Annotated in this window: 119 protein-coding genes, 1 pseudogene and 1 riboswitch (1 of these 121 only partly in view); of the genes and pseudogenes, 70 read left to right on the top strand and 50 right to left on the bottom strand. The window is 72.1% G+C overall.

Features of this window, described 5'->3' with window-relative positions; translation table 11 throughout:
• From J3486_RS39590 to J3486_RS39550, 9 genes are all read left to right on the top strand, one after another.
• Positions 1-554: the 3' portion of a mannose-1-phosphate guanyltransferase gene (locus J3486_RS39590; RefSeq protein WP_207828859.1), read on the top strand. 1,942 nt of this gene lie to the left of the window's left edge; 554 of the gene's 2,496 nt are visible here — the last part of the coding sequence; the start codon falls outside the window, past its left edge; the stop codon is at positions 552-554.
• Positions 555-642: 88 nt separating this feature from the next.
• Positions 643-1,548 carry a DUF881 domain-containing protein gene (locus J3486_RS39585; protein WP_207828858.1) on the top strand — a complete coding sequence of 302 codons (906 nt, stop codon included), beginning with the start codon at positions 643-645 and terminating at the stop codon, positions 1,546-1,548.
• Positions 1,545-1,877, top strand: a complete 333-nt coding sequence (locus J3486_RS39580) for a small basic family protein (protein ID WP_111663691.1) — start codon at positions 1,545-1,547, stop codon at positions 1,875-1,877. The genes J3486_RS39585 and J3486_RS39580 overlap by 4 nt, the downstream gene beginning before the upstream one ends.
• A 5-nt stretch (positions 1,878-1,882) precedes the next feature.
• The gene (locus tag J3486_RS39575; RefSeq protein ID WP_229379325.1) at positions 1,883-2,785 is read left to right on the top strand and encodes a DUF881 domain-containing protein; all 903 of its coding nucleotides are present in this window, start codon (positions 1,883-1,885) and stop codon (positions 2,783-2,785) included.
• An 82-nt stretch (positions 2,786-2,867) separates the two neighbouring features.
• Positions 2,868-3,806 carry an FHA domain-containing protein gene (locus J3486_RS39570; protein WP_207828865.1) on the top strand — a complete coding sequence of 313 codons (939 nt, stop codon included), beginning with the start codon at positions 2,868-2,870 and terminating at the stop codon, positions 3,804-3,806.
• Positions 3,807-3,833: 27 nt separating this feature from the next.
• Positions 3,834-4,568: a MerR family transcriptional regulator gene (locus tag J3486_RS39565; RefSeq protein WP_207828857.1), complete on the top strand. Its 735-nt coding sequence runs from the start codon at positions 3,834-3,836 to the stop codon at positions 4,566-4,568.
• An 86-nt stretch (positions 4,569-4,654) separates the two neighbouring features.
• Complete coding sequence (locus tag J3486_RS39560) at positions 4,655-5,128, top strand: bifunctional nuclease family protein (protein ID WP_005475662.1); 474 nt, start codon at positions 4,655-4,657, stop codon at positions 5,126-5,128.
• A gap of 206 nt (positions 5,129-5,334) precedes the next feature.
• A complete protein-coding gene (locus tag J3486_RS39555; RefSeq protein ID WP_207828856.1) occupies positions 5,335-5,955 on the top strand; it encodes a MerR family transcriptional regulator in 621 nt (206 codons plus the stop codon).
• Positions 5,956-6,001: 46 nt separating this feature from the next.
• The gene (locus tag J3486_RS39550) at positions 6,002-7,363 is read left to right on the top strand and encodes a DNA polymerase IV (protein WP_207828855.1); all 1,362 of its coding nucleotides are present in this window, start codon (positions 6,002-6,004) and stop codon (positions 7,361-7,363) included.
• Between the two features lie 69 nt (positions 7,364-7,432).
• On the opposite strand, the gene J3486_RS39545 is transcribed toward J3486_RS39550, so the two are convergent.
• The gene (locus tag J3486_RS39545; protein ID WP_207828854.1) at positions 7,433-7,807 is read right to left on the bottom strand and encodes a PRC-barrel domain-containing protein; all 375 of its coding nucleotides are present in this window, start codon (positions 7,805-7,807) and stop codon (positions 7,433-7,435) included.
• Between the two features lie 114 nt (positions 7,808-7,921).
• Positions 7,922-8,017, top strand: a riboswitch (glycine riboswitch).
• 183 nt (positions 8,018-8,200) lie between these two features.
• Here J3486_RS39545 and gcvP point away from each other — a divergent pair.
• On the top strand, positions 8,201-11,089 hold the full coding sequence (gene gcvP, locus J3486_RS39540) for an aminomethyl-transferring glycine dehydrogenase (protein WP_207828852.1): 2,889 nt from the start codon (positions 8,201-8,203) through the stop codon (positions 11,087-11,089).
• Positions 11,090-11,150: 61 nt separating this feature from the next.
• On the opposite strand, the gene J3486_RS39535 is transcribed toward gcvP, so the two are convergent.
• Positions 11,151-11,351, bottom strand: a complete 201-nt coding sequence (locus J3486_RS39535) for a DUF5999 family protein (protein WP_207828864.1) — start codon at positions 11,349-11,351, stop codon at positions 11,151-11,153.
• Between the two features lie 346 nt (positions 11,352-11,697).
• Positions 11,698-12,285 (bottom strand): hypothetical protein, encoded by a 588-nt coding sequence (locus J3486_RS39530; protein WP_207828851.1) that lies wholly within the window; start codon positions 12,283-12,285, stop codon positions 11,698-11,700.
• Positions 12,286-12,816: 531 nt separating this feature from the next.
• On the opposite strand from J3486_RS39530, the gene J3486_RS39525 reads away from it, so the two are divergent.
• Positions 12,817-14,337: a glutamate-cysteine ligase family protein gene (locus J3486_RS39525; RefSeq protein ID WP_207828849.1), complete on the top strand. Its 1,521-nt coding sequence runs from the start codon at positions 12,817-12,819 to the stop codon at positions 14,335-14,337.
• Between the two features lie 8 nt (positions 14,338-14,345).
• On the opposite strand, the gene J3486_RS39520 is transcribed toward J3486_RS39525, so the two are convergent.
• Positions 14,346-16,121, bottom strand: coding sequence for a substrate-binding and VWA domain-containing protein (locus tag J3486_RS39520; protein WP_207828848.1), 1,776 nt, complete (start codon positions 16,119-16,121; stop codon positions 14,346-14,348).
• Positions 16,122-16,310: 189 nt separating this feature from the next.
• Between J3486_RS39520 and J3486_RS39515 the strand changes: the two genes are divergently transcribed.
• A complete protein-coding gene (locus J3486_RS39515; RefSeq protein ID WP_207828846.1) occupies positions 16,311-17,111 on the top strand; it encodes a CPBP family intramembrane glutamic endopeptidase in 801 nt (266 codons plus the stop codon).
• 117 nt (positions 17,112-17,228) lie between these two features.
• On the opposite strand, the gene J3486_RS39510 is transcribed toward J3486_RS39515, so the two are convergent.
• Both J3486_RS39510 and J3486_RS39505 read right to left on the bottom strand, forming a co-directional pair.
• Positions 17,229-18,053 (bottom strand): PhzF family phenazine biosynthesis protein, encoded by an 825-nt coding sequence (locus J3486_RS39510; RefSeq protein ID WP_207828844.1) that lies wholly within the window; start codon positions 18,051-18,053, stop codon positions 17,229-17,231.
• A gap of 113 nt (positions 18,054-18,166) precedes the next feature.
• On the bottom strand, positions 18,167-18,907 hold the full coding sequence (locus J3486_RS39505) for a dienelactone hydrolase family protein (RefSeq protein WP_207828843.1): 741 nt from the start codon (positions 18,905-18,907) through the stop codon (positions 18,167-18,169).
• 298 nt (positions 18,908-19,205) lie between these two features.
• On the opposite strand from J3486_RS39505, the gene J3486_RS39500 reads away from it, so the two are divergent.
• A complete protein-coding gene (locus J3486_RS39500) occupies positions 19,206-19,835 on the top strand; it encodes a PadR family transcriptional regulator (RefSeq protein ID WP_207828842.1) in 630 nt (209 codons plus the stop codon).
• A 119-nt stretch (positions 19,836-19,954) separates the two neighbouring features.
• On the opposite strand, the gene J3486_RS39495 is transcribed toward J3486_RS39500, so the two are convergent.
• Together J3486_RS39495 and J3486_RS39490 are read right to left on the bottom strand one after the other, a co-directional pair.
• Positions 19,955-20,383 carry an SRPBCC family protein gene (locus J3486_RS39495; protein ID WP_207828841.1) on the bottom strand — a complete coding sequence of 143 codons (429 nt, stop codon included), beginning with the start codon at positions 20,381-20,383 and terminating at the stop codon, positions 19,955-19,957.
• 118 nt (positions 20,384-20,501) lie between these two features.
• Positions 20,502-20,690, bottom strand: coding sequence for a hypothetical protein (locus J3486_RS39490; protein WP_207828840.1), 189 nt, complete (start codon positions 20,688-20,690; stop codon positions 20,502-20,504).
• 190 nt (positions 20,691-20,880) lie between these two features.
• Between J3486_RS39490 and J3486_RS39485 the strand changes: the two genes are divergently transcribed.
• From J3486_RS39485 to J3486_RS39475, 3 genes are all read left to right on the top strand, one after another.
• A complete protein-coding gene (locus tag J3486_RS39485) occupies positions 20,881-21,402 on the top strand; it encodes a Clp protease N-terminal domain-containing protein (protein ID WP_374194827.1) in 522 nt (173 codons plus the stop codon).
• A gap of 96 nt (positions 21,403-21,498) precedes the next feature.
• Entirely contained in the window at positions 21,499-22,503 is a 1,005-nt protein-coding gene (locus J3486_RS39480) for a DMT family transporter (RefSeq protein ID WP_207828838.1), read from the top strand.
• 287 nt (positions 22,504-22,790) lie between these two features.
• Positions 22,791-23,750: a DMT family transporter gene (locus J3486_RS39475; protein WP_207828837.1), complete on the top strand. Its 960-nt coding sequence runs from the start codon at positions 22,791-22,793 to the stop codon at positions 23,748-23,750.
• Positions 23,751-23,754: 4 nt separating this feature from the next.
• Here J3486_RS39475 and J3486_RS39470 read toward each other — a convergent pair whose 3' ends face one another.
• Positions 23,755-24,390, bottom strand: a complete 636-nt coding sequence (locus J3486_RS39470) for an FMN-binding negative transcriptional regulator (protein WP_207828836.1) — start codon at positions 24,388-24,390, stop codon at positions 23,755-23,757.
• Complete coding sequence (locus J3486_RS39465; RefSeq protein ID WP_207828834.1) at positions 24,390-25,118, bottom strand: pyridoxamine 5'-phosphate oxidase family protein; 729 nt, start codon at positions 25,116-25,118, stop codon at positions 24,390-24,392. Before J3486_RS39465 ends, J3486_RS39470 begins: the two co-directional genes overlap by 1 nt.
• 37 nt (positions 25,119-25,155) lie before the next feature.
• Between J3486_RS39465 and J3486_RS39460 the strand changes: the two genes are divergently transcribed.
• The gene (locus tag J3486_RS39460; protein WP_207828833.1) at positions 25,156-26,487 is read left to right on the top strand and encodes an aminotransferase class I/II-fold pyridoxal phosphate-dependent enzyme; all 1,332 of its coding nucleotides are present in this window, start codon (positions 25,156-25,158) and stop codon (positions 26,485-26,487) included.
• A 192-nt stretch (positions 26,488-26,679) separates the two neighbouring features.
• Here J3486_RS39460 and J3486_RS39455 read toward each other — a convergent pair whose 3' ends face one another.
• Entirely contained in the window at positions 26,680-27,633 is a 954-nt protein-coding gene (locus J3486_RS39455) for a DMT family transporter (RefSeq protein ID WP_207828831.1), read from the bottom strand.
• 75 nt (positions 27,634-27,708) lie between these two features.
• On the opposite strand from J3486_RS39455, the gene J3486_RS39450 reads away from it, so the two are divergent.
• Entirely contained in the window at positions 27,709-28,626 is a 918-nt protein-coding gene (locus J3486_RS39450; RefSeq protein WP_207828830.1) for a LysR family transcriptional regulator, read from the top strand.
• 9 nt (positions 28,627-28,635) lie between these two features.
• Here the strand turns inward: J3486_RS39450 and J3486_RS39445 are convergent, their stop codons facing one another.
• Positions 28,636-29,103 (bottom strand): pyridoxamine 5'-phosphate oxidase family protein, encoded by a 468-nt coding sequence (locus J3486_RS39445; protein ID WP_207828829.1) that lies wholly within the window; start codon positions 29,101-29,103, stop codon positions 28,636-28,638.
• 123 nt (positions 29,104-29,226) lie between these two features.
• Here J3486_RS39445 and J3486_RS39440 point away from each other — a divergent pair, with 123 nt between their 5' ends.
• Positions 29,227-29,868 carry a cysteine hydrolase gene (locus J3486_RS39440; RefSeq protein WP_207828828.1) on the top strand — a complete coding sequence of 214 codons (642 nt, stop codon included), beginning with the start codon at positions 29,227-29,229 and terminating at the stop codon, positions 29,866-29,868.
• On the opposite strand, the gene J3486_RS39435 is transcribed toward J3486_RS39440, so the two are convergent.
• Positions 29,855-30,331 carry a Rieske (2Fe-2S) protein gene (locus J3486_RS39435; RefSeq protein ID WP_207828827.1) on the bottom strand — a complete coding sequence of 159 codons (477 nt, stop codon included), beginning with the start codon at positions 30,329-30,331 and terminating at the stop codon, positions 29,855-29,857. The genes J3486_RS39440 and J3486_RS39435 overlap by 14 nt on opposite strands.
• Positions 30,332-30,447: 116 nt before the next feature.
• Between J3486_RS39435 and J3486_RS39430 the strand changes: the two genes are divergently transcribed.
• The 7 genes from J3486_RS39430 to J3486_RS39400 all read left to right on the top strand — a co-directional run bounded on the left by J3486_RS39430 (position 30,448) and on the right by J3486_RS39400 (position 36,553).
• The gene (locus J3486_RS39430; RefSeq protein WP_207828826.1) at positions 30,448-31,263 is read left to right on the top strand and encodes a HipA family kinase; all 816 of its coding nucleotides are present in this window, start codon (positions 30,448-30,450) and stop codon (positions 31,261-31,263) included.
• Positions 31,260-31,643: a DUF3037 domain-containing protein gene (locus J3486_RS39425; RefSeq protein WP_207828825.1), complete on the top strand. Its 384-nt coding sequence runs from the start codon at positions 31,260-31,262 to the stop codon at positions 31,641-31,643. The genes J3486_RS39430 and J3486_RS39425 overlap by 4 nt, the downstream gene beginning before the upstream one ends.
• Before the next feature lie 167 nt (positions 31,644-31,810).
• Positions 31,811-32,572, top strand: coding sequence for a 3-oxoacyl-ACP reductase FabG (gene fabG / locus J3486_RS39420; RefSeq protein WP_207828824.1), 762 nt, complete (start codon positions 31,811-31,813; stop codon positions 32,570-32,572).
• Positions 32,573-32,589: 17 nt separating this feature from the next.
• Entirely contained in the window at positions 32,590-33,345 is a 756-nt protein-coding gene (locus J3486_RS39415) for an SDR family oxidoreductase (protein ID WP_207828823.1), read from the top strand.
• Between the two features lie 133 nt (positions 33,346-33,478).
• Positions 33,479-35,056, top strand: a complete 1,578-nt coding sequence (locus J3486_RS39410) for an ABC transporter substrate-binding protein (protein ID WP_374194826.1) — start codon at positions 33,479-33,481, stop codon at positions 35,054-35,056.
• A 119-nt stretch (positions 35,057-35,175) separates the two neighbouring features.
• The gene (gene ung, locus J3486_RS39405) at positions 35,176-35,859 is read left to right on the top strand and encodes a uracil-DNA glycosylase (RefSeq protein ID WP_207828819.1); all 684 of its coding nucleotides are present in this window, start codon (positions 35,176-35,178) and stop codon (positions 35,857-35,859) included.
• Positions 35,860-35,962: 103 nt separating this feature from the next.
• A complete protein-coding gene (locus J3486_RS39400) occupies positions 35,963-36,553 on the top strand; it encodes a hypothetical protein (RefSeq protein WP_207828818.1) in 591 nt (196 codons plus the stop codon).
• Positions 36,554-36,568: 15 nt separating this feature from the next.
• Here J3486_RS39400 and J3486_RS39395 read toward each other — a convergent pair whose 3' ends face one another.
• Entirely contained in the window at positions 36,569-37,027 is a 459-nt protein-coding gene (locus J3486_RS39395; RefSeq protein WP_207828816.1) for a hypothetical protein, read from the bottom strand.
• An 89-nt stretch (positions 37,028-37,116) separates the two neighbouring features.
• Positions 37,117-37,740 (bottom strand): TetR/AcrR family transcriptional regulator, encoded by a 624-nt coding sequence (locus tag J3486_RS39390; protein ID WP_207828814.1) that lies wholly within the window; start codon positions 37,738-37,740, stop codon positions 37,117-37,119.
• 101 nt (positions 37,741-37,841) lie between these two features.
• Between J3486_RS39390 and J3486_RS39385 the strand changes: the two genes are divergently transcribed.
• Both J3486_RS39385 and J3486_RS39380 read left to right on the top strand, forming a co-directional pair.
• Positions 37,842-39,068, top strand: coding sequence for an FAD-dependent monooxygenase (locus J3486_RS39385; protein WP_207828812.1), 1,227 nt, complete (start codon positions 37,842-37,844; stop codon positions 39,066-39,068).
• A gap of 92 nt (positions 39,069-39,160) precedes the next feature.
• Positions 39,161-40,066, top strand: a complete 906-nt coding sequence (locus tag J3486_RS39380; RefSeq protein ID WP_207828810.1) for a Gfo/Idh/MocA family protein — start codon at positions 39,161-39,163, stop codon at positions 40,064-40,066.
• 27 nt (positions 40,067-40,093) lie between these two features.
• On the opposite strand, the gene lnt is transcribed toward J3486_RS39380, so the two are convergent.
• On the bottom strand, positions 40,094-41,674 hold the full coding sequence (gene lnt / locus J3486_RS39375) for an apolipoprotein N-acyltransferase (RefSeq protein ID WP_207828809.1): 1,581 nt from the start codon (positions 41,672-41,674) through the stop codon (positions 40,094-40,096).
• Between the two features lie 115 nt (positions 41,675-41,789).
• Positions 41,790-42,266: a nuclear transport factor 2 family protein gene (locus tag J3486_RS39370; RefSeq protein ID WP_207828808.1), complete on the bottom strand. Its 477-nt coding sequence runs from the start codon at positions 42,264-42,266 to the stop codon at positions 41,790-41,792.
• Positions 42,267-42,584: 318 nt separating this feature from the next.
• On the opposite strand from J3486_RS39370, the gene J3486_RS39365 reads away from it, so the two are divergent.
• On the top strand, positions 42,585-43,250 hold the full coding sequence (locus J3486_RS39365; RefSeq protein ID WP_207828807.1) for a hypothetical protein: 666 nt from the start codon (positions 42,585-42,587) through the stop codon (positions 43,248-43,250).
• 19 nt (positions 43,251-43,269) lie between these two features.
• Positions 43,270-44,010 (top strand): SDR family oxidoreductase, encoded by a 741-nt coding sequence (locus J3486_RS39360; RefSeq protein WP_207828806.1) that lies wholly within the window; start codon positions 43,270-43,272, stop codon positions 44,008-44,010.
• Positions 44,011-44,029: 19 nt separating this feature from the next.
• On the opposite strand, the gene J3486_RS39355 is transcribed toward J3486_RS39360, so the two are convergent.
• Together J3486_RS39355 and J3486_RS39350 are read right to left on the bottom strand one after the other, a co-directional pair.
• Positions 44,030-44,203, bottom strand: a complete 174-nt coding sequence (locus tag J3486_RS39355; RefSeq protein ID WP_207828805.1) for a hypothetical protein — start codon at positions 44,201-44,203, stop codon at positions 44,030-44,032.
• A 90-nt stretch (positions 44,204-44,293) separates the two neighbouring features.
• Positions 44,294-45,133, bottom strand: a complete 840-nt coding sequence (locus J3486_RS39350) for a helix-turn-helix transcriptional regulator (protein WP_207828804.1) — start codon at positions 45,131-45,133, stop codon at positions 44,294-44,296.
• Between the two features lie 101 nt (positions 45,134-45,234).
• Between J3486_RS39350 and J3486_RS39345 the strand changes: the two genes are divergently transcribed.
• Positions 45,235-45,945 (top strand): SDR family NAD(P)-dependent oxidoreductase, encoded by a 711-nt coding sequence (locus J3486_RS39345; protein WP_207828803.1) that lies wholly within the window; start codon positions 45,235-45,237, stop codon positions 45,943-45,945.
• 15 nt (positions 45,946-45,960) lie between these two features.
• Here the strand turns inward: J3486_RS39345 and J3486_RS39340 are convergent, their stop codons facing one another.
• Positions 45,961-46,809 (bottom strand): helix-turn-helix transcriptional regulator, encoded by an 849-nt coding sequence (locus J3486_RS39340; RefSeq protein ID WP_229379337.1) that lies wholly within the window; start codon positions 46,807-46,809, stop codon positions 45,961-45,963.
• 101 nt (positions 46,810-46,910) lie between these two features.
• On the opposite strand from J3486_RS39340, the gene J3486_RS39335 reads away from it, so the two are divergent.
• Positions 46,911-47,651, top strand: a complete 741-nt coding sequence (locus J3486_RS39335; RefSeq protein ID WP_207828801.1) for an alpha/beta fold hydrolase — start codon at positions 46,911-46,913, stop codon at positions 47,649-47,651.
• Here J3486_RS39335 and J3486_RS39330 read toward each other — a convergent pair.
• Positions 47,648-48,409 (bottom strand): TioE family transcriptional regulator, encoded by a 762-nt coding sequence (locus J3486_RS39330; RefSeq protein ID WP_207828863.1) that lies wholly within the window; start codon positions 48,407-48,409, stop codon positions 47,648-47,650. The two genes, J3486_RS39335 and J3486_RS39330, sit on opposite strands and share 4 nt — an antisense overlap.
• 79 nt (positions 48,410-48,488) lie before the next feature.
• Between J3486_RS39330 and J3486_RS39325 the strand changes: the two genes are divergently transcribed.
• Entirely contained in the window at positions 48,489-49,715 is a 1,227-nt protein-coding gene (locus tag J3486_RS39325; RefSeq protein ID WP_207828800.1) for an erythromycin esterase family protein, read from the top strand.
• A gap of 30 nt (positions 49,716-49,745) precedes the next feature.
• Here J3486_RS39325 and J3486_RS39320 read toward each other — a convergent pair whose 3' ends face one another.
• The 3 genes from J3486_RS39320 to J3486_RS39310 all read right to left on the bottom strand — a co-directional run bounded on the left by J3486_RS39320 (position 49,746) and on the right by J3486_RS39310 (position 52,485).
• Positions 49,746-50,114: a DUF6221 family protein gene (locus tag J3486_RS39320; protein ID WP_207828799.1), complete on the bottom strand. Its 369-nt coding sequence runs from the start codon at positions 50,112-50,114 to the stop codon at positions 49,746-49,748.
• Between the two features lie 342 nt (positions 50,115-50,456).
• Positions 50,457-51,332 (bottom strand): undecaprenyl-diphosphate phosphatase, encoded by an 876-nt coding sequence (locus J3486_RS39315; protein WP_207828798.1) that lies wholly within the window; start codon positions 51,330-51,332, stop codon positions 50,457-50,459.
• 148 nt (positions 51,333-51,480) lie between these two features.
• Positions 51,481-52,485 (bottom strand): ArsR family transcriptional regulator, encoded by a 1,005-nt coding sequence (locus J3486_RS39310; protein ID WP_207828797.1) that lies wholly within the window; start codon positions 52,483-52,485, stop codon positions 51,481-51,483.
• Between the two features lie 89 nt (positions 52,486-52,574).
• On the opposite strand from J3486_RS39310, the gene J3486_RS39305 reads away from it, so the two are divergent.
• From J3486_RS39305 to J3486_RS39290, 4 genes are all read left to right on the top strand, one after another.
• Positions 52,575-53,753, top strand: a complete 1,179-nt coding sequence (locus tag J3486_RS39305; protein WP_207828796.1) for an MFS transporter — start codon at positions 52,575-52,577, stop codon at positions 53,751-53,753.
• 133 nt (positions 53,754-53,886) lie between these two features.
• Positions 53,887-55,044 (top strand): Gfo/Idh/MocA family protein, encoded by a 1,158-nt coding sequence (locus J3486_RS39300; RefSeq protein WP_207828794.1) that lies wholly within the window; start codon positions 53,887-53,889, stop codon positions 55,042-55,044.
• Entirely contained in the window at positions 55,037-55,969 is a 933-nt protein-coding gene (locus J3486_RS39295; protein WP_207828793.1) for a PmoA family protein, read from the top strand. Before J3486_RS39300 ends, J3486_RS39295 begins: the two co-directional genes overlap by 8 nt.
• 29 nt (positions 55,970-55,998) lie before the next feature.
• Entirely contained in the window at positions 55,999-56,721 is a 723-nt protein-coding gene (locus J3486_RS39290) for a cupin domain-containing protein (protein WP_207828792.1), read from the top strand.
• A gap of 35 nt (positions 56,722-56,756) precedes the next feature.
• Here J3486_RS39290 and J3486_RS39285 read toward each other — a convergent pair whose 3' ends face one another.
• Both J3486_RS39285 and J3486_RS39280 read right to left on the bottom strand, forming a co-directional pair.
• Positions 56,757-57,980 (bottom strand): GNAT family N-acetyltransferase, encoded by a 1,224-nt coding sequence (locus tag J3486_RS39285; protein WP_207828791.1) that lies wholly within the window; start codon positions 57,978-57,980, stop codon positions 56,757-56,759.
• An 88-nt stretch (positions 57,981-58,068) separates the two neighbouring features.
• A complete protein-coding gene (locus J3486_RS39280) occupies positions 58,069-58,821 on the bottom strand; it encodes a TVP38/TMEM64 family protein (protein ID WP_229379319.1) in 753 nt (250 codons plus the stop codon).
• Between the two features lie 177 nt (positions 58,822-58,998).
• Between J3486_RS39280 and J3486_RS39275 the strand changes: the two genes are divergently transcribed.
• The 4 genes from J3486_RS39275 (at position 58,999) to J3486_RS39260 (ending at position 63,075) form a co-directional block, all read left to right on the top strand.
• Entirely contained in the window at positions 58,999-59,709 is a 711-nt protein-coding gene (locus J3486_RS39275; RefSeq protein WP_207828790.1) for a DNA alkylation repair protein, read from the top strand.
• A gap of 293 nt (positions 59,710-60,002) precedes the next feature.
• On the top strand, positions 60,003-61,184 hold the full coding sequence (gene tuf / locus J3486_RS39270) for an elongation factor Tu (RefSeq protein WP_207828789.1): 1,182 nt from the start codon (positions 60,003-60,005) through the stop codon (positions 61,182-61,184).
• Between the two features lie 96 nt (positions 61,185-61,280).
• On the top strand, positions 61,281-62,117 hold the full coding sequence (locus J3486_RS39265; protein WP_207828788.1) for a patatin-like phospholipase family protein: 837 nt from the start codon (positions 61,281-61,283) through the stop codon (positions 62,115-62,117).
• 73 nt (positions 62,118-62,190) lie between these two features.
• Positions 62,191-63,075, top strand: a complete 885-nt coding sequence (locus J3486_RS39260; protein ID WP_207828787.1) for a spermidine synthase — start codon at positions 62,191-62,193, stop codon at positions 63,073-63,075.
• Between the two features lie 3 nt (positions 63,076-63,078).
• Here the strand turns inward: J3486_RS39260 and J3486_RS39255 are convergent, their stop codons facing one another.
• The 3 genes from J3486_RS39255 to J3486_RS39245 form a co-directional block, all read right to left on the bottom strand.
• On the bottom strand, positions 63,079-64,449 hold the full coding sequence (locus J3486_RS39255) for an MFS transporter (RefSeq protein ID WP_307805126.1): 1,371 nt from the start codon (positions 64,447-64,449) through the stop codon (positions 63,079-63,081).
• Between the two features lie 111 nt (positions 64,450-64,560).
• Positions 64,561-65,619 (bottom strand): hypothetical protein, encoded by a 1,059-nt coding sequence (locus J3486_RS39250; RefSeq protein WP_207828785.1) that lies wholly within the window; start codon positions 65,617-65,619, stop codon positions 64,561-64,563.
• A gap of 79 nt (positions 65,620-65,698) precedes the next feature.
• Entirely contained in the window at positions 65,699-66,637 is a 939-nt protein-coding gene (locus J3486_RS39245) for a hypothetical protein (RefSeq protein ID WP_207828784.1), read from the bottom strand.
• 249 nt (positions 66,638-66,886) lie between these two features.
• Between J3486_RS39245 and J3486_RS39240 the strand changes: the two genes are divergently transcribed.
• Both J3486_RS39240 and J3486_RS39235 read left to right on the top strand, forming a co-directional pair.
• Positions 66,887-67,279, top strand: coding sequence for a nuclear transport factor 2 family protein (locus J3486_RS39240; RefSeq protein WP_229379318.1), 393 nt, complete (start codon positions 66,887-66,889; stop codon positions 67,277-67,279).
• A 341-nt stretch (positions 67,280-67,620) separates the two neighbouring features.
• Positions 67,621-67,797 carry a hypothetical protein gene (locus J3486_RS39235; protein ID WP_207828781.1) on the top strand — a complete coding sequence of 59 codons (177 nt, stop codon included), beginning with the start codon at positions 67,621-67,623 and terminating at the stop codon, positions 67,795-67,797.
• Positions 67,798-68,369: 572 nt separating this feature from the next.
• Here the strand turns inward: J3486_RS39235 and J3486_RS39230 are convergent.
• Positions 68,370-68,798, bottom strand: a complete 429-nt coding sequence (locus J3486_RS39230) for a DUF4259 domain-containing protein (protein WP_207828779.1) — start codon at positions 68,796-68,798, stop codon at positions 68,370-68,372.
• 489 nt (positions 68,799-69,287) lie between these two features.
• On the opposite strand from J3486_RS39230, the gene J3486_RS39225 reads away from it, so the two are divergent.
• The 4 genes and pseudogenes from J3486_RS39225 (at position 69,288) to J3486_RS39210 (ending at position 71,223) form a co-directional block, all read left to right on the top strand.
• Positions 69,288-70,007 (top strand): hypothetical protein, encoded by a 720-nt coding sequence (locus J3486_RS39225; RefSeq protein WP_207828777.1) that lies wholly within the window; start codon positions 69,288-69,290, stop codon positions 70,005-70,007.
• A gap of 26 nt (positions 70,008-70,033) precedes the next feature.
• A pseudogene (locus tag J3486_RS39220) lies at positions 70,034-70,315 on the top strand (IS5/IS1182 family transposase); the annotation flags it as partial.
• A gap of 56 nt (positions 70,316-70,371) precedes the next feature.
• Complete coding sequence (locus J3486_RS39215) at positions 70,372-70,713, top strand: hypothetical protein (protein ID WP_207828775.1); 342 nt, start codon at positions 70,372-70,374, stop codon at positions 70,711-70,713.
• 57 nt (positions 70,714-70,770) lie between these two features.
• Positions 70,771-71,223 (top strand): DUF4442 domain-containing protein, encoded by a 453-nt coding sequence (locus J3486_RS39210; RefSeq protein ID WP_207828773.1) that lies wholly within the window; start codon positions 70,771-70,773, stop codon positions 71,221-71,223.
• 118 nt (positions 71,224-71,341) lie between these two features.
• On the opposite strand, the gene J3486_RS39205 is transcribed toward J3486_RS39210, so the two are convergent.
• Positions 71,342-71,548 (bottom strand): hypothetical protein, encoded by a 207-nt coding sequence (locus tag J3486_RS39205; RefSeq protein ID WP_207828772.1) that lies wholly within the window; start codon positions 71,546-71,548, stop codon positions 71,342-71,344.
• A 159-nt stretch (positions 71,549-71,707) separates the two neighbouring features.
• On the opposite strand from J3486_RS39205, the gene J3486_RS39200 reads away from it, so the two are divergent.
• Complete coding sequence (locus J3486_RS39200) at positions 71,708-71,908, top strand: hypothetical protein (RefSeq protein ID WP_207828771.1); 201 nt, start codon at positions 71,708-71,710, stop codon at positions 71,906-71,908.
• A gap of 61 nt (positions 71,909-71,969) precedes the next feature.
• On the opposite strand, the gene J3486_RS39195 is transcribed toward J3486_RS39200, so the two are convergent.
• The 13 genes from J3486_RS39195 to J3486_RS39135 form a co-directional block, all read right to left on the bottom strand.
• Entirely contained in the window at positions 71,970-72,644 is a 675-nt protein-coding gene (locus J3486_RS39195; protein WP_207828770.1) for a response regulator transcription factor, read from the bottom strand.
• Positions 72,645-72,653: 9 nt separating this feature from the next.
• On the bottom strand, positions 72,654-73,979 hold the full coding sequence (gene mslH, locus J3486_RS39190) for a lasso peptide C-terminal Trp epimerase (protein ID WP_207828769.1): 1,326 nt from the start codon (positions 73,977-73,979) through the stop codon (positions 72,654-72,656).
• Positions 73,976-74,734, bottom strand: a complete 759-nt coding sequence (locus J3486_RS39185; RefSeq protein WP_207828768.1) for a thioredoxin domain-containing protein — start codon at positions 74,732-74,734, stop codon at positions 73,976-73,978. The genes mslH and J3486_RS39185 overlap by 4 nt, the downstream gene beginning before the upstream one ends.
• 4 nt (positions 74,735-74,738) lie before the next feature.
• Positions 74,739-75,257 carry a MauE/DoxX family redox-associated membrane protein gene (locus tag J3486_RS39180; protein WP_207828767.1) on the bottom strand — a complete coding sequence of 173 codons (519 nt, stop codon included), beginning with the start codon at positions 75,255-75,257 and terminating at the stop codon, positions 74,739-74,741.
• Between the two features lie 8 nt (positions 75,258-75,265).
• Positions 75,266-76,132 (bottom strand): ABC transporter permease, encoded by an 867-nt coding sequence (locus tag J3486_RS39175; RefSeq protein WP_207828766.1) that lies wholly within the window; start codon positions 76,130-76,132, stop codon positions 75,266-75,268.
• Entirely contained in the window at positions 76,129-77,100 is a 972-nt protein-coding gene (locus J3486_RS39170) for an ATP-binding cassette domain-containing protein (RefSeq protein WP_207828764.1), read from the bottom strand. The genes J3486_RS39175 and J3486_RS39170 overlap by 4 nt, the downstream gene beginning before the upstream one ends.
• Positions 77,097-77,525 carry a lasso peptide biosynthesis B2 protein gene (locus J3486_RS39165; protein ID WP_207828761.1) on the bottom strand — a complete coding sequence of 143 codons (429 nt, stop codon included), beginning with the start codon at positions 77,523-77,525 and terminating at the stop codon, positions 77,097-77,099. Before J3486_RS39165 ends, J3486_RS39170 begins: the two co-directional genes overlap by 4 nt.
• Positions 77,522-77,785 (bottom strand): lasso peptide biosynthesis PqqD family chaperone, encoded by a 264-nt coding sequence (locus tag J3486_RS39160; RefSeq protein WP_207828760.1) that lies wholly within the window; start codon positions 77,783-77,785, stop codon positions 77,522-77,524. The genes J3486_RS39165 and J3486_RS39160 overlap by 4 nt, the downstream gene beginning before the upstream one ends.
• The gene (locus tag J3486_RS39155; RefSeq protein ID WP_207828758.1) at positions 77,782-79,617 is read right to left on the bottom strand and encodes a lasso peptide isopeptide bond-forming cyclase; all 1,836 of its coding nucleotides are present in this window, start codon (positions 79,615-79,617) and stop codon (positions 77,782-77,784) included. Before J3486_RS39155 ends, J3486_RS39160 begins: the two co-directional genes overlap by 4 nt.
• A gap of 83 nt (positions 79,618-79,700) precedes the next feature.
• Entirely contained in the window at positions 79,701-79,832 is a 132-nt protein-coding gene (locus J3486_RS39150) for an aborycin family tricyclic lasso peptide (RefSeq protein ID WP_207828757.1), read from the bottom strand.
• Positions 79,833-79,956: 124 nt separating this feature from the next.
• Positions 79,957-80,709 carry an ABC transporter permease gene (locus J3486_RS39145; protein WP_207828756.1) on the bottom strand — a complete coding sequence of 251 codons (753 nt, stop codon included), beginning with the start codon at positions 80,707-80,709 and terminating at the stop codon, positions 79,957-79,959.
• Positions 80,702-81,619, bottom strand: a complete 918-nt coding sequence (locus tag J3486_RS39140; RefSeq protein WP_207828755.1) for an ABC transporter ATP-binding protein — start codon at positions 81,617-81,619, stop codon at positions 80,702-80,704. The genes J3486_RS39145 and J3486_RS39140 overlap by 8 nt, the downstream gene beginning before the upstream one ends.
• A 123-nt stretch (positions 81,620-81,742) precedes the next feature.
• Positions 81,743-82,921 (bottom strand): sensor histidine kinase, encoded by a 1,179-nt coding sequence (locus tag J3486_RS39135; protein WP_207828754.1) that lies wholly within the window; start codon positions 82,919-82,921, stop codon positions 81,743-81,745.
• A 281-nt stretch (positions 82,922-83,202) separates the two neighbouring features.
• On the opposite strand from J3486_RS39135, the gene J3486_RS39130 reads away from it, so the two are divergent.
• The 3 genes from J3486_RS39130 (at position 83,203) to J3486_RS39120 (ending at position 85,246) form a co-directional block, all read left to right on the top strand.
• Positions 83,203-83,907, top strand: a complete 705-nt coding sequence (locus J3486_RS39130; RefSeq protein ID WP_207828753.1) for a response regulator transcription factor — start codon at positions 83,203-83,205, stop codon at positions 83,905-83,907.
• A 43-nt stretch (positions 83,908-83,950) separates the two neighbouring features.
• A complete protein-coding gene (locus J3486_RS39125; RefSeq protein ID WP_207828752.1) occupies positions 83,951-84,349 on the top strand; it encodes a hypothetical protein in 399 nt (132 codons plus the stop codon).
• Between the two features lie 234 nt (positions 84,350-84,583).
• Positions 84,584-85,246 carry a DedA family protein gene (locus J3486_RS39120; protein WP_207828750.1) on the top strand — a complete coding sequence of 221 codons (663 nt, stop codon included), beginning with the start codon at positions 84,584-84,586 and terminating at the stop codon, positions 85,244-85,246.
• 87 nt (positions 85,247-85,333) lie between these two features.
• Here J3486_RS39120 and J3486_RS39115 read toward each other — a convergent pair whose 3' ends face one another.
• Complete coding sequence (locus tag J3486_RS39115) at positions 85,334-85,861, bottom strand: gamma carbonic anhydrase family protein (RefSeq protein WP_207828749.1); 528 nt, start codon at positions 85,859-85,861, stop codon at positions 85,334-85,336.
• 122 nt (positions 85,862-85,983) lie between these two features.
• Between J3486_RS39115 and J3486_RS39110 the strand changes: the two genes are divergently transcribed.
• On the top strand, positions 85,984-86,733 hold the full coding sequence (locus tag J3486_RS39110) for an acyltransferase (RefSeq protein ID WP_207828747.1): 750 nt from the start codon (positions 85,984-85,986) through the stop codon (positions 86,731-86,733).
• Here J3486_RS39110 and J3486_RS39105 read toward each other — a convergent pair.
• A complete protein-coding gene (locus J3486_RS39105; RefSeq protein WP_207828745.1) occupies positions 86,730-87,638 on the bottom strand; it encodes a LysR family transcriptional regulator ArgP in 909 nt (302 codons plus the stop codon). The two genes, J3486_RS39110 and J3486_RS39105, sit on opposite strands and share 4 nt — an antisense overlap.
• A gap of 66 nt (positions 87,639-87,704) precedes the next feature.
• Between J3486_RS39105 and J3486_RS39100 the strand changes: the two genes are divergently transcribed.
• Positions 87,705-88,319, top strand: a complete 615-nt coding sequence (locus J3486_RS39100) for a LysE/ArgO family amino acid transporter (protein ID WP_207828743.1) — start codon at positions 87,705-87,707, stop codon at positions 88,317-88,319.
• 79 nt (positions 88,320-88,398) lie between these two features.
• Positions 88,399-89,694 carry an MFS transporter gene (locus tag J3486_RS39095; protein ID WP_207828742.1) on the top strand — a complete coding sequence of 432 codons (1,296 nt, stop codon included), beginning with the start codon at positions 88,399-88,401 and terminating at the stop codon, positions 89,692-89,694.
• 32 nt (positions 89,695-89,726) lie between these two features.
• Here J3486_RS39095 and J3486_RS39090 read toward each other — a convergent pair whose 3' ends face one another.
• Positions 89,727-90,593 carry a DMT family transporter gene (locus J3486_RS39090; protein ID WP_207828741.1) on the bottom strand — a complete coding sequence of 289 codons (867 nt, stop codon included), beginning with the start codon at positions 90,591-90,593 and terminating at the stop codon, positions 89,727-89,729.
• Positions 90,594-90,749: 156 nt separating this feature from the next.
• Here J3486_RS39090 and J3486_RS39085 point away from each other — a divergent pair, with 156 nt between their 5' ends.
• The 3 genes from J3486_RS39085 (at position 90,750) to J3486_RS39075 (ending at position 93,881) form a co-directional block, all read left to right on the top strand.
• A complete protein-coding gene (locus J3486_RS39085; RefSeq protein ID WP_207828740.1) occupies positions 90,750-91,322 on the top strand; it encodes a helix-turn-helix domain-containing protein in 573 nt (190 codons plus the stop codon).
• Between the two features lie 43 nt (positions 91,323-91,365).
• Positions 91,366-91,923, top strand: a complete 558-nt coding sequence (locus J3486_RS39080; RefSeq protein WP_207828739.1) for a YbaK/EbsC family protein — start codon at positions 91,366-91,368, stop codon at positions 91,921-91,923.
• Between the two features lie 143 nt (positions 91,924-92,066).
• The gene (locus tag J3486_RS39075; protein ID WP_207828738.1) at positions 92,067-93,881 is read left to right on the top strand and encodes a serine/threonine-protein kinase; all 1,815 of its coding nucleotides are present in this window, start codon (positions 92,067-92,069) and stop codon (positions 93,879-93,881) included.
• A 39-nt stretch (positions 93,882-93,920) separates the two neighbouring features.
• On the opposite strand, the gene J3486_RS39070 is transcribed toward J3486_RS39075, so the two are convergent.
• Complete coding sequence (locus J3486_RS39070; protein WP_207828862.1) at positions 93,921-94,910, bottom strand: LacI family DNA-binding transcriptional regulator; 990 nt, start codon at positions 94,908-94,910, stop codon at positions 93,921-93,923.
• Between the two features lie 247 nt (positions 94,911-95,157).
• Between J3486_RS39070 and J3486_RS39065 the strand changes: the two genes are divergently transcribed.
• From J3486_RS39065 to J3486_RS39020, 10 genes are all read left to right on the top strand, one after another.
• Positions 95,158-96,084 (top strand): carbohydrate ABC transporter permease, encoded by a 927-nt coding sequence (locus tag J3486_RS39065; protein ID WP_207828737.1) that lies wholly within the window; start codon positions 95,158-95,160, stop codon positions 96,082-96,084.
• Between the two features lie 5 nt (positions 96,085-96,089).
• On the top strand, positions 96,090-97,016 hold the full coding sequence (locus tag J3486_RS39060) for a carbohydrate ABC transporter permease (protein WP_207828735.1): 927 nt from the start codon (positions 96,090-96,092) through the stop codon (positions 97,014-97,016).
• Positions 97,017-97,105: 89 nt separating this feature from the next.
• Positions 97,106-98,446, top strand: coding sequence for an ABC transporter substrate-binding protein (locus J3486_RS39055; protein ID WP_207828734.1), 1,341 nt, complete (start codon positions 97,106-97,108; stop codon positions 98,444-98,446).
• A gap of 46 nt (positions 98,447-98,492) precedes the next feature.
• Positions 98,493-100,541 carry a beta-galactosidase gene (locus J3486_RS39050; protein WP_207828733.1) on the top strand — a complete coding sequence of 683 codons (2,049 nt, stop codon included), beginning with the start codon at positions 98,493-98,495 and terminating at the stop codon, positions 100,539-100,541.
• 81 nt (positions 100,542-100,622) lie between these two features.
• Positions 100,623-102,647 (top strand): RICIN domain-containing protein, encoded by a 2,025-nt coding sequence (locus tag J3486_RS39045; RefSeq protein ID WP_207828732.1) that lies wholly within the window; start codon positions 100,623-100,625, stop codon positions 102,645-102,647.
• 140 nt (positions 102,648-102,787) lie between these two features.
• On the top strand, positions 102,788-103,624 hold the full coding sequence (locus J3486_RS39040) for a trans-aconitate 2-methyltransferase (protein ID WP_207828731.1): 837 nt from the start codon (positions 102,788-102,790) through the stop codon (positions 103,622-103,624).
• A 305-nt stretch (positions 103,625-103,929) separates the two neighbouring features.
• Positions 103,930-104,439 carry an SRPBCC domain-containing protein gene (locus J3486_RS39035; RefSeq protein WP_207828867.1) on the top strand — a complete coding sequence of 170 codons (510 nt, stop codon included), beginning with the start codon at positions 103,930-103,932 and terminating at the stop codon, positions 104,437-104,439.
• Positions 104,440-104,458: 19 nt separating this feature from the next.
• A complete protein-coding gene (locus tag J3486_RS39030) occupies positions 104,459-105,367 on the top strand; it encodes an NAD(P)-dependent oxidoreductase (RefSeq protein ID WP_207828730.1) in 909 nt (302 codons plus the stop codon).
• Positions 105,368-105,398: 31 nt separating this feature from the next.
• Complete coding sequence (locus J3486_RS39025) at positions 105,399-106,646, top strand: amidohydrolase (protein WP_207828729.1); 1,248 nt, start codon at positions 105,399-105,401, stop codon at positions 106,644-106,646.
• Positions 106,643-107,026, top strand: a complete 384-nt coding sequence (locus J3486_RS39020; protein WP_207828727.1) for a GNAT family N-acetyltransferase — start codon at positions 106,643-106,645, stop codon at positions 107,024-107,026. Before J3486_RS39025 ends, J3486_RS39020 begins: the two co-directional genes overlap by 4 nt.
• Here the strand turns inward: J3486_RS39020 and J3486_RS39015 are convergent.
• The gene (locus tag J3486_RS39015; RefSeq protein ID WP_207828726.1) at positions 107,015-107,422 is read right to left on the bottom strand and encodes a CoA-binding protein; all 408 of its coding nucleotides are present in this window, start codon (positions 107,420-107,422) and stop codon (positions 107,015-107,017) included. The genes J3486_RS39020 and J3486_RS39015 overlap by 12 nt on opposite strands.
• Before the next feature lie 92 nt (positions 107,423-107,514).
• On the bottom strand, positions 107,515-108,138 hold the full coding sequence (locus J3486_RS39010; protein ID WP_207828725.1) for a TetR/AcrR family transcriptional regulator: 624 nt from the start codon (positions 108,136-108,138) through the stop codon (positions 107,515-107,517).
• Between the two features lie 95 nt (positions 108,139-108,233).
• On the opposite strand from J3486_RS39010, the gene J3486_RS39005 reads away from it, so the two are divergent.
• The 3 genes from J3486_RS39005 (at position 108,234) to J3486_RS38995 (ending at position 110,465) form a co-directional block, all read left to right on the top strand.
• Entirely contained in the window at positions 108,234-108,605 is a 372-nt protein-coding gene (locus J3486_RS39005; RefSeq protein ID WP_207828724.1) for a DoxX family protein, read from the top strand.
• A gap of 67 nt (positions 108,606-108,672) precedes the next feature.
• A complete protein-coding gene (locus J3486_RS39000) occupies positions 108,673-109,701 on the top strand; it encodes an LLM class flavin-dependent oxidoreductase (protein ID WP_207828723.1) in 1,029 nt (342 codons plus the stop codon).
• A 35-nt stretch (positions 109,702-109,736) separates the two neighbouring features.
• Positions 109,737-110,465, top strand: coding sequence for an NAD(P)-binding domain-containing protein (locus J3486_RS38995; RefSeq protein ID WP_307805125.1), 729 nt, complete (start codon positions 109,737-109,739; stop codon positions 110,463-110,465).
• The last annotated feature ends 295 nt before the right edge of the window (positions 110,466-110,760 follow it).

The raw sequence follows: 110,760 nt of genomic DNA, 5'->3' as shown, positions 1-110,760 counted from the left end.
TGGCCGCCGAGCGGCGCAGCGGACGGGTCGCCCTGCCCGTGACGACCACCCGGATCGGCGAGCAGGTCGCCGCGTACCACGGGACCCAGGTGGAGTGGACGACCACGTCGCCCGACGATCTCACGCGCGTGGGGCGCGAGGACGGGACGATCTTCGGTGGTGACGGGCGCGGCGGCTTCATCGTGCCCGAGTTCAGCAGCGTGTTCGACGGAGCCGCGGCGTTCGTGCGGCTCATCGGGCTGGTCGCGCGGACGCAGCTCACATTGAGCCAGATCGACGCCCGGATTCCGCGGGCCCATGTGCTCAAGCGGGACCTGGCCACCCCGTGGGCCGTGAAGGGCCTCGTCATGCGGCGGGTGGTGGAGGCGGCAGGCGACCGGTCCGTGGACACCACCGACGGCGTACGGGTCGTCGAGGCCGACGGACGGTGGGTCATGGTGTTGCCGGACCCGGCCGAGGCGGTCACGCATCTGTGGGCCGAGGGGCCCGACGACGCCTCTGCGCAGCAGCTGCTCGACGAGTGGTCCGCGGTCGTGGACAGCGCCGGGCGCTGAGCTGTCGAGGGGTCGGTCAGTCCGTAGTTCGAGGGCTGACCGGCCCTTCGGTGGGGCCATTCGGAGGTAGTGGCCACGACGTGCGACGATGTGCGGCATGCCGCAGCAGCCCCCCGTTCGGAGCACCCCCGAGCGCCCCTCGCGCCCCGATGCGTCCATGTCGCTGCTGACCAATGTGATGGACCACAGCCTGGACGACGGGTACGCGGAGGCCGCGGCCCGGAAGCGGGAACAGGGGCAGGGCGGGCTGCCCAAGACGCTGCGGGCGAAGCTGGGGTTGGCCGCGGGGCTCGTGTTGGCCGCGCTGGTCGTCACCGTGGGGGCCGCGCAGGCCCGGATCGCCGCGCCGGTCGTCGCGAAGGAGCGCCAGGAGCTCATCGACCGCATCGACCAGGAGACCGAGTCCGCCGACAAGCTGGAGGGCAAGGTCGACTCGCTCCGCACCGACGTGGGGAACATGCAGCGCGAGGCGCTGAAGAAGCACGGCGGGGACCAGGGCGAACTGGTGGGAATGCTGTCGGGGGCGATCGCCGTGCACGGCCCCGGCGTCAAGCTCGTCGTCGACGACGCCAAGTCCGCGGAGTCGGGCGGCGGGACCAGCCCGCGGGAGAGCGCGGACTTCTCCGACACGGGGCGGGTGCGCGACCGGGACATGCAGCGGGTCGTCAACGGCCTGTGGCAGTCCGGCGCCGAGGCCATCAGCATCAACGGGCAGCGGCTCACCGCGCTCTCCGCCATCCGGGCCGCGGGTGACGCGATACTGGTCGACAACAAGCCGCTGGTGCCGCCCTACACGGTGCTCGCGGTGGGGGACGGGCAGCGGCTGAGCACCCGGTTCCAGAACAGCCCCGACGGGTTGTATCTGAGCGTCCTGAAGGAGAACTTCGGGATCCGGAACAGCATTTCGGCGCAGGAAGACGTCAAGATCCCCGCCGCGCCCAGCGTGATCGTACGTACAGCACAGCCGAGAGCAGAGCAGAAGGGCACATCGTGATCGCCGTACTGGGCCTCGTCGTGGGAGTCGTGGTCGGGTTGTTCATCCGTCCCGAGGTTCCGGCGGTGGTCGAGCCTTACCTTCCGATCGCCGTGGTCGCGGCGCTCGACGCGGTGTTCGGCGGGCTGCGCGCCATGCTGGACGGCATCTTCGACGACAAGGTCTTCGTCGTGTCGTTCCTGTCGAACGTCGTCGTGGCCGCGCTGATCGTCTTCCTGGGCGACAAACTGGGCGTCGGTGCCCAGCTGTCGACCGGTGTGGTCGTGGTGCTCGGCATCCGCATCTTCTCCAACGCCGCAGCCATCCGGCGGCACGTGTTCCGGGCGTGAGGCCGATGAACCACCCAGACGAGACCCCCGGGCGGCGCGAGGCGTCGGAGGGCGGCGAGCACGCCGGGTCGGCCCAGTCGGCCCAGCCGGCCGAGCCCGCGTTCGGGCTGCGCAAGGAGCTACCCGCGGAGGTCAAGGCCGAGCCGGGAGCCCCTCGGGTGGAGCCCGCGGGCGAGCCCCAGCTGACCGGGCGTCAGAGGCTCGTGAAGGGACTGTGGCCGCCGCGCGTGTCCCGCGCCCAACTCACCGTGGCCGTGCTGTTGTTCGTGCTGGGCCTCGGGCTTGCCATCCAGGTGCGGTCCAACAGCGACAACAGTGCCCTGCGCGGTGCGCGACAGGAAGATCTTGTCCGCATCCTCGATGAACTCGACGACCGAACTCAGCGTCTTGAGGACGAGAAGCAAGGTCTCGAGGATCAGCGCACCGAGCTGGAGAACAGTTCGGACCAGGCCGAGGAGGCCCGCAAGCAGACGGTCGAGAAGGAACGTCAACTCGGCATTCTCGCGGGCACCGTGGCCGCGCAGGGCCCCGGGATCACGATGACCGTCACGGACACGAAGGGGGCCGTCGAGGCCGACATGCTGCTCGACGCGATCCAGGAGCTGCGGGCCGCCGGCGCCGAGGCGATCCAGGTGAACGGTGTGCGCGTCGTGGCGAACACGTACTTGACGGACGGAACCGGAGGGAAGGGGGTCAGCGTCGATGGACACAAGATCAGGCAGCCCTACACCTTCAAGGTCATCGGCAAGCCGCAGGACCTCGAACCTGCCCTCAACATCCCGGGAGGCGTCGTGCAGACGCTGGAGAAGGAGCAGGCCACGGTGGATGTGAGCCGTTCGGAGAAGATCGTCGTGGACGCCTTGCGGACGGCGCAGCGGCCTGATTACGCTCGGTCGTCCTCCCAGTGAGGCGCGTGTGCATGGGGGATGTTGTGCGAGGGCATGAGGTTGCGGGGGGTCGCCGCACCGTAGACGGGGTGCGTGGTGGAAACTGTTTGGCGGATACGGACGTTGTGAGGATGTCCGTGTCAGTGATGTACGCCGATGTGTGCAGTCAGGGTTCGTCCTGCCCCACGGGCGGGTCTGTTTCGGTCAAGGGGAATCGCCCGTGAAGTTGTTTGCGAAGTTGTTCGGCAAGAGCGCACGTGAGGACAACCGTCATCGTGCGCCGCGCCAGGGAGATGTGCCGGAGACGCAGGTGGGCGAGCGCCCGCTGTTCCGGGACCAGGTCGGTGACAATTCGGGCGGACAGGGCGCGTCGGCTGTTGACCCTGCCGGTTCCGGCCGCATAGGTTTCGGAGAACCGTCAACCTCAAGTACGGGTGGAGGGTTTGGCCCTGGCCCGTACGCGTCCCAAGCCCCCGCGGGGCAGCCGCGGCAGGAGGATCCGTCCATGTCCGCTCTGGTCTGTCAGAGGTGCGGGAACCGGAACGGCGAGAACAGCCGGTTCTGCTCCAACTGCGGTGCGCCGCTGCGTGGCGGCATGCCGGAGGGGCCGTCGGAGACCACCTCCACGATCTCCATCTCGGGTCTCGAGTCGTACGACCCCGAGGCCACCGGTCAGACGCAGCTGCCCGCCCTGTCGCCCGAGGCGCAGGCCGCGGTGGACGCGCTGCCGCTGGGCTCGGCGCTCCTGGTGGTGCGGCGCGGTCCGAACTCGGGCAGCCGCTTCCTCCTGGACGGCGAGCTGACCACGGCCGGCCGTCACCCGCAGAGCGACATCTTCCTGGACGACGTGACCGTGTCGCGCCGCCACGTGGAGTTCCGTCGTGTGCAGGACGGCTCGTTCACCGTCTCCGACGTCGGCAGCCTCAACGGCACGTACGTGAACCGTGAGCGCATCGACTCCGTGACGCTGAACAACGGCGACGAGGTGCAGATCGGCAAGTACCGGCTGGTCTTCTACGCGGCGAACCAGCGGGGCATCTGACCCATCAGCGAACCGTCAGGAAGGTCCATGCTTCACACACCGAGGGGCGGTGCCGGCATCGGTACCGCCACTGCGGACAGTCGGCTGATGAGCATCGGCACCGTACTGAACATGCTGCGTGACGAGTTCCCCGAGGTCACGATCTCCAAGATTCGTTTCCTGGAGTCGGAGGGGCTCATCGAGCCGCAGCGGACGCCTTCGGGCTACCGCAAGTTCAGCCCGGACGACGTCGAGCGACTCGCCCATGTCCTGCGGATGCAGCGGGACCACTACCTGCCGCTGAAGGTCATCAAGGAACAGCTCGACGCCCTGGAGCGGGGCGAGTCCCTGCCCGTACCTGCGCCCGGGCGGCCCGGCGACGCGGCGGCGGCCGAGAGTGGTGACACTCCGACCGCTGCCCGCATCGGCCGGGACGAACTGCTCGCCGCCGCCGGGATCGACGAGGCGGAGCTCGACGAGTGGCAGTCGTACGGGCTCATCGCGCCGTTGCCGGAGGGCGCTTACGACGCCTCGGCCGTGCTGGTCGCCGAGCTCGTGGGCGAACTGGGACGATTCGGTATCGAGCCACGGCATCTGCGGGTCATGCGGGCCGCCGCCGACCGTGAGGCCGGCCTGGTGGACTCGGTCGTCGCGCCGCTGAAGGTGCACCGCAATCCGCAGACCAGGGCGCTCGCGCAGGCGCGCGCGAAGGAGCTGGCGGGGCTCACGGTGAAGCTGCACGCGGCGCTTGTACAGACCGCCCTCGGGGTGCGTCTGCCCTGATCGCAGGGACGGGTGGGCGCCGTAGTCCCGGCATGCGGCGCATGCCCGACTACCCAAACCGGCCGGGCACGTCCTAGGGTTGCTGTGTGAACGAGCTCGACGTCGTAGGTGTCCGGGTCGAAATGCCCTCCAACCAGCCGATCGTGCTCCTGCGTGAAGTGGGAGGCGACCGTTACCTCCCCATCTGGATCGGACCGGGGGAGGCGACGGCCATTGCCTTCGCTCAGCAGGGCATGGCCCCCGCGCGTCCGCTGACGCACGACCTTTTCAAGGACGTGCTGGAGGCGGTCGGACAGGAGCTCACCGAAGTACGCATCACGGACCTGCGGGAAGGCGTCTTCTACGCGGAGCTGGTGTTCGCGAGCGGCGTCGAGGTCAGCGCCCGCCCGTCGGACGCCATAGCTCTCGCCCTGCGGACGGGTACCCCGATCTTCGGCAGTGACGGGGTCCTGGACGATGCCGGGATCGCGATCCCGGACGAGCAGGAGGACGAGGTGGAGAAGTTCCGCGAGTTCCTCGACCAGATCTCGCCCGAAGATTTCGGGACCAACAGTCAGTGATCGGTGAATAGCGGCCCACGGCCGTGCGGTGAGGCGGTCGTCCCGGAGGCGGCCGCCTCGGCGCATTCGGCTAGCCTTTCCCCGCGGTGGGATACGGGAAACCACTCTTAGGGTGATTATCACTCGGCGTGGCGAGTGTGGCGTTCGTTGACGCACCCCCAGTGACTGCCTACCGTCGAGAAGGCAGGTCATAAGAGGAGGTCGGCGTGAGAAGCAGCGGCGACGGTACGGCGACGGGCGGTCCGTACTCGTTTCACGGCAGCGCGGCCGATCACACTCCGCAGCGCCCGCAGGCAGTGCCTGTGGCGGCGGAAGCGAACGGCGACGCGACTTCCGAACAGATCGGATACCGGGGACCGACCGCGTGCGCGGCGGCCGGCATCACCTATCGACAGCTCGACTACTGGGCCAGAACCGGCCTCGTCGAGCCCAGTGTGCGGCCTGCGTACGGGTCGGGGACACAGCGGCTGTACAGCTTCCGGGACGTCGTCGTCCTGAAGGTCGTGAAGCGCTTCCTAGATACGGGCGTCTCCCTCCAGAACATCCGGACGGCGGTACAGCATCTGCGCGAGCGGGGCTTTCGGGACCTGGAACGCATGACGCTGATGAGCGACGGCGCCACGGTGTACGAGTGCACGTCGCCGGACGAGGTGCACGACCTGCTCCAGGGCGGACAGGGGATCTTCGGCATCGCCGTGGGCGTGGTGTGGCGCGACGTGGAGAGCGCGCTCTCGCAGCTGCACGGGGAGCGGGTCGACACCGGCGAGACCATCGTCAGGAACAACCCCACGGACGAGCTCGCGAGGCGGCGCAACCGGGCCGTGTGACCGCGGTACGGCCGCGTTGTCAGTGGCGTAGGGCAGCATCGGGTATGTGAGAACCGCGCCGACGATTCTGCATCTCGACATGGATGCCTTCTACGCCTCTGCCGAGCAGGCGGCGAAGCCCAGCCTGCGCGGGAAAGCGGTCGTCGTGGGCGGGCTCGGGCCGCGCGGGGTCGTGGCCACGGCGTCGTACGAGGCGCGGAAGTTCGGGGTGCACTCCGCCATGCCGATGGGGCAGGCGCGGCGGCTCGCGCCCAATGCCGCGTACCTCGTGCCGCGGTTCCGGCTGTACCGGGAGATCAGCGAGCAGGTGATGGGGCTTCTGCGGGAGCTTTCGCCGCTGGTGGAGCCCCTGAGCCTGGACGAGGCGTTCGTCGATCTGGAGGCCGGTGAGACGGCTTGGGACGCCCGTTCCGCCGAGGCCGTGGGTCTGCGACTGCGGGCCGACATCCGGCGGGTGACCGGATTGAGCGGATCCGTCGGGCTCGCCGTCTCCAAGATGCTCGCGAAGATCGCCTCCGAGGAGGCCAAGCCGGACGGACTGCTGCTGATACCGCAGGGGACCGAGCGGGGGCTGCTCGGGCCGAAGTCCGTGCGGATCCTGCCCGGTGTCGGACCCGCCACCGGGGACCATCTGCGGCGGGCCGGGATCAACACCGTGGCGGAGATCGCCGAGGCCGGCGAGGACGAGCTCGTGCGCCTCCTCGGGAAGGCCCACGGGAGCCACCTGTACGCGATGGCGCTGGCGCGCGACGAGCGGCCCGTGGTCGCCGAGCGGGACTCCAAGTCGGTCTCGGTCGAGGACACGTACGACGTGGACATCCACGACCGGGTGCGGGTCCGGACGGAGGTCCAGCGCCTCGCCGACCGGTGCGTGGAGCGGCTCAGAGCGGCCGAGAGATCCGGGCGGACCGTGGTCCTGAAGGTGCGGCGGTACGACTTCTCGACCCTGACGCGGTCCGAGACGCTGCGCGGCCCTACCGATGACCCCGCGGTGGTGCGGGAGGCCGCCGCGCGGCTCCTGGAGGGCGTGGACACCACGGGAGGGGTCCGGCTGCTGGGCGTCGGCGTGAGCGGCCTGGCCGACTTCACGCAGGAGGACCTGTTCGCGCAGGCCGCGGCCGCCGCGTCCGAGGAGGCGGCGGCCGAAGCGGTGGAGGCCGAGGAGACGGGCGCCCCGGCGGAGGAGGTCGCCGAGGAGCCCGTCGAGCGGCGGTGGATGGCCGGGCACGATGTGCGGCACGCCGAGTTCGGGCCCGGGTGGGTGCAGGGGAGCGGGCTCGGGCGGGTGACGGTGCGGTTCGAGACGCCCTTGTCGGAGCGGCCGGGGCGGGTGCGGACCTTCTCCGTCGATGATCCGTTGCTGGAGCCCGCCGATCCGTTGCCGCTCGTGGAGGGCCTGGCGCGCTGACGCGTCGGCGACTGCGCGTTGCGTCGTGGTCGCTCGCGCCGTTCCCCGCGCCCCTGACAGGGCGGGTTCCTAGGTCGGATCCTCTTCCGCGCCCGCGATGCGGCCGAAGGAGACGTCCGGGGTCTGCGGGGCCGTCACGTCCAGGCCGTAGTGGTGGTAGAGCTGCAGTTCCTGCTCGGGGGAGAGATGGCGGCCGACGCCGAAATCGGGGGCGTCCTTGATCAGGGAGCGTTCGAAGGGGATGCGGAGCGTGCCGTCGACCAGTTCGCTCGGCTCCAGGGGGACGAAGGCGTCGCGGCTGAACAGGCCGGTCCGTATGGCCGCCCACTCGGGAACGCCCGTGGCGTCGTCGAGGTAGACCTCGTCGATGGTGCCGATCTTGGTTCCGTTGCGGTCGAAGGCCTTGCGGCCGATCAGGTTGCGCGGGTCGACATCGGTCTGCACGGGCCCTCCAGATGATCGCAACTCGTCTGTAAGCACTACGAAAGAGCACATTGAGGAAGGCGGCCACTCGAGGGCTCGGGCCGAGTCGCCGCTGGTAGGCTGGCACACGGCTGCTGATCCCGTGCGGGAGAGTCCTCCGATCGTCGTCGGAGGCGCCGAAGGAGCAAATCCTCCCCGGAATCTCTCAGGCCCCTGTACCGCACGGACGAGGTCACTCTGGAAAGCAGGGCGGGGTGCACGGTTTCCGCTCTCACCGACGGTGAAAACCGGTGTGTTCCGCGATCTCGCGGGCGGCCGGTGAAGCTCTCAGGTTGAGATGACAGAGGGGGAGGCCGTCCGGGCACCCGCGCCGTGGTGCCCCTCGCAGGTCGCAATGACCAGGAGGCCTCCGCAATGACCGCCAACCGTATTCCGCTCTCCCAGTTGGAGCAGGGAATCCCCTTCGAGCAGCGCCACATCGGTCCCGACGACGCCGCTCAGGCCAAGATGCTCGCGCAGGTCGGCTACGGCTCGCTCGACGAGCTGACGGCGGCCGCGGTGCCGGATGTGATCAAGAGCGCCGAGGCGCTGCAGCTGCCCGCCGCCCGGACCGAGGCCGAGGTCCTCGCCGAGCTGCGCTCGCTCGCCGATCGCAACCAGGTGCTCGGATCGATGATCGGGCTCGGTTACTACGGGACGTTCACGCCGCCCGTCATCCTGCGCAACGTCATGGAGAACCCGTCCTGGTACACGGCCTACACGCCGTACCAGCCGGAGATCTCGCAGGGCCGTCTCGAGGCGCTGCTCAACTTCCAGACCATGGTCGCCGAGCTGACCGGCCTGCCCACCTCCGGTGCCTCGCTGCTCGACGAGGGCACGGCCGCCGCCGAGGCCATGGCGCTCTCGCGCCGCATCGGCAAGGTGAAGAACGGCGTGTACGTCATCGACGCCGACGCCCTGCCGCAGACCGTCGCCGTCATCCGGACGCGCGCCGAGCCGACCGGTGTGGAGATCGTCGTCGCCGACCTGAGCGACGGCATTCCGGCCGAGGTCGCCGAGCGCGGTGTCGTGGGTGTGCTCGTGCAGTACCCGGGCGCCTCCGGCGCCGTGCGGGACATCAAGCCCGTGATCGACCAGGCCCACGAGCTGGGCGCCATTGTCACCGTCGCTGCCGATCTTCTTGCTCTTACGCTGCTGACCTCGCCCGGTGAGCTGGGCGCCGACATCGCCGTCGGTACCACCCAGCGCTTCGGCGTGCCGATGGGCTTCGGTGGCCCGCACGCCGGTTACATGGCCGTGCGCGAGAAGTTCGCGCGCTCCCTGCCGGGCCGGCTCGTGGGTGTCTCCGTGGACGCCGACGGCAACAAGGCGTACCGCCTCGCCCTCCAGACGCGTGAGCAGCACATCCGCCGGGAGAAGGCGACCAGCAACATCTGCACCGCGCAGGTGCTGCTCGCCGTCATGGCGGGCATGTACGCCGTCTACCACGGGCCCGAGGGGCTCAAGTCCATCGCCCGGCGCACGCACCGCTACGCCAACCTGCTCGCCGCGGGTCTGACGGCGGGCGGCGTCGAGGTCGTGCACGGCGCCTACTTCGACACCCTGACCGTGCGCGTTCCGGGCAAGGCCGCCGAGGCCGTCGGCGCCGCCCGGCAGGGCGGGGTCAACCTGCGTCTGGTCGACGCCGACCACGTCTCGATCGCCTGTGACGAGACCACCACACGCGCGCAGCTGGCCGTGGTGTGGAGCGCGTTCGGTGTCGAGAACGCGGACATCGAGGCGCTGGACGCCGAGACCGACGAGGCGCTGCCGGGCGCGCTGCTGCGCGGCGACGAGTACCTGACGCACCCCGTCTTCCACCAGCACCGCTCCGAGACCGCGATGCTGCGCTACCTGCGCAAGCTCGCCGACCGCGACTACGCGCTGGACCGCGGCATGATCCCGCTGGGCTCCTGCACCATGAAGCTCAACGCGACGACGGAGATGGAGCCGGTCACCTGGCCCGAGTTCGGCCAGCTGCACCCCTTCGCCCCGGCCGAGCAGGCGCAGGGCTACCTCACGCTCATCCGTGAGCTGGAGGAACGTCTCGCCGAGGTCACCGGGTACGACAAGGTCTCCCTGCAGCCGAACGCCGGATCGCAGGGCGAGCTCGCGGGTCTGCTCGCGGTGCGCGGCTACCACCGGGCCAACGGGGACGAGCAGCGCACCGTCTGCCTCATCCCGTCGTCGGCGCACGGCACCAACGCCGCGAGTGCCGTCATGGCCGGCATGAAGGTCGTCGTCGTCAAGACCGCCGACGACGGCGAGATCGACGTCGAGGACCTGCGCGCCAAGATCGAGCAGTACGCCGACCAGCTCGCCGTGCTCATGATCACGTACCCGTCGACGCACGGTGTGTTCGAGGAGCACGTCGCCGACATCTGTGCCGCCGTGCACGACGCCGGCGGCCAGGTGTACGTCGACGGCGCCAACCTCAATGCCCTGGTGGGGCTCGCCAAGCCGGGTCACTTCGGCGGCGACGTCTCGCACCTGAACCTGCACAAGACGTTCTGCATCCCGCACGGCGGCGGCGGCCCTGGCGTCGGTCCGGTCGGTGTGCGCTCGCACCTCGCGCCGTACCTGCCGAACCACCCGCTGCAGCCGGCCGCCGGTCCCGAGACGGGTGTCGGTCCGATCTCGGCCGCGCCGTGGGGCTCCGCGGGCATCCTGCCGATCTCGTGGTCGTACGTGCGGCTCATGGGCGGCGAGGGGCTGAAGCGCGCCACGCAGGTGGCCGTGCTCTCCGCCAACTACATCGCCAAGCGGCTGGAGCCGCACTTCCCGGTGCTCTACACCGGGCCCGGCGGGCTCGTCGCGCACGAGTGCATCATCGACCTGCGGCCGCTCAGCAAGGAGACGGGCGTCAGCGTCGACGACATCGCCAAGCGGCTCATCGACTACGGGTTCCACGCGCCGACCATGTCGTTCCCGGTTGCGGGGACGCTGATGATCGAGCCGACCGAGAGCGAGGACATCGAGGAGCTCGACCGCTTCTGCGACGCGATGGTCGCGATTCGCGGGGAGATCGAGCGGGTGGCCTCCGGCGAGTGGCCGGCCGACGACAACCCGCTGCGGAACGCTCCGCACACCGCCGGGATGCTCGGCGGGGAGTGGGCGCACGCGTACAGCCGGGAAGAAGGTGTCTTCCCGGCCGGGGTCGCGGCCTCGGACAAGTACTGGCCGCCGGTGCGCCGTATCGACCAGGCGTTCGGTGACCGGAACCTGGTGTGTTCCTGCCCGCCGCTGGACGCCTACGAGGCGTAGAGGTCGAAGGGGCTGCGCGGCCGCCGTCGTGTGTGGCTGGTCGCGCAGTACCCCGAGATGATCAGGCCGCCGTCACCACTGCCCCGAGGGGGCGGTGCGGGGCGATGACCGTGCCGTTGGGCAGCAGTTCGCCGGTGTCCTCGAAGAGCAGGACCCCGTTGCACAGCAGGCTCCAGCCCTGCTCCGGGTGGTGGGCCACAGGAAGCGCGGCTTCCCTGTCCGCGGATTCTGCTGTCGGGCACGATGGCTGGTGCTGGCACATGGATGGGATCTTTCGCTGCGAAGTGATGTCGGTGACCGTGGCGTTGCTGTCCGTGCTGTCTGTGCTGCGGCTCGAAGACTCGTTCATGGCCGCCCCCCGTCAGTCAGTCGGTCCGGAACCCAGTGTTGCCCTGTGGGCGTCAATCCGCAGGGATTTCGTAGCAGCGGTCCTCACAGGTTGGAGACGCATCACCCGTGCGGGCGGTTCATCCCAACTGCACTGTCTCTTCGGGTGGTTCGGGGTGACCGGATAGGGCTAGTCCGGGCGGGCGTTCCCGGGCACGGCTGTGCCCCGCGACCGGACGGCGGACGGTGCGGGGCACAGGGCTGATGCGGATCCGGTCGCGTCAGGCGAGCAGGGTGGTGGCCCTCGCCGGGGTCAGGCGATGGGTGAGCACCGGGAGGAGCTCGGCCACGCGGTGCGGGCGGTGCGCGGCGATGCCGGGTGGGGCCGGCGCGAGCGGGACGAGGAGGTCGTCGGCCGCCGGATGGCCGGTCGCGGCATCGGCGGTGCAGTCGCCGTGCAGCCACAGGGTGAGCATGTACAGCTCCGGCACCGAGAGCAGCCGGGGCTGATAGGGCTTGGTCAGGGTCTCCGCATGCCGCAGAGCGCGTTCGGTGGAGGAGACGTACGGGCCCTCGAAGAAGTGCGAGAAGGCCCAGCCGTCGGGGGTCAGCATCGTGTCGGCGGCGGCCACCGCGCGCTCTCCGCACCGGATCAGGAAACGCCAGCCGGTGAGACGGGCGTGCGAGGGACCTGCGGCGTCGGTGATGTGGTCCAGCACATGGACGGGCAGCGGGAGTTCGGGGCAGGTGGGCCCCTGAGCGGCACGCAGTGACGGGGTGCGGGCCTCGCGGACGGCGGTGGGGGAACCGAGGGCCGTGAGGACGGTGCGCAGGGCGGGCGCGGGGGCCGGAGGGACGTGCAGCGGCATGGTGGGTCGCCTCTCATTCGACAGGCACGTGGTACCAGGGCGGTGCGGGACGAGCGGACGGCGCTGTCTGCTGCGGGGGGCACGTGAGTACACAAGGGATGCGTGGCGGGCCAGAGGGGGCGGGGGCCTCGGCCGCGGGCGCCAACTCTCTGTCTCGTTCGCGGAGTTTATACGACGCGTGTTCACACGGCGTTTCAGCTATCAGGCCGAGTGAGGCCGGCAAGGCGTTATCCAGTCACTGTTCCGCAGTTGTTTTGCGGTTTTATTTCCGGTTTTCCTGATGCTGCCCGCCGATGACCTCGGCTTCTTTCGGCCGAGCGGACGGCCGATTCCAGTCGGCGTTTTTCACCAGGTGTGCGTCCGTTGAATCTGCACACTGCTGCATGCCTAAGGAATGTGCCTCGGGGTAACTGCCAGGAGCGTACTGCCCCGTGGGCCCGCGCGGGGCGTTATCGATCACATTGCCTGGGCATCATCCACCGTGACACGCGGCCGGATGGTCGGGCTGCCCATGCGAGGAGGGACGCTTCCATGGGGGAGAAGGTCGTTGCGGGCGCGGTCGATCTGGCCGACCGGCGGCGCTACCGGGAGAAGCACAAGGAGTGTCTGGAGGGGCTCCGGAGGTTGTTGGACGAGAAGCGGTTCGACCGGCCCAAGAATCTCATGGGGCTGGAGATCGAGCTGAATCTCGCCGGTCCTGACGGCCTCCCGAGAATGATGAATGCGGAAGTACTGGAGAGGATCGCGAGCCGCGATTTCCAGACCGAACTCGCGATGTTCAATCTCGAAGTGAACATCGCCCCGCACCGGCTCGGCGGCCGCGTGCTGGATCAGCTCGCGGAGGAGCTGCGGACCGGGCTCGGCTATGCGCACCGCAAAGCCAATGAGGTCGATGCGGGAATCGTGATGATCGGCATTCTGCCCACGCTGCGCGCCGACGATCTCGTCTCCGCGAATCTGTCGGCCGTCGACCGCTACACGCTGCTCAACGACCAGATCGTGGCCGCGCGCGGCGAGGACTTCAGCCTGGACATCGACGGCGTGGAGCGGCTGAGCTGCACCTCCTCGTCGATAGCCCCCGAAGCGGCGTGCACCTCCGTGCAGTTGCACCTCCAGGTGACGCCCGGACGCTTCGCCGATGTGTGGAACGCGGCGCAGGCGGTGGCCGCCGTACAGATCGCGCTCGGCGCCAACTCGCCCTTCCTGTTCGGGCGCGAGCTGTGGCGGGAGTCCAGGCCGCCGCTCTTCCAGCAGTCGACGGACACCCGCCCGCCGGAGCTGGTGGCGCAGGGGGTACGGCCGCGGACCTGGTTCGGGGAGCGGTGGATCGAGTCGGCGTACGACCTCTTCGAGGAGAATCTGCGGTTCTTCCCGCCCCTGCTGCCGCTGCTCGACGACGAGCAGCCGCTGGAGGTCGTCGAGAAGGGCGGCACGCCCAGCCTCGCCGAGCTCGTGCTGCACAACGGCACCGTGTACCGGTGGAACCGGCCGGTGTACGGGGTGGCAGACGGCGTGCCGCATCTGCGGGTGGAGAACCGGGTGCTGCCGGCCGGGCCGACCGTCACCGACGTCATCGCCAACGCGGCCTTCTACTACGGCGTCGTACGGGCGCTGGCCGAGGACGCGCGGCCCGTGTGGTCACGGCTCTCCTTCGACGCGGCGTCGCGCAACTTCGACGCCGCCTGCCGGTACGGGATCGAGGCGCGCCTGGAGTGGCCGCGGCGGGGCAGGTTCGGCGGGACGGAGCAGGTGGCGGCCGTCGCGCTCGTACGGGACGAGCTGCTGCCGCTCGCGGCGGCCGGACTCGACGCGTGGGGCGTCGAACCGGCCGACCGCGACCGCTACCTGGGGGTCATCGAGGAGCGCTGCGCCCGGCGTACGAACGGGGCGCAGTGGCAGGCGGCGACGTACCACCGGGCGCTGGAGAGCGGCCTCGCGCGGGACGCGGCGCTCGCGGCGACCACCCGCCGCTACGCAGAGCTGATGCACCTCGGCGAACCCGTGCACACCTGGCCCGTCGGACTGCCGGAGCCGGCCGTGACCCTGGGGTGACCGCGTGATCAGTTGCTCTTGGCGCCGGCCTCGATGATCGCCTGGAGGATGACCTTCTGGATGTCGGCCGGGTCGCTGACCTGGTGACCCGAGCCGCCGGTGGCCGCCGCGATCTGCTCGATCTCGTCCTTGTCGGTGTCGGGACCGACGGCGATCGCGATGAGCGGCACGGGACGCTCGGGATCGGTCAGGGACTGCAGTTGCTGGACGAGGGTGCTGCGGGAGATCGAGCCGGGATCCTCGTTGACGCCGTCGGTCACCACGACGACGGCGTTGAACTTGCCCTTCTTGTACGTTGACCTGGCCTCCTTGTAGGCGGCCAGCGTCGTGTCGTAGAGACCCGTCGCACCGCCCGTCACCGGCTGCAGGGAGGTGAAGGCGGCCGACAGCCGGTCGCGCTGGGTGCCGGAGCCCTTGCGGTCGCCGAGGCGGGCGGTCGGGACGAGCTTCTTGTAGTCGCGGGTGCCGTCGAGGTGGGTCGAGAACTCCCACAGGCCGATGTCGTCCTGGTCGGTGAAGGAGGTGGACAGGGCCGCCAGCATCGACGCCTTCGTCACCTCCATGCGGGACTCGCCGCGGCCCGGTACCGGGTTCGCCATGGAGGCCGAGGCGTCCACGACGGTGAGGACGCGGGCGCTCTGCACCGTGATCGTCCACATGCCGAGGGTCTCCTCGATCTCCTCGTCCGAGGCCGGTTCCGTGGTCGGCTCGGCGTACGGCTGCGGGGCGCGGGCGCCCGCCTTGCGCGAGACCGAGTCCGACGTGGTCCCGTCCTCCCCGCGGAAGCCGTACTTGCGCAGGATCGAGTGGCCCATGGTGGTGTCGAGCAGGGTCATGAAGCGGACCGCGGCGCGGCTCTCCTCGGTGCTCAGGGAGGTCTCGTCGACCAGCGTGAAGGGATAGTTCAGCTCCGGGGAGCCGTCCTTGGGGTAGAAGAGGCGGAGGTCGCCGGAGTCGCTCGCCTCGGCGTTGTGCGCGTACGCGGCCTGCTCGGAGAGGATCAGGGCCTGGTTGCGCCTCGGGTTGCCCTGTTCGGCGCCGGAGTCGTCGCGGGCGACGGTCTCCATCAGCTGGCTGTCGCTGTCGGACGTGCGCTGCGAGAGGATCTTCGCCATGGCGGCGGCCTGGGTGCCGTCGCCGTCGCCCGCCTTGTGGGAGGCGGCGGCCAGTTTGGTGAGGGCCAGCAGCCCGGTGGCGCTGCGGGACGGGTCGGCGGCGCCCAGGCGGAGGGTGTCGTCCTTGAGCGCGGCGCCGGCCAGCTCCGTCCAGCTGTACTCCTTCTCGGGCCAGCCGAACGACTTGGCGGCCGCCGGGACCATGCCCACGCCGATCGGGGACGTGGCGACGGTGCCCGTCGGTGACACCTTGGTGGCCTTCTCGTTCTGCTCGACCCGCTTGATCCACAGATCCGCGTCCGGCACCCACACCTGGAAGTCGTGCGCGTCCTTCCCCGAGCGCAGGGCGTCGGCGACCTTGGACGAGTCACGGGCGGAGACGGCGACATCGAGGCAGTTGCCGTCCGACGTGAGCTCGCGCTTCCTGGCCTCGCTCGCGGCCGCGCGCAGTGCGGGGGCGATGTCCGGTGAGGCCGCCACGGAGAGGTGGACCGTTTTTTCGCAGGTGTCACCGAGGTTCAGCAGATCGGTGCGGAGCGCCACCGCAGTCCCTGCCGCGACGATGAGGACCAGGGCCGTCGCGATGGCCACCGTGCGGCCGCGGCGGCGCGGCCGGTGGTCGGCCGCGGCCGTCCCGTACCCGTCGGGCATGCTGCTGTGACGTCCCATGGCGGTGGTGCCCCTCCCTGAGCCATAAAGGCAGTTGCGATATAAGCGGTGAAGCAAAGGAGGGGAGCGGTGCGCCGGTCTCGGCGCCCCGTCCCCCTCGGCCTGTCGCGCGCGATCTTCGTACCTGCATTCGAGACCCTAGCGGGGCGACGTGAGGGATGAGGCGGGATTACTCAACTGGAGGCAGGTGTGCAGGTGGAGGCGGGGCCGGTGGCCGGTTCTTTTCCCAGCGAGCGGCTCTCGCGGCGATTTCTTCGGGACGAGACGCTCCTCGTTCTGGGGCTTTCGCTCGGTGCGAGTGGCGTGTCCGCGCTGATCAGCTTTGTCGGATCGGTCACCAAACCAGGGGGTCTGAAGGACCAGGCGGCGACCCTCAATGCCTCGGCGGCGCCGGGGCGGCCGTGGCTCGATCTGGCCTGGCAGTTGTTCGGGATCGCGAGCGCCCTGGTGCCCGTCGCGCTCGTCGCGCACTTCCTGCTGCGGGAGGGGCAGAGCCTGCGCACGATCGGCTTCGACCGGACCCGGCCGTGGTTCGACTCGGTGCGTGGCGCCGGGGTCGCCGCGGTGATCGGCAGCACCGGGATCGCCTTCTACCTGGCGGCCCGGGGGCTCGGGTTCAACCTGACCGTGGTGCCCGAGGCGCTGCCCGACGTCTGGTGGAAGTACCCGGTGCTGATCCTCTCCGCGGTGCAGAACGCCGTGCTGGAGGAAGTCATCGTCGTCGGGTATCTGCTGCGCAGGCTGGGGCAGTTGGGGTGGACGCCGGGCACGGCGCTCGTCGCGTCGTCCGTGCTGCGTGGCTCGTACCACCTGTACCAGGGCATCGGCGGCTTCTTCGGGAACCTCGCGATGGGCGTCGTCTTCGCCTATCTGTACCGGCGCTGGGGCCGGGTCGGCCCGCTGGTGGTGGCCCACTCCCTGCTCGACATCGGGGCGTTCGTCGGATACGCGCTGCTCGCGGGGAAGGTGGGGTGGCTGCCCACGGCGTGAGCCGGGCGGAGGCGGGGCCCCTGTGCGCAGGGGCCCCGCGGCGCGCTAGGTGTATTGGTCACGGGTGTTCTTGACAGTCGGCGGGCCTGTCGGCAGAGGGAAGTTCGACGACAGGCCCTAGGGGCGGGCGTTGAGTTCGCCCTCGATCACTGTCACCGCGGTACCGGTGAGCAGGGTGCGTTCGCCCCGTAGGGAGACCCGGACCAGACCCGTGCGGGCCGACGCCTGGAGGCCCGTGAGGTCCGTGCGGCCCAGGCGCTCGGCCCAGAACGGGGCGAGTGCCGTGTGCGCGCTGCCGGTCACCGGGTCCTCGTCGATGCCGACGTTCGGGAAGAAGCAGCGGGACACGAAGTCGTAGCCGCGCTCCGGGTCCGCGGCGGGAGCCGTGGCGATGACGCCGCGCACCGAGTGCACGGTGAGCGCCTTCATGTCCGGGGTGAGGCCCAGGACCGTCCGCTCGTCGGGGAACTCGACCAGCAGATCGCCGACCGAGGGCCCGGTGTCGCGCACCGAGAGCGGCGGGGCGCCGAGCGCCTCCGCGAGCCCGGCCGGCACCGGCTCCGCGGTGAGCGGCGCGGTCGGGAAGTCGAGGGTGAGCGAGCCGTCCTCGTGGGGCGTGGCGATCAGGACCCCGCTCCGGGTCGCGAACCGGACCGGGCCCTTCGTGGTTCCGGTGGAGTGCAGTACGTGGGCGGTGGCGAGGGTGGCGTGACCGCACATGTTCACTTCGGTGGCCGGGGTGAACCAGCGCAGCGCCCAGTCCGCGTCGCCGCCCTCGGGCAGCGGGTGCGCGAAGGCCGTCTCGGCGTGGTTGACCTCCTTGGCGACGTTCTGCAGCCAGGCGTCGTCGGGGAAGCCGGCCGGGGAGTCGAGGAGCAGGACGCCGGCCGGGTTGCCGGCGAAGGGGCGGTCGGTGAAGGCGTCGACGATACGAATACGCATGTCAGGGACGGTAATTGAGCCCTGATCGCGGCGGCCACGGCCAATCGGGTGCCGGTGGCCCGGGGCGGCCGCGCGCCCCGGACCGAGCCCGGCCCGGGGCGCGCGGCCGACGGTCACTTCAGATGCCGGGTGAAGAACTGGGCCGCGGCCTCGCCCGCGTGCTGCGGGACGCCGGTGTGCCCGCCCATGTTCGCCTCCAGGGTCTTCTCCTTGGAGGCGAAGGCGTCGAACAGATCGAGGGACGCCTGCCGGTCGTTCCCTTCGTCGTCCCACTGCAGCAGGACGTGGAGCGGAACGGTGAGCTGACGGGCCTCGTCGAAGATGACGCGCGGGACGAGGCTTCCGGCGAACAGACCGGCCGCCGCGATGCGCGGATCGACCAGCGCGAGGCGGACTCCGATGGAGATCACGCCGCCGGAGAATCCGACCTTGCCGCCGATCTCGGGCAGCGCGAGCACGGCGTCCAGGGTGGCCTGCCACTCCGGGACCGCCCTCTCCACCAGCGGCAGGACGACGGCATCGATGATCTCGTCGGTGACCGGCTCGCCGGCCTGCATCACGCGCCGCAGTGCGGCGCGGCCCTCGTCGAGTTCGGGCACGCGGGGCCGGTCGCCGCTGCCGGGCAGTTCGATGGTGGCGGTGGCGAACCCCTCCGCGGCCGAGCGCCGGGCGCGGGCCACGAGCCGGGGATACATCCTGCCGAGGCCGAGCGGAGGGTGGCCGAGGAGGATCAGCGGGACCGGTGCGGACGGGGACGCCGAGGCGGGCGTCCACAGGTATCCGGGGATCTCGTCGAGGGTGAAGCCGCGCTCGACGACATCGCCGTCGAGATGCTGTTCAGAGGTGAAACGCATGGTCGTGCCTTTCGGGAGAGCACTGGAAACGGCGCTCCCGGACGACCTATCGCCCGACCGTGACCCCGGAGGAGAGCACCCACGTGAATTCGTTCACGGGTACCACCTCCTCGTTCTCTCGCACGGCTTCCAGCAGGCTAACAGACCCCCGTTCGGCCCCGGACGGACCGGGCACGCATCGGAACCTGTTGCCAAACGAAGTCTTCCGATATATCGTTGAGGCATCGCGATCGGTTGATGATCGCGTTCGGCGATACATGCCGAAAACCCGCGATCAGTTGTGAAAGGACTGATTCTCATGCGTACCCACGGACACGACCACGGACATGAACATTACGGACCCGGCCGCCGTGAAGGCCGGCCCGGTTTCGAAGGGCGACCCGGCTTCGAGGGCCGGCGGGCGTTCGGCCCGTTCGGGCCCGGCTTCGGCCCCGGCCCCGGCGGCCCCTGGGGCGGTCGCGGCGGCCGCGGTGGCGGCCCGCGCGGCCGGGCCCGGCGCGGCGACGTGCGCGCCTCGATCCTGGCGCTCCTCAAGGACCGCCCGATGCACGGCTACGAGATGATCCAGGAGATCGCCGAGCGCAGCGGCGGCGCGTGGAAGCCGAGCCCCGGCTCCGTCTACCCCACGCTGCAGATGCTGGAGGACGAGGGCCTGATCGCCAGCGCCAGTGAGGGCGGCAAGAAGCTGTTCTCGCTCACCGACGCCGGGCGCACCGCCGCCGACGAGGGGCCCGACGCCCCTTGGGAGGAGGCCGGTCGAGGCGTCGACTGGGAGGCCATGAACGAGATCCGGCAGGCCGGCTTCGGCCTGATGGAGGCGTTCGGTCAGGTCTGGAAGACCGGCAGCAAGGAACAGCGCGAGAAGGCGCTCACCGTCATCAACGACGCGCGCAAGAAGCTGTACCTGATCCTCGCCGACGAGGACTGAGCCCCGTGCGGGCCCGGACCGATAGCGGGGAGAGAACGATGAAGAGGCGTCCCGTACGTGAGTACGGGGCGCCTCTTCCTTTGCGTGCGAGCGTGTGTGGGCGTGCGGGCGGCTCGGGCTCAGGTGACGAGGCCGGACAGCTTGCGCAGCGACTCGTTGAGTGCCGCCGTCGCCGAGTCCTTGAGCTTGCCCGCCATCAGTGACACGGCCGCGCCCGTGAACTCGCCGTCGATGCGCACCGTCGTCGCGTCGCCGTCCGGGATCAGGGTGTAGCGCGTGCCGACGTTCACGCCCATCGGGCCCTTGCCCCTGATGGCCAGCGTGCGGGCGTCCGCCAGATCCTCGATGGTCCAGGTGACCTCGGCGGGGAAGCCCATCAGCTTCATGTTCTCCTCGAACTGACCGCCCACTTCCAGGGTGGCCGGACCGCCCTTCGGGAAGCTCGTGTGGGTGGCGTTCCACTCTCCGTACGCGGAGAAGTCGGTGAGCTGGGCCCAGACCTTCTCGGCCGGTGCCTCGATGCGTGCTTCCGCGCTGACTTCGGCCATGCGGCCACCCCTTATGAGTCGTGAGCCATGACGGGCTGATGCGCTGACGGGCAGCAGTGGTGGTGCGTCGTCGCGGAACGTAGCCGTACGGCCGCGAACATTCAATACTGATGAACCGTCAGAACAGCGGCTGTATCTCCGCCGCGTCGAAGAGGTCGGACGCGCGCGGGTGCGGGCCCTCGTCGTGGCAGTGCCACGCCTCCCAGAACAGATCTCCGGGCAGCGCGTCGTCCGGGGCGTACACCCGGTACACGTAGAGCCTGCCGTCCGTCGCGGGCAGGGCCACGAGCCAGCACCTGCTCTCCATGACAGTGACGGACGAGGGGCGCGGTGGTCGTGGTTGCGTGCGGGGCGCAGAGCCGGTGGACGCGCGCCCCTCCGGGTCGAGGCTGCCGATTTCATCCGTAAGGAGGAGACGCCACGCGCGCGTGCCCACCTTGCGTCGGACGCGAAGATGCTTCCCTCCGGGGATGTTCCTGTGTATCCGGCCTGATGAGGTGGGGTACGTGCAGAGTTCCGCCCCAACCGGCGCCGGAGAGTGCGACGCTCTCCCGGCAGCGCCCGAAGACGCCCCGCTCAGTGACGAGCTGGCCCTTGTCGTCGCGGGCGCGAAGCGGCGTGCCGTGCGGGACGGGGACCGGCAGGTCGACTCCGCGCACCTGCTGCACTCCCTCCTGGAGGCTGACCCGGACGTCCGGGCCGCCTTTCCCGACCCGGCGCAGGTCGCCCGGCTGCTCGGCTATCTCGTGCAGCGCAGCATCGGCTACGGGCTGCGGTGGCAGGGTTCCGTGGAGGACTCCGGGGCCGTGCCCCTCGTGCGGGGCGGCACCCCCGGCTGGTCGCCGGTCGCGGCCGCCGCGATGGCGGCGGGCGTCGAGCGGGCCGTGCGGCGCGGTGACGAGCGGGCCCGCGGCGTCGATGTGCTCGCCGCCCTCGCGACGGACGTGGAGTCCCGGGCCGTGGAGGTCCTCGGCCGGGCCGGGGTCGACGTCGACCGGCTGCGCCGGCGGCTGAATTGACCGCGTGAGAGCACTTGTTGCCGGTATGCGCGTCCGGGCCGTGAGACAGGGGTCATCGGGGATGACGGTCATGACTGCCCCTGTCATGATGTGCCGATGCACGGAGCACAGGGGTCTGAGGAGACAGCGGGGAGCGGGACGGCCGGGCGGGGTTTCGGGCTCGGGCTCGCCCTGGTCTCCGCGCTCGCCTTCGGCGGGTCGGGAGTCGCGGCCAAGCCGCTGATCGAGGCGGGACTCGACCCGCTGGACGTGGTGTGGCTGCGGGTCGCGGGCGCCGCCCTCGTCATGCTGCCGGTCGCCTGGCGGCACCGGGCCCTGGTGCGGGAACGGCCCGTGCTGCTCGCCGGGTTCGGACTGCTCGCCGTCGCCGGTGTCCAGGCCTGCTACTTCGCGGCGATCTCCCGGATCCCGGTCGGCGTCGCCCTGCTCATCGAGTACCTGGCGCCCGCGCTGGTGCTCGGCTGGGTGCGGTTCGTGCAGCGCAAGCCCGTGAGCCGGGCCGCCGCGCTCGGTGTCGTCCTCGCCGTGGGCGGGCTCGCCTGCGTCGTCGAGATCTGGTCGGGGCTGAGCTTCGACGCGCTCGGACTGCTGCTCGCGCTCGCCGCCGCCTGTTGTCAGGTCGGCTACTTCGTCCTGTCCGACCAGGGCAGCGACGCCGCCGACGGCGCCGTTCCCGATCCGCTCGGCGTGATCGCGTACGGCCTCCTGATCGGCGCCGTCCTGCTCACCGTCATCGCCCGGCCCTGGGGGATGGACCGGTCCGTGCTCGCGGGCAGCGCCGACATGAACGGCACGGCCGTGCCCGCCTGGCTGCTGCTGTGCTGGATCGTGCTGCTCGCCACCGTCGTCGCGTACGTCACCGGAGTGGTCTCGGTGCGCCGCCTCTCGCCCCAGGTCGCCGGGGTGGTGGCCTGTCTGGAGGCGGTCATCGCGACCGTGCTCGCCTGGGTGCTGCTCGGCGAGCACCTGTCGGCGCCGCAGCTGTTCGGCGGCGCGGTGGTGCTGGTCGGCGCGTTCATCGCGCAGTCGTCGAAGGCGTCCGCGCCGCCCGCGGACGTCGAACCGGAAACCCTGTTGTCCGCCACGCAGAGTCCTGTCTAGCGTGACGGCCATGGACACGCACTGGCTCCTTCTTCCGCCGCCGGCCGTCCAGGGCCTGTCCGGCCCCGTGGGCCGGACTCGGGCGGGCGCCCGCTGATCCTCGTACGTGCGCGTGGATGCGTACGTGCTTGAGGACGGCCGGGGCGCTGCGCCGGGCCCTGGTGCGGGCGGCGCGTGAACCCTGTGGTGACTTCGTGAGCTGACGAGAAGGCACGGCTGCCCGCCGACGACGGTCCGTGTCCTTCGGCCCCGCGCTGTGTCCGGGGCCCGCTTCCGTGGAGAACCACGTGTCCAAGGCTGTCTCAGCTGTCTCTGTCCGTGTCGATACGCCCGCCTCCGGTCAACTGCCGGTCGGGCGCGGACTGCTGTATCTGATCGTCGCCGGGTTCGCCTGGGGCACCGCGGGCGCCGCCGCCTCGCTGGTGTTCCTGGTGAGCGACATGGGGGCCGGCGCCCTGTCGTTCTGGCGCTGCGCCGGAGGCTGCGTGCTGCTGCTCGCCGCGCGGCTGTGGCGCGGGCGCGACCACCGCGCCGCGCGGCCGGGGCCGAGGGCGGCCCTGCGGCTCTGCGTCCTCGGGGTGTCCCTCGCCGTGTTCCAGACCGCCTACTTCGCCGCCGTGGCGGTGACCGGGCTCGCCGTGGGGACCGTGGTCACCCTCGGCGCGGGGCCCGTCCTGATCGCGGTCGGCGCGCGCGTCACGCTGGGGGAGCGGCTCGGCACCGGCGGGCTGCTCGCCGTCGCCGGTGCGCTCGGCGGGCTCGCCGTGCTCGTGCTGGGCGGTGGGGGCGCGGCCGTGCGGCCGGCCGGGGTGCTGTGGGCGCTCGCCTCGGCGGCCGGATACGCCGTCATGACGCTGCTCACCCGGTGGTTCGGGCGGCACGGGCAGGGCGGTTCCGGGATCGGAACGACCGCCGGGACCTTCGCCGTCGCCGCGCTCGTGCTGCTGCCCTTCGGCGCGCACGACGGGCTGGTTGCGCACACGGCTCAACCGGGCGCGGTCGTCGGCCTGTTGGCGTACGTGACGTCGGTGCCGACCGCGCTCGCCTACGGCCTGTACTTCGCGGGCGCCGCCGTCGTACGCTCCGCCACGGTCTCCGTGATCATGCTGCTCGAACCGGTGGGCGCCGCGGTCGTCGCGGTGACGCTGCTGGGTGAGGAGCTGACCGCGGCGACCGTGACCGGCACGGCCCTGATGCTGGTCGCGGTGGCGGGCCTCGCCGTCGCGGAGGCCCGCGCCACCCGCTGATCCCTCATGCCTCCCGGCGCCGCCGCAGCTGCACCGCCAGCGCGGCGGCGTCCAGCGGGCGGCCGCGCTCGGCGAGCCCCTCGGCGATCCGGTCCTGGACCTCCTCGGGTTTGTTGCCGCCGTACTTGAACTTGGCGCGCACGTCCGTGACCTGGAGGCGCAGCCCCCGGATCCCGGGGAGCCGCCGCGCGTACGGGCCCTCGTCCGCCGCCACCGTCGCCGACATGCCGGGCGGCTGGAAGTGGCCCAGCTGCCGGTTGAGGAGCTCGGCCTTCTCCGCCGGGTCGTCCACGACGCGTGCCGTGCACCGGAGTTGGACGGCCGCGTAGAAGCTGGTCGGCGTGCCGTGCTCGGGCGGATCGCCGGGCAGCGCCTGCCAGGGCCCCTGTACGTACGCGTAGTCGTCGACGACGCTCAGCAGCACCTCGGGGTTCGCGTCCAGCGCGGGCCACACCGGGTTCGGGCGGGCCAGGTGCGCGAGGACCTCGCCGCGCTCGGCGTCGTACGCGAAGTGCATCGGCTGGACGAACGGGGGCTCGCCCGGCAGCCCGTTGACCGCGAGCTGCCCGAAGTCGTGGACGGCCAGCCACTGTTGCCACTCGGCGTCGGAGCGTGCCGCGTCCCAGGGGTGGATCAGCATCACAACTCCCGCAAGTACGCGGGGACTTCAATGCCGTCGGCGAGATCGGCGGACGGGATCAGGGGGTCGTAGCCCTTCTGCAGCGGGACGACGCCCGCCCAGTGCGGCAGGCCCATGTCCTCCGGCTCGTCGTTCGGGCCGCCGGTGCGCAGCTTGGCCGATACCTCCGCGAGGTCGAGGCGGAGCACGGCGGTCGCGGCGAGCTCCTTGGCGTTCGCCGGGCGGGAGTCGGCCGCGCGGCCCGGTACGACGTGGTCGACCAGGGCGTCGAGGGCGCGCCGCTTCTCGTCCGGGTCCGTGACCTGGTGGGCGGTGCCGTGGATGACCACCGAGCGGTAGTTGATGGAGTGGTGGAAGGCGGAGCGGGCCAGGACCAGGCCGTCGACGTGCGTCACCGTGAGGCAGACGGGCAGGCCGGGGTCCTGCTCGGCTCCCGCGGAGGACGCCTGGCCCGCCATGCGCAGCGGACGCGAGCCGGTCGAGCCGTGGACGTAGAGGACGTCGTCGACGCGGCCGTAGAGGGTGGGCAGCACCACCGGAGCGCCGTCGCGCACGAAGCCGAGGTGGCAGACGTACGCCTCGTCGAGTATCGAGTGCACCAGCGAACGGTCGTACGAGGCGCGTTCCTTGGACCGGGTGGGGACGGTGCGGTCCGTGGGCGCGTACGTGTCCGGGGCCGCGGGCTCGTCCGGCCGGTGCGGCGGCTGCTGGTCGGTTGCCACGCTCATATTGCGGACTCCATTGTATTAGTGCAAAATGCTGTTTGTGCTAGGAGAGTATCCGATCAAGGGGCGCCGCGCAGCAGAGATTTCCGCGAGCGTCGAGCGTGCGGTGGCCGATGGCGGCCTGGAACCGGGGCAACTGCTGCCTCCCATGCGGGAGTTGGCTCAGTCGCTCGGGGTGAATCCCAATACGGTCGCGGCCGCGTACCGGACGCTGCGCGAGCGCGGGGTCATCGAGACGGCGGGGCGGCGCGGCAGCCGGGTGCGCCCGAAGCCCGCCACCACCGCGCGCGAGCACATCCGGGTGGAGGTGCCGCCGGGGGTGCGGGACGTCTCCGACGGCAATCCGGACATCGCGCTGTTGCCGCCGCTCGCCGAGGTGTTCGCCGCGGCGGCGGCCGCGGGGGACGAGGACCCCGTGCTGTACGGCAGCGACCCGCTGGAGCCGGAGCTGGTGCGGCGGGCGCGGGCCGGGTTCGACGCGGACGGGGTGCCCGAGGGGCCCGTGACCGTGACGTCCGGGTCGCTCGACGCCATCGAGCGGGTGCTCGCCGCGCATCTCAAGGCCGGGGACGCGGTCGCCGTCGAGGATCCGGGGTGGGGCAGCATGCTCGACCTCGTGCCGGCGCTCGGGCTGCGGATCGTGCCGGTCGGGGTGGACGACGACGGGCCGTTGCCGGGGGATGTGGAGCGGGCGTTGCGGGAGGGGGCGCGGGCCCTCGTCGTGACGTGCCGGGCGCAGAACCCGACCGGGGCTGCGGTGGGTCCGGAGCGGGCGCGTGAGCTGCGGGCGGTGCTGGCCGGGGCGCCCGAGGTGCTGCTCATCGAGGACGACCACGGGCACGCCATCGTCGACCTTCCGTTGCATCCGCTGGCCGGGGCGGTACGGCACTGGGCGTTCGTGCGGTCCGTGGCGAAGGCGTACGGGCCCGATCTCCGGCTGGCCGTGCTCACCGGGGACGCGGTGACGGTGGACCGGGTGCGGGGGCGGCAGCGGCTCGGGCCCGGGTGGGTCAGCCGGATCACGCAGCGGGCGGTGGCCGGGCTGTGGGCCGGGGGTGCCGTGGATGTGGCGGCGGTCGCCACGTCGTACGGGGAGCGGCGGGAGGCGTTGATCTCGGCGCTCGCGGAGCGGGGGGTCGTGGCGTTCGGGCGGAGCGGGATGAACGTGTGGGTGCCGGTGCCCGATGAGACCGGGGCCGTGGCGCGGTTGCTGCATGCTGGGTGGGCGGTGGCGCCGGGGGCGCGGTTCCGGATGAGTGCGGGGCCGGGGGTGCGGGTGACTGTTTCTCGGTTGGGGGTCGGGGAGATGGCGGGGGTTGCGGAGGATGTGGCTGCGGCGGTGCGGCCTGGGCCGGGGCGGGGGTATGCCTGAGCGGGGTTCGGGTTCGGGTTCGGGGAGTTCGGGCTCGGCGGGTTGAGGTTCGGCCGGGTCTTGGCTGGGCGGGGGTGTGCTGGGGTGCGGGCCCGTCGGAGCGCCTGCCCGGCGCTGGGGTGCCGCCTTGCCCACCCTGCCGCCCTTGGCGGCAGATTGCCCAAGGCGGGTGGGGGTGGGCGTGCCCTGGTCTCAGTTGCCGTCCGTCCGGCGGCGGGTGCGGCGGGGCTGGGTCAGGGCGGCGCCGGCCAGGACGACGGCCGCGCCGATCGGGGTCGACCAGGTCAGCGATTCGCCGAGGAGGGCGACGCCCGCCGCGGTGGCGATGACCGGGATGAAGTACGTGACCATCTGCGCGGTCGTCGGGCCGACCTCGGCGACCAGGCCGTACTGGAGCAGCACCGCGAGACCGGTGCCGAGCGCGCCCAGCGCGACGATCGCGAGCAGCGGGGCCAGGGCGAAGTGGCTCGGCCAGGACGTGAACAGCGGGGTGATCAGGGCCAGTTGGAGCGTCGCGAGGAAGAGCTGGGCGCCGGTCATCGACAGGTGGGAGTGGCCGGTGTGCGCCAGGGTGCGGCGTACGTAGATCCAGCCGACCGGGTAGCTGAACGAGGCCAGGAGGGCCAGCGCCGTGCCCGTCACGTCGAGGCCGTGGAAGCCCTGCCACACGCCGAGGACCGTGAGCACGCCGAGGAAACCGATGCCCAGGCCCGCGACCCTGCGCCGCGTCGGCCGGTCCTCGGAGAGCGCGACCAGCGACAGGGCCATGCCCCACAGCGGCGACGTCGCGTTGCAGATACCCGCCAGCGTGGACGGGATGGTCCGCTCGGCGAACGCGAAGAGGGAGAACGGCAGCGCGTTGAGCAGAAGCGCCGCCACCGCCAGATGGCCCCAGGTGCGGGCGCCGCGCGGCAGGCCCTGGCGCTTCACGATCATCGCCGCGGCGAGCACCGCCGTACCGAACAGCAGCCGCCCGAAGGTGACCTGGAAGGGGGCGTAGCCGTCCGTGCCCACCTTGATGAGCAGGAAGCTGAAACCCCAGATGAGGGAGAGCGCGCCGAACCGGACGCGCCAGTCCAGAGCGGGGCGGGCCGGGGCGGGGAGTGCGGCGGCCTCGGGGGCGCGGGAAGCGGTGACGGTGCTCATGCCGACAAGAGTGGCTTCCCACTTTCTCGTAGCACAAGCGAGAATACGTGCGCTGTATCGCTTAGCATCGCTTACATGTTGAACTTGGAGCGCCTGCGCGTCCTGGACGCCCTCGCCCGGCACGGCTCGGTCAGCGGCGCCGCCGAGGCGCTGCACGTCACGACGTCCGCCGTCTCCCAGCAGATGGCCAAGCTGGAGCGCGAGGCGGGCCAGCAGCTGCTCGCCAAGCACGGGCGCGGGGTGCGGCTCACGGACGCGGGCCGGCTGCTCGCCGAGCACGCGGCGCGCATCCTCTCCCAGGTCGAGCTCGCCCAGTCCGACCTGGAGGCGCAGCGCGGACAGGTCGTCGGCGAGCTGCGCATCTCGGCGTTCCCGACCGCGGCCCGCGGACTGTTCCCGCACGCGCTGGCCGCACTGCGCGCCGATCATCCCCAACTGCGCTTGCGTTCGCAGGAGTTGGAGCCCGAGGCCGGGGTCGCCGGGGTGGTGCGCGGCGATCTCGACCTGGCCGTCGTGCTCGACTGGTACAACAAACCGATGCCGATGCCCGACGGGCTGGTGAAGGCGAGCATCATGGACGACCCCGCCGACATCGCCATGCCGGTCGGCCACCCCCTCGCGGACCGTGCCGAGGTGGGTCTCGAGGACTTCGCCGACGACGAGTGGATCACCTGGGGCGAGGGCGAGTTCTGCCACGAGTGGCTGCTGTTCACGCTGCGCGCCAAGGGGGTCGAGCCGCAGGTCGGCCACCGCGCCGCCGAGACGCACACCCAACTCGGCCTGGTCGCCGCCGGGTTGGGGGTGTGCGTCGCCCCGCTGCTCGGCCGCGACCCGATGCCGCAGGGCGTGGTGACCGTGCCGGTGCGCCAGCAGGTGCGGCGCCATGTGTACGTGGTGTGGCGGGCGGACGCGGACCGGCGGCCGTCCATCCGGGCGGCCGTGCGGGCGCTGCAGAAGGCGGGCGCGGACCTCGGACAGTTCGCCGGCGCGTAGCGGGACCGACTACAGACCGGCCAGCTTCCGGAAGTCCCATGAGGCGATCTTGTCCGGGGTCAGCCGGGCCCAGGCGTGCCGCCCGTCGTAGACCATCGTGGGCAGGCCGAAGTTCTTCTCGGCGAACTGCCGCTCCGGAGCCTCCAGTTCGGGGAACGGCTCGCCGGTGCGCGGGGACTCGCCGACGAACTCGATCCGGCCGCAGAGCTCGACGCCGCGCAGCTCGCCGTACTCGTCGCCCGCGTCGACCACCACGGCGACCCGCCCGTCCGCCGTCAGATCCGCCCAACGGCGGCTGCGTGCGAGGGAGTACAGCCACAGCGACGTGCCGTCCCACAGGAACCACAGCGGGCTCACGTGCGGCGTGCCGTCGGCCGAGACCGTGGCCACGCGGCAGGTGCGCTGCTCCGCGAGGAACGCGTCCCGTTCCTGCGGACTCATCATGATCCTGCGGCCCCTGCGCTGGGTGACGGTCATGGGTGCTCCTCCGCATGCTCGCTGACGGCTCGTCAGTCACGCAGCATGCGGGCTCTTCCGTCCACGCGCAATGGTGGCTACCCTCCAGCAGCCCGTGAAGCGTCCGCGAAGCAGGGGGAAACCATGGCGACACCCGAGCACCTGGCCGAACTGCTCGCCCCGGCCACCACCGTGCTGCTCACCGTCGAGTGCCAGCAGGGCGTCGTCGGCACCGACAGCGCCCTGCCCGAACTCGCCGAGGAGGCAAGTAAGTCGGGGGCGCTCACCCGGATCGCGCAGCTCGTGGCCGCCGCCCACGAGGGTGGGGTGCAGGTCCTGCACGCGGTCGCCGAACGCCGCCCCGACGGGCGCGGCGCCAACCGGAACGGCCGCCTCTTCCGGGCCGCCGAACGCCTCCCCGTCCAGCAGCTCAGCGGCAGCAGGGCGGTGCGCGTCGCACCGCCCATCGAGGTCGCCGACGAGGACCTCGTGGTGCGCCGGCTGCACGGGCTCTCCCCGATCGCGGGCACGGACGTCGACGCGCTGCTGCGCAACCTCGGCTGCCGCACCCTCGTCGTCACCGGTGTCTCCAGCAACGTGGCGATACCGAACGCCGTCTTCGACGCGGTGAACCTGGGCTACGACGTCGTCGTGCCCGGGGACGCCATCGCCGGGGTGCCCTCCGACTACACCCCGGCGATGATCCGCAACACGCTCGCCCTGGTCGCCACCGTCACGGCGACCAGGGACGTGCTCGCCGCGTGGAAGCGCCCTAGGCGAGGCTGATCGAGTCGCCGCTGACCGTGATCTGCTTCGCGGGCAGCGGCTGGGTGGCGGGCGGGTGCTTGACGGAGCCGTCCTCGATGGAGAACTTGCTGCCGTGACACGGGCAGTCGATCGTGCCGCCCTCGATCTTCGACACCTTGCAGCCCTGATGCGTACAGGTCGAGGAGAACGCCTTGAACTGGCCCTTCGTCGGCTGTGTCACCACGACACCCTGGTCGGCGAAGATCTTGCCGCCGCCCTCCGGGATGTCCGCGGTCTTGGCGAGCGCGCCGCCGCCCGCCGCCGAGGCGTTGCCCGCGGGCTCCGACCCGCCGCCGTCGTCGGAGCTCCCGCACGCGGTCAGCGCCGCGGCGAGCCCGGCCGCGCCGACCGCGGCGACGACGGTGCGGCGGGACGGAGCGACACCGTCGGGGTGAGTGGTGCCGGTGGGGTCGGTGGGACCGGCCTCGTGCGAAACGGTCATGCCGTCGGTTCCTTTCGGTTCTGGGTCGGGCGGGGCTGGATCCGTGGGGGTTTCCCAGCGGTACGTACGGTGATCCCGGAGCGTTCAACACCTCGCCGATCTCATAACCTGGCCCCATGCTCACCGAAGTCACAGTGACCCGTTATGTCACCCCTTTGAGGGAGGGCGGATCGCTGCCCGGCCTGGTCGAGGCCGACGATCACACCTCGTACGTCATGAAGTTCACCGGCGCGGGCCAGGGCCGCAAGACGCTCGTCGCGGAGGTGATCTGCGGGCAGCTGGCGCGCCGGCTCGGCTTCCGGGTGCCCGGACTCGTCGCGCTCGGCCTCGACCCGGTGATCGGCCTCGGCGAGCCGGACCCCGAGGTGCAGGGACTGCTCAAGGGCAGCGGCGGCACCAACCTCGGAATGCGCTTCCTCAGCGGCGCGCTCGGTTTCGACCCGCTCGCCTACGCCGTCGACCCGGCCGAGGCCGGCCGGGTCGTCTGGTTCGACGCCCTGATCAACAACGTCGACCGGTCCTGGCGCAACCCCAACATGCTCGTCCGGGACGGCGCGTTGTGGCTCATCGATCACGGCGCCAGCATGATCTGGCACCACAACTGGCGCGGCGCCGCCGTCTGGGCGGGCAAGCCGTACGACGCCGGCGACCACGCCCTCGCCCCGTTCGGGCCCGACCTCGCCGCGGCGGCCGCCGGTCTTGCGCCGCAGGTCACCGAGGAGCTGCTCGCCGAGTGCGCCGCCGACGTGCCCGACGTCTGGCTGACGGACGAGCCCGGCTTCGACACTCCGGACGCGGTCCGGCGCGCATACGTGGAGACGCTGCTCGAACGCGTCCCCGGACTTCAGGAACGTATCGACCTGCCGGAGACCGCCGCGGCGGCCCGGCGGCCCACGGGCTGGATCACGAAGGAAGAAGGAGCCGGCCGGTGAGCGAGCGCGACGTCTTCGAGTACGCCCTGCTGCGCGTGGTGCCGCGCGTGGAGCGCGGGGAGCAGATCAACGCCGGTGTGGTCGTGTACTGCCGCGCCCAGTCCTACGTCACCGCCCTCACCCACCTGGACGAGGCGCGGCTGCTCGCCCTCGACCCCGACGCCGACGTGGTGGGGGTGCGGGCGCTGCTCGACGCGGTCGAGCGGCACTGCGCGGGAGGCGACGGGGCCGGCCAGGCCGGCGCGGACGACGCCGGGCGGCGCTACCGCTGGCTCGTCGCGCCCCGCTCGACCGTGGTGCAGCCGGGGCCCGTGCACACCGGTCTGACCACCGATCCGGCCGCCGAGGCGGAGCGTCTGCTCGACCTGCTGGTGCGCTGATCCCGCGCTGATTCCGCGCCGATCCCGCGCTGAGTGATCAGGGGCACCCGGTGGGTACGTTGACACCGGGTGCCAGGGCTTCTAGCGTCACCCGCACAGGGTACTAAGCGGTTGCTCAGCGATTCGCAGCCGAGCAGCCGACCTCTAGGGCGAGGAGACCGAAGAGCATGTCCACCACTGAGCAGCGCGTAGCGATCGTCACCGGGGCCGCGCGCGGCATCGGCGCCGCCACCGCGATCCGTCTGGCCGCAGAGGGCCGCGCCGTCGCCGTGATCGACCTCGACGAGGCCGCCTGCAAGGACACCGTCGAGAAGATCACCGCCGCCGGTGGCAAGGCGCTCGCCGTGGGCTGCGACGTCTCCGACGAGGCGCAGGTCGCGGCCGCCGTCGCGCGCATCGCCGAGGAGCTCGGCGCGCCGACCATCCTGGTCAACAACGCGGGCGTGCTCCGCGACAACCTGCTGTTCAAGATGAGCGCGAGTGACTGGGACACGGTCATGAACGTGCACCTGCGCGGTGCGTTCCTGATGTCCAAGGCCGTCCAGAAGCACATGGTGGACGCCAAGTTCGGCCGCATCGTGAACCTCTCGTCGTCCTCGGCGCTCGGCAACCGCGGCCAGGTCAACTACTCCGCCGCCAAGGCCGGTCTGCAGGGCTTCACCAAGACCCTCGCGATCGAGCTCGGCAAGTTCGGCGTCACCGCCAACGCCGTCGCCCCCGGCTTCATCGTCACGGACATGACCGCCGCCACCGCCGAGCGCGTCGGCATGGGCTTCGAGGAGTTCCAGGCCGCGGCCGCCACGCAGATCCCGGTGCAGCGCGTCGGCAGGCCCGACGACATCGCCAACGCCATCGCCTTCTTCACCGGCGAGGCGGCCGGCTTCGTCTCCGGCCAGGTCATGTACGTGGCCGGCGGACCGCTCAACTGAAGCCGGAGGAACAGGACATGACCGCAGAACTCTCGGGCAAGGTCGCCCTCGTCACCGGCGCGAGCCGCGGCATCGGTTACGGCATCGCCGAGGCCCTCGTCGCGCGCGGCGACCGCGTGTGCATCACCGGTCGCGGCGAGGAAGCGCTCAAGGAGGCCGTGGAGAAGCTCGGCCCCGACCGGGCCGTCTACGTGGCCGGCAAGGCGCACGACGAGGCCCACCAGGCCGCCGCCGTCGAGCGCACCATGGAGGCGTTCGGCCGCGTCGACTTCCTCGTCAACAACGCCGGTACGAACCCGGTGTTCGGGCCGATCGCCGAACTCGACCTGAACGTGGCCAGGAAGGTCTTCGAGACGAACGTCATCTCGGCGCTCGGCTTCGCGCAGCAGACGTACCGGGCGTGGCAGAAGGAGAACGGCGGCGCGATCGTGAACATCGCGTCCGTCGCCGGTGTCTCCGCCTCGCCGTTCATCGGCGCGTACGGCATGAGCAAGGCCGCCATGGTCAACCTGACGCTGCAGCTGGCGCACGAGTTCGCGCCCAAGGTGCGGGTCAACTCGATCGCCCCGGCCGTCGTGAAGACCAAGTTCGCGCAGGCCCTGTACGAGGGCCGGGAGGCCGAGGCCGCGGCCGCCTACCCGCTGGGCCGGCTCGGGGTTCCGGAGGACATCGGCGGCGCCGCCGCGTTCCTCACCTCGTCCCAGTCGGACTGGATCACCGGGCAGACGCTCGTCGTCGACGGCGGCATCTTCCTCAACGCGGGCGTCGCCTGACGCGTCAGATTGCGGGCGTCACGAGACAAACTTCCCGCAGCTCAAGTGCCCCGTCGGAGCAAGCAGTTGACCCGGCGGGGCACTGCGATATGGTCGGCCGATTCCATGGCATGGCCGATCGAGGAGCGTGCGCGTGTTCAAACGGTTGCTTGCCCCCCGCGCGTTGGCGGCGACTGCGTTCATACCCCTGCTGGCCGGGTGCGGGGTCGTGAACGCGAGCGACTCCGAGGACGAGGACCCGATCGTGGTCGGGACCACGAGTGCCCCCAGCACCCTGGACCCCGCCGCCTCGTGGGACGGCTCGTGGGAGCTGTTCCGGAACGTGTACCAGACCCTGGTCGCCTTCCCGTCGGGCGGCGCCCGGCCCGAGCCCGACGCGGCCACCTGTTCCTTCAAGGACGCCGAGAACCGCGTCTACCACTGCGAGCTGCGGGAGGGCCTGAAGTTCTCCGACGGGGACACCCTCGACGCGGCCGCCGTGAAGTACTCGATCGACCGGATCCGCAAGATCGGGGTCAAGGGCGGCCCCGACGGGCTGCTGGGCAGTCTGGAGAACGTCACGACGCAGGGCAGCCGCGATGTGACGTTTCACCTGAAGAAGCCGGACGCGACGTTCCCGTTCGTGCTCGCCACCCCGGCCATGTCGATCGTCGACCCCGACGACTACCCGGCCACGTCCCTGCGCAGAGACGGCAAGGTGAGCGGTTCCGGGCCCTACGTGCTCAAGACCTACAAGGCCGGTGACCGGGCCGAGCTGGTCAGGAACGACTCGTACAAGGGCTTCGCCGACCGCAAGAACGGCGCCGTGACCATCCGCTACTTCACGACGTCCTCCGACATGGTCGCCGCCCTGAAGGCGAAGAAGATCGACCTCACCTACCGCGGACTCGCCGCATCCGACGTCGTGAACCTCCAGGACAAGAAGGGCGACGAGGGCCTCCAGCTCGTCGAGGGCGCGGGCATGGAGACCAGCTATCTCGTCTTCAACCCCAAGGACCCGATGGCCGCCAAGCGGGCCGTGCGCCAGGCCGTCGCCCAGGTCGTGGACCGCGGCGCCATCGCGGAGAAGGTCTACCAGGACACCGTCACCCCGCTGTTCTCCATGGTCCCTGCGGGTCTCGTCGGACACACCACCGGCTTCTTCGACGCCTATGGTGAGCCGAGCCCGGCGAAGGCCGCGGAGATCCTCTCCAAGGCGGGTATCACGGCGCCGGTCCCGCTCACGCTCTGGTACACCACCGACCGTTTCGGTTCCGCGACCGCGCCCGAATTCGCTGAGATCAAGCGGCAGTTGGAGGAGTCCGGGCTCTTCAAGGTGACGCTCAAGAGCCGGCCGTGGAACACGTACGAGGCCGGGTACCGCAAGGGCGAGTACCCGGCGTTCGGGCGCAACTGGTTCCCCGACTTCCCCGACGCCGACAACTTCATCGCGCCCTTCGTGGGCAAGGAGAACGCGGTCGGTACGCCGTACACCGAGCCGGAGATCACCGACGAGCTGCTGCCGCAGTCGCGCCGGGAGAGCGACCGCGGCGCCGTGGTGCGGCAGTTCGCGCGGGCGGAGCAGATCATGGCCCAGGATGTGCGGCTGCTGCCGCTGTGGCAGGGCAAGCAGTACATCGCGGCCAGCGAGGACATCGCCGGTGGTGAGCGGGCCCTCGACCCGTCGACGATCATGCTGATGTGGGAACTGGAGCGCAAGACCAGCTGGTGACGGGGGCTCGGGCCCGGATTGTCAGTGGCCGCCGGTAGGTTCTTGGGTGTCGATGCGGCCGCGTGTGCGCTGTCTGCGCGCGCGGCCGTGCAAGTGCTCGTACCCCGGAGGTTGTTGACGTGACCGACACCGCGATGCTGCCCGAGTCCTGGCGCGGCGTCCTCGGCGAGGAACTCCAGAAGCCCTACTTCAAGGAGCTCACCGAGTTCGTCGAGGAGGAGCGCGCCAAGGGTCCCGTCTACCCGCCGCGGGACGAGGTCTTCGCCGCGCTCGACGCGACGCCCTACGACCGGGTCAAGGTGCTCGTCCTCGGCCAGGACCCCTACCACGGCGAGGGCCAGGGGCACGGGCTGTGCTTCTCGGTGCGGCCCGGGGTGAGGACGCCGCCCTCGCTGCGCAACATCTACAAGGAGATGCAGGCCGAGCTGGGCACCCCGATCCCGGACAACGGCTATCTGATGCCGTGGGCCCAGCAGGGCGTGCTGCTGCTCAACGCGGTGCTGACGGTCCGGGCCGGTGAGGCCAATTCGCACAAGGGCAAGGGCTGGGAGAAGTTCACGGACGCCGTCATCCGCTCGGTCGCCGACCGCCCGGATCCGGCGGTCTTCGTGCTCTGGGGCAACTACGCGCAGAAGAAGCTCCCGCTCATCGACACGGAGCGGCACATCGTGGTGAAGGGCGCCCACCCCTCGCCGCTGTCCGCGAAGAAGTTCTTCGGCTCGCAGCCGTTCACGCAGATCAACGAGGCGGTGGCGGCCCAGGGCCACGAGCCGATCGACTGGCGCATCCCGGATCTCGGCTGACGCCACGGGCCGGGGCCGCGCCTGCCCTGGATCGCGGCCCGGGGCGGTTAGCGTCGGAAGCCGTGACCGGCGGGGGTGCCGGTTTCCGAGCTTGGAGGCAGCAGTGGCACAGCAGCGCGAGCAGGCGGCGGACGACGCTCTGCTGACCCGGATCGGGCAGATCGTCATGCTGCATCACGCCGGTGACCGCGAGGAGGCCAGGGACCGGCTGCTCGGCCTGTGGGCCGAGGTGGGGGAGGACGGCGACCCGCTGCACCGCTGCACGCTCGCGCACTATCTGGCCGACACCCACGCCGACCCGTCGGACGAACTGGCGTGGGATCTGCGGGCGTTGTCCGCCGCGGACTCCTGCGCCGACGAACCCTCCCCGGCGCTGCGGGCCCTGTATCCGTCGCTGCACCTGAACCTGGCGCAGGACTACGTGAAGCTGGCCCGGCCGGGCGCCGCCCGCAGCCATCTGGTCCGGGCCCGGACGGCGGCCGCCGCGCTGGGCGGCGACCGGGACGGTGACGGTGGCCGTGGGTACGCGGCCGGGGTGCGGGCCGCGCTCGTCCGCGTCGAGCGGCAGGTGGCGGGTCTGTCGGGCGCGGGCTCGGCGGGGTACGACGAGGAGGACGGGGAGGACGGGGATGGCGGGGGTGGTGGCGGCCGGGCCGGCGGGGAGCCGCTCGGGCCGCCGCGCAGCGGTTCCTGAACGGCTCCGGTGGGGTCAACTCCCGTACGTGCCTTCGCAGATGACTGCCTGAGGACTGTCCGGGTCCCAGCCGCCGTACCGGCGGCCGAGGGCGCAGACATCGGGCTGCGGCGCCGGTGCCGCGGGGGCGGCGGGGCGGTCGGCCTTCGGTGCTGCGGTGCGGGGCGCCGTGGTGGGGCGTGGCGCCGGGCGCGGGGGCCGAGCCGCCTCGTGGGCCGGGGCGCGGGGTGTCGGCGTGGACCGTGCGGCGGGGGAGTGGTGCGGTGACGGGCCGGATCGCTCCAGGGCCTCGCGCGCCGGGCCCTGGACGAGCGGCCGGTCGTCGGAGTGGCCCTCCGGGCGTGGCGCCGGAGCGGTCGCGGACGGCGAGGGCGCGACCGGAGGGGACGGGCTGTGGACGTTCACGCATCCGGAGGCGGTGGCGGCGGCCGCCACGGTCAGCAGAAGCGCGGCTGAGCTGGGGGTTCTGAGCACCCGGGCAACTCTGGTGGACCGTGCTGCGGCAGGGAACCGTAATCGGCGAGGTTGCCCCGCACGGGTGACGGCCGGGGCCGGGGCAGGACTCAGGACGGGGTGCCCCCGAGCAGGCCGTTCAGCAACTCCCGGTAGCCCTGGCGCAGTTCCGCGAGGCTCGGCAGCGCTGTGTGGAAGGAACCGGCGACGCACGAGAACATGATTCCCTCCGTCCAGGCGACCAGGGACAGCGTGTGCCGGTGCGGATCGCGTGAGCCCGCCGCGCGCAGCAGCGCGGTCAGCGGCTCGCGGAACTGCCTGCCCGTCTCGTCGAAGAAGGTGCGCAGCTCCGGCCTGCGCGTCGCCTCCAGGGCCAATTCGTAACGGCAGACGAGCAGTTGCGGGTTGAGCGTGAGGTAGCGGTGCAGTGCGAGGGCCATGCCGTCGACCAGGCCCGGCAGCCCGCCCGTCGGATCGGGCAGCTCGTCCACGGCCAGTACCTGCCCCTCGCGCACCGCGAGCCGGCGCACCGCGGCCTCCAGGAGGGCCAGCCGGGTGCGGGCGTGGTTCGAGGTGGAGCCCTGCGGGAGGTGGGCCGTCTCGTCGACCGCGCGGTGGGTGAGGCCGCGCATGCCGCGTGCCGCGAGCAGCACCAGGGCCGCGTCGGCGATCCGGTCGGCGCGGGAGAGCCCGGGGGAAGCGGAGGGGTTGGTGGAGCCGGAGGGGTCGCTCATGGGGGCACCCTATCGCGTGGCACTACAGCTGTAGTACGGTCGCTTCGCGAGGCCACTACAGGTGTAGTGGCAGTGGTCCGTTCCGCACGCAAGGAGGCGTCATGACATCGGCATCGACCGGGCCCGCGCAGCAGGCCCGCGCCGTCGTGATCGGTGGCGGCATCGGTGGGCTCACCGCCGCGCTCGCGCTCCATCTGCGCGGCTGGCGGGTCACCGTCCTGGAGCAGGCGGGCGAGCTGAAGCCGGTCGGGGCGGGGATCTCCCTCGCGCCGAACGCGCAGCGCGCCCTCGATGTGGTCGGGCTCGGCGACGACATCCGCTCGCTGGCCGCCTGGGAGGGCGACGGCGGGCTGCTCACCCCGCGCGGGCGCTGGCTGTCGCGGGCCGACCCGAAGCTCGCCGCCGAGCGGTTCGGCGACTCGCTCGTCCTGCTGCACCGCGCGACCCTCATCGACCTGCTGGCGGCCCGGCTGCCCGCCGGAGTCGTGCGCACCGGGTCCGACGCCCGCCTCGCCGACGCCGGCGACCCGGCGGACCAGGACCGCCCCGCTCGCGTCACGACCGGCGACGACGCGTTCGAGGCCGAGCTGGTCGTCGCCGCCGACGGGATCCACTCGGCGGTGCGCCGCGCGCTGTTCCCCGGCCACCCCGGCGCCGTGTACGCCGGATTCACCACCTGGCGCCTCCTCGTACCGCCGCTGGAGCGCCCCTTCGCGCAGCACGAGAGCTGGGGCCCCGGGCAGCTGTGGGGCACGCACCCCTTCGCCGACGGCACCCTCTACGCGTATGCCGCCGCGCTCGCCCCGGAAGGCGCGCGGGCGCCCGGAGGCGACGAGAAGGCCGAGCTCCTGCACCGGTTCGGCGACTGGCACCACCCGATCCCGGCGATCCTCGACGCGGCGGAGCCCGCGCGGATCCTGCGTCACGACGTCCACCACATCGCCACCCCGCTGCCCGCCTTCCACCACGGCCGGGTCGCGCTCGTCGGCGACGCCGCGCACGCCATGGCGCCGATGCTCGGGCAGGGCGGCAACCAGGCCGTCGAGGACGCGGTCGTGCTCGCGCACCACGCCCCGGCCGACGCCCCCGTGGACCTGGCCGGCTACACGCGTGTACGACAGCCGCGCACCACCGCGATCGCCCGCAAGGCCATGACCGTCAGCCGGCTGAACCTGCTCAGGAACCGCCCGGCGATCGCCCTGCGCAACACCGCGATCCGCGCCGTCGGCCTGCTCGGGCCCACCTTCCTGCTGCGCGGCATGGACGGCGTCGCGGACTGGCGGCCGCCGCAGCGGGAGGCGTACGTACGGCCGGGCGAGCGGGTGTAGCGCCGCCCCGCACCGGTCCGCGCCGGGCCCCGCATCCGCCGTATGCTGCCCGGACGCACGCAACGGGGACCGCGACAGAGGAGTACGGGAACGTGAAGGTCGGCTGCATCGGACTCGGCGACATCGCCCAGAAGGCCTATCTGCCCGTGCTCGCGGCACAGCCCGGCGTCGACCTGCATCTGCAGACGCGCACGCCGGCGACGCTCGCCCGGGTCGCGGACCAGTACCGGATCCCGGACGCGCAGCGCCACACGGACCTGGACGGGCTGCTCGCGCAGGGGCTCGACGCCGCGTTCGTGCACGCGCCGACCGCCGTGCACCCCGAGATCGTGGGGCGGCTCCTCGAAGCCGGGGTCGCGACGTACGTCGACAAGCCGCTCGCGTACGAACTCGCCGACTCCGTGCGGCTCGTGGAGCTCGCCGAGGAGCGCGGGGTGAGCCTGGCCGTCGGCTTCAACCGGCGGTACGCGCCCGGGTACGCGCAGTGCGTCGAGCATCCGCGCGAGCTGATCCTGATGCAGAAGAACCGGGTCGGGCTCCCCGAGGAGCCGCGCACGATGATCCTCGACGACTTCATCCACGTCGTCGACACGCTGCGGTTCCTCGTGCCGGGCGTCGTGGACGACGTCACCGTGCGGGCGCGCGGCGAGGGCGGGCTGCTCCACCACGTGGTGCTCCAGCTCGCCGGGGACGGGTTCACCGCGCTCGGCGTGATGAACCGGCTCAGCGGGTCGACCGAGGAGATCCTGGAGGTGTCCGGGCAGGACACCAAGCGGCAGGTGCTCAACCTCGCCGATGTCGTCGATCACAAGGGGCAGCCGTCGGTGCGGCGGCGCGGGGACTGGGTGCCGGTCGCCCGGCAGCGGGGGATCGAGCAGGTGGTGCTGGCGTTCCTCGACGCGGTGCGGGCGGGGAAGGTGCTCAGCGCGCGGGACGCGCTCGCCACGCACGAGCTGTGCGAAGAGGTCGTGCGTGAGGTGCTGCGGCGCGGGGTCTGACCCGGGCCGCCCCGGCGTCGATCGGGGCTATGGGGCGCTCGCCCCGCCGTGGGGTGCCGGCTCGGTGGCGGAGTGGCCGAGGCGCCGACGGGCCGCCTCCGCCGCCGCCAGGACCAGCAGGATGCCGATCGCCGCGTGCACCGGCCAGTCGCCGAAGCGGACGTAGAGCGTGGTGCCGTGGGCGGTCGGGGCCGTGTAGACGTGGGCCGTGTCGGCGGACGTGCCGAGCCACGGCCCCATCCGGGAGCCGTCGGGGGCGTAGACCGCGGAGACGCCCGTCAGGGTCGCGTGCACCATCGGGCGGCCGGTCTCGGCGGCCCGGAGGGCGGCCAGGGAGGCGTGCTGCTCGGGGGCCCAGCTGTGCTGGAACGTCGAGGTCGACGACTGGGCGAGCAGCAGCTGGGCGCCGTCCTCGGTCAGATGGCGGGTCATGTCGGGGAACGCCGACTCGAAGCAGACCAGGGGGCCGACGCGCAGCTCGCCGCCTCCTTGGTCCCGCACGTCCATGACGACCTGGTGCGTGCCGCGCTTGCGGTCCTCGCCCGCCGCCTTGCCGACCGACGTGGCCCAGCCGAGCAGCGAACGCGCGGGCACGTACTCGCCGAACGGGACCAGGCGCATCTTGTCGTAGCGCGCCCCGGTCGGCCCGTCGGGGCCGATCAGGACCGAACTCTTGTAGATCCCCCGGCCCGCCGCGCCGCCGTCGGAGGCCGGTCGGCGCGCGTCCACGTTGACCAGGATGTCCGCGCCGACCGTCCGGGAGAGCGTCGCCAGACGGCGTGCCAGGTCGGGACGCTGGGCCAGGTCGAAGCCAACACTGCTCTCGCCCCAGACCACCAGGTCGACGTCCCGGCCCGCCAGCCGTCGGGTCAGCGCCTCCTCGCGGTCGAAGCGGCGCGCGGCGCTGTCGGCGCCGTCGATCACACCGGGCTGGACGACGGCGACACGCGCCGTGCCGTCGGTCTGCGGGCGTGGCGCCCAGGCCCACGCGACGGTGGTGACCACGGCGGTCGTGACGAGCCCGGCCACCGCCGGAGTACGGGCGCCGCGCGCGACCACGAGCAGCGTGACCGCCGTGTTCACGGCCACCACGAGCAGACTCAGCAGCCACACCCCGCCCACCGAGGCGAGCCGCAGCGCGGGCGTCACCTGCCACTGGCTCGACCCGAGCAGCCCCCACGGGCCGCCCAGGCCCTGCCAGGACCTGACCAGTTCGACCATCAGCCACGCCGAGGGCACCGCGACCAGGGCGGCCGCCGCCTGCCGCGGCGAGGGCCCGGTGTGCAGCAGCCGGTGCAGCAGCCACCCCCACGGCGCCCACAACGCGCCGAGCAGCGCGGCGAGGACGACCGTGAACACATGCAGGCTCGGCAGCAGCCAGTGGTGCACCGCCAGCATGAAACCGAGACCGCCCAGCCAGCCGACCAGGGCCGCGCGGCGCGGCGTCGGCGCCGAGCGCGCCAGCAGCATCCAGGGGACGAGGGCCACGTACGCGAACCACCACAGCGACGGCGCGGGGAACGCCAGGGCGGGCAGGGCGCCCGTGCCGAGCGCCGCGGCGCCGTGCCACCGGGCCGACGCGTCGAGCCACTGCCGCCATCCCGTCATGCGCCGTGCCTCCCACCTCGTACGACACCCGCGACAGCTGTCACGAGCCCGTCTCCTCAGTGTGCGCGCAGGGGAGGATCAACGACAGAGGGCACTGCGCGAGATGGCGCAGTGGTCACCCCCCGGTGGTGGAGCGCCGCGGCGCGCGCCGCCACTTCTCGTGGACGGTCACCCGGTGCATCCGCCAGCCCATGGGCGTACGGACGAGCCCGAACGCGTACCGGCCGCCGCAGACGAAGTCCGGTGCCCCACCCTCGTCCCCGCCCGAGAACCGCATCGGGTTGATGTAGTCGGCCTGGACCCGCGCCGTGTCGCCGACGTCCCGGTCGAGACTCCCGAACCGCAGCCGCCGGTTCACGATCAGATGCTGGCGCATCGGGAACAGCTCCATGGTCCGGGTCAGCCACTGGGCGATCTCCTCGGCGCCGCCCTCCACACCGCCCGCCGCCCGGTAGTCGGCGCGACCGTCCGGCGCGAACAGGGCGCGGTACGCCGCCCAGTCCCCGTCGTCCACGGCCACGGCGTAGTCGGTCACCAGCTCGTCCACGGCGAGCCGGTCGAGGACGGTCGCGAGTTCCACACGCTGCGTCATCGAGTCAGTGTCGAGCCCCCGATGCGCACAGCCAAGAGTCGTGCGCCACCCGGCTGTACGTCAGTACCATGCGCCCACCGGAGCCGACCGGCGTCTCCGGCGTTCCTCGACGTGCTCCTCAACTCGGCGTACCACGGAGGCAGTTGATGAAGAACTCCACGCGCAAGGACAACTACCTGAAGCAGACGGGCCGCAAGGGTCTGACACCGCGTCAGCGGCGCCGGATCGCCAAGAAGGCCGGGCAGGGCAAGGGCTGACGCGGGTCCCGCACCCGGACATCCGCGGGGCGGCCGCAGCGCTCGCTGCTACGGTCGCCCCATGTCAGAACCGTCGAACACACCATCGCCCGAAGGGCCGGGGCCGGTCACCGCCGACGACGTCGCCGAAGCGGTCCAGATCACCGTCGCCGCCCTGCGGCCCGCGTCCGGGGCCGACTGGCACGTGCCCGCCGGGTCCCTGGAGTGGACGTGCTGGGAGACCGGCGAGCATCTCGCCGACGACCTGTTCGCGTACGCGGCGCGGATCGGGTCGCTCGCCCCCTCGCTGGACGAGGAGGAGCCGTTCGGGTTCAGCCGGCGCCGCCCGCAGGGCCCGGCCAACACCGTCACGGCCGACGTCGAACGCGGCGTGGGCGGCCTGATGCAGGCCGTCGAGGCGTGCGGCGGACTGCTCGTCGCCGTCGTCCGGGCCACCCCGCCGAACACCCGCGCCTTCCACATCTTCGGTGTCTCCGACCCCGAGGGCTTCGCCGCGATGGGGGTCGTCGAGACCCTGCTGCACGCCCACGACATGGCGCTCGGCCTCGGCGTCCCCTTCGAGCCGCCCGCCGCGCTGTGTGCCCGCGTCCTGCACCGCCTCTTCCCCGACGCGCCCGAGGAGGCGGCGCCGTGGCCGACGCTGCTGTGGGTCACGGGCCGCGGTGAACTGCCGGGCAGGGAACGGGTCGACAAGTGGCGCTGGTACGGTGCGCCGCGCGCGACATGATCACTTCCGGGAGGACCGCTTGAACCGCACCGTCACCCTCGTCACCGGTGGCAGCCGAGGCATCGGCGCCGCCACCGCGCTGCGACTCGCGCAGGACGGTCACGACGTCGCCCTGTCCTACGTGCGCGACAAGGATGCCGCGCAGCGCACCGCCGACGCCGTACGGGCCACCGGGGTCCGCTGCGCCGTGCTGCGGGGCGACACGTCCCAAGAGGCCGACGTGGAGCGGCTGTTCGACGAGGCGCAGGGCGAACTCGGCCCGCTCACCGGCCTGGTGAACAACGCCGGAGTCACCGGAGCGTTCGGCCCGCTCGTCGAGGCGCGCACCGAGGACCTGCGCCGGGTCGTCGACGTCAACGTCCTCGGCGTCCTGCTCTGCTGCCGCCGCGCCGCCCGCGACATGACCGCGGCCGGCGGCGGTGCCATCGTGAACCTGTCCTCGGCGGCGGCGACCCTGGGCAGCCCCGGCGACTACGTCCACTACGCCGCCTCCAAGGGCGCCGTCGACACGCTCACCGTCGGCCTGTCCAAGGAGCTCGGGCCCGCCGGGATCCGGGTCAACGCGGTCGCGCCGGGCATCATCGACACCGAGATCCACGCCATGGGCGGTGACCCGGACCGGGCCGAGCGGATGGCCGGCGGGCTGCCGCTGCGCCGCGCGGGCAGCGCGCAGGAGGTCGCCGCGGCGATCGCCTGGCTGCTGTCGGCGGACGCCGCGTACACGACGGGAACGGTGCTGCGGGTGGCGGGCGGACGCTGAGTCCGGGTGCGCGCCGGGGTCAGGCTGCCTCGACGACCCCGGCGCGCACGGCCTGGGCCCACTCGGTGACCAGGTGCTCGTACTGCGCGCGCTGCTCGGCCGTGAGGCGACCGCCGGCGCGCAGCCACAGTCCGCGGATCTGCTCGTTCACTTCGTCGGCAGACCGCACGGGGTGGGATGTGGCGGGTGGCATGTGCCAAGGCTATGCGCCGTGCGACCGGATGTGAACCCTGGGCGAGCGGACGACTCCATCAAGTGATCGGTTTTGTAAGGCAGTTGGCGATCAGACGGCCGCCAGCGTCGGTACCACGCGGGTGGCGAGCAGCGTGAGGGCGTCCGCGTCCGTGGTGCCCGGCTCGGCCGTGTACACCATGACCCGCAGGTCGTCGCCCGCGACCGTGAGGATGTCGCAGTCCAGGGTGAGCGAGCCGACGTCCGGATGGTCGACGGTCTTGCGGGCCGCCACGTGCCGGCCCACCGTGCCCGACGCCCACAGCTCGGCGAACCGGGGACTGGCCGCCCGCAACTCCGTCACCAGCGCCGACAGCTCCGGGTCCGCCGGATAGCGGCTCGCCGTCGCCCGCAGATCGGCGACCAGCGCCACCTCCGTCGCGCGGCGCTCCTCCGGGCTCTGGCGGACCCGCCCCGGCGCGCCGGTGAAGGTCCACCACACGCCGTTGCGCCGGTGCTCGCGCCAGGCGGGCCGCTCCCCGAGCAGCGCCGTGTGCAGCGGGTTCGCCAGCAGCAGCGTCCAGGCCGCGTCGAAGACGGCGACCGGCGTCCCGGCGAGCCGCTCCAGGAGACGGTGCACGCTCGGCGTCAGCGCGCCCGGCACCCGGTCGCGTCCCGGCGGCACCAGACCCGCGAGCCGGAACAGATGCTCACGCTCGGTTTCGGACAGCCGCAGCGCGCGGGCCAGCGCCTCCACGACCTGGTCCGAGGGGTGGCTGGCGCGGCCCTGTTCCAGCCGGGTGACATAGTCCGCGGAGATCCCGGCGAGCAGCGCCAGCTCCTCGCGGCGCAGCCCGGCCGCCCGCCGCTGCCCGACGGGGGTGAGCCCGGCCGACTCGGGCCGGACGCGATCCCGCCACCTGCGCACGGCGGCCCCGAAGTCGTTGCTCATGCCCCTACTCTGCCCTCTCCCGTACGGAACTTCCTGGTACCAGGAGTCCCAGGAAGACGGGACGGCTGGCTGGCCGGACCGCCGCGGCGGACGCTGGATCCATGACCACGACACTCATCACCGGGGCCAACAAGGGCCTCGGCCGCGAAACCGCCCGCCGCCTCGTCGAGGCAGGCCACACCGTCTACATCGGCAGCCGCGACGCCGAGCGCGGCCGCCGCACCGCGCAGGAGCTCGGCGCCCGGCACGTCGTCATCGACGTCACCGACGACGAGTCCGTCGCCGCGGCGGCCCGCACCGTCGAGGCCGACGGCGGTGTTCTCGACGTACTCGTCAACAACGCCGGCGTCGAGGGCCGCACCGCCGACAACGGCATCGTCGCCCCCGCCGACGAGACCGTCGACACGCTCCGCCCGCTCTTCGAGACGAACGTCTTCGGCACGCTCCGCGTCACCCACGCGTTCCTGCCGCTCCTGAACCGCTCCGCCGCGCCCGTCATCGTGAACGTCGCCAGCGGCCTCGCCTCGATGGCCCTGATCACCGACCCGGCCGCGCCCGCGAGCTTCTACCCGGGCATCGCGTACCCGGCCTCCAAGACGGCCGTCAACATGCTCACCGTGCAGTACGCGAAGGCGTTCCCGAACATCCGGGTCAACTCCGTCGAGCCCGGCTTCACCAAGACCGACCTCAACGGCAACTCGGGCACCCAGACCGTCGAGGAGGGCGCCGAGATCATCGTCCGGATGGCCCAGGTCGGCCCCGAGGGGCCGACGGGCGGCTTCTTCGACGCGTCCGGGCCCGTGCCCTGGTGAGCCCGGGCCGCGGGATCAGCGGTGGCTGCGGTGCGCCGTCCGCGGCCCGACCTCGCGCAGCAGCTCCAGCGCCTCGTACGTCGCCGAGCCCGGCGGCGGGGTGTAGATGACCAGGCGCTGGTCCTCGGCCGGGGTCAGCAACGCCTCGTAGTCGAACTCCATCGCGCCCACCACCGGGTGCCGCAGCCGCTTGCGGCTGGTGCGCCGGACCGCGACCTCGTGCAGTTCCCACAGCGCGGTGAACTCGGCACTGGCGTCCCGCAGCCGGTCCACGAGGGCCAGGGCCGTCGGGTCCGCGCCCCGGCGGGCCACGGCGGCCCGCAGATCGGCGACGTGCTCCCGGCCGTGCGGATCGTGCTCCTCCTCGGGATACGCCTCACGGACGATCGGCATCGTGAACCACATCCAGACCAGGTTGCGGTTCTCCTCCTCCACCGTGCAGGTGCAGCCGAACAACGACTCGGCCTGCTCGTTCTGCACGAGGAGGTCGCCGAGGTCGCTGAGCAGCTGGGCCGGGGTGCCTGCCAGCCGATCCATCAGGTGCAGCAGCCCGGGTCGCACATGGTTGCCTGCGAGGGGCCCCGCGGGCGGACGGTGCCCGGCCAGCAGGTACAGGTGGTCGCGTTCGTCGGTGCTCAGCCGCAGCGCCTTGGCGAGCGCGGCCAGGATCTGCGGGGAGGGCTGCGGGCTGCGCGCCTGCTCCAGCCGCATCAGATAGTCGGCCGACATCCCGGCCAGCTGCGACAGCTCCTCGCGGCGCAGACCGGGCGTGCGGCGGCGCGGCCCCGCCGTCAGGCCGACCTCCTCGGGGCGCAGGCGCTCCCGGGACCGGCGCAGGAAGTCGGCGAGTTCGGCGCGGTTCATCATGCCGCCCATCCTGCCCGCCGCCGTGCAGCCAAGGACCGCCGGTCCTAGGGAAAGCGGTCCGCTCCTCACGCGCGGCGTGCGCTGCCAGGCTCGTCGCCATGACGACATGGCGAACTGAAGGAAAAGGCAACGGACTTGTCCTGGTGCACGGCGCCGGCCCCGGTTCGGTGACGTGGCAGGACATGGTCTCCCGTTTCACCGACCGGTACACCGTGATCCTCCCCGACCTCTCCGGCAGCGACCCGGTCGCGGACACCGGGGAGCCGCTCACCGTGGCGGGACTCACCGACGAACTGGCCACGGTCGTCGAGGAGTTCGGCGGCGGCCCCGTCGACGTGGTGGGGCACTCCCTGGGGGCCGTCGTGACGCTCTCCCTCGCCGCGACCCGGCCCGACCTGGTGCGCCGCGCGGTCCCGGTGGCGGGCTGCGGCCACACCGAGGACGCGTACGTGCAGAACGCGATGCGGGTCTGGCTCGAACTCCTGGACCGTGAGGAGACGTTCGCCCGCTTCGCGATGCTGACCGCGTTCAGCGGGGCGTACCTCAACAGCCTGAGCCCCGAGGCGCTCGACGAACTGGCCGCCGCCTTCCGCCCCGCGGGCCGGGCCCGGCAACTGGAACTGGTGCTGCGGCTCGACATCCGCGATCTGCTGCCCCGGATCCAGGCCCCGACCCTGGTCGTCGGCTGCACCCAGGACGCGCTGATCCCCGTACACCTCTCCCGCGAGATCCACGCCGCCGTACCCGGCAGCTCCTACACCGAGCTCGACTCGGGACACGTGGCACGGGCCGAACGCCCCGAGGAACTGGCCCAACTGGTAAGGGACTTCCTTGCCTAGGCAGGTTCACGGGCGTCCCGGGACTTCTGTCCTCCTGCGGCGCCGGGCACCGCGCGCAGATAGGTGTCGAGGGCCGCGGCCCCGGCCAGCATCGCGCGCCCGCGCGCGGTCAGCCGGTCCTGCCAGTCGCGCAGGGTGGCCTCCAGGGCCCCGGTCCCACCCGCTGCCCGTACCTGGTCGATGACCGGGGTGATCTGCTCCAGCAGATAACCCCCGCGCCGGAGTTGATGCGCGAGCCGGGCGTCCCGCACGGCGGCCTCGTCGTAGACGCGGTACCCGGTCTGCCGGTCGCGCCGCGGCCGGACCAACCCGGCCCGCTCCCACTTGCGCAGCGTCGCGGGCCGGATGCCGAGCTCCTTGGCGAGCGGCCCGATGAACCGGACGGCGGGCCCGGAGGGGGCGGCCACGGGTTCCAGGCCGCGCAGGGCACGCTCCACGTCCCGCAGGGTCCTGCGGTCGTCGAGGAGCTGGACGTGGCTCTCGTCGACGATCCGCAGCGCGTCGTCGACGGTATCGGCGTGCACCGCCCGCATGATCGCCGTCGCCGTCGCATGACCGTGCCCCGGGACCAGGGCGAGGAACGCGTCCAGGGCGACGGCGTGCAGCGGCGTGTAGGTGCGGTAGCCGTGCGGCGTCCGGTCGGCGGCGGGGAGGATGCCCGCCTCCTCGTAGTTCCGGATCGCCTGCGTCGACAGCCCGTGCGGCCGGGCGAGATCGACAGGCCGCAGCCGACGCTCCGTTTGAGGGTTCCTTGCCACGTCACCAGCCCAGTCCCGGTAGAACTCTGCGGTGGTCTCCAAAAGTCTCCACCGAAGGTTCAACGATAGCGTTGAAGGCATGGCAGCACACGACAGCACAGGCATCAAGGAATCCGCCCTCCCGCTCGGCGCGGCCGCGCTGATGCGGCTGCTCCCGGCCCGGCCGCGGCTGCTCGCCCTGGGGGAGCCCACCCACGGCGAGGACGAGCTGCTGCTCCTGCGCAACGACCTGTTCCGGCAGCTCATCGAGGACGAGGGCTACCGGGCCGTCGCGATGGAGAGCGACTGTCTGCGGGGTCTGGTCGTGGACGCGTACGTCACCGGCGGCGCGGGCACCCTCGACGACGTCATGGAGCGCGGCTTCAGCCACGGCTTCGGGGCGTCCGCGGCCAACCGCGACCTCGTGCGCTGGATGCGCGCGTACAACGAGCACCGCCCGGCGCCGGAGCAGGTCCGCTTCGCCGGGTTCGACGGCCCGTTGGAGATCACCGGGGCCGAGAGCCCCCGGCAGGCCCTCACCGCGCTCCACGGCTACCTCGCGGCGCGGGTCGACCCGGCGCTGCTCCCGTGCACCGAGGACACGCTCGACGAACTGCTCGGCGCCGACGCGCGCTGGACCGAACCGGAGGCGATGACGGACCCGTCCCGCTCCCCGGGCAGGTCGGAACGGGCCGTCGCCCTCCGTGTACTCGCCGACGAGTTGACATCCCTCCTGGCGACGCAGACCCCGCAGCTGCTCCCGGCGGGCTCCCGCGAGGACTGGCACCGGGCGCGCCTCCACGCCCGTACCGCCGTCGGCCTGCTGCGTTACCACCACGGCATGGCCGACCCCGCGCCGAGCCGGATGACCCGGCTCCTCGGAGTGCGCGACGCGATGATGGCGGACAACCTCCTCGCCCTCGCCGACCGCGGCCCCACCCTGGTCTTCGCCCACAACTCCCACCTCCAGCGCCACCGCAGCAGCATGCGCATCTGGGACCACCCGCTCCTGGAGTGGTGGAGCGCGGGCGCCCTCGCGGCGGCCCACCTGGGCGAGGAGTACGCCTTCGTCGCCATGGCGCTGGGCACCCTCCGTCACCAGGGCGTGGACACCCCGCCCCCGGACACCCTCGAAGGCCGCCTCTACGAACTCCCCGACCACCGCACCCTCATCGACCCCGCGCACCTGACGACGGCCTTGGCCGCCGCCACGCTCGCACGACGCGAGTCACCCTGGTTCGGCTACGCGCCGCTGGACCCCGGACATGTGACGGACTGGCAGGGGGTGGTGTTCGTCAAGGACGTGCCGCGGGTTCCGGTGGCCTGAAGGGGCGGAAGGGGAGCAGGCGAGTGAACGTCACCGCCGCCACTCCTCGTTGAAGCCGGGCCGGTCCGCGTAGGCCAGGGCGAGCAGGTGGAGGGTGTCCTCGGCGGCGCCGAGCCCGCCGTAGGGGCCGGCCTCCGCGCCGCCGTCCGCCGTGGCCAGCAGGCCCGACATCAGGTTGACGATCTTGCGCTTGGCGTCGACCTCGCGCAGCACCCGGGCCGGCACGTCGCAGTCGCAGACGGCGCCCGGCGCCGCGTGGAACATCGCCATGGTCGCCTTCACGGATTCCGCGTCGCCTTCGAGGTAGGCGTGGATGTCGCATTCGAGCGTGTGCCAACTGCTCGCCGCGCGCGCGTCCTCGTCGAGCTGGGCGCCGAGCCACTTGGTGAGGTCATCCATCGGGCGGCTCCTGGGCTGCGGGCTTCGTCTTCTCGGCCTCCGCGCGGACGGGCCGGGTCGGTCTCCCGGGCGGGTTCGGCGGTACGCGTCGACTGTATGCGGCGGTGGCGGGCCACGTCTTCTCGATTGCCTCCCGGCTTCGGGCCTCACCTCGGTGCGGGCGGGCACCGGGGATTGTCAGTGCCCGGTTGTACGGTGAGCGTCGTCCAACAGTCCCGCTGCGACTGGTGGTTGCTCGAATGCGCCCCGCCGGTTGACGACCCGGCGGGGCGTGCGGGGCGCGCGGGGCGCGCGAGGGCGGGCACCCTGCCGACCGGGCCGGGGCGCACGGGTGCGGGCCCCTCAGCCCGCCGACTCCGCCGCATGCGGACTCAGCACCCCCACGCTCACCAGCACGATCAGCGCGACGCCGAGCGCGACGCGGTAGTACACGAACGGCATGAAGCTCTTGCTGGAGATGTACCTCATCAGCCAGGCGATGACCGCGTACCCGACGCCGAAGGCGATCAGGGTCGCGAGGGCCGTCGGGCCCCAGGAGACGTGGCCGCCCTCGCTCGCGTCCTTGAGTTCGAAGACGCCGGAGGCCAGCACGGCGGGGATGGCGAGCAGGAACGAGTAGCGGGCCGCGGACTCGCGCGTGTAGCCGAGGAAGAGACCGCCGCTGATCGTGGCGCCGGAGCGGGAGACGCCGGGGATCAGGGCCATCGCCTGGCAGACGCCGTAGATCAGGCCGTCCTTGACCGACAGGTCCTTGAGTTCCTTGCGGGGGCGGACGGCCCGGTGCCGGCCGCCCAGTTCGTCGCGGGCCGCGAGGCGGTCCGCGACGCCGAGGATGACGCCCATCACGATCAGGGTCGTCGCCGTGAGGCGCAGATCGCGGAACGGGCCCTCGATCTGGTCCTTGAACGTGACGCCGAGGACACCGATCGGGATCGAGCCGACGATCACCAGCCAGCCCATCTGCGCGTCGTGGTCACCGCGCAGCGTCCGGTCGGTCAGCGACCTGAACCACATGGAGATGATCCGCGCGATGTCCTTGCGGAAGTAGAGGACGACCGCGGTCTCCGTGCCGAGCTGGGTGATCGCGGTGAACGCCGCCCCCGGGTCGCTCCAGCCGGCGAAGGCCGCCGTCAGCCGCAGATGCGCGCTGGACGAGATCGGCAGGAACTCCGTAAGCCCCTGGACGAGTCCGAGAATGAATGATTCGAACCAAGACATGAAGGAGTACGCGATCCAGGGGCCGGGGACAGGGGCCGGCGGTGCGAACGCGCCGGACGTGCGGGGACATGTGTGCTTTCGTCACATCCGTCACGGCCGCACGCGTCAGGCACTGTAGCCCCCGAAAGTGACGGGACAGCGACAATAGCTAGACATCCGTCTCACGCTGAGCCGACAGCAGGGTGTCCCCGGTCGGCGTGCGGAAGTACAGCACCGAGCGCCCGGCCCGGCGGCGGCCCACGAGCCGGGCGTCGAGCAGCACCTTCAGATGCCGGCCCACCGAACCGAGCCCCTGCCCGGTCAGCGCCACCAGCTGGGTCGTCGTGAGGGGCTGCCCGAGCAGCACCAGGACCTGGGCGCGGGCCGTCCCCAGCAGCGCGGCGAGCGCGTCCGGCGGCGCGACCCGGCCCGCGTCGGCGAGCGCGCCCGCGCACGGGTAGACGATCGCGTACCGGTCGGGCGGCTCCGGCGAACCGGGCACCGGCTCCGGCCAGGACACCCAGCCCTGCCGCGGCGTCACCGGCACGAACAGCAGCTGCGCGCCCGAGATGTCCCGCGGCGGATAGTCGTGGGCGTTGATCCGCAACTGCCCCTCGCCCAGCCAGCGCATCGTCGGCCGCATCGCGCCGAACGCCGCCGCCCAGCCGCCGACCGTCAACTCCCTGGTCCGCGCGACCACATCGGCCTCGATGACCCGGCGCCGCCGCGGCCACTCCGGCAGCACCGCCGCCCGCCACACCCACTCCAGGAGCGCCGCGGCGCGCTCGGCGAGATCGTCGCGGGCCGCGAGCGCGGGCGGCAGCGGGCCCGGCGACGACACCGCGAGGTCCGCCCGCACGGTGTCCGAGGGGGCCGCCGCGATCCGGGCAAGACCCTCGTCGAGGTCCAGGGCCTCGCGCCCGTACGGCGTGACGGTGAGGAAGTCGGCGGTCCAGGTCGCGCCGAGCGCGGCCCGGATCAGCGCCGCGGTGACCGGGTCCGCGGCGAGCCGGGCGCGGTAGGCGGGCAGGTGGGTGTCGAGCCAGCGCCGTTCGCCGGGGTGCGCGGCCGTGGGGGCGGCGAGCTTCTTCAGGCTCGCCGTGGCCTCCGCGAGCGTCGACACGACGAACCGGCTGCTCGCGAGCGTGTCGGCGTCGACCTGCCAGATCCCCACACCGACCTCCGGACCGCATCTCTCGGCTCTCGTTTCGCCGTACCGCGAAACATTAACGCCGAACGGCGGCACCGGCGCAGCCTCCCTCCATGCGTACGTACCGCGATCTCTTCGCTGCTCCCGAATACCGGCCGTTCTTCGCCGCCTGTTCGCTGCAGGTCGCCGCCCAGACGGTCAGCGGCCTCGCCCTCGGCGCGCTCGTCTACGCCTCCACCGGTTCCCCGTTGCTGTCCGCCCTCGCCATGTTCGGCCCCTCGCTCGCCCAGGTCGTCGGCGCGCTCACCCTGCTCTCGGCCGCCGACCGGCTGCCCCCGCGCTCGGCCCTCGCCGGCCTCTCCCTCTTCCTGGCCGCCGCGACGCTCCTCCAGACGGTGCCGGGCCTGCCGACCGCGGCCGCCCTCGCCGTCGTCCTGCTCCAGGGCGTCCCCTCGGCGCTCGGCGGCGGCGTCCGTTACGGCCTGCTCACCGACATCCTCGACAAGGACGGCTATCTGCTGGGCCGTTCCGTCCTGAACATGAGCACCGGGATCTGCCAGATCCTCGGCTACGCGCTCGGCGGACTCCTCGTGACCGTGCTCTCGCCGCGCGGCACCCTGCTGATCGCCGTCGCCCTGTACGTCCTGTCGGCGGCGACGTCCCGCTTCGGCCTGTCCGCCCGCCCGCCCCGGGCCACCGGGCGCCCGTCCCCGCGCGAGACGATGCGCGGCAACGCCCGCCTGTGGTCCTCGGTTCCGCGCCGCTACGTCTATCTCGCGCTCTGGGTCCCCAACGGCCTGATCGTCGGCTGCGAGGCCCTGTTCGTTCCGTACGACACCGCGCACGCGGGCCTGCTCCTCGCGAGCGCCGCGCTCGGCATGCTCGCCGGCGACATCGTCACGGGCCGCTTCCTGTCCCCGAGCCTGCGCGCGCGCCTCGGCGCGCCCCTCCGTCTCCTCCTGGCCGCCCCGTACCTGGTCTTCGCGATCCGCCCGGCGCTCCCCGTAGCCCTCCTCGCGGTGGCCCTCGCCTCCGTCGGCTACTCCGCGAGCCTCCTCCTCCAGGAACGCCTCGTGGCCCTCACCCCCGACGAACTCGGCGGCCACGCCCTGGGACTGCACACGGCGGGCATGCTGACGACGCAGGGCGTGGGCGCCCTCCTGGCGGGCGCCCTGGCCCAGGCCTTGTCCCCGGCGACGGCGATGGTGGTCCTCGCGGTGGTGTCGGTGGGCGGGACGCTGGGGCTCGGGCGGGGGCTGCGGGGGCCGGTCCCGGTGGCCGCGGCGGCCTGACCCGGGCCGCGCAGACCTGTTGACCCTCGAAGACCGCGGCACGTAGTTTCGACCCCGGAGAAAGCGCTTGCTATCCCTGGCGGACGGCAGGCATCCGAACCACCGAGCCACCGATGGAGTGCTGATCGCGCCCATGCGCAACGCCCCCGCCCCACACCGCTCAGGCCCCCGTACCCACCGCCTCAAGGCCGCGATCGTCGGCACCGGCGGCATCGCCCGCGGCAGCCATCTGCCCGCCCTCCAGCAGCTCGCCGCCGAAGGGGAGGCGGAGGTCGTCGCGGCCGTCGACATCGACGACGCCGCCGTGCGCGCCTTCTGCGCGGACGGCGGCATACCGCACCCCTACACCGATCTCGGCCGGATGCTCGACGAGCAGCGGCCCGACCTCGTCACCATCTGCACGCCGCCCACCCTGCACCGCGAACAGACCGTCGCCGCGCTGGATTCCGGCGCCTGGGTGTGGTGCGAGAAGCCGCCGTGTCCCTCGCTGGAGGAGTTCGACACGATCGAGGCCGCCGAAGGGGCGGACGGCGGGCCGTACGCGGCCGTCGTGTTCCAGCACCGGTTCGGCTCCGGCGCCCGGCACGTGCGGGAACTGCTCGCCAAGGGGGAGGTCGGGCGGCCGCTCGTCGCGCACTGCCAGACCACCTGGTACCGGAACACCGAGTACTACGCCGTTCCGTGGCGCGGGCGTTGGGCCACCGAGGGCGGCGGCCCCGCGATGGGCCACGGCATCCACCAGATGGACCTGCTCCTCGACATCCTCGGGCCGTGGGCCGAAGTCCGCGCCATGGCCGGCCGGTTGGTGCACGACGTGGAGACCGAGGACGTGTCCACCGCCCTGGTGCGGTTCGAGAGCGGCGCCCTCGCCACCGTCGTGAACAGCGTGCTGAGCCCCGACGAGGTCAGCCGCATCCGCATCGACTGCGAGCGGGCGACGCTGGAGCTGACCCACCTGTACGGGTACGGGAACGCCGACTGGACGATCACCCCGGCCCCCGACGTGCCCGCCGAACTGGTGGCGTCCTGGCGCGCGTTCGGGGAGGACGTGCCCAGCTCGCACCTCGCCCAGCTGCGCGAGCTCGTTGCCTCCATGCGCGCCGGTGAGCGGCCGCGCAGCAGCGGGCCCGACGGGCGGACGAGCCTGGAGCTGATCGCCGCGCTGTACAAGTCGGCGTTCACCGACGTGACCGTCCACGCCGGGGAGATCGGCCCCGGCGACCCGTACTACTCCGCCCTGCACGGCGGCGCCCCCGGCTGGGCGCCCACCCAGGAGGCCGACCATGGCTGAACCGCTGCACGTCGTCCACGCCCACGGCGAGCGCGTCACCGTCACCGAACCCACCACCGGCGTCGAGCTGTTCGCTTACGTCTACAAGCCCGAGGCCGCGTGGGAGGCGCCCAAGCCGTACCTCCACCCGATCCGCACCCTCGCCGGTGCCGCCGTCACCGACTACCGGCCCAACGACCACCGCTGGCACAAGGGCCTGCAGATGACCGCCTCCCACCTCTCCGGGCAGAACCTATGGGGCGGCAACTCCTATGTCCACGGGGAGGGTTACCTCGCGCTGCCCGAGCGTGTCGGGTCGATGGCGCACATCGGCTTCGACGCGATCGAGGCCGACGCCGACGGCGGTCTCGTCATCGCCGAGCGGCTCACCTGGCACCCGTACGACGGTGAACTGTGGGCCGAGGAGGCGCGCCGCATCGAGGTGCGCGACGTCGACCCGGTCACCGGCTCCTGGACGCTGACCTGGACCAGCGCCGTCACCAACCGCCGCGCCGAACCGCTCCGCTTCGGCAGCCCCACCACCCACGGGCGTGAACTCGCGGGCTACACCGGCCTGTTCTGGCGCGGACCGCGCGCCTTCCGTGAGGGCCGGGTGCAGACCGCCGACGCGGAGGGGCCGCAGATCATGGGCACGCAGGCGCCCTGGCTCGCGTACAGCGGGGAGCACGACGGCATGGACGGGCACGCCACGCTCGTCTTCGAGCACGCCCCGGAGAACGACCACGCCGGGCGGGACGGGGCGCACCCGGCGCACTGGTTCGTGCGCAACGAACCGTTCGCCGCCGTGGCCCCCTCCCTCGCCTTCCACGACGAACTGGTCCTGGAGCCCGGCGACACCCTCACCCGCCGCTACCGTGTCGTCGTCGCCGACGGCGCGTGGGAGCGGGAGGAGATCGCCAAGTACCTCGCGGAGCACCCGTGGTGAGCCCGGAAGTACCTCGCAAAGCACCCGCGGTGAGCCCGGGCGGGACGTTCGCGGGCCTGCCCGGCGGTGTCGCCGTGTCCCACCTGTCCGTGTACGACTGGCCCGCCGCCGATGGCCGCTGCGGCGGCACCCCGCATCTGCACCTCACGTGCAGCGAGGGGTACGTCGTCACGGGCGGGCGGGGCGCCGTGCAGACGCTCACCGCGTCGGGGTTCGAGGAGACGCCGCTCGTCGCGGGGACCGTCGCCTGGTTCACGCCCGGCACCATCCACCGGCTGGTGAACGAGGACGGGGAGCTGCGCATCGTCGTCCTCATGCAGAACGGCGGGCTCCCGGAGGCCGGCGACGCGGTTCTCACCCTGCCGCCGGAGCATCTGACCGACCCGGAGACGTACGCGGCCGCCACCGCGATCCCCGCCGACGCCCCCGAGGCGGAGCAGGAGCGGGTGGCGCGGGCCCGGCGCGACCTCGCCGTCGAGGGGTACCTGCGGCTGCGCGAGCACCCGGAGGAACTGGCCGCCTTCCACGCGGCGGCGGCCCGTCTCGTACGGCACCGGCTCGACGCCTGGCGGGAGCGGTGGGAGCGCGGGGCGGCGGCCGCGTCCGCCGCGACCGGGATTCAGCTCGACCGGCTCGCCGCCGGGGACGCCGGACACCTTGAGGATGCCGTGGTCCGCTCGGAACTCCCTTCCGCACGGGGGAAGTTCGGGATGTGCGGGCGGCTCGACGTGTATCCGGGGCCGTCGGCCTGAGCGCCGGCCGGGGCACCTCGCGGTGACCCGGCCGGTCAGAACCAGTGCAGACAGTGCGGCGGGCGCTCGCCCCGGAACAGGGCGTCGGCGGCGGCCGCCGCGTCCGGGTGGTGGGCGCGGACGTGACCGGCGCGCACCAGCGTGCTCGGGGCGGTCCCGCCGAGGTAGACCGAGCCCAGGTCCCGCACGTCCAGGGACAGGTCGGGCTCCCGGTCCGTGGGGACGCAGTCGGCCTTGCCGTCCCTGACCGTGAGCAGATACCGGCCGTGCTCGGCGAGGAACGGGTCCTCGACGTCGAGGACCAGCTCGCCGTCGGTGAACCAGCCGCGCGCGGTCAGCGCGCGCGGGACGTCGAGGAGCCGCACCCACAGCCAGTCGGTGTCGCCCCCCACCTCGCCCGCGCGGAAGTCCGCGAGCTGCCAGCGCAGCGGGTGCCCGGGCGGCACGTGCCGGAACACCACCTTGGAGACCAGGTCGTGGCCGAGCACGAACCGGGCCAGGGCCGTGACGACCGCGTCGTCGGTGGCGATGGTCTCGTCGACCGTCAGGGTCCGGTCGTCGCCGATCGAGTAGCTGGCGTACCCGTCCGCGACACCGGCGGCGTCCCGGTGGACGGCGACGAAGCGCGGCGCCGGCGCGACCGGGGGCTGGCCCGCGCGCAGCGCCCACCAGCGGTGCGGCCGGGACAGCGCGCCGGGCCGGGCGCGGCGATAGCGGTCGTAGACCTCTTCGAGCAGGTCACGGCAGTCGGCGCCGCGCAGCACCTCGACCGACCCGGCCGCCGGTGCGCCGTCGGCCGTCGCGTGCGCCCGGGGGAGCGCGAGGTCGGCCTGGTGGCGCTGCACGGTCAGCCGCTGCGTGTACGTCGCCGGTCCGTAGCCGAACCGGCCGTAGATCGGGGCCTCGGAGGCCAGCAGCACGGAGAGGAACTCACCGCGGGCCCGCACCGTGCCGAGCTGGTGCCGCATCATCGCGCCGAGCACCCCCTGGCGCCGGTGCGAGGGCAGGACGCCGACGGCGGTCACTCCGGACGTCGGGACGAGCGCCCCGCCGGGCAGGGTGAGCTCGAAGGAGTACGCGGCGGTTGTTCCGACGGGCCGCCCGTCCGGGGCCACGGCGAGCAGACAGCGCTCCGTCTCCAGCGCCGACCACCAGAGCCCGCCGCCGTCGACCGGGGTCTCGGTGAACCGCCCGAACGCGGTGTGGACGGTGTCGAGGAAGACGTCGAAGTCCTCGTCGGTCGTGGGGCGTATCTCCATCGCCGGTGCTGCCTCCTCGGAGTTCCCGCACCACGACGGGTGGCGCCGGGACACCATGCAGCGATCACCCGTGACCGGGTCAAGCGAATTAACGCCGCGCGGGCTCGGGCGCCACCGCGTCGGGGGCCTGCGTGCTCTTCGCCGGGCTCCACTTGTGCCGCTTGAACCAGGCCACCAGCGCGCCGCCGAGGCCCGTCACCGCGATGAACCCCATGGCGATCAGGAAGGCGGGGGACGTCGGGGCCGAGGCGCGGGCGCCCGCGACCACGTACGCCGCCGTGTTCGGGATCGAGCCGAGCGCCGTCGCGAGCAGGAACGGGGCCCAGCGCATCCGGGAGATCGACGCGCAGTAGTTCGCGGCCCAGAACGGGACACCGGGGAACAGCCGCGCCGCCAGCATCGAGCGGAAGCCGTGCCGGCTCAGCTGGCCGTCGGCCGCCTGCAGCCACCGGCCGCGCAGCAGCGGGCGCAGCGCGTCCTGGCCGAGCATCCGGCCCAGGCCGAACGCGACACCGGCGCCGATCACCGTCCCGCCGATCGCGCCGAGCAGCCCGAGCTGCGAACCGAACAGGGCGCCCGCCGCCAGATTGAGCAGCGGCCGCGGCACGAACGCCACCGTGCACAGGCCGTACGCCACCGCGAACAGGACGAGCGCCAGCGCGCCCGTCATCTGCTGCGGCCAGCCGTTCTCCAGCAGCCGCTGCGGCTCGAAGAGCAGTACGCACGTCGCGGCCGCCGCCAGCAGCATCACCAGGAGCGACAGCCGCGACCAGGGGGAGAACAGCACCCTGGAGCAGCGCGCGGCGAGCCCGGCGGGACGGGCGGGGACGGTGTCGAGCATCCGGGGAGAGTAACCGACCCGTACATAAGATCGCCGTAGGTTGTGTCTCACTTTCCCGACCATCCCGTCCTGACCAGCACGTTCCGACCAGCACGTGCCGACCAGCACGTGCCGACCCGCACATTCCGACCAGCACGTTCCGACCAGTACCTTCCGACCCGGCACAGGGGAGAGAACATGTCCGTCGCCGCGGTGCCGCCCAGCGCCTACGCCGACCTCGTCCTCGACCGGCTGCCCGCCGTGTACGGCGCCGCCGCCGACCCGGCGCGGGCCGCGCGGATGCGCGCGTACATGAAGGACGTCGCCCCCTTCCTCGGCCTGCCGTCCCCGGCGCGCAGGGAACTGTCGAAGGCCGTCCTGAAGGGGACCGCCCCGCGGCCCACGGAGAGCGACCTCACCGCGCTCGCGCTGCGCTGCTGGGCGCTGCCCGAGCGCGAGTACGCGTACTTCGCCGTGGACTGTCTGCGCCGCCACGTCCGCCGCCTGTCGTCCGGCTTCCTGCCGGTGGCCCGGCATCTGATCACCACCGTGCCCTGGTGGGACACCGTCGATCTGCTCGCCGCGCACGTCGTCGGCGGCCTCGTCGCCGCCGACCCGGAGCTGACCGCCGTCATGGACGCGTGGATCGAGGACGCCGACCTGTGGGTCGCGCGGACCGCCCTCCTGCACCAGCTCCGCTTCAAGGACGCCACCGACGCCGACCGGCTCTTCGCCTACTGCCTGCGCCAGGCCGGGCACCCCGACTTCTTCATCCGTAAGGCGATCGGCTGGGCCCTGCGCGAGTACGCCAAGACCGACCCCGACGCCGTACGGGCCTTCGTGGCCGCCCACCGGGACGTGCTCGCGCCGCTGTCGGTGCGGGAGGCCCTGAAGAACGTAACGGCGTAACTGCCGTGTGAGGCGCGGAAAATCGTTCGACGCGCGGCGACGGGTCGGCGATGATCTGCACCATGTTCCGGCACGCCTTCCTCGCAGCTACGTCCGCAGTCGCGGACGCTGCTCAGGCTGCCGTTCTCCCGGCCGCATACGCAGCCGCAGCCGCAGCTGCTGACGGCGCGCGAAGCTGACCCTCTCCGGACATTCCGGCGGACCCCGCAGGGGGAGGGTCGGTCCGGCTCAGGGGTCCCCGCCTCACTCACAGGAGGCCGCACTTTTTCTGTTCCGGAAAGGAACACCCAGCCATGCCCAAGACGGCATACGTGCGCACCAAGCCGCACCTCAACATCGGCACCATGGGCCACGTCGACCACGGCAAGACCACCCTCACCGCCGCCATCACCAAGGTCCTCGCCGAGCGCGGCACGGGGACGTTCGTCCCGTTCGACCGCATCGACAAGGCGCCCGAGGAGGCGCAGCGCGGCATCACCATCAACATCGCGCACGTCGAGTACGAGACCGACACCCGGCACTACGCGCACGTGGACATGCCGGGCCACGCCGACTACGTCAAGAACATGGTCACCGGCGCCGCCCAGCTCGACGGGGCGATCCTCGTCGTCTCCGCGCTCGACGGGATCATGCCGCAGACCGCCGAGCACGTGCTGCTCGCCCGGCAGGTCGGCGTCGACCACATCGTCGTCGCGCTCAACAAGGCCGACGCGGGGGACGAGGAGCTCACCGACCTCGTCGAGCTGGAGGTCCGCGAGCTGCTCTCCGCGCACGGCTACGGGGGCGACTCCGTGCCCGTCGTACGGGTCTCGGGGCTCAAGGCCCTTGAGGGCGACCCCCGTTGGACGGCGGCCGTCGAGGCGCTGCTCGACGCCGTGGACACGTACGTCCCGATGCCCGAGCGGTACGTGGACGCGCCGTTCCTGCTGTCCGTCGAGAACGTCATGACGATCAGCGGACGCGGCACCGTCGTCACCGGTGCCGTGGAGCGCGGGCGCGTCCGGGTCGGCGACCGGGTGCGCGTGTACGGAGCCGATGCCTTGAAGGAAGGGGAGACCGTCGTCACCGGCGTCGAGACCTTCGGCAAGCCGATGGACGAGGCGCAGGCCGGGGACAACGTCGCCCTGCTGCTGCGCGGCGTCGCGCGCGACGCGGTGCGCCGCGGGCACGTCGTCGCCGAGCCGGGCAGCGTGCGTCCCGCCCGGCGGTTCACCGCGCAGGTGTACGTCCTGTCGGCGGCCGAGGGCGGACGGGCCACGCCCGTCACCACCGGCTACCGGCCACAGTTCTATCTGCGCACCGCGGACGTCGTCGGTGACATCGACCTCGGCGAGGTCGCCGTCGCGCGGCCCGGCGACACCGTCGCCATGACGGTCGAGCTGGGGCGTGACGTGCCGCTGGAGTCCGGCCTCGGCTTCGCGATCCGCGAGGGCGGGCGGACCGTCGGCGCGGGCACGGTGACGTCCGTCGAGTGAGCCGCGGGGGCGGGTCCGGGACCGTGGTGTCCCGGGCCCGCCCCCGTACGTCACACGGTCCGCCGGCAGGGGACGGGCCGGGCGTGGGAGGTCGCGGTGGCGGACAGGGCACTCGTACTCGGCGGCGGCGGACTCGCCGGCATCGGCTGGATCTCCGGAATCCTGCACGGGCTCGCCGGGGCGGGCGCCGACCTGTGGGACGCCGACACGGTCATCGGCACCTCGGCGGGCGCCGTCGTCGGCGCACAGCTCACCTCCGGGAAACTCACCCCGACGACGCTGTACGAGCGTCAGCTCGCCGCTCCCGCGGGCGAGCTGACCGGACACCTCGGCTCGGCGGCGACCTTCCGGTACGCCCGCGCCGCGCTGTCCTCGCGCACCATCGAGTCCTACGGACGCAAGCTCGGCCGGATGGCCCTCGCCGCCCGCACCCCCGACGAGGCGGCCCGGCGCGCGGTCATCGCGGGCCGCCTCCTGTCGCACGACTGGCCCGAGCGGCGGCTGCTCGTCACCGCCGTGCAGGCGCACACCGGGGAGTTCCGCGTCTTCGAGGGCGCGTGCGGGGTCGGACTCGTGGACGCCGTCGCCGCGAGCTGCGCCGTGCCCGGCGTGTGGCCGCCCGTCACCCTCGACGGCGCCCGCTGGATCGACGGCGGGACGCGCTCACCGGCCAACGCCCACCTGGCCGCCGGGCACGACCGGGTGGTCGTGATCGCGCCCATCGCGGCCGGCGGCGGCGTGCTGCACGCGGCCCGCACCCAGGCGGCCCGGCTCGCCGACGCCGGGGCCCGTGTCACGCTCATCACCCCGGACCGGGCGGCCCGCACCGCCTTCGGCCGCAACGGCCTCGACCCGGCCCGCCGGGCGCCCGCCGCCCGGGCCGGCTTCGCCCAGGCGGCCGCGCACGCGGCGGAGGTGGCGCGGACGTGGTGACGGGGCGGCCGGGAGCGGCCGGGACCGTGTGCGCGTGGCCACCCGGCCGCCGGGACCCCGGCACAATGGGCGCGTGAACGCATCCGACCCCGAGCCGATACCCGAGCCGCTACTGGACCCGGTCCCCGTCACCCGCGCCGTCGACCACGGCACGGCCAAGCTGCTGCCCGACGTGGACCGGCGCAGGGCCTGGCTGCTCACGGTGGACGGGGCGCCCCAGTCGTACGTGGATCTGGACGACCCCGAGTACCTGGAGTTCGAGTACGCGCGACGCCTCGGTCACGTACTGGACTGCGCCGGCGACGAGGGGCGGCCGGTTGATGTGCTGCACCTCGGGGGCGGCGCCCTCACGCTGCCCCGTTACGTCGCCGCCACCCGGCCCGGCTCCCGGCAGGACGTCGTCGAGGCCGACACCGGGCTGCGCGCCCTGGTCGCCGAGCATCTGCCGCTGGCGGACGGCGGCGCGGGCATCACCGTGCACGGCGGGGACGCGCGCGCGTGGCTGGCGGCGGCGCCGGAGGACAGCGTGGACGTGCTGGTCGCCGACGTGTTCGGCGGCTCCCGGGTCCCGGCCCATCTGACCACGGTGGCGTACGCGCGCGAGGCGGACCGGGTGCTGCGCGACGGCGGCACCTACGCGGCGAACCTCGCCGACGGCGCGCCGTTCGCCTTCCTGCGCTCCCAACTCGCCACGTTCTCCGCGGTGTTCGCCCATGTCGCGCTGGTCGCCGAGCCCGCCGTGCTGCGCGGCCGGCGCTTCGGCAACGCGGTGCTGCTCGCCTCCCGGGCCGACTTCGACGTGCAGGAACTGTCCCGCCGCACGGCCCGCGACGCGTTCCCGGCCCGTGTCGAGCACGGGCGGGCGCTGCGCCGCTTCATCGGGGACGCCGCGGTGGTGACGGACGCGGACGCGGTGCCGTCGCCGGAGCCGCCCGGGGGCTCGTTCAGCGTGGGGTGAGGGTCAGTCCTGTTCCGCGGGCCGGGGTGGCACCGGTGCGGCGTCCGCCCCCGCCACGGCCGCCGAGACCGTCCCCGTCACTCCGGCCGACTCGTCCGGACCGGGGCCCGGGGCCGCGGCGCCGAGGGCGACCTCCGTCGACTCGCGGCGGCGCAGATTGCGTACGTCGGGCACGAAGAGCACCGCGCCGGTCGCCAGGACGACCAGCGCCGCGCAGCCCCACAGGGACGCCGTGCGGCCGAACGCCGACTCGGCGGGGCCCGCGAGGGCGGTGGCCACGGGGACCATGGCCACCGAGCCGAACCAGTCGTAGGCGGAGACGCGGGAGAGCTTCTCCTCGGGGATCTCCTGGTGCAGGGCGGTGATCCAGGAGACGCCGAACACCTCGATCATGACGCCGCTGACGAACATCACGCCCACGAGCGCGGGCAGCGGCAGCGGGATCGCGAGGGCCGCCGACGGCAGGGCGAGGAAGAACACCGAGAGCGTCGCCGCGAACAGGAGCCGCTTGGGCTTGTAGCGCATCATCAGCAGGCCGCCGAGGATGGTGCCGACGCCGAACGCGCCGAGCGCGAAGCCCCACGGCCCGGCCCCGCCCAGCTCGTCGCGCGCCACGAGGGGACCGAAGACCGATTCGGCGGCGCCCACCGCGGCGACCACCACCGAGAACTGCGCGACGATGCCCCACAGCCAGGGCCGCGAGACGAACTCCCGCCAGCCGTCCCGCAGATCGGAGAGCAGCCCGCCGCCGGGGGCGCGCGGGGCGATGTGGCTCACGTCGAGGAAGCACCGCAGCGCGCCGGCCACCGCGAACGCGGCCGCGTCCACCGCGAGCACCCAGCCCGGACCGAAGGCCGCGACCAGCGCGCCGCCGAGCGCGGCGCCGCCCACCGCGGCACCGGACATCGCCATCCGGAACAGTGCGAAAGCCCGGCTGGCCTGTTCCCCGGTGACCGACGACATCAGCATGCCTTCGGCCGCGGGACTGAAGAACGCCTGGCCCGTGCCGCCGAGCGCGCTGAGCGCCATCATCTGCCACAGCCGGGGCTCGCCGGTGAGGACGAGCAGCGCGAAGGCGCCCTGCGAGAGAAAGCTCAGGGTGTTGGCCGCGACCATCACATGGTGGCGCGGCAGCCGGTCGGCGACGGCGCCGCCGATCAGCAGGAAGACCACGAGGAACAGCGTGCGGGCCGCCGCCACCAGACCCACGTCGCCGCCGTCGCCCCCCGCCTCCAGGACGGCGAACGCGGACGCGATCAGCGCCCCGTTCGCCCCGATCGCGGTGATGAACGCGGAGGCGGCGAGCAGCGTGTAGTTGCGCCCGGCCCACGCGGGGCGGCGCGGGCTCTTCGAGGCGGCGGCTGAGGTGGTCACTGGGGGACTATCCCTGGTCAGTGACGTTTCTGCCAAGCCGATGTGCAGTGCCGCCGCTGCCAAGCCGATGGCACGGGCAGAGGCCGGGCGCCCGCGCCGCCCGGCCCGCCGTCACGACTCGTTCGCGTCGTACAGCCGCACCGTGCTGAGGATCTTCATGATCGTCTTGTCGGAGACCGCACCCTTGACGCCGGTCGCGGCGTACAGGCTCCATGCCGCGTAGTCGCCGTCCGCCTGCTGGAACCCGAAGGTGATGGCCCGGCCGTCGCTCGCGCACTTCCCCTTCTGCGGGGTGTTCTTGGAGCGCGCCCAGGCGACGCTGCCCTCGATGCCGGAGGCCGTCGTGAACTTCTCGGCCTTCTTGTCGACGGTCAGGCTCTTCTTGTCCGGCTGGGTGAACGCGCCGAACACCCACCAGCCGACCTGGTTCACGGCCACCTGGTCGGTGTCCTTGGCGCCCTGTGCGCCCTTGGTGCCGACGGCGGCCAGGCTGCGGTAGTCGGTCGTGCCGTCCTTGTCCTCGTCGTCGCCGCACCACTTGGACTTGTAGAAGGCGGGCGCGGACATCAGGATCAGCGGCGTGGACTTCTTGCCGGTGACGTCCTCGAAGCCGATCATCTGCGAGTCGGAGCCGACCTCCCAGTCCGACGGCACGTCGAAGGCGACGCCGCGCTTGGGGTTCACGACCACCTTCCAGCCGGACACGGTCGGCTGCACCGAACCGCTGCCGTCCCGCGGGTTGGAGGTCTCCGACGCGCTCGCGCTCGGCGCCTTGCCCGCGGACTGCGAGGCGCTGGGCGTGCTGTCGCCGCCCTTCGCGTCGTCGTCCTTGTCACCGCCGAGCACCAGGAAACCGGTCACGCCCGCGGCGACGACCACGGCGACGGCCGCGCCGATCGCGACCCACTTCGTCGTGTTGCCGCCACCGCCGCCGCCGGAGCCCTCGGGCCCGGAGGGCTGAGGGCCGCCGAGCGGGGTCGTCGGCGCGTTCCAACTCGGCTGCTGCTGGTACGGGTTCGGCTGCTGGTACCCCTGTTGCTGATAGGGGTTGGGCTGCTGATAGCCCGGCTGCTGGTACGGGTTGGGCGCCGGCTGTTGTGCCGGCTGGTGCGGGTTGTTCGCGTCCTGCGGGTTCTGCTCGCCCCCGGGCGGCTGCTGTCCTGGCCACATGGCCGTAAACGATAGAGGTTCCTGAGGACGGTGAGGCCGCCGCCCTGTACCGGACGTGCAACGGTTGCCCGCGCGGCGCTCAGGAGTCCTGGGTGTCGACGAGCCGCATGGTGGCCAGAATGCGGCGGATCGTCGCATCCGGAACCTCGTCCTTCACCCCGGCGGGGCCGACGAACGACCACGACAGGATGTCGCCGTCCGGGTTCTGGAACGAGAACGTCGTCGCCTTCCCCTCGGTCGTGCAACGGTCCTTCTTCGCCACGCCGTCGGAGGAGGCGGACGCCAGCGTCCCGGTGAGGCCGGACGCCGTCGTGTAGGACCGGCTCGCGTCGGAGTGCACCTGATCGCGCCGCTGGGCGTACATGCCGTAGACCCAGTCGGCGGCGTCCCTGCGGGCGGCCTCCTGAGGTGTCCGCGCTCCGTTGCCGCCCCGGCTGCCGGCGAACCCCAGCGGCCAGTCGTCCTTCGTGCCGTCCCGGTCCGAGTCGGCCGAGCACCACTTCTCCTTCAGGAACGCGGGAGCCCGCATGCCGATGAGGAGGGCGTCGCTGTCGGGGTGCTTCGGGTCACCGACGGAGGTGACCCAGTCCTCGGACTTGAGCGCCCACTGCGCCGGCACGTCGAAGGCGACACCGGCGTTCGGATTCACCACCGGCTTCCAGCCCTTGACCGTGGCCTTCACCCCGCCGCCCCGGCGCGGATCGCCGGACTCGGTGGGCGACGCCCGGGTGCTGCGGCCGGACCCGGTGGGGCCGGGCGCCGGATCGTCGCCGCCGTCGCGGCCGATCAGCAGGACGCCGGTGACACACGCGGCGACCACCACGGCCGCCCCCGCCGCGACCGCCACCACGGCCGTGCGACGACCGCGCCCCGGAGACGGCGGAGGCGGCGAACTGCCCGGCTGCGTGGGTGAGTTCCACGGCTGCTGCTGGTGGTACCCCGGCTGGAGGTACGGGTTCGACGCGCGGTCCTGCGGAGGGTGTGTGCCGTCCCCCGGACCCTGCTCTCCTGGCCACATGGGAGGTCAGCCTAGGGCCTGTCCCGTAAGTCGTGCTTCCTCTGACGGGCCAGGGCGCAGTCAGACAAGTCGGTGGCAGGCTGACCGCCGGTAGGAGACGATCGCGCCGTGCAAGGGGCCTGCTCTTGCCGGCTGCGGCCCAATTCATTGAGCGGTGTGGTGCCGTGCTGACGTCGGATCGATTCTTGGCCCGGTGCCTTCCACGCCGGGTCGGAGAGGACACGTGTGTCGCTCGCTCTTGAAGATCGCTTGGCCATCATCGAACTGATCTCGCTGCATGGTCATCTCGTTGACAACGGAAACCTTGACCGGTTCGAGGAGTTGTTCACCGCCGATGTGGTCTACGACCTCACCGACTTCGGCCAGGAACCGCTATCGGGGGTGGCGGCCGTCCGAGAAGCGGCATGGGCGCTGGGAGGGGCCAACCCTGTCGCGCATCACGTGACCAACGTCGTCGTCACGGCGTCGACGGACGGCCAGGTACAGGTCCGTTCCAAGGGGCTGGGTATCAAGGCGGATGGCTCCTGCGGTTCCGTCTCCTATGACGACACCGTCGTTCGCACCTCTGACGGCTGGCGGATCAGCCATCGCAAACTGTCGTCGCGCCGAACTCCCCTGGGCGGGACGACAAAGGCAGGTTGACCAGGCACAGCCCGACTTTGAGGAACGCGCGCGGCCAGAATCGCAGCGTCGCTGACCTCGATCTCTCCCGCTATGCCGCGTACCTGACGGCGATGAGGGGCGACTCCCGCAAGCAGGAGATTCGGTCGGCCCTCGTGTACTTCGCCGTGAAACCCGCGAGGCCGAGGTGCACCAGACCCCCGCCCTCCCTCAGGATTATGAGGAGGCGCTGGTTCACCTGCTGGGCAAGGTGCGGGAGAACAAGAAACTGGAGGCTCGCGTCGCGGAGTTGGAGCCATCGGCGCAGGCCTGGGATGTTCTGGCTTCGACCGAGGGCGACTTCGCGCTGCGGGAACAATGGCGTGTCGTATGCGAAGCATGCCGCGCGCCTGGTGGAGCGGCAGACGTCGTACGCGCATCCGCGGACGAAGGAGCAGGTGTTGTCGAAGCAGCTGCGGGTGACGGTGCAGGGGTTGCGGTATCTGCATCGCCGGCTGGGTGGTGAAGGCTCGCTGCAGCTGGGACAGGAGGCCGCCTGACCCACCTCCGCGCCCCTGCTTCCGCCTCTCGCGGTAGCGGGGGCGCTGTCGTGCGCCGTTCTACGCCCTTGCGGCAGCCGGCCTTCCACCTGACGGTGAACGCTCAACTGATGGTTTCTCACCACTGGGGGCGTCGTGAAGGACAGGTGGAACCAGTTATCCGGCCAGGCTCAGTTGTGGCAGGCGGCGGCGTTGGAGCGGTGGGTGGCGGGCAGGACGGCGAGGGCTCGGCTGATCCTGCGCCGGAACCTGGCGCTGAAGGCGGCGCACGACCGCGGGATGCAGGTCGAGGCGATGGCGCGGCGACTGGGGTTACGGCCGCAGACGGTCCAGAGGCTGGTGAATAACCCCCGGCGAGAGGCGAGGAATGCGGCCGGACTCCAGGAGGTACCACCCCTGCCCGGGGATGAGCAGCTGCCAGACGCGGGCTGAAGACAGCGTCCGCCGGCCTGCCCGTCGTCCTCGTTGTCGGCGGGCGTCGGCACTTCCCCCGTCCCACCGCATGCCTGGCCGGCTCTATTCACGCGCCATGGGTCTGGCTCAGGTTTTGTGGCAGGGGAGACGCTATGTCACTACTCGACATCGAACAGCGGGATCGACGGTGTTGGCGGGGCAAGGACCGTGCGAACACGGGTGAGGTTGGCTCGCCATTGCTTCCAATCTGCCGGGTCGACCCAGTTCGAGGCTGGCCCGGCCTCCTCGCTGATGACGCGGGCGAGGGCCTCATCCGCGAGCGTCCGAAGATCGTCAGGGAAGACGGGCAGGGGTTCTTCAGGGCCGCAGGGTGTGTCGATCGGCTCGCCGCCAGGGCACTGCGCCGCAATCAACGCGGCTGCGGCCACCGCTTCTTCTCCTCCGGTGAGCCAGCCGACGGCATCGACGGTGCGCGTGAGAACGCCACGAATCAGTGCCGCGCGCTCCTCGGGCCTGGCGGCGTCGAGAGCGTTGGCGAAGTCCGCGGCCGTGTCGTTGTCGAAGGGGCCAGTGTCCCAGGTTCCCATGTTGATCTCCTCGTATGGCTGCGCCGGGATCCTCGCATCAGCCGCTGACATCGCGGTCACTGTGCGAGCAGTACTCGCTTAGGTTCTGGCACAGATCTTGGGGAGCGACCGCGGAGGGTGACCACGTATTCGACCGAAAGGGGTCGGAGGTGGGTTGGGCGGAGTTCGCTGCAACGCCGGTCAGTCGGGAGTCGGACTGCGGCCATCATCGCGGGTGACTGATTGGACCGTTGAGGCTCGATCATCACTCATGGCGGTGTAGACGGTCACGATCGAGGCGACAGCGTGGACTTCGACTGGTCCAACGATCCTCAACGGTCGACCCAGCCCATGGCGGCCTCCGTCGCGTTCAGCGTCCTCCCACGGCTTGAGCGGGGCAATCCCACCCCTCGCATGCGCGGGATGAATACGCCTTCCGGTCGATGCCACCGCCGGTTCCTTGATGCTTGGCTGCTTGCGAGGTGCTGATCGGGCGAACGGGGGTTCGTTGTGATCGTGGAGTTGTCGGCGTCGGTCGCAAGGGGTGTGGCCGGGTCGTTCCTGAGCAACCTGCTCCGGGATCTTTTGCGGCTGCAGACTGAGCAGGTCAAGCAGCTCGAAGAGTTGAAGCAAGACGTGAAGCGGTTGACGGAAGGGCCGTGGCGTCGTGCTCGCCTGTATATCGAGGACGCGTCTTGTGCTGATGATTCGGAGTGGCTACTGCGTCAGGCCCTCGCGGCATTGATGGAGGCCTACAGCCTGGAGCTGGAGCCGGGGCCTCGGCGTCCGCCCATCGCCGCCGACGTAGCCCTCATCCAGGGGATGCTCGGTGACGTCGTGAATGCGAGGCGGTGGGCTTGGCGGGCCTTTATTGATCAGCGCGAGGTGGTCGGCCTGCAGATCCCCAAGCTTCTGAAGGGCGGCGCCAAAGTCTGGTATCACCACGGAGAGATCTGGATCCTCCGCCGCCAGAGTGATGACCGCGTGCTCTATGAGTTCCAGCCGAACCGGAAGTACCCGCTGGAAGCGGTCTGGCGGCTTGAGGATCATCCAGATGTGGACCTGCACCCCCGAATGAAGACCGTGCTACAGATGGTCGAAGCCGCTGATGACTACCGGCGCGCCTGCGTCGAGCTGCGTGGGGGCCAGTTGCCCGTTGTCTCGCTGCTGGTGGATGACCCTTGGAAGCGGCGGCCAATCGTCGAGTGGGATGGCCATTGGTACATCTAGTGGATCTAGCGTCTGGGGGGCGCTGCGATCGGGCCTACTCGTCCCGGGCCAACCGCGCCCATCTGCGGCGCTGAGGTATCCGGTGCACCATCCCGGAACCGACCGGTCAGGCAGGACATCGCAGACGCCGGGGTGCAGCCGGCGGTCGCCCTCCTGTCTTTGACCGCGAGGACTACAAGGCTCGTCACGCTGTCGAGTGCGGGATCAACCGACTCAAGCGCAACCGGACTACGGCCACGCGGTTCGACAAGCTGGCCGTGCCATACCTGGCGGCCGTCCAGGTCGCAGCGATCAACGAGTGGCTGTAGCCGGCCCCATGCGATGCTGACCTGATCGGTTGCCGGCACAGGGAGAGGACCGTCCGATGGGGGCCAGAGGCTACGGCGTGGTCAGCGAGAACGGTGACCACATTGAGGGTGCCTCCGAGGATGCCTTGTTCGAAATGATCAGCGCGCTCAACGACGCGGACAACACGTTCATCGTCATCGAGCCCGATACGGACGCCCCCACCTGGTTCGCGTCCGTGGCCGTTCTGGATGAGGACGGCTTCGAGATCGTCCGCCGCGACTCCAGCCGTCGTGAGCACACGGTGCACACAGAAACAGACATCGGGCGGATCTCCGCTGACCTCATCGTCTGGCTGGCCTCACGCAACTTTCCCGGGCGGCCAGACAGACGAGACACCAACTCCTGGAACACGCCCTAAGCCTGGGCCCGCGGCCGGGGATGGCCAAGGATGCTACTCGCCAGTAGCATCCGGGGTATGACAGTCGACAGCGCCTCTATGGGCGACATGCTGGCCGCCGCGGTTCCGATGGTGCGCACCCTGAACCTGGAGTTCGTCGAGGTGGCCCCGGAGCGAGCCGTGCTGCGCCTGCCCGATCAGCCCGAGTTCCACAACCACGTCGGTGGCCCGCACGCCGGAGCCATGTTCACGCTGGCCGAATCGGCGAGCGGCGCGATCGTCCTCACGGCCTTCGGCGATCAGCTCTCGCGCGCGGTGCCGCTCGCGGTGCGCGCCGAGATCGCCTATACGAAGCTGGCGATGGGGCCGGTGACGGCGACCGCGGTGCTCGGCCGGCCGGTGTCCGAGGTGGTCGCGGAACTCGACGCGGGTGCCCGCCCCGAGTTCCCCGTGGCGATCACGATCCATCGGGAGGACGGGGCCGTCACGGGGGAGATGACCGTGGTGTGGACGCTGCGGTTGAACGGCTGACCGGATCACCGGGGAGGAAGGGTCTGAGGCCGGGCCCTTCCGGCGCCGACCGACTCCGCGTCGGCAAGTGCGCCGGGTATGTGCCTCTCGATGGCTGGATCGCACACTTGTCGCCCCTTCAACCGGCCTCCACCCTGACCAGCATCGGCTGACGACCACAGGGGGAGGACCGTCCATGTACGGCGCAAGCGACAGGGCAGCGATACAGCAACTCGCAGGCCAGATAAACCGCATTGTCGGGCAGGTGGGCGATATCGCCATCGATATCGCCGCACTCAAGGAACAAGTCGCCGACCAGCGACACGGCGTCGACCAGCCCCGTCAAGACGCCACCGAGGCCATCAACACGCGATCGCCCTCCGGTGAGCGCCTACCTGATGAACACGCCGCACCCCTGGTAGTTGCGGAGGCCGGCGTGCGGCGGCGGCGTCGAGCACCCCGTCAGCGCATGCGGCGCGACGGTCGACCTGACCGGAGCGGCGGCATGACGCAACTCACCTGGCCGCGCGCCGGAATGGCCGGCCTGGGCGCGAGCCTCGTGTCCGGGCTCGCCGCCACCGCGTCTCTTGCCGCGGGTGCGAGCGAGCCCGCGACCATGGCCGCCGCGGTCGGCGCAGGGTTCTGCGTGGGCGTCCACGTGCTCCTCCAGGACGCCAAAGCCAAGCCGCAGGAGGCAGCAAGGTGAATCCGGGGCGGGAGCGGTAGGCCGGGCAGGCCGGAGACCGCCATGAACAACGGCGCTCGGCTCAGCCGGGCATTCCCGGCTCCGCGAGTCCGCTCTCGTACGCGATGATGACCAACTGGGCGCGGTCCCGGGCGTGCAGCTTCGCGAGGAGGCTGCTGACGTGGGTCTTCACGGTCGGCAGGCTGATCACCAGGCGCTCGCCGATCTCCGCGTTCGACAGCCCGTTGGCGATGAGGACGAGCACCTCCTGCTCGCGCGGGGTGAGGCCGACGAGGCGGGGCGCGGGGGCCGGTGCGGCCGTCGACCGGGAGAAGTTCGCGATGAGGCGGCGGGTGACCGTCGGGGCGAGGACGCTCTCGCCGGTGGCGATCACCCGGATCCCGTGCACGAGTTCGGTCGGCGACGCGTCCTTCAGGAGGAAGCCGCTCGCGCCCGCCTGGAGCGCCGGGTACACGTACTCGTCCATGTCGAACATGGTGAGGGCCAGCACCCGCACGCCCGACAGGCTCGCGTCGGCGCAGATCTGCCGGGTGGCCGCGATGCCGTCCATGACGGGCATCCGCAGGTCCATCAGGACGACGTCGGGACGCAGCTCGCGGGCGAGCCGCACCGCCGTGGCGCCGTCACCCGCCTCGCCGACGGCCGCCATGCCGGGTGTCGAGTCGACGAGGACGCGGAAGCTGCCGCGCAGCAGCGCCTGGTCGTCGGCGATCAGCACCCGGACGGCGTCAGTCATGCGAGAACCCTATCCGTCGCCCCGCAGCGTCACCTCGCCCGTGCCGTCGTCCCTGGTCGTCACCGTGGTGCCGTACGCCGCCGAGAGTTCAGCGACATCCGTGAGGATCTCCTTGGCCTCGGCCGGAGCGGCCAGGCGCGGGCGGCCACGGCGGTGCACGGGCGCGCCGAAGCCCAGGTCGACCGGGTGCAGGCGGGCCTCGGCCAGCTCGCCGTCGTCGAAGGTGAGGACGGGGACGAGCGAGCGCCAGTAACGGCGGTGCGGGGCGAACAGACGGCGGCCGTGCCCGCTGAGTTCGTCGAAGTACCGTCCCGGGGTGGGCCGGGAGAGGCCGGGGAGGTTCGCGTAGTCCTCGGCGGGGAGGCGGTCGGCGAGCTCGATCTGGCTGACGATGTTCCCCAGACTGTAGAAGATCGGGCGGCCCCGGTACAGCTCGATGCCGCGCAGGAAGTGCGGGCCGTGCCCGGCGACCAGGTCGGCGCCCGCGTCGATCGCCCGGTGCGCGAACGTACGCAGGAACTCGCCGGGTTCCTCGGGGGTCGGTCCCGGCTCGTGGGAGTGCACGCTGACCAGGACGACGTCGGCGCGGGTGCGCGCCTCGGCGATCCACCGCTCGATGTCGGCGAGGTCCCCCTGATCGCAGGCGGTCGTCATGCCCGACTCGGCCGCCTCCCGGAACCGCGCCCCGTACAGCGTGTACCGGCCGGGTCCCGGCAGCGCCGGATCGATGCCGAGCAGGGTGCGCGCCTCGGCCCGGCGCGCCCGCAGGCCCGTCTCCGCGTCGATCGCGCGCAGCACGTCGAGCTGCGCGGCGGTCACGTCGAGGGTGGCGTTGTGCCGCAGCGGGCTCACGCCGGGGCGGCCGGGCAGGTCGGGCGAGGGCGGGGCCGCCTCCTGGCCGGGCAGGAACGTGGCGCTGCACGCGAGCATGGCGAGGCTGCCGCCGGGCCGGTCGACGTAGACGGGGCGCCGCGCGGCGGTCAGGTCGGCGCCGATCCCGGCGAACGGCAGGCCCCGCGCGGTCAGCAGGCCGACGGTGCCGAGCAGCCCTTCGACGCCCATGTCGAGGGCGTGGTTGTTGGCGCAGCCGAACACGGTGAACCCCGCGTCGGTGAGCTCGTCGAGCACGGCCGCGTCCGCGACGAGGGCGCCGCCGCCCGCCGCGTTGTGGACCGGGTGGCCGCGCCCCGCGCTGGGCACGACCTCCAGATTGGTGAACGCGAAGTCGGCGCCGCGCAACAGCTCCCGCAGCTCCGGCGCGCCCGGCTCGTCGGTGATCGGCGCACCCCTGGTGACCATGGCGTCCCCGGAGAGCGCCACGGTGAGACGGCTCATCGGCGGGCCCGCGCGACGGCGCGGGTGAGTTCCCCGGCGGCGTCCCCGCCGGTGACGTCGATGCGTTCCCCGGCGACCATGACGGTCGGGGTCAGGGACACCTTGCGGGAAGCGGCGACGTCGGACACGTACGTCACCCACGGCTTGTGCGGGGCGTCGCGGACGCAGCGCGCGAAGGAGCCGTCGGTGATCCCCGCGTCCGTGCCCAGCTCGGCGAGCCGGGCATCGCTCAGCCCGGGGCCGCGCTCGGGCGGCTGCTTGTCGAAGAGCACCGCCGTGTACTGCTCGAACCGGCCCGCGTCCGCCGCGCAGGCCGCCGCCGACGCCGCCCGGGTCGAGTAGCCGGCGGGGCTGCTGTAGTCGTCGAGGAACGCGACGGGGTGGTAGACGAGCCGGATGTCCTTCCTCGCCGCCAGGTTCTTCAGGGTGGGGGCGATGGACCGCTCGGTGTTGCGGCACTCGGGGCACAGGTAGTCGAGGTACAGGTCGACGCGGACCGTGCCCCGGGACGCCGTGATCCCCGCCTTGTCGCCGGCCACCCCCGCGGGTGTCCGGTCGGGGGCCTTGCCGGGGTCGGAGCTGTTCGCCCTGACCAGGCCCGCGCCGACGAGCGCGGCGGCGGTGAGGACGACGGCGGCGACGGTCGACACCACGGCGGTGCGCCGCCTGCGCTGCCGCTTGCGGACCATGTCCCGGACGAGAGCGTCCGGATCGGCCGGAGTGTTCGTGGGGGCCGGGGTGTGCGTGGGCTCCATGTGGCTAGTCACCTCTCGCGTCTCTCGCGTCTCGTGCGTCGGGAAGGTCGAGGACCAGGCGGTCCAGGGCGCAGCGCGTGCGCGGTTCACGGACGAGGAGGACGGCCGCGCCGAGCAGGAGCAGATCGCGCGCGATGTCGATGACGTAGCCGCGCTCGGCGCCGTCCGTGAGGGTGCCTCCGCCGCCGAAGCAGCCGCAGTCGATCGACAGGCCGCGCGCCCACACCGAGGCGATGGCCGCGATGTAGACGGCGAGGAGGACGGCCGTGACGGCTGCCGCGGCCCGGGTGGCGAGCCCGGCGACCAGCAGCAGCGCCACCGCGATCTCGACGAACGGCAGCGCGCCGCCGACGAGTTGGGCCGCGCTGCCGCTGACGATCTGGTAGACGGCGACCGAGCGTTCGGCGTTCGCGAGATCCCGGATCTTCACCAGGCCCGCGTAGCCGAGGACGCCGGCGAGGAGCAGCCGCACCGCCGTCCCCGCCCACGGCCGGGCGCCGCGTACCGCCTGCAGCAGCCGCATGCCGGACCTCACTTCGACCGCGAGAACCGGTACGTGGCAGCGCCGAGCGCCAGCGCGACGATCGCCGCGAGGAGCCCCAGCTCGGCGGCGACGGGCGGCTGCCAGTCGCCGATCAGCAGGCGCGTCTGGTCGGAGCTGAGCACGTCGGGCCCCGGCAGGGTCCTGCGGACCGCGTCGACCCCGTACGTCAGGGGGTTGAGCTTGACGACGACGGCGAGCCAGCCGGGCAGGCCGTTCGGCGGGAACATGGCGCCGGAGAAGAACATGAGCGGCATCAGGCTCAGGTTCACCACGACCTGGAACGTGTCGACCTGCCGGATCGTCACCGCGGCCAGCAGGCCGAGGGCCGTGAACAGCAGGGAGACCAGGAAGACCTCGACGAGGACGAGCAGCAGCACGGGCTCGTAGCGGATGCTCGCGATGCCGCCGACGGACAGCACCAACAGGCCGTAGATGCCGCCGGTGGTGGCGCCGCCGAGGGCGAGGCCGAGCACGATGCTGGGGCGCGGGAACGGGGCGACGAGCATCTGTCGCAGCACACCCAGCCTGCGGTCCCAGACGAGCGAGATGCCGACCGCGATGGCCGGTGCCTGCACCGACATGACGAGCACGCCGGGAAACAAGAAGGCCCGGTAGTCGTTGAGTTGGGCCTTGCCGAGATTGCCGGACGCCGCGTCGAGTCCGGTGCCGAGCACGACCAGGAACAGCAGCGGCGTGACCAGGCCCATGGCGAGGCGCACGGGGTTGTGGCGCAGCCGGATCATCTCCCGCCGCCACAGCAGGAGATAGGGGCGCAGGGCGCCGGGCCGCCGCTCGGCGGCGACGGGGGCCCGCGCCTCGACGGGCGCCTGGGCGACGGTGTCGGTGCGGCTCATCGCAGTCCCTCCCCGATCGTGCCGAGCGTGTGCGCGTTCGCCGCGCTCTCCCGGATCTCGGACCCGGTGTGGTGCAGGAAGACGTCGTCGAGGGTGGGCGGCGCGACAGACACCGACCGCACGGTGAGACCGAGGCCCGTACAGAGCCGGGGGACGAGCGCGGCGCCGTTCGCGACCCTCAACAGGAGCCCGTCCGGGGTGAGTTCGGCCGCGAGCCCGAAGCGTTCGGCGAGCGTGTCGACGGCGCGCGCGTCGTCCTCGGTGGAGAGCATCACGAGGTCGGAGCCGATGACGGACTTCAGCTCGGCGGGCGTGCCCTGGGTGATCACCTTGCCGCGGTCGACGATGGCGACCTCGTCGCAGTGCTCGGCCTCCTCCAGCTGGTGCGTGGTGAAGAACAGGGTGATGCCCTGCTCGCGCCGCAGCCGGTCGAGGTGGTCCCAGACGGCGGCGCGGGTCTGCGCGTCCAGGCCCGTCGTCGGTTCGTCGAGGAAGAGGACACGGGGCGCGCCGAGCAGCCCGCGGGCGATCTCCAGACGACGGCGCAGGCCGGTGGAGAACTGGCGCACCGGGACCCGGCTGCGCTCGGAGAGTTCCATCAGGTCGAGCATCGCGGCGATCGCCGTACGGGACTCGTGGCGCGGCAGACCGCACAGATCGGCCTGGAAGCGGAGGTTCTCGGTCGCGGTCAACTCCTGGTCCAGGGTGGACTCCTGGAAGACGATGCCGATCCTGCGGCGCACCTCGGCGGGGTGGGTCGCGACGTCGAAACCGGCCACCTCGGCGCGGCCCGCGGTGGGCTTGAGCAGGGTGGTGAGCATGCTGATGGTGGTCGTCTTGCCGGCGCCGTTGGGGCCGAGGAAGCCGAACGTCGACCCTTCCGGCACGGCCAGTTCGAGCCCGTTCACGGCCGGGTGGGTGCCGTAGTACGCGTAGAGGGCCTCGGCCCTGATCGCGGCGGCCGTCATGCGCGGCTCCCTTCCGGCAGGCGTACGGCGAGGACGGTGCGGAACGCGCTGAGTTCGCCGGGCTCGTCGACGGGACGCCCCTCGACCTCGACCCAGGCGTGCGCGCCGAACGGCTGGGTGCGAAAGCCGGTGCACCAGTCGGCCCAGCGGCCCCTGGCGCGGCACAACAGGACGGTGGCGACGGAGCGTTGGAGGCAGCCGAGGCCGGCGCACCGGGTGCTGACCGAGACGACGGAGCGGCGGGCGCGGGCGACGTCGGCGTACCCGGCGGGCCGGGCGCCCCGGCTCAGCACGCCGAGCACGCGGTGCAGCCGGGCCGGGGGCAGCCGGACCAGCAGGCGGGCGGCGCCGGCCGCGCAGCGGGGCGCGAGCTGGCGGCGCAGGGGGAGGCGGGCCGCGTGTTCGGCGACCGCGGGCGTCGTCACGGGGTGACCTCCAGGAGACGCGCCGCGCTGAGCGAGTCGATGAGCGCCCGTACGTCCTGCCGGGCCCGGTCCTCGGTGACCGGCGCGACCTCGGACATGCTCGCGGCGACCGCGTCCGGGGCGTGCCCGTCGAGCAGTCTGCGCAGCACGGCCGACCCCGAGGCGTTCAACTGCCAGTACCTGCCGTGCCGTCCGTCGAGCAGGACGGCCCCCGACTCGACGTCGGTGAGGGTGACGTCGGGGGCGAGGCTCAGCTTCATCTGCGTACTCCTGTGTCCTGGACATCCGCGTCCCACGGGGCGCTCGTGTGCGTGCGGAGCCAGCTCTCGCACGCCACGGTGGTGTCGATCGGCTGGAGGTGGTGGGACATGGGCCCCGGGTTGAGGACCGCGGCGCGGAACCTCGCCGGGTCGATGAGACCGAGCCCGGCGAGCCGCGAGTCCTCGGCGAGCTCCAGGATCCGGGCCCGGTTGCGGGCCAGGCCCCGGAACGCCTCGGCGCTGAACTCTCCCTTGTCGCGGCGGTCGAGGATGCCGTCGGGCACGGCCCCGCGCACCGCGTCGGTCAGCAGCGGTTTGAACCGGCCGCTCGCCAGGCGCTGATCGACCCGGGTGGCGAGCGCGGCCTCGATGACGCGGTCGTCGAGGAACGGCGCGTCCCACACGATGCCGGTGCCCGCGAGCGCCGTGTTGACCTGGCGGATCGTGGAGCCCTCGAAGACCAGCGAGGCGAGCGCCTGGTGCCGGGCGCGGTCCGCGTCCAGCGGCTCGGGCCGCTCGGCGGCGGCCCGCAGCAGCAACCGCCGCACCTCCGCCACCGCGTCCGGCGTCGCCCAGGCGGGCATCCGGGGCGCGAACACCCAGCCGAAGTCCGGTGTGTCGAGCGGCGGCGGCGGATCGCCGATCCGGGCGGCGACCCGGGCCAGGCCGCGCGGGAACGTCGACCGGTCGGCGAGCGCCCGCACGGTGCCGCCCCACGACCAGCGGTTGGCGAGCCGGTAACGGTTGACCAGGCGCAGGCCGCTGACCGGCCTGGCACGCGCCAACGACCAGGCGGAGGTGGGCATCCGGCCGAACAGCTCGTCACCGCCGAAGCCGCTGAGGTGCAGCGCCGAGCCCTCGCCGCGGGCGCGCCGGGCCAGGTCACGGATGTGGGTGAGTCCTGAGGCCCAGGTGGAGGGGCCCTCGGGGGCGGCGTCCGTGTGGTCGGCGGTGTAGCCGACGTCGAAGAGGTTCTCGGCCCGGTCCGAGGTGAGCGTGTGATGACGGGCCCGCGGCAGCAGGGCGGCCGCCCTGTGCGCCCACGCGGTGTCCTCGTTGGCGCTGTCGAGGGGGGCCACGTGGTACGTGACGAGGTCGGCGCCCGCCGCGTCGGCGAGGAAGCACAGCGAGGTGGAGTCCATGCCGCCGGACAGGTCGGCGCTGATCGTCCGGCCGGTCCTGACCCGGGCGGCGAGCGCGTCGCTCAGGGCCGAGCGGACGGCGCCCGCGCCCTCGGCCAGCGACAGCGTCGGCGCGGGAAGTCGCCACCAACGCACCTGCTCCGCGCGGCCGTCGGCGTCGAGGTGCAGCCAGTGCCCGGTGCGCAGCGCCTCGATGCCGCGGCGGACGGGCCGCTGGGCGAGGGGCCACGGCGCTCCGCCCGGCGCGAGCAGCCGGGCGGCGAGCACGGCCGCGTCGAGCCCGGCGCCGGTGAGCCGTTGGAGCGGTGCGACACCGCTCGCCGCCACGGTGACACCGTCGACGGTGGCCGTGTAGATCTGCCGGACGCCGACGACGGAACCCTGGGCGCGGGTCTGCCCGTCCATCGACACCAGCAGGTGGAAGCCGCCCGCGAGCCGGGCGGCGATCCGGTCCGCGTCGTGCGGGGTGCGCAGCCGGCCGAGCCGGTCGGCCGCGGTGTGTTCGTCGAGGTCGGTGGGCCCGAGGACCACCATCCGGCGCGGCCCGGCCTCGACCAGGACGGCCTCGTCCTCGGGCCAGTCGCCCAGGATCCAGGGCCGCCCCGACGCGTGGTCGATCCGGCGCTTCGCCGGCAGGCCCGACGCGGGCGCGGCGGCGGCCGGGCTGTCCGGCAGCACTACGAATTCCATGTCGCCTCGTTCCCCCGGGCGGTGGCCGGGCGTGCCCCCCCGGCCGCCCCCCCCCCCCCCCCCCCCCCCGCCACCGCAGGTGTTCACCAGAAGCAGACGATGGCGTAGCCACAGCCGGCGAAGTCGTTGCAGCTGCCGACACCGAGGCACTTCGTGAGCTCGTCGAAGTCGCCGACTTCCTGGAGCATGGGGGGCTCGTAGATCTCAACGGACATGGTGTACCTCCCGGTTGGGCCGGTCGTCCGGGCCGACCTGTACGGCCCGGAAGCGACTGACAGGGAGGAAGCTATGGTGCGGCATGTCCCAAAAGCGTGGGACGAGAGCCTCACCCGGGTCCCGTCACGCGTCCCACCGCCGGTGCCGTACGTAGCCGAGGGCGAGCGCCGCCGCGGTCCACACGAGCAGCACGACACAGCCGCGCACCGCGTGATCCGTGTCGACGGTGAGCATCTGGGTGCCCGCCCGGTCGGGGAAGTAGCGGGCGAGTTCCTTGGTCGCCCCGATGACGGAGAGGATCTGGGACCCGGCGAGCACCATCGGCAGCATGATGGCGAGCGGCAGCACGGCGCTGCGCGCGGCGGCGGCCACTCCGGCGGCGAACAGGCTCATCAGTGTCAGGTAGAGCACCGCCCCGGCGAGCGCGCGGGGCACGCCCGCGTCGCCGATGGACGCGCCGTGCGGGCCGAGCGCGGCCTGGGTGACCAGGTACCCGACGACGGTGACGGGGACCGCGACGAGCAGCGCGGCCGCCGCGGTGACGGTGAGCTTCGCGGCGTACAGGAGGCCGCGCCGGGGCACGGCGAGCAGCGAGACGCGCATCATGCCGGAGCCGTACTCGGAGGCGAAGACGAGCACCCCGAACACGATCAGCGCGAGCTGCCCGTACAAGATGCCGTCCAGGCCCGCCTGTTGAGCGGTGAAGCCGTCGCGCAGCATGCCGTTGTCGGACTCGATCGCCGACTTCGCCGACCAGCCGTCGAGGGCGGCGATCGCCACGCTGAGCGGTGCGAACAGGAGCAGCGCGAGGAAGGTGGCGCGGATCGCGCGCACCTTGATGAACTCGGCCCCGACGGCCGCGATCGTCTCAGACACGGGTGCTCCCTTCGGGCTGCTGCCCGTGCTGCTTCCCGACGAGGCCGAGGAAGGTGTCCTCCAACGAGGCGGTGTGCGTGCTGAGTTCGTCGAGGGCGAGGCCGCCCGCGGCGGCGACCTGGCTGACCTCGCCCGCGGTGAGCCCGGACACCTCCAGGCTGCCGTCGGACCCCGCGGCCAAGGAGGCGCCCTTGCGCTCCAACTCCCGGCTCAGCGGCCCGGGTTGCGGAGTGCGGACGCGCACGTACGAGCGTCCGTGGCGCTGGATGAAGTCCTGCATCCCGGTGTCGGCGAGGAGCCGGCCGCGGTCGATGACGACGAGGTGGTCGGCGACCATGGACATCTCCGCCATCAGATGGCTGGAGACGAGGACGGTGCGGCCCTCGGCGGCTCTGCCGCGCAGGAGTTCGCGCAGCCACCGGATGCCCTCCGCGTCCAGGCCGTTGACGGGTTCGTCGAGCATCAGGACAGGCGGGTCGCCGAGCAGCGCGGCGGCGAGCCCGAGCCGCTGCCCCATGCCGAGCGAGAAGGTCCCGACGCGGCGGCGGGCGGCGCCGGTGAGCCCCACCGCGTCCAGCACCTCGTCGACGCGGCGGCGCGGGATCCGGTTGCTCCGGGCCAGCCAGCGCAGATGGTCCACGGCGGTCAGGCTCTTGTGCGGGACCGAGGTCTCCAGGAGGGCGCCCACGTGCCGGGCCGGGTGGCGCAGGTCCTGGTAGGCGTGCCCGCCGATGCGCGCGGAGCCCTCGTCGGGGCGCGTCAGGCCGAGCATCATCCGCAGGGTCGTGGACTTGCCGGCTCCGTTGGGTCCCAGGAACCCCGTGACGGTCCCGGGCCGCACCGTGAAGGTCAGTCCGCCGACGACGGTGTGCTCCCCGTAGCGCTTGGTCAGGTTCAAGGCGTCGATCACACCGCAAGTCTCGCGGCGCGGACGGCGCCCCGCATCGGTCGCGGGACGGGAAGGCGGCGGGGGCTCGGCGCCGCGCACCCATACTTGAGAATGAGGCCGGTTCAGGCCAGCCGTGCCGCGCCGTCAGTAGGGCAGGGTCGCCGCGACCCGGAACCCGCCGCCCTCGCGCGGCCCCGCGGTGAGGCTGCCGCCGTGCGCGGTGGCCCGCTCCCGCATCCCGACCAGGCCGAGACCGCCACCGGGCACGGCGGGCCGATGCGCGGCGCCCGGCGCCGGGCCGTCGTCGTCGACGTCGATCTCCAGCAGACCGTTCCGGGCCGTCACCCGGACCCGGCAGTGGGTCGGCGCCGCGTGCTTCACGGTGTTGGTCAGGGCTTCCTGCACGATCCGGTACGCGGAGGTGGCGACGCCGTCCGGGGGCTGCTGCGGGCAGTGCGTGCTCAAGTCGACGCGGACGCCCCCGGCCTCGGCGGTCGCCACGAGTTCGGGCAGGTCGCCGAGCCCGGCCACGGGCCGCAGGTCGTGGGGTGCGCGGGGGTCGGGCAGGGCGCGGTCGGGGCGGCCGTTCTCGTCCTTGCGCAGCAGCGTCAGCGTGGCCCGCATGTCACGCAGTGCCTTGCGGCTGACGTCCTCGATCACGACGAGCGCGTCCCGCGCCTCGTCGGGGTGGGTGTCGACGACGTGGTTGGCGATGCCCGCCTTGACCGCGATGAGCCCCACGCTGTGCGTGACCACGTCGTGGATGTCGCGGGCGATGCGCAGCCGTTCCTCGACCTTGGCCCGTTCCGCGGTCTGCTCGATGACGCGTCGCAGGCTCTCCCGGCGCTCTCCCACGGCGGCCCCCGCGGCCCAGGTGGCGCCCAGGACCAGCGCCCCGAACACGCCCTGGACGGCGCCGGTTCCGCCCTCGTAGTGGCGGCCGCCGCCCAGGGTCAGCAGGGCGGCGCCGGCCACGCAGACCCCGCCGACCACGACCGCGGAACGGCCGGGCCTGCGCCGGGTCACGGCCACCGGGTAGAGGGCGTAGGCGGCGGCGAGGAAGGGGACCGGGCCGAGCCCGTACGACAGTGCCGCGCAGGCCACGATCAGGACGAACCCGAAGACCGGCAGCGGCCACAGACGCCGGGCGACCAGGGGCAGCGCGGCGGCGAGGGACAGCGGCCAGCCGCCCGCGCCGCCGCCCGCCTCCGCAGCGGGCCGCAGCGGCTCCAGCTGCACGAGCAGCGCGAATCCGAGCGCGGCCGGCACGTCGAGCAGGACCAGGTGCCGGGCACGGATATCGACCACGCGGCTATCGACCATGCGGCGAAAGTATGCGCCCGACCGTGCGTGCGTCCAACGCGCCCTTTTCTGACCGAGAATCACCCATGAACCGCCCTTAACCGGAGGGGAGTCGTCCCATTCGTGGGGCGAACTTGCGTTCCTTTGAATCCCGTCCGCATACTCGACACGCGTAGCGCCATGCTCCCGTTCCCCCACCTCTCTCACCTTCCCCGTGGACGGATGATGACCAGAAGGAGTCTTGTGCAAATTCTCCACGCCCATGTTTCAGGCCACTCGGAGACGAAGGGGGCGCAGGGAGAATGACATCGGCCGGCGCAATCAACCTGCTGATTCGAAGTGAGGATCCGGTCGCGCTCGCCGGCCTTGAGGCCATCGTCGACAAAGACGTGGCGATGACCCTCATATGCCGCCCGGACGGCGGCTCCGGCACCCTTCGATGTCGGCCGGAAACGCTGCCTCAACCCCATGTCATCATCCTCGGAGAGCCGCCGTCGAAGCGTTTCATCTGCGAGAACGTCCAGGAAATCCTTTCCACGTACGGGCGCGCGAAGAGCCGGCCGAAGACTCTCGTCGTCTCTCAGAACGATGACGACGACGTGATAGTGGCCGCTCTGCGCGTCGGCGTCAACGGCTATCTTTCACGCATCGGTTCACCGGAAGAACTCCTCCACTCCATTCGCCTGGTCGCCAAGGGCGGAGCCGCTTTCAGCCCCACGATAGCGGCGAGATTCAGCAGATACTTCTCCACGATGCCGAGTCTTCCCGAGCTGACCGGATTCGCCGATCTGACGGCCCGTGAAATGGAAATCCTCGAACTGCTCGCGGACGGCCTGGGGAACCAGCAGATAGCCCGCCGCCTCTTCCTCGCCGAGAAAACGGTCCGGAACTACGTCACCCGCATCTTCGCCAAGCTGGAAGTCCACGACCGCGCCTCGGCGGCGGTCCGCGCCCGCGACGCGGGGCTCGGGGGCCAGGCGGAGACGCTGCTCGGCCAACACGTCTGAGGGCCGGTCCCCGGCCATGTGCTCGCACACCAGGAGGCATTGCATGACGTACCCGCGACTGCGCACCCCGGCGCAGGAGTTGGCCGACGCGAAGGAACGTCTCGGCATCCCGAAGATCGTCGCCCTCTGCGGCTCCACCCGCTTCATGGACGAGATGACCGGGGAGGACCTCAGGCTGACGTGGGCCGGTCACATCGTCGTCAAGCCCGGCTGCGACACGAAGACCGCCGGCTCGCTGTGGGCCGACGAAGCCGAGGCCCGGGCCGGAAAGGCACGTCTCGACGAGCTGCACCGCGCGAAGATCCGGCTCGCCGACGAGGTCCTCGTCGTCGGCCACTACGTCGGCACGTCGACCACCGCCGAGATCGCCTACGCCCGCGAACTCGGCAAGCCCGTCACGTTCACCCACCCCGAGGCCGACCCCCTGCACGCGCACTCCTGAGGGGGGTGCCCGCGTGACCCGACCCCAGCTCTGAGCCGACGGGGTCACCGCGAGTCGCGCCCCCGCCTCGTCGGTTCACGGCGATCACCGATGCACGGTGCGGGACGGGGCCGCGTCATAAGGAGCGGCACAAACAGTGTCACAGGGAGCAGGTAGGCTGCCCGGCGTGCGTGGCAAGAGGGGAGCGCGCACGCCGGGTACACCACTTGCTGGGACTTACGGGAGGCGGCTGCTTTGCACATTCAGGAGTGGCTCGACACGATTCCGGCCGTTGCGATCTACGCCCTGGTGGCGGGCGTCATCGGCCTGGAGAGCCTCGGTATCCCGCTGCCCGGTGAGATCGTGCTGGTCTCCGCCGCGCTGCTGTCCTCGCAGCACGGTGACATCAACCCGATCGTGCTCGGCGTCTGCGCCACGGCCGGCGCCGTCGTCGGCGACTCCATCGGGTACGCGATCGGGCGCAAGGGCGGACGGCCGCTGCTCGCGAAACTGGGTGCCAAGTTCCCCCGGCACTTCGGGCCCGCGCACGTCGCCACCGCCGAGCGGTCCTTCGAGAAGTGGGGCATGTGGGCCGTCTTCTTCGGCCGGTTCATCGCGCTGCTGCGGATCTTCGCCGGTCCGCTCGCCGGTGTGCTGCACATGCCGTACTGGAAGTTCCTCATCGCCAACTTCCTCGGCGGTGTGGCCTGGGCCGGTGGCACGACCGCCGTCATCTACTACGTGGGCGTGGTCGCCGAGGACTGGCTGAAGCGGTTCTCGTACGTGGGGCTCGGGGCCGCGGTGCTCGTCGGGGTCGCCTCGATGCTCATCGTGAAGCGGCGGGCCACCAAGGCTGCCGCCAAGCACGAGGCCGCAGCGGCCGCCGAGTCGTCGGAGGCCGTGGTCGCCGCCGAGTGATCTCGGCTGCGGGGCGGTGGGGGCCGATGTTCCCGGAGGTCGCCCCCTCCTCCCCGTGGTGGGTCGCTCGCGCCTTCCTCGCGCCCCTTACGGGGCGCTTTTCTTGTGGGCCTTGGCGAGTTCCACGTAGTGGGTGCCGTTCAGGGTGACGCCCTCGCGCTCCTCCTGCGTGAGTACGCGCTTCACCTTCGCGGGCACGCCCGCCACCAGGGAACCGGGCGGGACCACCATGCCCTGCGGGACCAGCGCCTGCGCCGCGACCAGGGAACCCGTGCCGATCACCGCGCCGTTGAGGACCGTCGCGCCCATGCCGATCAGGCAGTCGTCCTCGACGGTGCAGCCGTGCAGGACCGCGTTGTGCCCCACCGAGACGCGCGCGCCGACCGTCACCGGGAAACCGGGGTCGACATGGACCGTGCAGTTGTCCTGGATGTTGCTGTCGGCGCCGAGCACGATCGGCTCGAACTCCGCGCGCAGCACCGCGCCGTACCAGACGCTGGCGCCCGCGTGCAGGGTCACGTCGCCGATCAGCGCCGACGTCGGCGCCGCGAACGCGTCCTGGTCCAGCTTCGGTTCCTTGTCGCCGAACCCGGTGACGAGTGGCTCGTGTGCCATGCGTGCTCCTGACTCTCGTCCTGACTCTCCGTTGCTGAGCGAACCGTACCCGGGGCCCTGTGGGGCACAGATCACAGGGCGGTGAGGTGGGGGACGACGGTACGGGTGAGTAACGTAGCGGCGTGCCGAACAAATGGAACGCGTTCTCGTCCGGGGGAGGGCTCGCCCATCGTGCCGTCCAGGCCGGGTGGCGGTGGATGCAGCGCAAGGGCGCGGTCACGGCCGCGCAGCCCGGCGGACACCGGTTCGGCGCGATCGGCCACGGCACCAAGCTCGCCTTCCCGCAGGGCACCCTGTTCGGGGAGCCGTGGATCCGGCTCGGCGCGCACTGCATCATCGGCGAACAGGTCACGCTGACCGCCGGCATGATGCCCGATCTCGACCTCGGCCCCGACCCGATCCTCACCATCGGCGACGGTGTCGTCATCGGCCGCGGCAGTCATGTCATCGCCGACACCACCGTGACCGTCGGGCGAGACGTCTACATGGGCCCGTACGTCTACATCACCTCCACCAATCACTCCTACGACGATCCGCACGAGCCCATCGGCAAGCAGTGGCCGCGGATGGAGCCGGTGGAGATCGGGCCCGGCTGCTGGATCGGGACCAACGCCGTGATCCTGCCGGGTGCCCGGATCGGGCGGAACGTCGTCGTCGCGGCGGGCGCCGTCGTGCGCGGCGAGATCCCCGACCACGCGGTGGTCGCCGGGGCGCCGGCCCGGGTCGTGCGCACCTGGGACGAGGAGACGGGCTGGCAGCCGCCGCTGCGCACGCCCGCGCCCCAGCCGATACCCGCCGACGTCACCCCGGAACAGCTCCTCGCCCTCGCGGACCTGGATCTGGAGGACCTGGATCTCGAGGACAGCGCCTAGGCGGGCCGTAGTGCGCGCGCCGCGGCCGTGCGGACCGCGTCCGCCACCGCCGCGAGCGCCGGCGAGTCCAGTTTCCACTGCTGCCAGTGCAGTGGGACGTCGACCGGGCGGTCCGGGGCGAGCTGCACCAGGCGGCCCGAGCGCAGCAGCGGTGCGGCCTGGAGTTCGGGAATCATGCCCCAGCCGAGGCCCAGCGCGACGGACTCGACGAACCCCTCCGACGTGGGCACCGCGTGCCGGACGGCGCTCGCCGCGCCGCGGTCCCGGCGCAGGGTGCGGACGAAAGCGTCCTGGTGGTCGTCGCTGCGGTCGAAGGTCATCACCGGTGCCCGCGGCAGGGTCTCGGCGAGCGGTCCTTGCAGGTGCCGGTCGACGAAGTCGGGGCTCGCCGCCGCCAGATAGCGCATGCGGCCCAGGGCGCGGACCGAACAGCCCGACACCGGCTCGGGCGACGAGGTCACCGCGGCCATCACCCGGCCCTCGCGCAGCAGCTCCGCGGTGTTCGTCTCGTCCTCGCGGTGCAGCTCGAAGCAGACGTGCGCGTCCCGGTCGACCCGGGTGAACGCGTCCAGGAACCAGGTGGCGAGCGAGTCCGCGTTGACCGCGACCGACACCCGGGTCGGCCCCTGCTCCCCGGTGCTCAGCCCCAGCTCGGCGTACGCGTCACGTTCGAGCCGGGCGAGCTGACGCGCGTACCGGACGACGACCTCGCCGGACTCGGTGGGCCGCACCGGTTTCGTGCGCACGAGCAGCACGCGGCCGGTGCGCTGCTCCAGGGCCTTCACCCGCTGACTGACCGCCGACGGCGTCACGTGCAGCGCGGCCGCCGCGGCGTCGAACGTGCCCTCGTCGACCACCGCGAGCAGCGTCCTGACCTGGTCGAGCGGCAGTTCCGGTACCTTCACGGGCGCTAATGATACGTAAGAATCTTTAGCTGTACGGGCAGTGATCGACTCCGTAGCGTCGACGGCATGAACGCTTCACTCGCCGCCGCAGCCGCGGGATTCGGCACCGGCCTCTCGCTCATCGTCGCCATCGGAGCCCAGAACGCCTTCGTGCTGCGCCAGGGCGTCCGGCGCGACGCCGTGCTCGCCGTCGTCGGCATCTGCGCGGTCTCCGACGCGGTGCTCATCGCGCTGGGCGTGGGCGGCATGGGGGCGATCGTGATCACGTACCCCGAGGTACTGACCGCCGTCGGCTGGATCGGGGGAGCGTTCCTGCTCGCGTACGGGGCGTTCGCCGCGCGCCGGGTGTTCAGGCCGGCCGGAGCGCTGCGGGCCGAGGGCGAGGCGGCCGGGTCGCGGAAGCGGGCGGTGCTCACCTGCCTCGCGATGACCTGGCTCAACCCGCACGTCTACCTCGACACCGTGTTCCTGCTCGGCTCGGTCGCGGCGGGCCAGGGCTCGCTGCGCTGGACCTTCGGCATCGGCGCGGCCCTCGCCAGCCTCTGCTGGTTCGCCGCGCTCGGCTTCGGCTCCCGGCTGCTCAGCCGCTTCCTCGCTAAGCCGGCTGCCTGGCGGGTCCTGGACGGACTGGTCGCCGCCACCATGGTCGCGATGGGGGGCATGCTGATCGCCGGAAGCTGACAGGCCCTGTTCCGACGCTCGGGGCCGCCTGCGATAGTGAGCCTGCAAGTAATAGGTGTAGCTGACAAGCAGGGTGTACGTGGACACGAGCGAGAGCACCACCGGTACGGACTCCGAGCCGGCGGCGGCCCCTGAGCCGCGGCGCGGCTGGCGCCGCTTCGCCATGGACACCCGGCCGCTGCGCATCCCCGCGTACCGCCGGCTGTGGTCCTCGACGATCGTCACGGCCGTGGGCAGTCAGCTCACGGCCGTCGCCGTGCCCAAGCAGATCTACGACATCACGGGCTCGTCCGCGTGGGTCGGCGCGGCCGGCCTCGCCGGGCTCGTCCCGCTGATCGTGTTCGCCCTGTGGGGCGGCGCCGTCGCGGACAGCGTCGACCGGCGCAAGCTGCTCCTCGTCACCAACTCCGGCATCGCCGTCACCTCCGTGCTGTTCTGGCTGCAAGCCGTCAGCGGACTCGACTCGGTCGCCGTGCTCATGGTGCTGCTCGCGATGCAGCAGGCGTTCTGGGGGCTCAACGCCCCGGCCCGCAACGCCTCCATCGCCCGGCTCGTGCCCGAGAGCCAGCTGCCCGCGGCCAACGCCCTCGGCTCCACCGTCATGCAGACGGGTCAGGTCGTCGGGCCGCTGCTCGCCGGTGTCCTGATACCCGTCATCGGGCTGCCCGAGCTGTATCTCATCGACGCCCTCGCGCTGTGCGTCACGGTCTGGGCCGTGTACCGGCTGCCCGCGCTGCCGCCGCTCGCCTCCGCGGTCAAGCGGCGGGCCGGGGTGCGCGAGATCGCCGAGGGCTTCCGCTACATCTCCGCGCACAAGGTGCTGCTGCTGTCCTTCCTCGCCGACATCGTCGCGATGGTGTTCGGCATGCCGCGCGCGCTGTTCCCGCAGCTCGCCGCCGAGACCTACGGCTCGTACGGGGAAGGGCTCGCTCTGGGGCTGCTGTTCGCGGCGATTCCGATCGGGGCGGTGGCCGGCGGGCTGTTCTCCGGCACGTTCTCGCGGGCCAAGCGGCACGGGTGGATGGTGATCGGCGCGGTCGTGGCGTGGGGCGCGGCCATCGCCGGGTTCGGGCTCAGCGGCAGCCTCTGGCTCGGCGTGTTCTTCCTGGCGCTCGCCGGGGTCGCCGACATGGTCTCCATGGTCTTCCGCGGGGCGATCCTGCTGTCCGCGGCCACCGACGAGATGCGCGGGCGCATGCAGGGCGTCTTCACGGTGGTCGTCGCGGGCGGGCCCCGGCTCGCCGATGTCCTGCACGGTTCGGCCGGCTCGGCGTTCGGCGCGCGCCAGGCGGTGACCGGGGGCGGGGTGCTGGTCGTCGTGGTGATGCTCTGCCTCGCCTTCGCGGTGCCGGCGCTCCGCAGGTACCGGGTCTGAGGCGGGCCGGGGTCTTCCCCGCGCCCCTCACCTCACCCGGCGGCCAGCAACACCGTGCCGACCAGCGCGAGACCCGCCCCCGCCGCCTGCACCCCGCGCAACCGCTCCCGCAGCACCCCGCGCGCGGCCAGCGCCGTGATCACCGGGTAGAGATAGGCGAGCACCGCGGCCACCGTTACCGGCCCGTGCTGCACGGCGAGCGAGTACGTCCCGTTGGCGGCCACATCGGCGAGGCCCACGAAGGCGAGGCCGGGCAGTGACGCACGCAGCAGCCGCAGACCGCCCGCCTCGGGCAGCACCCGGGCGCCGCGCCGCGCTCCGGCGACCAGCGCGGCCCCGCCCGCCACCACGTTCGTCACCCGTTGCACGAACAGGGCGAGGAAGAGTCCGGGCAGGGTGCTGGACGCCTCCGCGATCAGGGCCATCACCGCACCGAACCCGAAGGCCGCGCCGAGCGTGAGCAGCACGGTCCGCCGCTGCACCGGCGCGCCGCCGAACCGCGGTCCGCCGGCGAGCAGGATCCCCACGACGGCGACGAGGATGCCCGCCACCTGGATGAGCCCCGGACGCTCGCCCACCGCGAGGCCCACCCCCACCGGCACCGCGACACCGATCGTGCTGAGAGGCGAGACCACGCCCATCGGGCCGAGGGCGAGCGCCTTGTAGAAGGCGAGCATGGCGAGCGGCCCGACCAGGCCCGCGGCGACGGCGAGCCACAGCCGCGGCTCGGCGTCGTGCCAGGCGCCCGTCGCCGCGACGACGACGCCGAGGACGGCCGCCGCGATGGCCTGGGAGACGACCACCACCGTGAGGGCCGGGGTGCGCCGGGTCAGCAGCCCGCCGCCGAAGTCGGCCAGGCCGATGAGCAGGCTGGTGGCCAGGGCGAAGAGTGCTGTCATGGCGAGCCTCGCAGTACAGTTCGGTGAACACTGATGAACGCTGAAGTGCACCACACCGTAGTTCATTGAACTGAACTGCCGCATGCAAAATATTGCTCTATCTGAGATCTGGTCGAGTTCGCTCTGCCTGAGATCGCCCTACCCGTGGGACGGAATGTGTCGGACCTCGAACTGCTGACCCAGTCGCTCGCCCGCAACGTCAAGCACTGGCGTGCGGAGCGCGGCTTCACCCTGGATGCGCTCGCCGCCCGCGCCGGCGTCAGTCGCGGCATGCTCATCCAGATCGAGCAGGCCCGCACCAACCCGAGCATCGGCACCGTCGTCAAGATCGGCGACGCGCTCGGCGTCAGCATCACCACGCTGCTCGACTACGAGCAGGGGCCCAAGGTCCGCATCGTGCCCGCCGAGCAGGCGGTGCGGCTGTGGTCCACGGAGGCCGGCAGTTACCACCGGCTGCTCGCGGGGACCGAGGCGCCGGGCCCCCTGGAGATGTGGGACTGGCTGCTGCAGCCCGGTGACGGCAGTGCCTCCGACCCGCACCCCGACGGCACCATCGAGCTGGTCCACGTCACGGAGGGCGAGCTGACCCTGGTCGTGGACGGCGCCGTGCACCTGGTGCCCGAGGGGGCGAGCGTCACCTTCGAGGCGAACACCGCGCACGAGTACCGCAATGACGGCTCCGTGCCGACCCGGATGGTCATGGCCGTCTCGGTGCCGTTCGAACGCTGAGACGGCTGATTCCCTCGCCCGGGACGGCTGTTAGCGTGCCGACATGCGTGCACCCATCGGAGATTTCGACCACGTCCGCCCGGCCCCCGAAGCCCTCGACCTGCTCACCCGTCCCGTCGCCGACGCCGTGCGCCACTGGCGCGGCACGGTGCCCGCGCAGGACCTGATCCACGTCGACACCGACCCGCAGTGGGCCGACACCGCGACGTTCGTCGAGCGCTACGGGCCCGAGCTGCTGGCGCAGTCGGCGAACTGTGTGGTGCTCGTCGGCAAGCGCGGCGGCGAGTCCACGCTCGTGGCGTGCGTCGTCCTCTCCGGCGCCAAGGTCGACGTCAACGGCGCCGCGCGCCGTCAACTCGGCTTCCGCAAGGCCCGGTTCGCCGACCACGACACCGCCATCGGCGAGACCGGCATGGAGTACGGCGGCATCACGCCGATCGGCCTGCCCGCCGACTGGCCCGTCCTGCTCGACGCGGCCGTGGTCGACCTCCCGCACGTCCTCATCGGCAGCGGTACCCGCCGCGGCAAGCTGATCGTCCCGGGCAAGGCGCTCGCCGAGCTGCCGGGTGCCGTGGTCGTCGAAGGACTCGGCGTCGCCTGACCCTGCCCCCCGGCCGGTACGCCCCTCAGTTGTGGAGATATACGGAGCGCGAGGTCTCCCGAGGCGGCAGCGAACCTACAATTCCCCCTTGGGAAGCGGCACTTGCCAACACGGGGCGATGCGGGACGGGCGGGTGGGATGCGGTGCGCGAGACGCAGCCGGGCACGGTGGTCGGGGGACGGTTCAGGCTCGACGAGGTGCTGGCCCGCGGGGGCTTCGGCATCGTGTGGAAGGCCCGTGACCTCGAACTGAAGGTGGGCGTCGCGGTCAAGGAGGTCTACCTGCCGCCCGCCACGTCCCCCGAGGAGCACGCCGACCGGCTGGCCCGGGCCCGCCGCGAGGCGCGCAACGCGGCGGCCCTGCGCGACGAACCGTACATCGTCGCCGTGCACGACATGGTCACCGAGGACGACCGGCCCTGGATGGTGATGCGCCTCGTCGAGGGGCACTCGCTGGAGCGGCACCTCGCCGACCGGGGCCCGTTACCGGCTCAGGAGGCCACGCGCGCCGCGCGCTGTCTGCTCAAGGCCCTCGCCGCCGCGCACACCGCGGGGATCGTGCACCGCGACGTCAAACCGGCGAACGTGATGGTGGCCGACGGCGGCGACTTCCTGCTCACCGACTTCGGTATCGCCGTGCACTCCACGGACACCTCGCTGACCAGCACCGGGATGCTCATCGGCTCCCTGGAGTACGTCGCACCCGAGCGCGCGGGCGGCGGTGAGGACCGGCCCGCGGGGGACCTGTTCTCGCTCGGGGCGACGCTCTATCAGGCGGTCGAGGGCGTCTCACCGTTCCGCAGGGCCCACCCCACGGCGACCCTCACCGCCCTGCTCACCGAACCGGCACCGGAACCCGAACACGCCGGCCGGCTCGCACCGTTGATCACCGGTTTGCTGGAGAAGGACCCGGACCGGCGCCCCACGGTCGAGGAGGCGCTGCGCCTCCTCGACGCGCCGCCGCCCAGCACCAGGACGATCACCGAGCCGGCGACGGTGCCGACACCCCGCCCGGCGAAGAAGACCCCGGCCAAGCCGCCCAAGACCTCCGACGAGGCGAAGACCCCCAAGACCTCTGACACGGCGAAGACCCCCAAGACCTCCGACACGGCGAAGACCCCCAAGGCCACCGGCAAGGCCCGAAGCGCCGAGGCCGCCGCCACGACCAAAGCCGACGCGTCCAAGGCATCCGCGTCCTCCGCCACGACCAAAGCCGCACCGTCCAAGCCATCCGCGTCCAAGCCATCCGCGTCCAAGCCATCCGCGTCCTCCGCTGCGACCAAGGCCGCCGTGTCCACGGCATGCGAGGCCACCGACGCCGCTCGCGCCAGAGCGGCCGACAAGGGTGTCGATCTCGCCCTGGTCACGGGAACCGGCCAGGGCGGCCGTATCACCGTCCAGGACGTCTACGCGGCGGAGGGCAAGCGGGCGACCAAGCAACCCGCCTCCACGAGTTCGACGGGCCTGGGCTGTTTCTTCCTCTGCCTCGTCGGCGTCGCCATCGTCGTGGCCCTGCTCGTCCAGCATGAGCAGAAGCAGAACGACGCGCAGTCGAGCACCGGGGCGTCGGCCATCGGCACACCCACCTACGCCCCGTTCACCGACGACCCGGACATCGGCGCGCCGGAGGCGGACGTCACGACCGAGGCCACCCGCGACCCCGCCTGCGGCGAGGCGATCGACGCGATCCAGACCCAGATGGACCTGATGCCGAGCCCGATGACCACCGGCAACGTGAGCGTGTTCGCCGACCGGTTCCGCGACATGGCCGGCGCCCTCGACACGGCCGAACAGCATGCGAGCGACCCGGACGTGGCCTCGGCGGTCCGCGCCCTGGCCGCCGACGCACGCGCGAACGCCGACGCCTACGAGAGCGTGTCGGACGACAACACCCCGACGGACGCGATGCAGGGCGACCTGGACGCGCTGAGCACCGCGTGCGCCGCCTCCGCGGGCTGACCCCCGCCCACGCGGGCGGCGGCTCGCCGACGTGGCACTTCAGCGAACCGGCGCGGGCCCCGTGCTCTCCCGTACCACCAACCGCGTAGGCACCAACGACGTCCCCCGCTCCGCCTCGCCCTGCCGCACCTGGCGCAGCGCGCTCGCCACGCACAGTCGGCCGACCTCGGCGAAGTCCTGGTGGACCGTGGTCAGCGGGGGCAGGAACGAGCCCGAATCCGGGATGTCGTCGAAGCCGATCACTGACACCTCGTCAGGAACCTTGCGGCCGCGCTCGTTCAGGGCGCGTAGCAGGCCGAGCGCCATCTGGTCGTTGGCCGCGAACACCGCGGTGCAGTCCGGGTGTTCGGCCAGTTCCAGGCCCGCGCGGTAGCCCGACTCCGCCGACCAGTCGCCCAGGGCGGGCGGCGGCACCGGGCGGCCCGCCTCCTCAAGTGCCGTGCGCCAGGCGTCCGTTCGGCGCTGGGCGGCGAACGAGTCGGAGGGGCCCGCCAGATGCCAGACCGTCTTGTGGCCGAGGTCCAGCAGATGGCGCACGGCGTCGCGCGTGCCGCCCGCCTGGTCCGTGTCGACGACCGCGAACCGGTCGCCCGCGTCCGAGTCCACGACCACCACCTGCACATGTGGCGGCAGCGTCAGCCGGCCGGAGTCCAGGAGGTGCACCTCCATGATGACGATCACCGCGTCCACCGCGAGCTCGCCCAGCCGGGAGAACGCACCGCGCACCTCGTCCTGCGTCGGCACCGCCACCGGCAGCAGTGTGACCGCGTACCCCTCCTGGGCCGCCGACGTCGCGATGCCTTCCAGCGTGCGGACGTTGCCCGTCGTCGACAGCGTGAAGGTGATGACGCCGATGGTGTGGAACTGGCCGCGCTTGAGGGCGCGCGCCGCGCTGTTGGGCCGGTAGTCCAGCTCCTTCATGGCGGCCAGGACTCGCTCGCGGGTCTCCTCGTTCACGCCGGAGAAGCCGTTCGAGACGCGGGAGACCGTCTGCGAGGACACCCCCGCGACCCGGGCGACGTCCGCCATGGAGGCGCCGCGGGAGCGCCGCCCGCCGCCCTGCGCTGCTGTTGTCACGCTGTGCCTCATCCGTCGTGTGTGTGTCCGTTCACCGGCCGACTCTTGACCGTCCTCCGCAGGCAGTGTAGACATGCCGCCACCGGATGTTTACGTAAACATAACAGCTCAGCGGCCGCTCGCTCGCAGAAATGTTTACGCAAACATCCGGACCGCCCGCGAGGACGCAGCACGAGGCACGCAGAGCGAGGGACGCACGATGACGACGCTTCAACCGTCGGCCGCCACAGGCCGGAGCCCGGCCGGGCAGGCGGCGCGCAAAACGCGCCGTTCCTGGAAGGGCTGGGGGTTCATCGGCCCCTTCGCGATCGTCTTCGCGCTGGTGTTCCTGGCGCCGCTCGCGTACTCCGTCTACCTGAGCCTGTTCCGTACCCAGCTCATCGGCGGCACGCACTTCGTGGGCCTGGACAACTACCAACAGGCCCTCCAGGACGGCCAGTTCTGGGAAGGTGTCACCCGCGTCGGACTCTTCCTGCTGATCCAGGTGCCGATCATGCTCGGCATCGCCCTGCTGGTCGCGCTCGCCATCGACAGCGGCCGGCTCTACGGCAAGGACTTCTTCCGGATCACCGTCTTCCTGCCGTACGCGGTGCCCGCCGTCGTCGCCACCCTGATGTGGGGCTTCATGTACGGCACCCGCTACGGCCTGGTCGGCGACATCAACTCCGCGTTCGGTGCGAAGCTGCCCGACCTGCTCTCGCCCGACCTGGTCCTCGCCTCCATCGGCAACATCGTGACCTGGGAGTTCGTCGGCTACAACATGCTGATCTTCTACGCCGCGCTGCGCGTCGTGCCGCACTCCCTCTACGAGGCGGCCGAGATCGACGGCGCCGGCCAGCTGAGGGTCATCACGGCGATCAAGCTCCCGGCGATCCGCGGCGCGCTCGTCATCGCCACGATCTTCTCGATCATCGGCAGCTTCCAGCTCTTCAACGAGCCCGCGATCCTCCAGAAGCTCGCGCCGAACGCCATCACCACCGACTTCACCCCGAACTACTACACGTACTCGCTGTCCTTCTCCGGCCAGCAGCAGAACTACTCCGCGACGGTCGCCATCGTCATGGGCGTGATCACGATGATCGTGGCGTACGTCGTCCAGCTGCGCGGCATGCGCAAGGGAGCGTGAGCGCGATGTCCACCAGCACCCCCGTGCGGCAGACGCCGCTGAAGTCCGCCGCCCCGCGCCTGCGCGCACCCCGGCGCCACATACCCGGCCGGCCCCGGCGCAGCGTCCTGCTGACGGTGCTCACCGGCGTCGTGCTCGTATACAGTCTGCTGCCGCTGGTGTGGCTGCTGATCAGCGCCACCAAGTCGCAGGAGGGCCTGGCCCGCTCCTTCGGCCTCTGGTTCGACGGTGACTTCGACCTGTGGTCCAACATCAGCGCCACCTTCACGTATCACGACGGCGTCTTCGTCCGCTGGCTGCTCAACACCCTGATGTACGTGGTCGTGGGCGCCGGCGGCGCCACGTTCCTCGCGGTCCTCGGCGGCTACGCGCTCGCCAAGTTCGACTTCCCCGGCAAGAAGGCCGTCTTCGCCGTCGTCATCGGCGCGGTCGCGGTCCCCGCGACGGCCCTCGCCGTCCCCACGTTCCTGCTGTTCAGCAAGGTCGGTCTGACGGACACCCCGTGGGCCGTGATCATCCCGTCGCTGATCTCGCCCTTCGGTCTGTATCTGATGTGGGTCTTCGCCAGTGAGGCGATCCCCGCCGAACTGATGGAGGCCGCCCGGATCGACGGCGCCGGCGAGGTGCGCACCTTCTTCCAGGTCGCCCTGCCGCTGCTCGCCCCCGGCACCGTCACCGTGCTGCTCTTCACGACGGTCGCGACCTGGAACAACTACTTCCTGCCGCTGATCATGCTGAAGAACCCGGACTGGTATCCGCTCACCCTCGGCCTCGACTCCTGGAACAAGCAGGCGCAGACGTCCGACGGTGACGTGGTCACGAACCTGGTCCTCACCGGTTCGCTGCTCACCATCATCCCGCTGATCGCGGCCTTCCTGCTGCTCCAGAAGTACTGGCAGTCCGGCCTCTCCGCCGGAAGCGTCAAGGAGTAGGCGCAGCACCGCAGTTGTACCCCTCCGGGGCGAGAGCCCCCCTGCGTGAGAACCCTCTGTAGAACCACGACGAAGTGGAAGCATCCGCCATGCCCAAGCACTCCCGCCGCCTGCTGCGCGGCGTAGGTCTCGTCTGCGCCCTCGCCCTCGGAGCGACCGCCTGCGGCGGCTCCGACGACGACTCCGGCGACAAGAAGGTGAGCGCCTCCGACGTCCAGGCCGCCCTGAAGAAGGGGGGCACGATCACCGTGTGGGCGTGGGACTCCACCGTGAAGGACGTCGCCGCCGAGTTCCAGAAGAAGTACCCGAAGGTCAAGGTCGAGGTCGTCAACGCCGGCACCGGCAACGACCAGTACAAGGCCCTGTCGAACGCCATCTCGGCGAAGAAGGGCGTCCCGGACGTCGCGCAGGTCGAGTACTACGCCATCGGCCAGTACGCCCTGACCAAGGGCCTCACCGACCTGGGCTCCTACGGCGCGGGCAAGCTGAAGTCCGACTACACGACCGGTCCGTGGAACTCGGTGTCCGACGGTGACAGCGTCTGGGGTCTGCCGATGGACTCGGGCCCGATGGCGCTCTTCTACAACAAGAAGGTCTTCGACAAGTACAAGATCTCCGTCCCGACGACCTGGGACGAGTACCTTCAGGCCGCGCGCAAGCTGCACAAGGCCAACCCGAAGATGTACATCACCAGCGACGTCGGCGACGCCGGTCTGACCACCAGCCTGCTCTGGCAGGCCGGTTCACACCCGTACACCGTCGACGGCACCAACGTCGGCATCAACTTCGACGACGCGGGCGCCAAGAAGTACACCGAGGTGTGGCAGAAGCTCATCGACGAGAAGCTCGTCGCCCCGGTCACCGGCTGGACCGACGACTGGTACAAGGGCCTCGGTGACGGCACCATCGCCACCCTGCCCACCGGCGCGTGGATGCCGAACAACTTCGTCACCGGCGTGAAGCAGGCCTCCGGCGACTGGCGCGTGGCCGATCTGCCGCAGTGGGCGAAGGGCGAGAACGCCAGCGCCGAGAACGGCGGCAGCTCGCTGGCCGTGCCCGACCTCGGCAAGCACAAGAACAAGGCGCTCGCCTACGCCTTCACGCAGTACATCGCCGCCGGTGACGGGGTGCGGACCCGCATCGACAAGGGTGCCTTCCCGGCGACCGTGAAGGACCTGAACTCGCAGGAGTTCCAGAACACCACGTTCGACTACTTCGGCGGCCAGCAGGCCAACAAGATCTTCGCGAAGTCCGCGCAGGACGTGAAGGCCGGCTGGTCGTACCTGCCCTACCAGGTCTACGCGAACTCGATCTTCAACGACACCGTCGGCAAGGCCTACGTCTCCGGCACCAAGCTCTCCGCCGGCCTGAAGGCGTGGCAGGACGCGTCGGTGAAGTACGGCAAGGACCAGGGCTTCACCGTCAAGTAGCGCAACCGGTACGTCAGTTCAGCACCGCATCACTGGAAGGACCTGCATGACCGCCCCCTTCACCTCCCGATTCCCGTACGCGAAGGGCTCGGACGGCACCCGTCGCCTCGGCTACGGCGCCGACTACAACCCCGAGCAGTGGCCGCGGGAGGTGTGGGAGGAGGACGTCCGGCTGATGCGCGAGGCCGGGGTGAACGTCGTCTCCCTGGCGATCTTCTCCTGGGCCAGGCTCCAGCCCACCGCCGACACCTGGGACTTCGCCTGGCTCGACGAGATCATGGATTTGCTGCACGCGAACGGCGTCGGCGTCGACCTGGCCACCGCCACCGCGTCGCCGCCGCCGTGGCTGACCGCCGCGCACCCCGAGATCCTCCCGGTCACCGCGACCGGCGAGACCCTGTGGCCCGGCGCCCGCCAGCACTGGCGGCCGACCTCGCCCGTCTTCCGCGAGCACGCGCTGCGTCTCGTACGGGAGGTGGCGACGCGCTACGCCCAGCACCCGGCCCTGGTGGCCTGGCACGTCAACAACGAGCTGGGCTGCCACAACGTCTACGACTACTCCGACGACGCCGCCCGCGCGTTCCGTACCTGGCTGCGCCGCCGCTACACCACCCTCGACGCCCTCAACGACGCCTGGGGGACGGCCTTCTGGTCGCAGCGCTACAGCGACTGGGAGCAGATCCTGCCGCCGCGCCTCGCGGCCTCGCACCCCAACCCGACCCAGCAGCTCGACTTCAAGCGGTTCTCGTCCGACGTGCTCAAGGAGCACCTGGTCGCCGAGCGCGAGCTGCTGCGCGAGCTCACTCCCGACGTGCCCGTCACCACCAACTTCATGGTCATGGGCGGCACCAAGGGCATGGACTACGCGGACTGGGCGGGCGAGGTGGACTTCGTCGCCAACGACCACTACGTCATCCCCGGCCCGCAGGACCGCGACGAGCTGTCCTTCGCCGCCAACCTGACCAGCGGCATCTCGGGCCACCGCCCGTGGTTCCTCATGGAGCACTCGACGAGCGCCGTGAACTGGCAGCCCGTCAACCTGCCCAAGCAGCCAGGGGAGTTGGCGTGCGACTCGCTGCTGCACGTGGCGCACGGCGCCGACGCCGTCTGCTTCTTCCAGTGGCGGCAGTCCCGGGCGGGCGCCGAGAAGTACCACTCCGCGATGGTGCCGCACGCCGGCGAGGACAGCGAGCTGTTCCGCTCCGTCGTCGCCCTCGGGCACACCCTGGAGCGGCTCGCCCCGATCGCGGGCAGCGAGCGTGAACCCGCCCGCGTGGCGATCCTGTTCGACTGGGACTCCTGGTGGGCCAGCGAGCAGGACTCGCACCCCACGTCGCGCCTCGACTACCACCGCGAGGCCCTCGACTGGTACTCGGCGCTGCTGGGGCTCGGCGTCCGCGCCGACATCGTGCCCGCCCGCGGCACCGAGCTGTCCGGCTACGACGTCGTCGTCGCGCCCGTGCTGCACGTGGTGCCGCAGCCCCTCGCCAAGGAGCTCACCCGCTACGTCGAGGGCGGCGGCCACCTTGTCACCACGTACTTCTCCGCGATCGTCGACGAGAACGACCACATCCACCTCGGCGGCTACCCGGGCGCCCTGCGCGAGCTGCTCGGCATCCGCATCGAGGAGTTCGGGCCGCTCCTCGACGGCGTCACCGTCGGCCTCGACAACGCCACCACCGGCTCCCTGTGGACCGACCGGATCAGCGTCGACGGGCCGGACGTCGAGGTCGTCGCCCGCTACCGCACCGGTGCCTACGCCTCCCGCCCGGCGGTCACCCGCCGTACGGCAGGGCAGGGCTCGGCCGCGTACGTCTCCACGCGCCTGGGCGCGGACGGGCTCGCCGCACTGCTCCCCGCCCTGCTCGAACGCGCCGGGGTGAGCAGCGAACTCCCCGAGCAGGCACGGGGATCGGTGGAGCACGTCGTACGGCGCGACGCGGACCACCGGTACGTGTTCCTCGTCAACCGGAGCGAGGAGTCGGTGACCCTGCCGGGCGTGACCGGTGACGTGCTCGTCGGTCCCGCGGCCACCGACGCCGGGATCGTGCTGCCGCCGCGCGAGGTCGCGGTCGTGCGCACCCCTCTCGTCTGATCTCGTCCGGCCCCTGCCACCCCCGCCACCTCCCTCAGCTGTACCAACTCACCAGCCACACCCATCAGTTGGGAGCACACGTTGGCACGCCTCACCCGCAGAGGTTTCCTCGGCGCCGCCGCCACCGCCATGGCCGCGGGGACGCAGCTGTCCCTCGTCCGCCCGGCGGCCGCGGCCGCCGGGTCGGTCACCGTCACACCCGATCCCTCGTACCAGCACGAGAAGTTCGAGGGCTGGGGCACCAGCCTCGTCTGGTTCGCGAACGCCACCGGCCACTACCCGGACGAGATCCGCGAGCGGATCGCCGAGCTCGTCTTCGGCCGTGACGGGCTCGCCCTGAACATCGCCCGCTACAACATCGGCGGCGGCAACGCCCCCGACGTGCGGGACTACTTGAGGGCCGGCGGCGCCGTCCAGGGCTGGTGGCAGGCGCCCGAGGGCACCACCCGCGAGGACACCGACTGGTGGGACCCGGCGAACGAGGACCACTGGAACGAGCACGCCGACGCCACCCAGCGCTGGTGGGTGGACCGGATCAAGAAGGACATCACCCACTGGGAGACCTTCTCCAACTCCGCGCCGTACTTCATGACGGTCAGCGGCTATGTCTCCGGCGGCTTCGACTCCTCCAAGGACAACCTCAAGGAATCCTCCGTCGAGGAGTTCGCCGCCTACCTGGCCGGGGCGACCAAGCGCCTGGAGCAGGCCCACGGCATCCGGGTCAAGACCGTCGACCCGTGCAACGAGCCCAACACCACGTACTGGGGCACCCAGTTGGGCGCCGACGGCCGGCCGACCGGCGGCCGCCAGGAGGGCTGCCACATCGGCCCCGGCCTCCAGCAGAAGATCGTGCCCGCGCTGGCCGACGCCCTGAAGAAGGCCGGGACGAACGCCGTCGTCTCCGCGATGGACGAGACCAACTTGGGCACCTTCGCCACGAACTGGAACAGCTACCCGGCCGAGGTGAAGGCCCGCGTCGGGCAGATGAACGTCCACACGTACGGCACCGGCGGCCGCACCAGCGTGCGCGACCTCGCCAAGGCCGAGGGCAAGCCGCTGTGGATGAGCGAGGTCGAGGGCGACTGGGGCGACGGCCAGTCCTTCACCGACATGCGCCCCGGGCTCGGCCTCGCCCAGCACATCGTCGACGACCTGCGCGAACTGGAGCCCACCGCCTGGGTGTTCTGGCAGCCCGTCGAGGACTGGGACAACATGAAGCCCGGCGGCGAGTCCGCCAAGGGCGGCAACTGGGGCGAGGTCCAGGTCTCCTTCAGCGCCACCGCCGACGACACCCTGGAGACCTGCCCGGTCTACACGAACACCAAGTTCGACACCGCCCGGAACTTCACGCACTACATCCGGCCCGGCGACCGGCTGGTCAAGGTCGACGACACCAACAGCGCCGCGGCCGTCACCCGCGGCGGCACCGGCGCCACCGTCGTGCACGTCAACAGCACCACGGACGTGCGCACGGTCACGATCGACCTGTCGAAGTTCGGCGTCGTCCGCCCGCACGCCACCGTCACCCCGGTCGTGACCAGTGCCGACGGCAAGCTCGACGCGCGGCCCGCCGTCGCGGTGCGCGGCGGGAAGGCCACCTTCACGGTGCCCGCGCAGTCGGTGACCACGTTCCTGATCAAGGGTGTGTCCGGTGTCGCGAAGGACGCGGCGACCCTGCGCAAGGGCCGCCTCTACGAGCTGACCGGCGTCCAGAGCGGCAAGGACGTCACGGTCGCCGACGACGGCACCGCCCTCGTCATCAAGGCGGGCACCGGCGCCGCCGGCCAGCAGTGGCGGCTCCAGCAGGTCGTCGACACGGGCGCCGACAACCGCAGGCGTTACGTCTTCACCAGCGCCGCGAACGGCAAGCGGCTCGCGGTCCGCGCGGACGTGCCCGTCGTCGAGACGGACAGCGGGGAGCGGGACGCGGCCACCCAGTGGATCATGTCGTCGACCGGCGACGGCACCTGGACCCTCGTCAACGTCGGCACCGGCAAGCTCCTCGAAGTCGGCGGCCAGGCCACGAACGAGGGCGCGGCCGTCACCACCTGGCAGGCCAACTCCGGCGCCAACCAGCGGTGGAAGGTCACGGACGTGACGTCGTAACGGCCCGGTGGGCGCAGCGCGGGGGCGGGACCCGGACGGGCCCCGCCCCCTCGTGCCGTCCCGTGTGTCACAGATGGCAACCGGACGGCGGACGGCGATTTCCCGGTGCGGCACCCGGGCGCGCGCCGTAGCGTGCCCGGGTGACCGACACCGAACGTGAACGCCTGCGCCGCACCTTCACCGAAGACGCCGAGGTCTACGACCGGGCCAGGCCCGGGTACCCCGAGCGGCTCTACGACGATCTGGCCGAGCTCACCGGCACGGGCCCCGGCTGCCGGGTCCTCGAACTGGGCTGTGGCACCGGCAAGGCGACGGTGCCGCTGGCCGCGCGCGGCTGCCGGATCACCGCCGTCGAACTCGGCCCCGAACTGGCGGCCGTCGCCCGTCGCAACCTCGCCGGACACCCTCAAGTCAGCGTAGAAACCGGGGCGTTCGAGGAGTGGCCGCTGCCGCCCGAACCCTTCGACGTGGTCCTCGCCGCGACCTCGTTCCACTGGATCGACCCCGCCGTGCGCGTCGCCAAGTCGGCGCGGGCCCTGCGCCCCGGCGGCGCTCTCGCCACCGTGTCCACGCACCATGTCGCGGGCGGCACCGAGCAGTTCTTCGTCGACGTGCAGCGCTGCTACGAACGCTTCGACCCGACGACCCCGCCCGGCCTGCGCCTCACCCCCGCCGCCGACATCCCGCACGACAGCCAGGAGGCCCCGAACCGGAACGTCGAGCAGGGCAACGCCGCGCTGCCCGGCGCCGATCGGTTCGAGCCGCCCGTCTTCCGCCGCTGCGCACGCGACCTCACCTTCACCACGGCCGAGTACCTCGACCTGCTGCGCACCTTCTCCGGGACGCGCGCCCTCGACCCGGCCGCCCGCGCGGGCCTGCTCGACGCGATCGGGCAGCTCATCGACGGCTCCTACGGCGGCTCGGTCACCAAGCGGTATCTGACGGAGCTGCGGGTGGCCCGGCGCAAGGAGGGCTGAACTGCCGTTCCCGGAGCGCCGCACACGGGGAGCCCTCGCCGGCCGGCAGCCGCTCGGTCCAGGACGCCGCCGCGACCAGCACGTACTCCTCGCCGGCCCGGCGGCAGCGGCTTCAGGGCGCGGCCGCGCGGGCGGCGCGTCGCGATCAGCAGGTCGTGCCGGCCCGCCCGCGGACCGTCCAGGGGCGGATCGGGCAGCCCTTGCGTGACGCGCCGCCGCACCCCGTCCGCCACGAGCGGCGCCGGCGCCGGCAGCACGCGCGTGCACAGCGGCTCGCAGGGACCGGCCGGGCGCACCGGCCCGGTGTGCCCCGACAGCAGGTCCGAGCGGCCCTCCAGCGCGGCCAGCGCGTCGATCGGGCCCGCGACCTGCCCGGCCGGCTCGTGCGCGGCCGCACCGCCGCCGGCCTGTGGCGGTTCCTCGTCGACACCTCCACGGGGGAGGGCCACTACGACAACGCCGACATCGGCTTCCCGGTGGGCGGCAGCCCGGTCCTCGCCGACGACGCCGCCTTCTCCTTCGGCACCTTCGGCTTCCCGCCACCGGCCGCGCACGTCGTCGAGTTCCAGGAGCCGGGCGAGCGAGTCCCCGGGCGGCTCTCGTGGACGGCGCGGCAGGGCGGCGGCCCGGACGAGCCGCTCGACGTGCCGCACGCATGGCTCGTCGAGGATCTGCCCGGCGGCCGTACCCGTGTCCTCACGCAGGAGTCCCGGTGCGGCAAGCCCGCCGCTGCCCTCGCCGACGAGCGCCCCGCCCCGATGCTCAACGGACACCGGGCCTGGTTCGACGGACTCGTCGATGCCGCGCGCCGCTGAAAGGGGGAGAGTAGCTGTCATGACTACCGAGCCGACCGAGAAACTGACCGTGAGCGTGCTGGGCACCGGCATCATGGGCGCCGCCATGGCCCGCAACATCGCGCGGGCCGGGCACACCGTCCGTGCCTGGAACCGCAGCCGCGCCAAGGCCGAACCGCTGACCGCCGACGGCGTGCACGTCACCGACACCCCGGCCGAGGCCGTCTCCGGCGCCGATGTCGTCCTGACCATGCTCTACGACGGTCCCGCCGCCCTCGACGTGATGCGGCGGGCGGCCGAGGGACTGCGCCCCGGCGCCGCCTGGATCCAGTCCACGACGGCGGGCCTGGACGGGCTCGACGACCTGGCGGCGTTCGCGGCCGAGCACGGTCTCGTCCTCTTCGACGCGCCGGTGCTCGGCACCCGCCAGCCCGCGGAGGCCGGACAGCTCCTGATCCTCGCCGCGGGCCCGGGCGAGCACCGGGCGGCGGTGACGCCCGTCCTCGACGCGGTCGGCGCGCGCACCGTGTGGACCGGACAGGACGGCGCGGCGGGCAGCGCCACCCGCCTCAAGCTCGTCGCCAACAGCTGGGTGCTCGCCGCGACCAGCGCCGCGGGCGAGGTCCTCGCCCTGTCCGAGGCGCTCGGCGTGGACCCGCAGTCCTTCTTCGACGCGATCGCCGGTGGCGGCCTCGACATGCCGTACCTGCGGATGAAGGCGGACATGGTGCGCGAGGGCCGGCTCTCCCCGGCCCAGTTCGCGGTCTCCACGGCGGCCAAGGACGCCCGGCTGATCGTGGCGGCGGGGCGCGCCAACGGCGTCCGCCTCGACGTCGCCGAGGCGAGCGCCGCGCGCCTGGCCCGCGCCGAGGAACAGGGCCACGGCGACGAGGACATGGCCGCTGCGTACTTCGCGTCGTTCGGGGAGGATGATCAAGCACAGGCATGACGCTCAGGATCCGCCCGTTCCAGGAGGTCAGATGACCGAGCAGCAGCCCGCACCCCTCGAGGCCCTGGACGGTCTGCCCGGCATCCGGCCCGGACTGGCGGACCTCTACCGCGATCTGCACGCCCACCCCGAGCTGTCCTTCGAGGAGACGCGGACCGCGGCGGAGGCCGCCCGCCGCGCCCGCGCCCTCGGCTACGAGGTCACCGAGGAGGTGGGCCGCACCGGCGTCGTGGCGACCCTCGACAACGGCACGGGCCCCACCGTGCTGCTGCGCGCCGACTTCGACGCGCTGCCGGTCCAGGAACGCACCGGACTCGACTACGCCTCCACGGTCGACGGCGTGATGCACGCCTGCGGCCACGACATGCACGTCACCTGCCTGCTCGGCACGCTGCACCTGCTCGCCGACGCCCGCGCCCGCTGGTCGGGGCGGATCGTCGCCGTCTTCCAGCCCGCCGAGGAGATCGCGCAGGGCGCCCAGGCCATGATCGACGACAACTTCTTCGACCGGTTCGGGCGCCCCGACATCGTCCTCGGGCAGCACGTGGGACCGCTGCCCGCGGGCACGGTCGGCTGGCACGCGGGCCCCTCGTTCGCCGCGGCCGACTCCCTCGACGTGGTCCTGCACGGCAAGGGCGCCCACGGCTCGCGGCCCGAGGCGGCGATCGACCCGGTGGTGATGGCGGCGGCCACCGTGCTGCGGCTCCAGACGGTCGTCGCGCGCGAGGTCGCGGGCAGCGAGACCGCCGTCCTGACCGTCGGCGCGCTCCAGGCCGGCACCCAGGCCAACATCATCCCGGACCGCGCCGAGCTCAAGGTCAACATCCGCACCTACGACGAGGCGACCCGTGCCCGCGTCCTCGCCGCCGTCAACCGCATCGTGCGCGCGGAGGCCACCGCGTCCGGGGCCGAACAGGAGCCGGAGATCCGCGAGTTCGACCGGTTCCCCGTCCTCACCAACGACCCGGAGGCCACCGACCGCACCGTCACGGCCCTGCGCGCGGTCCTCGGTGCGGAGCGGGTCTTCGACATGGGCCGGGTGACCGGCAGCGAGGACGTCGGCCTCTTCGCCACGACCGCCGAAGTGCCCATCTGCTACTGGATGTTCGGGGGCCTCGACCCCGACCGGATGGCGGCGGCCGCCGAGGCGGGCACCACCGAACGCGACATCCCCTCCAACCACTCCCCGTTCTTCGCGCCGCTCGTGGAGCCGACCATCACCACGGGCGTCACCGCCCTGACCACCGCGGCCCTCGCATGGCTGGAGGCGGCGAAGTGACGGACCCGACGGAGCTGCGCCCGCACACGCGGGCGAGCCTGGAACCACTGCTGCGGTGGAAGAACGACGCCGAGATCCAGCGGCTCAGCGACGACGCCACCTCTCCGTACACCCGCGACGAAATAGCGGAGAAGCTCGACGGATGGATGCGCCCCAGCGAGGACGTCGTCCACCGCGCGATCGGCGTCGCGGGCCGCGAGGAGCCCATCGGCTTCCTCCACCTCGCCCTCATCGAGCGGGAACACCGGCGCTGCCGGATCGGCATCGTCATCGGCGAGAAGGACCAGTGGGGCCGCGGTCACGGCCGCCGCGTCGACGAACCGGTCTACGGCCTGCTGCGCCACGAGTGGCGAGGGCCGGGCGAGCGGCTAGCGCAGTGACGGGATCTCGATCGCCGGGCACCGGTCCATGACCATGTCGAGCCCGGCGGCGCGGGTGCGCTCGTACGCGGCTTCGTCGACGACGCCGAGCTGGAACCAGACGGCCTTGGCGCCGATCGCCGCGGCCTCGTCGGCGACGGTGCCCGCGAGGTCGCTGTTGACGAAGACATCGACCACGTCGACCGGGAACGGGATCGCGTCGAGCGACGGGTAGCCCTGCTCCCCGTGCACCGTCTCGGCCTTCGGGTGGACGGGGACGATCCGCTTGCCGAAGCGCTGCAGCACCTCCGCCACCCGGTACGCGGCGCGGGACCGGTTCGACGAAAGACCGACGACGGCCCAGGTGTCGCCGTCCTGCGTCAGGATCTTCCGAATGATGCCCGGATCGGCGTACATGCTGGCTCCCTGCTGGGTCGACGACTTCACTGCCTTGCGCAACGCGCGGCGGGGCCGGGGGATTCCTCCCGCGGGCGCTTGATCCGCGGTCCCTACGCCGACCGTCCGCAGATCCGCTCGACCAACGCCTCCCAGCTGTCGCCGAGGCGGTCCGCGGCCGGGGGGCCCGGCCGGCTCGTCGGCCGCGGGGCCGACAGGAACAGCATCACCGGGCCCTCCAGCGCGGCCGTCAGCTGCAGGGCCAGGGTGTCCAGGTCGGCGACGCCGGGCCGGGCGAGCCCCAGGAGCATCCGGATGTGCAGCCGGGTCAGGGTGGACGCCCCTTCGGCGGGCGCCGGCCCGTTGCGGTCCAGGGACGCGCGCACCAGCTCCAGGTGGTCGGCCAGATAGGCGGTGCGGGCACGGCCGTACGCGATGAGCCGGTCGAGGGGGTCGGCGCCGGGTCCCAGCGGCGGCGGGCCGCTCATGACGTGCTCCTGGAAGGCGTGCTCGTCCTCGTCGAGGAGCGCGTGGAAGATCCCCGCGCGCGTGCCGAAGCGGCGGTAGACGGTGCCCTTGCCCAGCCCGGCCCGCTCGGCCAGGCCGTCCATCGTGACCTTCTCGACGCCCGTCTCGGCGACCATCGCGCGGGCCGTGGCCAGCAGCTGCTCGCGGTTGCGGGCGGCGTCGGCCCGTTCGGCTCGGGGCCGGCCGAGCGGCACGAAAGGGCGGTCCATGGATCCCAACCTACCTCCGGAATACTAAACGGGGTGAAGTCCGTTTACGCTCGTGCCCGACACGCCGACCGCGACCGCTGAGACAGGACCGAACCGTGACCGTCTTCCTCTGGATCCTCCAGACACTGCTGGCTCTCGCCCTGTTCGCCGCCGGCGGCGGCAAGCTCGCCAAGCCCTACGCACAGACCGCTGAGGCCATGCCGTGGGCCCGGAGCTTCAGCGCGGGCCAGGTCAAGGCCATCGCCGCCCTTGAGGTGCTGGCCGGACTTGGCCTCGTCCTCCCGGCCGCCACCGGCATCGCCACCGTCCTGACACCGCTCGCCGCGACCGGCGCGGCGCTGATCATGCTCGGCGCGGTCGTCACCCACGTCCGGCTCAAGGAGTGGTCGCAGATCACGCCCGGCGCGGTGCTGCTCGTCGTCGCCGTGGTCATCGCCTGGGGCCGCTTCGGGCCCTACGCCTGGTGACCCCGACCCGACCCGACCCCGCCCTCTCGTTCTCCTCGCCCCCCCCGCTCACGAAGGAGCCGCTCCCATGTCTGAACTCCTCTTCGGCCTGGACACGTTCGGCGACGTGCCCGAGGACGACTCCGGCCGTCCCGTCTCGTACGCGCAGGCCATCCGGCACGTCGTCGACGAGGCCGTCCTCGCCGACCAGGTCGGTGTCGACGCCCTCGCCCTCGGCGAGCACCACCGCCCCGAGTACGCGATCTCGACGCCGGAGACGGTGCTCGCGGGCATCGCCACCCGCACCGAGCGGATCAAGCTCGGATCCGGTGTGACGGTCCTGAGCTCCGACGACCCGGTGCGCGTCTTCCAGCGGTTCGCGACCCTGGACGCCCTGTCGAACGGGCGGGCCGAAGTGATCCTGGGGCGCGGCTCGTTCACCGAGTCCTTCCCCCTGTTCGGTTACGACCTCGCCGACTACGACGTGCTCTTCGAGGAGAAGATCGAACTCTTCGCGAAGCTCCTGGAGGAGAAGCCGGTCACCTGGAGCGGTACCAAGCGGGCGCCGCTCGTCGACGCCGACGTGTTCCCCAAGACGGAGCACGGGCTGACCACTTGGGTCGGTGTCGGCGGCACCCCGCAGTCGGTGGTGCGCACGGCCAAGTACGGACTCCCGCTGATGATCGCCATCATCGGCGGCAGCCCGACCCGCTTCGCCCCGTACATCGACCTGTACGAGCGTGCGGCCGAGCAGTTCGGCACCACCGCCCACCCCGTGGGCATGCACTCGCCGGGCTTCGTCGCCGACACCGACCAGGAGGCCCGTGAACTGCACTGGCCCCGCTACAAGGTGATGCGCGACCGCATCGGCGCGCTGCGCGGCTGGCCGCCGGTGACCAAGGCGGAGTACGAGCGCGAGATCGAGCACGGCTCCCTCTACATCGGCTCGCCCGAGACGGTCGCCCGGAAGATGGCCGCCGCCGTCGAGGGCCTCGGCGTCGGCCGGTTCGACATGATCTACGGCTCCGGCACGATGCCGGTCGGCGCCCGGCTGCGCGCCGTCGAGCTGTACGGCACGAAGGTCGTGCCGATGGTCCGCGACATCCTCGCGGGCTGACCTCAGGAACGTACGGACGAACGGAGACGGTGGACGTGGACGTGGACGTGGACGTGGAGGTGGACGGCGCCATGGACGTGGACCCGGGCGCGGACGCGGACGTCGGTGAGATACGGACGCTCGGCATCCTGGGGGCCGGCAAGGTCGGCACGGTGCTGGCGCGGCTCGCGCTCGGCGCCGGGTACCGGGTGCTGATCGCCGGTTCCGGGGACCCGGCGAAGATCGCGCTCACGGTCGACGTGCTGACGCCGGGGGCGGTCGCGGTCACCGTGGACGAGGCGGTGGCGGGCGCGGACGCCGTGGTGCTCGCGCTGCCCCTCGGCAAGTACCGCACGCTGCCCGTGGAGGCGCTGCGCGGCAAGCCGGTGATCGACGCCATGAACTACTGGTGGGAGACGGACGGCGTCAGGGACGATCTCAGCGACCCCGCCGTCTCCTCCAGCGCGACCGTGCAGCGGTTCCTGACCGGGGCGCGGGTCGTCAAGGCGTTCAACCACATGGGGTACCACCACCTGGAGGACGGGGCGCGGCCCGCGGGCACCGCGGGACGCAAGGCCATCGCCGTCGCCGGTGACGACGAGGCCGCGCTCGCCGCCGTCGCGCACCTCGTCGACCGGCTCGGCTTCGACCCCGTCGGCGCGGGAGGACTGGCCGACGGCGTACGGCTCCAGCCCGGCACCGAGGCGTTCGGCGCCGACGTCGGCGCCGAAGAACTGCGGGCGATGCTCGACCGCTTCCCGGGCCGGCGGGAGCACACGGTGTGACGGCGGCTTCTACCCCTGGCTCGGCGGGGTGCCGCCGGCGCTCGGCGACTGCCCGCCACCGGGCTGCTGCCCGGACCCGGCGCCCGCGTTCTCCTTGTCGGGGTCGATGCCCACGACGGGCATGCCCGTGAAGCCTTGCCGGTCGAGCCGGTGATCGTCAGCAGCCCGTCCCGTCCTGGGCGCCGCCACCGCCGTAGACCATGTCGTCGGCGAGCTGGGTGACTGTCCCGGTGTCCTCGCTCTCCGCGGCGCGGCCCCCCCCGGGGGGGGGGGGGGGGCGGGTTGTGGGCCCACG

The sequence above is a fragment of the Streptomyces sp. VRA16 Mangrove soil genome (assembly GCF_017377775.1).
Classification (GTDB): domain Bacteria; phylum Actinomycetota; class Actinomycetes; order Streptomycetales; family Streptomycetaceae; genus Streptomyces.
Note: the sequence above shows the minus strand (reverse complement) of the source record. Positions and strands in the feature narration are given on the sequence as shown.

Coding starts and splice junctions, on each gene's coding strand:
- J3486_RS39585 (WP_207828858.1), top strand. CDS start 643: ATGTGCGGCATGCCGCAGCAGCCCCCCGTTCGGAGCACCCCCGAGCGC.
- J3486_RS39575 (WP_229379325.1), top strand. CDS start 1,883: ATGAACCACCCAGACGAGACCCCCGGGCGGCGCGAGGCGTCGGAGGGC.
- J3486_RS39565 (WP_207828857.1), top strand. CDS start 3,834: ATGCTTCACACACCGAGGGGCGGTGCCGGCATCGGTACCGCCACTGCG.
- gcvP (WP_207828852.1), top strand. CDS start 8,201: ATGACCGCCAACCGTATTCCGCTCTCCCAGTTGGAGCAGGGAATCCCC.
- J3486_RS39535 (WP_207828864.1), bottom strand. CDS start 11,351: ATGTGCCAGCACCAGCCATCGTGCCCGACAGCAGAATCCGCGGACAGG.
- J3486_RS39530 (WP_207828851.1), bottom strand. CDS start 12,285: ATGCCGCTGCACGTCCCTCCGGCCCCCGCGCCCGCCCTGCGCACCGTC.
- J3486_RS39525 (WP_207828849.1), top strand. CDS start 12,817: ATGGGGGAGAAGGTCGTTGCGGGCGCGGTCGATCTGGCCGACCGGCGG.
- J3486_RS39520 (WP_207828848.1), bottom strand. CDS start 16,121: ATGGGACGTCACAGCAGCATGCCCGACGGGTACGGGACGGCCGCGGCC.
- J3486_RS39510 (WP_207828844.1), bottom strand. CDS start 18,053: ATGCGTATTCGTATCGTCGACGCCTTCACCGACCGCCCCTTCGCCGGC.
- J3486_RS39505 (WP_207828843.1), bottom strand. CDS start 18,907: ATGCGTTTCACCTCTGAACAGCATCTCGACGGCGATGTCGTCGAGCGC.
- J3486_RS39500 (WP_207828842.1), top strand. CDS start 19,206: ATGCGTACCCACGGACACGACCACGGACATGAACATTACGGACCCGGC.
- J3486_RS39495 (WP_207828841.1), bottom strand. CDS start 20,383: ATGGCCGAAGTCAGCGCGGAAGCACGCATCGAGGCACCGGCCGAGAAG.
- J3486_RS39490 (WP_207828840.1), bottom strand. CDS start 20,690: ATGGAGAGCAGGTGCTGGCTCGTGGCCCTGCCCGCGACGGACGGCAGG.
- J3486_RS39480 (WP_207828838.1), top strand. CDS start 21,499: ATGCACGGAGCACAGGGGTCTGAGGAGACAGCGGGGAGCGGGACGGCC.
- J3486_RS39470 (WP_207828836.1), bottom strand. CDS start 24,390: ATGCTGATCCACCCCTGGGACGCGGCACGCTCCGACGCCGAGTGGCAA.
- J3486_RS39465 (WP_207828834.1), bottom strand. CDS start 25,118: ATGAGCGTGGCAACCGACCAGCAGCCGCCGCACCGGCCGGACGAGCCC.
- J3486_RS39455 (WP_207828831.1), bottom strand. CDS start 27,633: ATGAGCACCGTCACCGCTTCCCGCGCCCCCGAGGCCGCCGCACTCCCC.
- J3486_RS39450 (WP_207828830.1), top strand. CDS start 27,709: ATGTTGAACTTGGAGCGCCTGCGCGTCCTGGACGCCCTCGCCCGGCAC.
- J3486_RS39445 (WP_207828829.1), bottom strand. CDS start 29,103: ATGACCGTCACCCAGCGCAGGGGCCGCAGGATCATGATGAGTCCGCAG.
- J3486_RS39440 (WP_207828828.1), top strand. CDS start 29,227: ATGGCGACACCCGAGCACCTGGCCGAACTGCTCGCCCCGGCCACCACC.
- J3486_RS39435 (WP_207828827.1), bottom strand. CDS start 30,331: ATGACCGTTTCGCACGAGGCCGGTCCCACCGACCCCACCGGCACCACT.
- J3486_RS39430 (WP_207828826.1), top strand. CDS start 30,448: ATGCTCACCGAAGTCACAGTGACCCGTTATGTCACCCCTTTGAGGGAG.
- fabG (WP_207828824.1), top strand. CDS start 31,811: ATGTCCACCACTGAGCAGCGCGTAGCGATCGTCACCGGGGCCGCGCGC.
- J3486_RS39415 (WP_207828823.1), top strand. CDS start 32,590: ATGACCGCAGAACTCTCGGGCAAGGTCGCCCTCGTCACCGGCGCGAGC.
- J3486_RS39390 (WP_207828814.1), bottom strand. CDS start 37,740: ATGAGCGACCCCTCCGGCTCCACCAACCCCTCCGCTTCCCCCGGGCTC.
- J3486_RS39385 (WP_207828812.1), top strand. CDS start 37,842: ATGACATCGGCATCGACCGGGCCCGCGCAGCAGGCCCGCGCCGTCGTG.
- lnt (WP_207828809.1), bottom strand. CDS start 41,674: ATGACGGGATGGCGGCAGTGGCTCGACGCGTCGGCCCGGTGGCACGGC.
- J3486_RS39370 (WP_207828808.1), bottom strand. CDS start 42,266: ATGACGCAGCGTGTGGAACTCGCGACCGTCCTCGACCGGCTCGCCGTG.
- J3486_RS39365 (WP_207828807.1), top strand. CDS start 42,585: ATGTCAGAACCGTCGAACACACCATCGCCCGAAGGGCCGGGGCCGGTC.
- J3486_RS39355 (WP_207828805.1), bottom strand. CDS start 44,203: ATGCCACCCGCCACATCCCACCCCGTGCGGTCTGCCGACGAAGTGAAC.
- J3486_RS39350 (WP_207828804.1), bottom strand. CDS start 45,133: ATGAGCAACGACTTCGGGGCCGCCGTGCGCAGGTGGCGGGATCGCGTC.
- J3486_RS39345 (WP_207828803.1), top strand. CDS start 45,235: ATGACCACGACACTCATCACCGGGGCCAACAAGGGCCTCGGCCGCGAA.
- J3486_RS39340 (WP_229379337.1), bottom strand. CDS start 46,809: ATGAACCGCGCCGAACTCGCCGACTTCCTGCGCCGGTCCCGGGAGCGC.
- J3486_RS39335 (WP_207828801.1), top strand. CDS start 46,911: ATGACGACATGGCGAACTGAAGGAAAAGGCAACGGACTTGTCCTGGTG.
- J3486_RS39325 (WP_207828800.1), top strand. CDS start 48,489: ATGGCAGCACACGACAGCACAGGCATCAAGGAATCCGCCCTCCCGCTC.
- J3486_RS39320 (WP_207828799.1), bottom strand. CDS start 50,114: ATGGATGACCTCACCAAGTGGCTCGGCGCCCAGCTCGACGAGGACGCG.
- J3486_RS39315 (WP_207828798.1), bottom strand. CDS start 51,332: ATGTCTTGGTTCGAATCATTCATTCTCGGACTCGTCCAGGGGCTTACG.
- J3486_RS39305 (WP_207828796.1), top strand. CDS start 52,575: ATGCGTACGTACCGCGATCTCTTCGCTGCTCCCGAATACCGGCCGTTC.
- J3486_RS39300 (WP_207828794.1), top strand. CDS start 53,887: ATGCGCAACGCCCCCGCCCCACACCGCTCAGGCCCCCGTACCCACCGC.
- J3486_RS39295 (WP_207828793.1), top strand. CDS start 55,037: ATGGCTGAACCGCTGCACGTCGTCCACGCCCACGGCGAGCGCGTCACC.
- J3486_RS39285 (WP_207828791.1), bottom strand. CDS start 57,980: ATGGAGATACGCCCCACGACCGACGAGGACTTCGACGTCTTCCTCGAC.
- J3486_RS39280 (WP_229379319.1), bottom strand. CDS start 58,821: ATGCTCGACACCGTCCCCGCCCGTCCCGCCGGGCTCGCCGCGCGCTGC.
- J3486_RS39275 (WP_207828790.1), top strand. CDS start 58,999: ATGTCCGTCGCCGCGGTGCCGCCCAGCGCCTACGCCGACCTCGTCCTC.
- tuf (WP_207828789.1), top strand. CDS start 60,003: ATGCCCAAGACGGCATACGTGCGCACCAAGCCGCACCTCAACATCGGC.
- J3486_RS39250 (WP_207828785.1), bottom strand. CDS start 65,619: ATGTGGCCAGGACAGCAGCCGCCCGGGGGCGAGCAGAACCCGCAGGAC.
- J3486_RS39245 (WP_207828784.1), bottom strand. CDS start 66,637: ATGTGGCCAGGAGAGCAGGGTCCGGGGGACGGCACACACCCTCCGCAG.
- J3486_RS39230 (WP_207828779.1), bottom strand. CDS start 68,798: ATGGGAACCTGGGACACTGGCCCCTTCGACAACGACACGGCCGCGGAC.
- J3486_RS39215 (WP_207828775.1), top strand. CDS start 70,372: ATGGGGGCCAGAGGCTACGGCGTGGTCAGCGAGAACGGTGACCACATT.
- J3486_RS39210 (WP_207828773.1), top strand. CDS start 70,771: ATGACAGTCGACAGCGCCTCTATGGGCGACATGCTGGCCGCCGCGGTT.
- J3486_RS39200 (WP_207828771.1), top strand. CDS start 71,708: ATGACGCAACTCACCTGGCCGCGCGCCGGAATGGCCGGCCTGGGCGCG.
- J3486_RS39195 (WP_207828770.1), bottom strand. CDS start 72,644: ATGACTGACGCCGTCCGGGTGCTGATCGCCGACGACCAGGCGCTGCTG.
- mslH (WP_207828769.1), bottom strand. CDS start 73,979: ATGAGCCGTCTCACCGTGGCGCTCTCCGGGGACGCCATGGTCACCAGG.
- J3486_RS39185 (WP_207828768.1), bottom strand. CDS start 74,734: ATGGAGCCCACGCACACCCCGGCCCCCACGAACACTCCGGCCGATCCG.
- J3486_RS39180 (WP_207828767.1), bottom strand. CDS start 75,257: ATGCGGCTGCTGCAGGCGGTACGCGGCGCCCGGCCGTGGGCGGGGACG.
- J3486_RS39175 (WP_207828766.1), bottom strand. CDS start 76,132: ATGAGCCGCACCGACACCGTCGCCCAGGCGCCCGTCGAGGCGCGGGCC.
- J3486_RS39170 (WP_207828764.1), bottom strand. CDS start 77,100: ATGACGGCCGCCGCGATCAGGGCCGAGGCCCTCTACGCGTACTACGGC.
- J3486_RS39160 (WP_207828760.1), bottom strand. CDS start 77,785: ATGAAGCTGAGCCTCGCCCCCGACGTCACCCTCACCGACGTCGAGTCG.
- J3486_RS39155 (WP_207828758.1), bottom strand. CDS start 79,617: ATGGAATTCGTAGTGCTGCCGGACAGCCCGGCCGCCGCCGCGCCCGCG.
- J3486_RS39150 (WP_207828757.1), bottom strand. CDS start 79,832: ATGTCCGTTGAGATCTACGAGCCCCCCATGCTCCAGGAAGTCGGCGAC.
- J3486_RS39135 (WP_207828754.1), bottom strand. CDS start 82,921: ATGGTCGATAGCCGCGTGGTCGATATCCGTGCCCGGCACCTGGTCCTG.
- J3486_RS39130 (WP_207828753.1), top strand. CDS start 83,203: ATGACATCGGCCGGCGCAATCAACCTGCTGATTCGAAGTGAGGATCCG.
- J3486_RS39125 (WP_207828752.1), top strand. CDS start 83,951: ATGACGTACCCGCGACTGCGCACCCCGGCGCAGGAGTTGGCCGACGCG.
- J3486_RS39115 (WP_207828749.1), bottom strand. CDS start 85,861: ATGGCACACGAGCCACTCGTCACCGGGTTCGGCGACAAGGAACCGAAG.
- J3486_RS39100 (WP_207828743.1), top strand. CDS start 87,705: ATGAACGCTTCACTCGCCGCCGCAGCCGCGGGATTCGGCACCGGCCTC.
- J3486_RS39090 (WP_207828741.1), bottom strand. CDS start 90,593: ATGACAGCACTCTTCGCCCTGGCCACCAGCCTGCTCATCGGCCTGGCC.
- J3486_RS39080 (WP_207828739.1), top strand. CDS start 91,366: ATGCGTGCACCCATCGGAGATTTCGACCACGTCCGCCCGGCCCCCGAA.
- J3486_RS39070 (WP_207828862.1), bottom strand. CDS start 94,910: ATGGCGGACGTCGCCCGGGTCGCGGGGGTGTCCTCGCAGACGGTCTCC.
- J3486_RS39065 (WP_207828737.1), top strand. CDS start 95,158: ATGACGACGCTTCAACCGTCGGCCGCCACAGGCCGGAGCCCGGCCGGG.
- J3486_RS39060 (WP_207828735.1), top strand. CDS start 96,090: ATGTCCACCAGCACCCCCGTGCGGCAGACGCCGCTGAAGTCCGCCGCC.
- J3486_RS39055 (WP_207828734.1), top strand. CDS start 97,106: ATGCCCAAGCACTCCCGCCGCCTGCTGCGCGGCGTAGGTCTCGTCTGC.
- J3486_RS39050 (WP_207828733.1), top strand. CDS start 98,493: ATGACCGCCCCCTTCACCTCCCGATTCCCGTACGCGAAGGGCTCGGAC.
- J3486_RS39030 (WP_207828730.1), top strand. CDS start 104,459: ATGACTACCGAGCCGACCGAGAAACTGACCGTGAGCGTGCTGGGCACC.
- J3486_RS39025 (WP_207828729.1), top strand. CDS start 105,399: ATGACCGAGCAGCAGCCCGCACCCCTCGAGGCCCTGGACGGTCTGCCC.
- J3486_RS39015 (WP_207828726.1), bottom strand. CDS start 107,422: ATGTACGCCGATCCGGGCATCATTCGGAAGATCCTGACGCAGGACGGC.
- J3486_RS39010 (WP_207828725.1), bottom strand. CDS start 108,138: ATGGACCGCCCTTTCGTGCCGCTCGGCCGGCCCCGAGCCGAACGGGCC.
- J3486_RS39000 (WP_207828723.1), top strand. CDS start 108,673: ATGTCTGAACTCCTCTTCGGCCTGGACACGTTCGGCGACGTGCCCGAG.